111 protein-coding genes and 1 pseudogene (2 of these 112 only partly in view) are annotated in these 115,343 nt (G+C 34.9%); 56 read left to right on the top strand and 56 right to left on the bottom strand.

What is annotated here, in order from left to right; all coding sequences use genetic code 11:
* The 5 genes and pseudogenes from PXD56_RS00970 to PXD56_RS00990 form a co-directional block, all read right to left on the bottom strand.
* A pseudogene (locus PXD56_RS00970) lies at window positions 1-421 on the bottom strand (metallophosphoesterase family protein) (its annotated part extends 245 nt beyond the left edge of the window); the annotation flags it as partial.
* Window positions 376-1,716: an SLC5/6 family protein gene (locus PXD56_RS00975; protein ID WP_276491492.1), complete on the bottom strand. Its 1,341-nt coding sequence runs from the start codon at window positions 1,714-1,716 to the stop codon at window positions 376-378. The gene PXD56_RS00975 and the pseudogene PXD56_RS00970, both read right to left, overlap by 46 nt.
* 52 nt (window positions 1,717-1,768) lie before the next feature.
* Window positions 1,769-3,193 (bottom strand): SusD/RagB family nutrient-binding outer membrane lipoprotein, encoded by a 1,425-nt coding sequence (locus PXD56_RS00980; RefSeq protein ID WP_276491493.1) that lies wholly within the window; start codon window positions 3,191-3,193, stop codon window positions 1,769-1,771.
* A gap of 10 nt (window positions 3,194-3,203) precedes the next feature.
* A complete protein-coding gene (locus tag PXD56_RS00985; RefSeq protein ID WP_276491494.1) occupies window positions 3,204-6,407 on the bottom strand; it encodes a SusC/RagA family TonB-linked outer membrane protein in 3,204 nt (1,067 codons plus the stop codon).
* A gap of 52 nt (window positions 6,408-6,459) precedes the next feature.
* The gene (locus PXD56_RS00990) at window positions 6,460-7,146 is read right to left on the bottom strand and encodes a TIGR04282 family arsenosugar biosynthesis glycosyltransferase (RefSeq protein ID WP_276491495.1); all 687 of its coding nucleotides are present in this window, start codon (window positions 7,144-7,146) and stop codon (window positions 6,460-6,462) included.
* A 374-nt stretch (window positions 7,147-7,520) separates the two neighbouring features.
* Here PXD56_RS00990 and PXD56_RS00995 point away from each other — a divergent pair, with 374 nt between their 5' ends.
* Both PXD56_RS00995 and PXD56_RS01000 read left to right on the top strand, forming a co-directional pair.
* On the top strand, window positions 7,521-9,035 hold the full coding sequence (locus PXD56_RS00995; protein WP_276491496.1) for a Do family serine endopeptidase: 1,515 nt from the start codon (window positions 7,521-7,523) through the stop codon (window positions 9,033-9,035).
* Between the two features lie 78 nt (window positions 9,036-9,113).
* The gene (locus PXD56_RS01000) at window positions 9,114-9,887 is read left to right on the top strand and encodes a patatin-like phospholipase family protein (protein ID WP_276491497.1); all 774 of its coding nucleotides are present in this window, start codon (window positions 9,114-9,116) and stop codon (window positions 9,885-9,887) included.
* 60 nt (window positions 9,888-9,947) lie between these two features.
* On the opposite strand, the gene PXD56_RS01005 is transcribed toward PXD56_RS01000, so the two are convergent.
* Window positions 9,948-10,997 (bottom strand): ferredoxin--NADP reductase, encoded by a 1,050-nt coding sequence (locus PXD56_RS01005; protein ID WP_276491498.1) that lies wholly within the window; start codon window positions 10,995-10,997, stop codon window positions 9,948-9,950.
* Window positions 10,998-11,324: 327 nt separating this feature from the next.
* Here PXD56_RS01005 and PXD56_RS18640 point away from each other — a divergent pair, with 327 nt between their 5' ends.
* The 25 genes from PXD56_RS18640 (at window position 11,325) to PXD56_RS01125 (ending at window position 34,344) form a co-directional block, all read left to right on the top strand.
* Window positions 11,325-11,870 carry a PH domain-containing protein gene (locus tag PXD56_RS18640; RefSeq protein ID WP_476703476.1) on the top strand — a complete coding sequence of 182 codons (546 nt, stop codon included), beginning with the start codon at window positions 11,325-11,327 and terminating at the stop codon, window positions 11,868-11,870.
* 975 nt (window positions 11,871-12,845) lie between these two features.
* Complete coding sequence (locus tag PXD56_RS01015) at window positions 12,846-14,315, top strand: DUF5687 family protein (RefSeq protein ID WP_276491500.1); 1,470 nt, start codon at window positions 12,846-12,848, stop codon at window positions 14,313-14,315.
* 56 nt (window positions 14,316-14,371) lie between these two features.
* The gene (locus tag PXD56_RS01020) at window positions 14,372-15,091 is read left to right on the top strand and encodes an ABC transporter ATP-binding protein (protein WP_276491501.1); all 720 of its coding nucleotides are present in this window, start codon (window positions 14,372-14,374) and stop codon (window positions 15,089-15,091) included.
* 430 nt (window positions 15,092-15,521) lie between these two features.
* Window positions 15,522-18,032: a type IX secretion system periplasmic lipoprotein PorW/SprE gene (gene porW, locus PXD56_RS01025; protein ID WP_420828439.1), complete on the top strand. Its 2,511-nt coding sequence runs from the start codon at window positions 15,522-15,524 to the stop codon at window positions 18,030-18,032.
* 3 nt (window positions 18,033-18,035) lie between these two features.
* Window positions 18,036-18,446, top strand: coding sequence for a bactofilin family protein (locus PXD56_RS01030; protein ID WP_276491503.1), 411 nt, complete (start codon window positions 18,036-18,038; stop codon window positions 18,444-18,446).
* Window positions 18,424-18,651, top strand: a complete 228-nt coding sequence (locus PXD56_RS01035) for an AtpZ/AtpI family protein (RefSeq protein ID WP_027065440.1) — start codon at window positions 18,424-18,426, stop codon at window positions 18,649-18,651. Before PXD56_RS01030 ends, PXD56_RS01035 begins: the two co-directional genes overlap by 23 nt.
* Window positions 18,652-18,654: 3 nt before the next feature.
* Complete coding sequence (locus tag PXD56_RS18615; protein ID WP_420828435.1) at window positions 18,655-19,047, top strand: DUF6168 family protein; 393 nt, start codon at window positions 18,655-18,657, stop codon at window positions 19,045-19,047.
* A 93-nt stretch (window positions 19,048-19,140) separates the two neighbouring features.
* Entirely contained in the window at window positions 19,141-20,316 is a 1,176-nt protein-coding gene (gene atpB, locus PXD56_RS01040) for a F0F1 ATP synthase subunit A (protein WP_276492501.1), read from the top strand.
* A 38-nt stretch (window positions 20,317-20,354) separates the two neighbouring features.
* The gene (gene atpE, locus PXD56_RS01045) at window positions 20,355-20,549 is read left to right on the top strand and encodes an ATP synthase F0 subunit C (RefSeq protein WP_027065438.1); all 195 of its coding nucleotides are present in this window, start codon (window positions 20,355-20,357) and stop codon (window positions 20,547-20,549) included.
* 89 nt (window positions 20,550-20,638) lie between these two features.
* Window positions 20,639-21,139, top strand: a complete 501-nt coding sequence (locus PXD56_RS01050; protein ID WP_276491504.1) for a F0F1 ATP synthase subunit B — start codon at window positions 20,639-20,641, stop codon at window positions 21,137-21,139.
* An 8-nt stretch (window positions 21,140-21,147) separates the two neighbouring features.
* Window positions 21,148-21,687, top strand: coding sequence for an ATP synthase F1 subunit delta (gene atpH, locus PXD56_RS01055; protein WP_276491505.1), 540 nt, complete (start codon window positions 21,148-21,150; stop codon window positions 21,685-21,687).
* A 60-nt stretch (window positions 21,688-21,747) separates the two neighbouring features.
* A complete protein-coding gene (atpA, locus tag PXD56_RS01060; RefSeq protein ID WP_276470508.1) occupies window positions 21,748-23,325 on the top strand; it encodes a F0F1 ATP synthase subunit alpha in 1,578 nt (525 codons plus the stop codon).
* Between the two features lie 75 nt (window positions 23,326-23,400).
* The gene (gene atpG, locus PXD56_RS01065; RefSeq protein WP_276491506.1) at window positions 23,401-24,261 is read left to right on the top strand and encodes an ATP synthase F1 subunit gamma; all 861 of its coding nucleotides are present in this window, start codon (window positions 23,401-23,403) and stop codon (window positions 24,259-24,261) included.
* Between the two features lie 139 nt (window positions 24,262-24,400).
* The gene (locus PXD56_RS01070) at window positions 24,401-25,621 is read left to right on the top strand and encodes a TCR/Tet family MFS transporter (RefSeq protein ID WP_276491507.1); all 1,221 of its coding nucleotides are present in this window, start codon (window positions 24,401-24,403) and stop codon (window positions 25,619-25,621) included.
* A 74-nt stretch (window positions 25,622-25,695) separates the two neighbouring features.
* Complete coding sequence (locus PXD56_RS01075) at window positions 25,696-26,538, top strand: alpha/beta fold hydrolase (RefSeq protein WP_276491508.1); 843 nt, start codon at window positions 25,696-25,698, stop codon at window positions 26,536-26,538.
* Window positions 26,538-27,032 (top strand): RNA polymerase sigma factor, encoded by a 495-nt coding sequence (locus tag PXD56_RS01080; protein ID WP_276491509.1) that lies wholly within the window; start codon window positions 26,538-26,540, stop codon window positions 27,030-27,032. Before PXD56_RS01075 ends, PXD56_RS01080 begins: the two co-directional genes overlap by 1 nt.
* The gene (locus tag PXD56_RS01085; RefSeq protein WP_276491510.1) at window positions 27,025-27,585 is read left to right on the top strand and encodes a hypothetical protein; all 561 of its coding nucleotides are present in this window, start codon (window positions 27,025-27,027) and stop codon (window positions 27,583-27,585) included. Before PXD56_RS01080 ends, PXD56_RS01085 begins: the two co-directional genes overlap by 8 nt.
* Window positions 27,586-27,666: 81 nt before the next feature.
* The gene (locus PXD56_RS01090; RefSeq protein WP_276491511.1) at window positions 27,667-28,107 is read left to right on the top strand and encodes a hypothetical protein; all 441 of its coding nucleotides are present in this window, start codon (window positions 27,667-27,669) and stop codon (window positions 28,105-28,107) included.
* Between the two features lie 51 nt (window positions 28,108-28,158).
* On the top strand, window positions 28,159-29,616 hold the full coding sequence (locus PXD56_RS01095; protein WP_276491512.1) for a lipopolysaccharide biosynthesis protein: 1,458 nt from the start codon (window positions 28,159-28,161) through the stop codon (window positions 29,614-29,616).
* Window positions 29,613-30,047 (top strand): dUTP diphosphatase, encoded by a 435-nt coding sequence (gene dut, locus PXD56_RS01100; RefSeq protein WP_276491513.1) that lies wholly within the window; start codon window positions 29,613-29,615, stop codon window positions 30,045-30,047. The genes PXD56_RS01095 and dut overlap by 4 nt, the downstream gene beginning before the upstream one ends.
* Window positions 30,048-30,062: 15 nt before the next feature.
* Window positions 30,063-30,995: a tetratricopeptide repeat protein gene (locus PXD56_RS01105; protein WP_276491514.1), complete on the top strand. Its 933-nt coding sequence runs from the start codon at window positions 30,063-30,065 to the stop codon at window positions 30,993-30,995.
* Between the two features lie 9 nt (window positions 30,996-31,004).
* Window positions 31,005-31,790, top strand: coding sequence for a lipoprotein insertase outer membrane protein LolB1 (gene lolB1 / locus PXD56_RS01110; protein WP_276491515.1), 786 nt, complete (start codon window positions 31,005-31,007; stop codon window positions 31,788-31,790).
* A gap of 4 nt (window positions 31,791-31,794) precedes the next feature.
* The gene (locus tag PXD56_RS01115) at window positions 31,795-33,018 is read left to right on the top strand and encodes a murein hydrolase activator EnvC family protein (RefSeq protein ID WP_276491516.1); all 1,224 of its coding nucleotides are present in this window, start codon (window positions 31,795-31,797) and stop codon (window positions 33,016-33,018) included.
* An 11-nt stretch (window positions 33,019-33,029) separates the two neighbouring features.
* Window positions 33,030-33,875, top strand: coding sequence for an aldo/keto reductase (locus PXD56_RS01120; protein ID WP_276491517.1), 846 nt, complete (start codon window positions 33,030-33,032; stop codon window positions 33,873-33,875).
* A 151-nt stretch (window positions 33,876-34,026) separates the two neighbouring features.
* Window positions 34,027-34,344 (top strand): hypothetical protein, encoded by a 318-nt coding sequence (locus PXD56_RS01125; protein ID WP_276491518.1) that lies wholly within the window; start codon window positions 34,027-34,029, stop codon window positions 34,342-34,344.
* Between the two features lie 101 nt (window positions 34,345-34,445).
* On the opposite strand, the gene PXD56_RS01130 is transcribed toward PXD56_RS01125, so the two are convergent.
* Both PXD56_RS01130 and PXD56_RS01135 read right to left on the bottom strand, forming a co-directional pair.
* Window positions 34,446-34,958 carry an acyl-CoA thioesterase gene (locus tag PXD56_RS01130; protein WP_276491519.1) on the bottom strand — a complete coding sequence of 171 codons (513 nt, stop codon included), beginning with the start codon at window positions 34,956-34,958 and terminating at the stop codon, window positions 34,446-34,448.
* A gap of 60 nt (window positions 34,959-35,018) precedes the next feature.
* Complete coding sequence (locus PXD56_RS01135) at window positions 35,019-35,990, bottom strand: HU domain-containing protein (RefSeq protein ID WP_276491520.1); 972 nt, start codon at window positions 35,988-35,990, stop codon at window positions 35,019-35,021.
* A 92-nt stretch (window positions 35,991-36,082) separates the two neighbouring features.
* On the opposite strand from PXD56_RS01135, the gene dprA reads away from it, so the two are divergent.
* Window positions 36,083-37,201 carry a DNA-processing protein DprA gene (dprA, locus tag PXD56_RS01140; RefSeq protein WP_276491521.1) on the top strand — a complete coding sequence of 373 codons (1,119 nt, stop codon included), beginning with the start codon at window positions 36,083-36,085 and terminating at the stop codon, window positions 37,199-37,201.
* 182 nt (window positions 37,202-37,383) lie between these two features.
* On the opposite strand, the gene trpS is transcribed toward dprA, so the two are convergent.
* Complete coding sequence (gene trpS / locus PXD56_RS01145) at window positions 37,384-38,352, bottom strand: tryptophan--tRNA ligase (RefSeq protein WP_276491522.1); 969 nt, start codon at window positions 38,350-38,352, stop codon at window positions 37,384-37,386.
* 70 nt (window positions 38,353-38,422) lie between these two features.
* Here trpS and PXD56_RS01150 point away from each other — a divergent pair, with 70 nt between their 5' ends.
* Window positions 38,423-39,163, top strand: a complete 741-nt coding sequence (locus PXD56_RS01150; protein WP_276491523.1) for a lysophospholipid acyltransferase family protein — start codon at window positions 38,423-38,425, stop codon at window positions 39,161-39,163.
* On the opposite strand, the gene PXD56_RS01155 is transcribed toward PXD56_RS01150, so the two are convergent.
* The 5 genes from PXD56_RS01155 to recA form a co-directional block, all read right to left on the bottom strand.
* Window positions 39,160-39,714 (bottom strand): DUF3575 domain-containing protein, encoded by a 555-nt coding sequence (locus tag PXD56_RS01155; protein WP_276491524.1) that lies wholly within the window; start codon window positions 39,712-39,714, stop codon window positions 39,160-39,162. The genes PXD56_RS01150 and PXD56_RS01155 overlap by 4 nt on opposite strands.
* A gap of 9 nt (window positions 39,715-39,723) precedes the next feature.
* Window positions 39,724-41,238, bottom strand: a complete 1,515-nt coding sequence (locus PXD56_RS01160; protein ID WP_276491525.1) for an outer membrane beta-barrel protein — start codon at window positions 41,236-41,238, stop codon at window positions 39,724-39,726.
* Window positions 41,239-41,271: 33 nt separating this feature from the next.
* Window positions 41,272-41,838, bottom strand: coding sequence for an RNA polymerase sigma factor (locus PXD56_RS01165; RefSeq protein WP_276491526.1), 567 nt, complete (start codon window positions 41,836-41,838; stop codon window positions 41,272-41,274).
* Window positions 41,839-41,853: 15 nt separating this feature from the next.
* Window positions 41,854-42,276, bottom strand: coding sequence for a hypothetical protein (locus tag PXD56_RS01170; RefSeq protein ID WP_276491527.1), 423 nt, complete (start codon window positions 42,274-42,276; stop codon window positions 41,854-41,856).
* An 82-nt stretch (window positions 42,277-42,358) separates the two neighbouring features.
* Window positions 42,359-43,366 carry a recombinase RecA gene (gene recA, locus PXD56_RS01175; RefSeq protein ID WP_276491528.1) on the bottom strand — a complete coding sequence of 336 codons (1,008 nt, stop codon included), beginning with the start codon at window positions 43,364-43,366 and terminating at the stop codon, window positions 42,359-42,361.
* Window positions 43,367-43,741: 375 nt separating this feature from the next.
* Between recA and trhO the strand changes: the two genes are divergently transcribed.
* From trhO to PXD56_RS01220, 9 genes are all read left to right on the top strand, one after another.
* Entirely contained in the window at window positions 43,742-44,773 is a 1,032-nt protein-coding gene (gene trhO, locus PXD56_RS01180) for an oxygen-dependent tRNA uridine(34) hydroxylase TrhO (protein WP_276491529.1), read from the top strand.
* A 243-nt stretch (window positions 44,774-45,016) separates the two neighbouring features.
* Complete coding sequence (locus PXD56_RS01185; protein WP_036151068.1) at window positions 45,017-46,219, top strand: PSP1 domain-containing protein; 1,203 nt, start codon at window positions 45,017-45,019, stop codon at window positions 46,217-46,219.
* Window positions 46,212-46,697, top strand: a complete 486-nt coding sequence (locus tag PXD56_RS01190) for a gliding motility lipoprotein GldH (RefSeq protein ID WP_276491530.1) — start codon at window positions 46,212-46,214, stop codon at window positions 46,695-46,697. The genes PXD56_RS01185 and PXD56_RS01190 overlap by 8 nt, the downstream gene beginning before the upstream one ends.
* Window positions 46,698-46,700: 3 nt before the next feature.
* On the top strand, window positions 46,701-49,046 hold the full coding sequence (locus PXD56_RS01195; protein ID WP_276491531.1) for a transglycosylase domain-containing protein: 2,346 nt from the start codon (window positions 46,701-46,703) through the stop codon (window positions 49,044-49,046).
* A gap of 106 nt (window positions 49,047-49,152) precedes the next feature.
* Complete coding sequence (locus tag PXD56_RS01200) at window positions 49,153-49,851, top strand: CoA transferase subunit A (RefSeq protein ID WP_276491532.1); 699 nt, start codon at window positions 49,153-49,155, stop codon at window positions 49,849-49,851.
* Window positions 49,852-49,855: 4 nt separating this feature from the next.
* Window positions 49,856-50,509: a CoA transferase subunit B gene (locus PXD56_RS01205; protein ID WP_276491533.1), complete on the top strand. Its 654-nt coding sequence runs from the start codon at window positions 49,856-49,858 to the stop codon at window positions 50,507-50,509.
* Window positions 50,510-51,002: 493 nt separating this feature from the next.
* On the top strand, window positions 51,003-51,368 hold the full coding sequence (locus PXD56_RS01210) for a hypothetical protein (RefSeq protein ID WP_276491534.1): 366 nt from the start codon (window positions 51,003-51,005) through the stop codon (window positions 51,366-51,368).
* A gap of 147 nt (window positions 51,369-51,515) precedes the next feature.
* The gene (locus PXD56_RS01215; protein WP_276491536.1) at window positions 51,516-52,040 is read left to right on the top strand and encodes a GNAT family N-acetyltransferase; all 525 of its coding nucleotides are present in this window, start codon (window positions 51,516-51,518) and stop codon (window positions 52,038-52,040) included.
* Between the two features lie 16 nt (window positions 52,041-52,056).
* Window positions 52,057-53,205, top strand: a complete 1,149-nt coding sequence (locus PXD56_RS01220; RefSeq protein ID WP_276491537.1) for a serine hydrolase domain-containing protein — start codon at window positions 52,057-52,059, stop codon at window positions 53,203-53,205.
* Window positions 53,206-53,214: 9 nt separating this feature from the next.
* On the opposite strand, the gene PXD56_RS01225 is transcribed toward PXD56_RS01220, so the two are convergent.
* The 12 genes from PXD56_RS01225 to PXD56_RS01280 all read right to left on the bottom strand — a co-directional run bounded on the left by PXD56_RS01225 (window position 53,215) and on the right by PXD56_RS01280 (window position 66,770).
* Entirely contained in the window at window positions 53,215-54,423 is a 1,209-nt protein-coding gene (locus tag PXD56_RS01225) for a methionine aminotransferase (RefSeq protein ID WP_338088430.1), read from the bottom strand.
* A gap of 32 nt (window positions 54,424-54,455) precedes the next feature.
* Window positions 54,456-55,001, bottom strand: a complete 546-nt coding sequence (locus tag PXD56_RS01230) for a type 1 glutamine amidotransferase domain-containing protein (RefSeq protein WP_276491538.1) — start codon at window positions 54,999-55,001, stop codon at window positions 54,456-54,458.
* 133 nt (window positions 55,002-55,134) lie between these two features.
* On the bottom strand, window positions 55,135-55,617 hold the full coding sequence (locus tag PXD56_RS01235; protein WP_276491539.1) for a very short patch repair endonuclease: 483 nt from the start codon (window positions 55,615-55,617) through the stop codon (window positions 55,135-55,137).
* A 65-nt stretch (window positions 55,618-55,682) separates the two neighbouring features.
* Complete coding sequence (locus PXD56_RS01240) at window positions 55,683-56,429, bottom strand: succinate dehydrogenase/fumarate reductase iron-sulfur subunit (RefSeq protein WP_276491540.1); 747 nt, start codon at window positions 56,427-56,429, stop codon at window positions 55,683-55,685.
* 64 nt (window positions 56,430-56,493) lie between these two features.
* Window positions 56,494-58,509, bottom strand: a complete 2,016-nt coding sequence (locus PXD56_RS01245) for a fumarate reductase/succinate dehydrogenase flavoprotein subunit (RefSeq protein WP_276491541.1) — start codon at window positions 58,507-58,509, stop codon at window positions 56,494-56,496.
* A gap of 12 nt (window positions 58,510-58,521) precedes the next feature.
* Entirely contained in the window at window positions 58,522-59,202 is a 681-nt protein-coding gene (locus PXD56_RS01250; protein WP_036151095.1) for a succinate dehydrogenase cytochrome b subunit, read from the bottom strand.
* Window positions 59,203-59,389: 187 nt separating this feature from the next.
* Window positions 59,390-59,803 carry a hypothetical protein gene (locus PXD56_RS01255; RefSeq protein ID WP_276491542.1) on the bottom strand — a complete coding sequence of 138 codons (414 nt, stop codon included), beginning with the start codon at window positions 59,801-59,803 and terminating at the stop codon, window positions 59,390-59,392.
* A 110-nt stretch (window positions 59,804-59,913) separates the two neighbouring features.
* Complete coding sequence (locus PXD56_RS01260; protein WP_276491543.1) at window positions 59,914-60,303, bottom strand: DUF2721 domain-containing protein; 390 nt, start codon at window positions 60,301-60,303, stop codon at window positions 59,914-59,916.
* 12 nt (window positions 60,304-60,315) lie between these two features.
* Window positions 60,316-60,654: a cupin domain-containing protein gene (locus PXD56_RS01265; protein WP_276491544.1), complete on the bottom strand. Its 339-nt coding sequence runs from the start codon at window positions 60,652-60,654 to the stop codon at window positions 60,316-60,318.
* A 4-nt stretch (window positions 60,655-60,658) separates the two neighbouring features.
* Window positions 60,659-63,505, bottom strand: coding sequence for a WD40/YVTN/BNR-like repeat-containing protein (locus tag PXD56_RS01270; protein ID WP_276491545.1), 2,847 nt, complete (start codon window positions 63,503-63,505; stop codon window positions 60,659-60,661).
* 80 nt (window positions 63,506-63,585) lie between these two features.
* Window positions 63,586-65,331 (bottom strand): M28 family peptidase, encoded by a 1,746-nt coding sequence (locus PXD56_RS01275; RefSeq protein ID WP_276491546.1) that lies wholly within the window; start codon window positions 65,329-65,331, stop codon window positions 63,586-63,588.
* The gene (locus PXD56_RS01280) at window positions 65,319-66,770 is read right to left on the bottom strand and encodes a M20/M25/M40 family metallo-hydrolase (RefSeq protein WP_276491547.1); all 1,452 of its coding nucleotides are present in this window, start codon (window positions 66,768-66,770) and stop codon (window positions 65,319-65,321) included. The genes PXD56_RS01275 and PXD56_RS01280 overlap by 13 nt, the downstream gene beginning before the upstream one ends.
* 146 nt (window positions 66,771-66,916) lie before the next feature.
* Between PXD56_RS01280 and PXD56_RS01285 the strand changes: the two genes are divergently transcribed.
* The 3 genes from PXD56_RS01285 to PXD56_RS01295 are packed head-to-tail and all read left to right on the top strand — an operon-like array spanning window position 66,917 to window position 69,168.
* Window positions 66,917-68,209 carry an aminopeptidase P family protein gene (locus PXD56_RS01285; RefSeq protein ID WP_276491548.1) on the top strand — a complete coding sequence of 431 codons (1,293 nt, stop codon included), beginning with the start codon at window positions 66,917-66,919 and terminating at the stop codon, window positions 68,207-68,209.
* Between the two features lie 9 nt (window positions 68,210-68,218).
* Window positions 68,219-68,989 carry an exodeoxyribonuclease III gene (locus PXD56_RS01290; RefSeq protein ID WP_276491549.1) on the top strand — a complete coding sequence of 257 codons (771 nt, stop codon included), beginning with the start codon at window positions 68,219-68,221 and terminating at the stop codon, window positions 68,987-68,989.
* A gap of 2 nt (window positions 68,990-68,991) precedes the next feature.
* Window positions 68,992-69,168, top strand: coding sequence for a hypothetical protein (locus PXD56_RS01295; RefSeq protein ID WP_276491550.1), 177 nt, complete (start codon window positions 68,992-68,994; stop codon window positions 69,166-69,168).
* 4 nt (window positions 69,169-69,172) lie between these two features.
* On the opposite strand, the gene PXD56_RS01300 is transcribed toward PXD56_RS01295, so the two are convergent.
* On the bottom strand, window positions 69,173-70,450 hold the full coding sequence (locus PXD56_RS01300) for a branched-chain amino acid transport system II carrier protein (RefSeq protein ID WP_276491551.1): 1,278 nt from the start codon (window positions 70,448-70,450) through the stop codon (window positions 69,173-69,175).
* A 252-nt stretch (window positions 70,451-70,702) separates the two neighbouring features.
* On the opposite strand from PXD56_RS01300, the gene PXD56_RS01305 reads away from it, so the two are divergent.
* A complete protein-coding gene (locus tag PXD56_RS01305; RefSeq protein WP_276491552.1) occupies window positions 70,703-70,939 on the top strand; it encodes a hypothetical protein in 237 nt (78 codons plus the stop codon).
* A gap of 12 nt (window positions 70,940-70,951) precedes the next feature.
* Here the strand turns inward: PXD56_RS01305 and thiL are convergent, their stop codons facing one another.
* Together thiL and PXD56_RS01315 are read right to left on the bottom strand one after the other, a co-directional pair.
* Complete coding sequence (thiL, locus tag PXD56_RS01310; protein WP_276491553.1) at window positions 70,952-71,995, bottom strand: thiamine-phosphate kinase; 1,044 nt, start codon at window positions 71,993-71,995, stop codon at window positions 70,952-70,954.
* A 98-nt stretch (window positions 71,996-72,093) separates the two neighbouring features.
* Window positions 72,094-73,551: a Gfo/Idh/MocA family protein gene (locus PXD56_RS01315; protein ID WP_276491554.1), complete on the bottom strand. Its 1,458-nt coding sequence runs from the start codon at window positions 73,549-73,551 to the stop codon at window positions 72,094-72,096.
* Window positions 73,552-74,021: 470 nt separating this feature from the next.
* Here PXD56_RS01315 and PXD56_RS01320 point away from each other — a divergent pair, with 470 nt between their 5' ends.
* From PXD56_RS01320 to PXD56_RS01370, 11 genes are all read left to right on the top strand, one after another.
* A complete protein-coding gene (locus PXD56_RS01320; protein ID WP_073241609.1) occupies window positions 74,022-74,351 on the top strand; it encodes a HesB/IscA family protein in 330 nt (109 codons plus the stop codon).
* Between the two features lie 67 nt (window positions 74,352-74,418).
* Window positions 74,419-75,864, top strand: a complete 1,446-nt coding sequence (gene sufB, locus PXD56_RS01325; RefSeq protein ID WP_276491555.1) for a Fe-S cluster assembly protein SufB — start codon at window positions 74,419-74,421, stop codon at window positions 75,862-75,864.
* A 59-nt stretch (window positions 75,865-75,923) separates the two neighbouring features.
* Window positions 75,924-76,676 carry a Fe-S cluster assembly ATPase SufC gene (gene sufC / locus PXD56_RS01330; RefSeq protein ID WP_276491556.1) on the top strand — a complete coding sequence of 251 codons (753 nt, stop codon included), beginning with the start codon at window positions 75,924-75,926 and terminating at the stop codon, window positions 76,674-76,676.
* A 78-nt stretch (window positions 76,677-76,754) separates the two neighbouring features.
* A complete protein-coding gene (gene sufD, locus PXD56_RS01335; RefSeq protein ID WP_276491557.1) occupies window positions 76,755-78,071 on the top strand; it encodes a Fe-S cluster assembly protein SufD in 1,317 nt (438 codons plus the stop codon).
* A gap of 132 nt (window positions 78,072-78,203) precedes the next feature.
* Entirely contained in the window at window positions 78,204-78,854 is a 651-nt protein-coding gene (locus PXD56_RS01340; RefSeq protein WP_276491558.1) for a porin family protein, read from the top strand.
* Window positions 78,855-78,965: 111 nt separating this feature from the next.
* Entirely contained in the window at window positions 78,966-79,586 is a 621-nt protein-coding gene (locus tag PXD56_RS01345) for an outer membrane protein (RefSeq protein WP_276491559.1), read from the top strand.
* Window positions 79,587-79,674: 88 nt separating this feature from the next.
* The gene (locus tag PXD56_RS01350) at window positions 79,675-80,889 is read left to right on the top strand and encodes an aminotransferase class V-fold PLP-dependent enzyme (RefSeq protein WP_276491560.1); all 1,215 of its coding nucleotides are present in this window, start codon (window positions 79,675-79,677) and stop codon (window positions 80,887-80,889) included.
* A gap of 72 nt (window positions 80,890-80,961) precedes the next feature.
* Window positions 80,962-81,387, top strand: coding sequence for a SufE family protein (locus tag PXD56_RS01355; RefSeq protein ID WP_276491561.1), 426 nt, complete (start codon window positions 80,962-80,964; stop codon window positions 81,385-81,387).
* Between the two features lie 4 nt (window positions 81,388-81,391).
* Entirely contained in the window at window positions 81,392-81,724 is a 333-nt protein-coding gene (locus tag PXD56_RS01360; RefSeq protein ID WP_036151130.1) for an SUF system Fe-S cluster assembly protein, read from the top strand.
* Window positions 81,725-81,760: 36 nt separating this feature from the next.
* The gene (locus tag PXD56_RS01365) at window positions 81,761-82,267 is read left to right on the top strand and encodes a DUF2480 family protein (protein WP_276491562.1); all 507 of its coding nucleotides are present in this window, start codon (window positions 81,761-81,763) and stop codon (window positions 82,265-82,267) included.
* 71 nt (window positions 82,268-82,338) lie between these two features.
* Window positions 82,339-83,265, top strand: coding sequence for a DUF3078 domain-containing protein (locus PXD56_RS01370; RefSeq protein WP_276491563.1), 927 nt, complete (start codon window positions 82,339-82,341; stop codon window positions 83,263-83,265).
* A 279-nt stretch (window positions 83,266-83,544) separates the two neighbouring features.
* On the opposite strand, the gene hflX is transcribed toward PXD56_RS01370, so the two are convergent.
* Complete coding sequence (gene hflX, locus PXD56_RS01375; RefSeq protein WP_276491564.1) at window positions 83,545-84,756, bottom strand: GTPase HflX; 1,212 nt, start codon at window positions 84,754-84,756, stop codon at window positions 83,545-83,547.
* 165 nt (window positions 84,757-84,921) lie between these two features.
* Between hflX and PXD56_RS01380 the strand changes: the two genes are divergently transcribed.
* A complete protein-coding gene (locus PXD56_RS01380; RefSeq protein WP_276491565.1) occupies window positions 84,922-85,899 on the top strand; it encodes an endonuclease/exonuclease/phosphatase family protein in 978 nt (325 codons plus the stop codon).
* A 163-nt stretch (window positions 85,900-86,062) separates the two neighbouring features.
* On the top strand, window positions 86,063-88,261 hold the full coding sequence (locus PXD56_RS01385) for a S8 family serine peptidase (RefSeq protein WP_276491566.1): 2,199 nt from the start codon (window positions 86,063-86,065) through the stop codon (window positions 88,259-88,261).
* Window positions 88,262-88,266: 5 nt separating this feature from the next.
* On the opposite strand, the gene PXD56_RS01390 is transcribed toward PXD56_RS01385, so the two are convergent.
* From PXD56_RS01390 to PXD56_RS01445, 12 genes are all read right to left on the bottom strand, one after another.
* Complete coding sequence (locus tag PXD56_RS01390) at window positions 88,267-88,776, bottom strand: DUF3124 domain-containing protein (RefSeq protein WP_276491567.1); 510 nt, start codon at window positions 88,774-88,776, stop codon at window positions 88,267-88,269.
* A 92-nt stretch (window positions 88,777-88,868) separates the two neighbouring features.
* Window positions 88,869-89,591 carry a 3'-5' exonuclease gene (locus PXD56_RS01395; protein ID WP_276491568.1) on the bottom strand — a complete coding sequence of 241 codons (723 nt, stop codon included), beginning with the start codon at window positions 89,589-89,591 and terminating at the stop codon, window positions 88,869-88,871.
* Between the two features lie 632 nt (window positions 89,592-90,223).
* A complete protein-coding gene (locus PXD56_RS01400; protein ID WP_276491569.1) occupies window positions 90,224-90,724 on the bottom strand; it encodes a hypothetical protein in 501 nt (166 codons plus the stop codon).
* 172 nt (window positions 90,725-90,896) lie between these two features.
* Complete coding sequence (locus PXD56_RS01405; protein WP_276491570.1) at window positions 90,897-91,535, bottom strand: hypothetical protein; 639 nt, start codon at window positions 91,533-91,535, stop codon at window positions 90,897-90,899.
* Window positions 91,536-91,592: 57 nt separating this feature from the next.
* Window positions 91,593-93,455 carry a hypothetical protein gene (locus PXD56_RS01410; RefSeq protein WP_276491571.1) on the bottom strand — a complete coding sequence of 621 codons (1,863 nt, stop codon included), beginning with the start codon at window positions 93,453-93,455 and terminating at the stop codon, window positions 91,593-91,595.
* Between the two features lie 330 nt (window positions 93,456-93,785).
* A complete protein-coding gene (locus PXD56_RS01415) occupies window positions 93,786-94,217 on the bottom strand; it encodes a hypothetical protein (protein ID WP_276491572.1) in 432 nt (143 codons plus the stop codon).
* Window positions 94,218-94,689: 472 nt separating this feature from the next.
* Window positions 94,690-96,300, bottom strand: coding sequence for an oleate hydratase (locus PXD56_RS01420; protein ID WP_276491573.1), 1,611 nt, complete (start codon window positions 96,298-96,300; stop codon window positions 94,690-94,692).
* Between the two features lie 670 nt (window positions 96,301-96,970).
* Window positions 96,971-97,804: an EcsC family protein gene (locus PXD56_RS01425; protein WP_276491574.1), complete on the bottom strand. Its 834-nt coding sequence runs from the start codon at window positions 97,802-97,804 to the stop codon at window positions 96,971-96,973.
* Window positions 97,805-97,826: 22 nt separating this feature from the next.
* Entirely contained in the window at window positions 97,827-97,994 is a 168-nt protein-coding gene (locus PXD56_RS01430; RefSeq protein ID WP_276491575.1) for a hypothetical protein, read from the bottom strand.
* A 218-nt stretch (window positions 97,995-98,212) separates the two neighbouring features.
* Entirely contained in the window at window positions 98,213-99,199 is a 987-nt protein-coding gene (locus tag PXD56_RS01435) for a hypothetical protein (RefSeq protein ID WP_276491576.1), read from the bottom strand.
* Window positions 99,200-99,241: 42 nt separating this feature from the next.
* A complete protein-coding gene (locus tag PXD56_RS01440; protein ID WP_276491577.1) occupies window positions 99,242-100,705 on the bottom strand; it encodes a ligand-binding sensor domain-containing protein in 1,464 nt (487 codons plus the stop codon).
* A 245-nt stretch (window positions 100,706-100,950) separates the two neighbouring features.
* On the bottom strand, window positions 100,951-101,439 hold the full coding sequence (locus tag PXD56_RS01445) for a hypothetical protein (protein WP_276491578.1): 489 nt from the start codon (window positions 101,437-101,439) through the stop codon (window positions 100,951-100,953).
* Between the two features lie 425 nt (window positions 101,440-101,864).
* Here PXD56_RS01445 and PXD56_RS01450 point away from each other — a divergent pair, with 425 nt between their 5' ends.
* A complete protein-coding gene (locus tag PXD56_RS01450) occupies window positions 101,865-102,830 on the top strand; it encodes a transposase (RefSeq protein WP_276491579.1) in 966 nt (321 codons plus the stop codon).
* 47 nt (window positions 102,831-102,877) lie between these two features.
* On the opposite strand, the gene PXD56_RS01455 is transcribed toward PXD56_RS01450, so the two are convergent.
* The 14 genes from PXD56_RS01455 to PXD56_RS01520 all read right to left on the bottom strand — a co-directional run.
* On the bottom strand, window positions 102,878-103,558 hold the full coding sequence (locus PXD56_RS01455) for a hypothetical protein (RefSeq protein ID WP_276491580.1): 681 nt from the start codon (window positions 103,556-103,558) through the stop codon (window positions 102,878-102,880).
* 429 nt (window positions 103,559-103,987) lie between these two features.
* Window positions 103,988-104,767 carry a tetratricopeptide repeat protein gene (locus PXD56_RS01460; RefSeq protein WP_276491581.1) on the bottom strand — a complete coding sequence of 260 codons (780 nt, stop codon included), beginning with the start codon at window positions 104,765-104,767 and terminating at the stop codon, window positions 103,988-103,990.
* The gene (locus PXD56_RS01465) at window positions 104,751-105,173 is read right to left on the bottom strand and encodes a hypothetical protein (RefSeq protein WP_276491582.1); all 423 of its coding nucleotides are present in this window, start codon (window positions 105,171-105,173) and stop codon (window positions 104,751-104,753) included. The genes PXD56_RS01460 and PXD56_RS01465 overlap by 17 nt, the downstream gene beginning before the upstream one ends.
* A 96-nt stretch (window positions 105,174-105,269) precedes the next feature.
* Window positions 105,270-105,854, bottom strand: coding sequence for a hypothetical protein (locus PXD56_RS01470; protein WP_276491583.1), 585 nt, complete (start codon window positions 105,852-105,854; stop codon window positions 105,270-105,272).
* On the bottom strand, window positions 105,844-106,311 hold the full coding sequence (locus PXD56_RS01475) for an RNA polymerase sigma factor (RefSeq protein WP_276491584.1): 468 nt from the start codon (window positions 106,309-106,311) through the stop codon (window positions 105,844-105,846). The genes PXD56_RS01470 and PXD56_RS01475 overlap by 11 nt, the downstream gene beginning before the upstream one ends.
* Window positions 106,312-106,313: 2 nt before the next feature.
* Entirely contained in the window at window positions 106,314-107,159 is an 846-nt protein-coding gene (locus tag PXD56_RS01480; protein ID WP_276491585.1) for an alpha/beta fold hydrolase, read from the bottom strand.
* A 305-nt stretch (window positions 107,160-107,464) separates the two neighbouring features.
* The gene (locus PXD56_RS01485; RefSeq protein ID WP_276491586.1) at window positions 107,465-108,496 is read right to left on the bottom strand and encodes a UvrD-helicase domain-containing protein; all 1,032 of its coding nucleotides are present in this window, start codon (window positions 108,494-108,496) and stop codon (window positions 107,465-107,467) included.
* Window positions 108,481-110,040: an ATP-dependent nuclease gene (locus PXD56_RS01490; protein WP_276491587.1), complete on the bottom strand. Its 1,560-nt coding sequence runs from the start codon at window positions 110,038-110,040 to the stop codon at window positions 108,481-108,483. The genes PXD56_RS01485 and PXD56_RS01490 overlap by 16 nt, the downstream gene beginning before the upstream one ends.
* A 405-nt stretch (window positions 110,041-110,445) precedes the next feature.
* Complete coding sequence (locus tag PXD56_RS01495) at window positions 110,446-110,922, bottom strand: methylated-DNA--[protein]-cysteine S-methyltransferase (protein ID WP_276491588.1); 477 nt, start codon at window positions 110,920-110,922, stop codon at window positions 110,446-110,448.
* 15 nt (window positions 110,923-110,937) lie between these two features.
* Window positions 110,938-112,062 carry a CNNM domain-containing protein gene (locus PXD56_RS01500; RefSeq protein ID WP_276491589.1) on the bottom strand — a complete coding sequence of 375 codons (1,125 nt, stop codon included), beginning with the start codon at window positions 112,060-112,062 and terminating at the stop codon, window positions 110,938-110,940.
* A 37-nt stretch (window positions 112,063-112,099) separates the two neighbouring features.
* On the bottom strand, window positions 112,100-113,443 hold the full coding sequence (locus PXD56_RS01505; RefSeq protein WP_276491590.1) for a serine hydrolase domain-containing protein: 1,344 nt from the start codon (window positions 113,441-113,443) through the stop codon (window positions 112,100-112,102).
* 11 nt (window positions 113,444-113,454) lie between these two features.
* Window positions 113,455-114,444, bottom strand: a complete 990-nt coding sequence (gene hemB, locus PXD56_RS01510) for a porphobilinogen synthase (RefSeq protein WP_276491591.1) — start codon at window positions 114,442-114,444, stop codon at window positions 113,455-113,457.
* Window positions 114,445-114,462: 18 nt separating this feature from the next.
* Window positions 114,463-114,612: a hypothetical protein gene (locus PXD56_RS01515; RefSeq protein WP_276491592.1), complete on the bottom strand. Its 150-nt coding sequence runs from the start codon at window positions 114,610-114,612 to the stop codon at window positions 114,463-114,465.
* 186 nt (window positions 114,613-114,798) lie between these two features.
* A protein-coding gene (locus PXD56_RS01520) for a PhzF family phenazine biosynthesis protein (protein ID WP_276491593.1) crosses the window boundary here: on the bottom strand, window positions 114,799-115,343 show its 3' portion. Its footprint extends 244 nt past the window's final position; the window shows 545 of its 789 coding nt (coding positions 245-789); its start codon lies off the right edge, out of view; its stop codon occupies window positions 114,799-114,801.

A 115,343-nucleotide genomic window follows, 5' to 3' on the forward strand; every position in this document is an offset into this window, starting at 1 on the left:
CAAAGCTTATGTATTCAGGAATTTGCTTCATCCAATCTAAAGACTGCTGAGATAAATGCCCTTTGGTATACGGAAACCACATTTTTGAAAAATCGTCGCAACGGCTACCGCTCTTAAAATCACAGCCACAATCTTCGCTATCGCTTGCTAATTGTAATTCTACATTGCCGGCAATACTTAATGCTCCCCATTTTTGAAACAATTGTATGGTTTCTTCTGGTTGTGCGCAGTAACCGGTAATATCACCGGTACTTATACAGTTTTCAGGGGGTATACATGCTTCTTCAGCAATAGAAATCAATTCCTCTAAAGCCTGTAGATTGCTATATACACCACCAAAAAGCAATAGCTTTCCGTTTTTGGTTCCAATATGTTTTATTTCTTTATCCATGTAGGTATTATATAAACGAATAGGCAACATAATATGCCCCAAAAATTAATCCATAATAAATTGGCATACTTGCCGGTCGTAAAAATCAAATTATCTGGAAACCAATTGAAAATTAAGAGGAAACCAAATATCAAGCCTATAAATACACTTAAATGAAAACTGATTTTAGGTGCTTTGTCTTTCCAAAAGAGGAAAACGGGCGTAAGCCCAATAACCATAGTTCCGCTAATGGTTGTAGCCGATAAAATTTCTGCATCTAAAAATACCGGTACGGTACCCAATACGGCAATGGCTACCATAGACCAACGACCAAATTTCAAAGTATTTCCTAGGTTTAGATCAAGCGCCAGTAATTTTGAAAATGACGAAAACGTAGAGTCTAAAGTGGATGCTGCTGATGTAATCATAATAAAATTGATGACCAGCAATATCATTGTTCCAAAAGCCTTACCAACTTGTACCGCTGCTTGACCCTGCATCCCTTGAAATTGGGCATAAACACCAATAATGCTAAATAGAATGATGCAGATAGCACCAAGTACACTTGCCCATAAAAAACTCTTTAGGGTTACTTTTGGACTACTGATAAAACCTCTGTCTGTTAACACAGGGTCATGAAAGGGATAACTGAAAGATTGCAGTAGGGCTGCGAATAATAAATTCAAGCCTGTTTCAAAGGACCATACGCCTGAATTCAAAACTTCCGTAGTGCTTATAGCGTTGTCTTTTCCAAAAATAGTGAACAATATTACCGCTAAAAGAATGGAAAATAATCCCATTTGGACAACATCGGTAAAAATTGAGCTACTCATACCTCCTTTCAATACATACGCTAAGGTTAGTCCGGTAAACACTAAAATAGACCAATAGTATGGGCTTGTTCCCATGTCACCAAAATATGATCCTATTACCATGGTATTGCTCCATACTTCATTGAATAAACGAAAAGCAATAAGAATTGAAAATATTGTTACTGCCGCTTTGCCAAATTTAGATGACAAGAAATGATGAATACTGGTATACTTGCCATGTAGTCTCATTTTATAAATTACGATGCCTGCTACTGTAAATGATAAGTAATAACCGGCATAGGCAACACCACCTACAATACCAAAGTCTAACCCTAAATTTGCCGCATTGGTTATACTTTTGGCAAATATCCAAGAGATGATCAAACTACCCATTAACATAAAGGTGTTGGGTGCTTTCTTCTTTTGTACGGCTTTAAAAAACTGATTGGTATCTTTTGCCAATGGTGACAGAAAGAATAACACCAAGCTTGATGTTATTATTAACCCCCATTGCCAAATTTGTACTTCAGTCATAAATTTATTTTAATGCTGACCTTCAGATCTTAATCTCTAATTTCTAAATCTGTTACTCATCCCACCAAACGGGTACATTAATACTATTGCCTTCTGTATTACTAGAAGCTTCAGTATAATTGGCATTGTTTAATGCTTCTTCTTCAGCAGGATAAGGCATGCGTATGGGAATTAAATTATTATTTAAACTAGCAGAAATTGTTTTCAATTGCGGAAAACCTGTTCTTCTATATTCAATCCAACCCTCATAACCGTTTATACTATTTGCTATCCATTTTTGTGTGATGATATTTTCTAATGCATCTCCATTATTTAAAGCTGCGTCAACTGCTAGGTAATCAGTTGGTAGTTCTACCTGCCAATAGGCAAATGCCTGTGTTACGCCGGTATTGTATAAAGTTTGGGTATCTGCAGAAATGAATCCTCTTTCAGAAGCTTCGGCCAACAAAAAGTGGGTTTCCATACTGGTCATAAAATTCGCATCCAATAAACCGGTGTTTTCCCTAAAAATGGTGCCTAATAATGAGTAATCTGCCAATGATACCCCAACTGATGCGTCTATACCGTTTAATAGCCCATTGTATTCACCATCTGCACTGTTGGCAAAAGGTTGGTACAGACGACCAATACGAGGATCGTTCAAGTTGGTCAAAATTTCATCCATAGTTTCAGAAAGTACATAGTTGTTAAAGTCTCCAACCCTAAGTTGCGCAAGTCTAAAACTATTAGGTTCACCATCGGTAAAGTTGAAAATGGCATTTTCTTCATTATCATCAATGAAATTACCTTCACTTACTATGGTCTGTAATTGCGATGCAACATCTATTTTATTAGAAACTCTCATCAAGTATTTTATCTTCAATGAATTTGCAAAACGAATCCATCCATCTAACTCACCATTAAAGAGAATATCTCCCTCTAAAGCTATGGTACCTGAATAATTCTGAATGGCTAAAATTCCTTTGTCAAGATTGTCAAAAACACCACCTTCATCCATGTAAATTGACTCCTGAGTGTCATAGGACGGAGTAACCGTTTCTGAATCTCCTTGAAATGCTTCTGAATAGGGAGCATCACCAAATAAATCTGTTAACCCGGCCGCCATGTATGCCTTCATAATTCTTGCCGGACCTTCATAAACGGCATATGAAGCATTCTCTTGAGACAATTTTAATATGATTTCATTATCCCTTAAGTTTTGATAGAATATAGGCCAGGGATTGCCACCTAATTGCGGAGATTTTAAATCATGCCTGTCAAATAAGTTAAAATCAAGAGCCGTACTGTATTGACCAAGTAAGTTACCTGCCGTAAAACCTTCGTAAGACATTTGCTCACCAAAATCATAGATAACCTGTCTTAACAGAAGACTTGGTTGTACGGTAACCGGATCGTTGGTGTTTGTATTAATTTCTTCAAAATCTTTTGTACAGCCAACGACCAACAATAAGATTAGAATGTTATATATATATTTCATCTTCTTTTTCTTAAAAATTAAATCCGGCTTTAAAACCTATACTTCTGGTGGTGGCGTATGACATATCTTCAACGCCACTTATAAATCCTTGTCCTTGCACCGCTAACTGTTCTGGGTCAAAATGTGGATTCTCGGTTATTGCAAATAAGTTTTTTCCAATTAAAGATAAATTCAAGGTTGCATCCAAATTGAAAAGGCTAAGGTTATCAAACGTATAACCAACGGATACTTGACGTAACTTTAAAAAAGAAGCATCATATGTATTGTTTTCTTCATGGTTTCTGTCATAAAACTGGCGGTAGTAACTTTCTGCAGTAACAGCAACCGTATTTGGAGTATATACAGGATTGTCAGCAGTGCCGGTATTTACAACGCCTACCGGTACAATTCCTTCTTCTGGTCTATATGCTGTCTCTGCCAATTGACCACCAACATTACCCAATGCCCTTGTTCTGGAAACTATGATTCCGCCTTGTCGCCAATCGAAAAGGAAACCCATATTCCAATTCTTGTAATTGAACTGATTGTTGAAGCCTAACATAAAATCAGGGTTATAATTCCCTAGTTTCTGAAGTTCATTGTCTGGTATGTACCTGCCTTCATCCGTTAAGATAAAATCACCATTTTCGTTTTTTAAATATCCTGTACCATATAGGTCACCAACACGACCACCTTCTTCCGCTTGTAAAAATACCGTTTGGTTTTGGCTATCGTAAATTCTGGAGTATGCCAGTGTTAATCGACCTTCATCTTGTGGTAAGCTTTCTACCGTAGACCTGTTTGTGCTAAAATTTAAAGTACTGCTCCATTTTAAATTTTGACTGATTACTGGCGATATACCGAGTATAATTTCAACTCCTTTAGAACGTACTTCACCACCATTAACTACTTGTTGGGTATAACCTGAAGATATACCAATAGGCAAAGAAATGATTTGATCTTTGGTCAAGGCATTATAATAGGAAACATCAAAACGTACCTGGTCTCCAAACAGCCGTATGTCTGCGCCTACTTCAAATGAAGAGGTTAGTTCTGGTTGAAGATTTGCATTTGCGATGGTGTTTGAGTTACTAAAAGTTGGTTGACCATTAAAAGGAGTTTGTGCTACAAATGCACCTGTAGTTTGGTACGGATCTGTATCATTACCAACTTGTGCCCAACTTGCCCGTAATTTTGCAAATGAGATTGCTTTAGGTAATGCAACCACTTCTGATAGTATAAAACTACTAGAAAAAGATGGATAAAAGAATGAGGTGTTATCTACCGAAAACGGGGTTGCCAATGCGCTAGACCAATCGTTTCTTCCGGTAATATCCAAGAAAAGGAAATCTTTATATCCAAATTTTGCCAAGCCATAAAAACTGTTGATTCGTTTATTAGACTCAAATTCGAACACTTCTATAGGGGAAGCTGCATTAGATAGTCTAAAGATACCCGGTTGTGCCAAACTGGTGGTTTGCGATTGCGAGGTAAATGCTTTTTGATCTAATCTGTTTCCGCCAAAGGATACATCTACACTTATATCATTGAATTGATTGGAGTAATTTAAAAGAAAATCTGTGTTTATTTCCCTGAAAAATACATCATGCTCTGCATAACCACCATTTACAAATCTGTTAGAACTATAGGCTCTTTGTAATTGGCGTAATTCACTTGAATAATCCATTCCGGTTCTAATATTTGCCGTAACATGTTCGGTAATATCATAACTAGCGGAAATATTTCCGAAAACTCTGTCCCTATTAAAAGAGTTTCGGTTTTCATTAAGAATGAAATACGGATTATCAAAAAATGTATAATTATAGGAATATTGTTGTAAGCCCTCTAAACCTGGTTGCCAGTAGTTCTTTAAGTTTTCAATGTTTAACGAACGTGGACCCCAAGCTACTAATGAATAATTGGCATTTTCAGACCCATAGCCATTAGACGGTCTATTGTCGCTACTAGAATTAATATAGCTTATAGATGAATTGATGCGCAGCTTATCAATTGGTTGAAAATTTAACCGTGTACCTATAGTCTGTCTGTCTAGATTAACTCCGGGTATTATTGATTCGCTTCGTAAATCGGTAAAGGAAAGACGAAAACTCCCTTTGTCAAAACCGTTAGAAATAGCGATATTATTAATTAGCGTTGTTCCTGTTTCATAGAAGTCTTTCAAATTATCGGCGTTAGACTTAAACTCGGTCGGTGTTATAGGTATACCGCTGTAAAGGGCAGTATCACCACCACGTACAATGGTGCCGTCCGCTAAAGTTACGGGACTGTCATATTGTGGAATAAGATTACCTACATCTAAACGTGGTCCCCAGCTATACGTAATCAGGTCATTTGTCCCTCCACCTAATCCGTCTACAAAAGCAAATTCACCAGAATTACCTTGTCCATATTCATTTTGAAAATCGGGCAATTGAAACGCCGAATCCACAAAAAAGCTGGTGTTGTAACTAACGCCCAAACCTTTTGAGTTTTTGCCGCTTTTGGTTTCTATGATAATAACACCGTTAGATGCTCTTGTACCATAAAGAGCTGCCGCACTTGGTCCTTTTAAAACAGATACTTCTGCAATATCATCAGGGTTAACATCCATGGCGCCGTTTCCAAAATCTATTTCTTGAAATCCGGCTGCAGCTTCATTGGTAAAGTTAAACACCGAGTTATTGTTTATAGGTACTCCGTCTACAACAAATAACGGATTGTTATTAGAGAAAGAGGCTTCGCCACGAATAGTAATTTTTGATGACGATCCAACACCGGTAGCACCTTGGTTAATGGTTACACCTGCCAGTTTGCCAGAAAGATTGTCTAAGAAGTTTACTGATTTTACCTCTGTAACTCCTTTTGCATCTAAGCTTTGAACTACATAGCCTAGCTCTTTTGTTTCCCGTTTTAAACCTAATGCCGTCAAGACCACTTCATCTAAAACTTCAGATGAATCTGCCAAGGTGATATTAATGGTACGTCTATTATTTATGGAAACGACTTGAGTTTCAAAGCCTAAAACCGAAAATTCAATGGAGCCAGAAAGGTTGGGTACATTTATAGTATACACGCCATTTTCATTTGTGGTAGATCCCGTTACGGTGCCAGACAATAAAATGTTAACGTATGGTATTGTATTTCCATCGGTATCTGTAACAATACCTGTAATTGTTTCTTGAGCATTGACCATGTTTATCATAAACACCGTCAACACTAATAAAAAGTGTTTCATATATAGCTTTGGACTGAGTTTTCATTTACCCAACTATTGGATAAAGGGGGATTTAGATAAATGAAGCTACAGGTGAGCCCTTATTATAAGGAAAGCTATTAGGGTATAGGGTAGAGAAGTTTTGGTTAGTGTAGTATAGACTTCTGTTAGTTTTTAAAATATCGGTAATCAACAATACAAGTGTCGATGATAAATCAGAAGAAAAAGATAGTATAGATTGTAGATCTCTTTCGTTATCCAAATCTTGTAATACGGGTAATTTTATTAATTCTGAAGAATCTTCATGTAACCATAATGAAATTTGATGGTACAAGCCTAAGCGTTGCCAGGGCAAATTTTGAAATTCAGAAGCCTCAAAGTTAGATTTTTGAAGTCCTAACAAATAGAATCCACCATCAATTGAAGGTCCAATTACGGTCTTGCCCTTAGCTAATTGCTGTGCGGTATGCTTAAGATGATGTGTTTTTAAATGCGGAGTGTCATTACCTATTGTAATAATATTAGAAAAACCGTTATTGAAAACACTGGCAATAGCATTGGTAAAACGTTCACCAAAAGAAGTACCAACTTGGTCTTCGTCTGAAAAATGGAAAACGGGTAAACCCGTTTTTTTCGCTTTTTTAAGCGTAGTGCGAGTTAAAACATCAAATAATTCTTCACCTCTAAGTATATGCTTATTCGCCAAATCTTGTTTGGCGGAATTGGCAAATACCAAAATTGCAGTACTTAGTGAATTCAATTATTTGTTCTTTCTCGTTGTTAAACTTACGTAAAAATAAAGCAAAGGTTTTTTAAGAATGCAAAATCTAAAAAATAAAACATAAGAAAATACTTACTTTAAGTCAAAATGACAGTTTTAGACCATGTGGTCAGTTTTATATCTTACATTTATATAGCATCTTACTTATTTTACCTTTAAACTCACTATAATGTCAGTTTATCTCCCATATTTGATGTTAAGATCTGGCAAAATTTTAAGGTTACAGACTGGTTAGTCTAAAAAAAGCCTTAAAATTTCAATCAGTTTTAATTTTTTTTTAGCATTGACAGCAATATGCGTGGCATAGCTATTGTAATTAGGACATCAGAAGAATTATAAAAATTTAAATACATATGAAATCAAACACAAATAACAGAAGCGCTTGGAAGGTTTACTTCTTCTCAGCAGTTATTGCTCTAGTTGTTAGTTACGGAGTAATACAATTTAATAAACGAGATGTAAAAGAAACTAACGGGGTAACCGTAGTAGAATCTGTACCAGGGGCGCAAGCTTTGTATACAAAGGATAATGAAGGAAATATTAAGCCTTTGGATTTTACGGAAACCTCTGAAAAAGTTTTAGATGCCGTAGTACATATTAAATCTACCCAAACGGGATCTACAAGCCAAAGTCAAGGAGCACGAGAATTGCCAGATCCATTTAAAGAGTTTTTTGGTGATATGTTCAAGGGGCAATCTCCAAACGGGGCGCAGTCAAGACCTAGGGTCGGTACGGGATCAGGAGTAATTATCAATGATAAAGGGTATATTGTTACTAATAATCATGTAATTGATAATGCAGATGAAGTTGAGGTAACTTTATACAACAATCAATCATACAAAGCCACGGTTATTGGTACAGATCCTACTACAGATTTAGCTTTGTTACAGATTAAAGCAGATAATTTAAAAACGATGTCTTTGGTCAATTCAGATGATGTAGAAGTAGGTGAGTGGGTATTGGCCGTTGGTAACCCTTTAGGGTTGAACTCTACAGTTACAGCAGGTATTGTTAGTGCTAAGGCAAGAAGTATACATATTAATACAGATAAGTTTGCGGTAGAAAGTTTTATACAGACAGATGCCGCTATTAACCCTGGTAACAGTGGTGGTGCTTTAGTTAATTTAGACGGAAACCTTGTTGGTATCAATACTGCCATAGCAAGTACAACGGGTACATATACAGGCTACGGATTTGCTGTGCCTAGTAATATAGTTACCAAAGTGGTTGAAGATTTACTGAAATTCGGTAATGTACAACGTGGTATGTTGGGTGTTACTATTAGAACTATGGACAGTAACTTGGCAAAAGAAAAGGATGTTGACTTTACCAAGGGTGTTTGGGTAGAGCAAGTAGGTGAAGATAGTGGTGCAGATTTAGCAGGTATGGAATCTGGCGATATCATACTTAGTGTTAACGGAAAAGAAACCGCTACATCACCAAGACTTCAAGAAATTATAGCAGGTAAAAGACCTGGTGATAAAGTTGCTATTGTTGTCAATAGAAATGGAAAGGAAAAAGAACTAGAGGTAGAGCTACATAATTCTCAAGGTGGAACAGATTTTATCAAGAAAGAGAAAAAAGAAGTATTTAATCTTTTAGGTGCAGATTTCGAAAATGTTGATAAGCAATTAGCCAAAAAATTAGATATTGATGGTGGGGTACAGGTTTCTAAACTTTATCCTGGTAAGATTAAAAGTGAAACCCAAATGAGAGCTGGTTTTATCATTACGCATATTGATGGTAAACGTGTAAATGATATTGATGATGTTGCTTCCATTTTGGAAAATAAGAAAGGCGGAGTGATGCTGGAAGGTGTTTATGAAGATGGCACTAAAAATTATTATGCCTTCGGATTGGATTCATAGTCCGCTATAATGATTAATTTTATGCCAAGCGGATAATAGTATTCGCTTGGCATTTTTTTTGAAATTAATTCTAGATAGATGCAATTAGGTTCTAAGTCCATAGGTTTGGTGCTTTCCGGTGGGGGCATTAGAGGCATGGCACATATAGGTGTTATAAAGGCAATGCAAGAGTTTGGTATAGAAGCCAAGGTTGTTTCCGGTAGTAGTATCGGTGCTTTGGTGGGTGCGCTGTACGCAGCAGATAAACCTGTGGTAGACATGCTTAAGTTTTTTAAGGAAACACCGTTGTTCAAATACAATTACTTTGCTGTTGCCAAACCGGGTTTATTGAATAGCGAGAGTTATATAGCTTCTTTTAAGAAGTATTTTCCAGATGATAGTTTTGAGGCTTTGAACAGAGAACTTCATGTAGTAGCTACAAATTTGCAAAAAGGCGAAGAGCTTTTTATAGATAAGGGTGAATTGATAAAACCTTTATTGGCATCGGCTGCATTGCCACCTGTTTTTAGTCCCGTGGAATATAACGGTGAACTTTATGCCGATGGCGGAATCATGAATAATTTTCCATCTGAAGCTGTACTGCCAAAAGTTGATTATGTAATTGGCAGCAATGTATCTGTGGTTTCTCAACTAGAGAAAAAACATTTGAATAATTCATTTCAATTGACAGGCAGAGTAACCGGATTGATGATTTATGCCATAAACCGACAAAAAATTAATAACTGTCATCTTGTTCTAGAATCTAAAGAACTAGAACATATTGGTTTGCTAGATAGGAGAGGCATTGAAAAAGCCTATGCCATAGGTTATGAAGCCGCGGTAAAAAAGTTTGAAGAAGTCTTTAGTAGTTAGATAATAAAACGGCCGGTTGAATTATAATTCAACCGGCCGTTTTTTGATTATTATATGAGCTTAAACATCATCAAAATCTACTTTAATAGTAGGTGTTGTTGCATGAGCTTGGCAGGTAAGAATAAACCCATCTGCTATTTCTTTATCCGTCAAAATTTGGTTCATGACCATTTCAGCACTTCCTTCCGTTACTTTGGCGATGCAGCTACTACATACTCCGCCTTGACAAGAGTATGGTGCATCAATATTTTCCTTTAAAACGGCATCTAAAATGACTGTTTTCTTATCCATGGTAAACTGAAATTCCTCATCATCAACAAGAACGGTAACCGCTGTTTGGCCATCAGCCTGTACAGGTAGTTCCTCTTTTATCTCAGTAGGTGTAAAAAGCTCAAAATGAATTTTATCTTTATCCACTTCATTTTCTATTAAGGTATCTTGCACCAAACGGATCATCTCCTCAGGTCCACATAAATAGTAACCATCAAAATCAACGTCCTTATGCTTATTTAATAAGGCATAATTCACGGTTGAGGTATCTATTCTACCAAATAAAGCCTTGTCTTCACGAGCTTGACTATTGGTGAAGTATACAAAAAACCGATTGGCATATTCTAATTCAAGTTTTACCAAATCAGTGTAAAACATAGTTTCTTCGTAAGATTTGTTTCCGTAAACCAAAACAAATGTATTCTTTGGGTTACTATCTAAAACAGATTTTACAATACTCATAATAGGGGTAATACCACTACCAGCCGCAAAAGCAGCAATGTTCTGTACTTCTTTAGAAGCATTGAATACAAAACGACCTTCTGGCTCCATTACTTCTAAGGTATCACCAACTTTTAATTCAGAATTGGCGTAGTTAGAGAATCCGCCATTGTCTACTTTTTTAATACCTATAGTAATGCCATCTTTTTCAGGAGATGAACTAATGGAATATGCTCTTCGTAATTCTTTGCCTTTTATTTCTTTTTTAATGGTGATGTACTGACCAGAAATAAACTTAAAGGTTTGTGCCAATTCTTTAGGAATTGAAAAGGTAACGGCAACAGAGGTTGGCGTTAATTTCTTAATATGTTTTACCGTTAATGGGTGAAAATGCGACATATGTTCGTTTCTTTAAATCGAATTACAAAATTAAGCATGCTTTGCCGATATCATATGACATTTGTCAAAAAAGTAGGTTTTGTTAATTTTTGTTTAACTTTTTAGATTATATAATTGGTTTTTTTTGCCAGCGCTCGTCTGTGACGAGTGCCGTACCGAGTAAGTATTGGGTTATATATCGATAAAATATAATTTCCATACTGGTTCCAGGTTGGCGTTAACAAGCTAATGGCTTACTGTTGTGTCCACCAGTTTTAAACTGGCGGTAGCGGGGTTTTTGTGCATTGGCTAATTTAGAAAAAGTTTTATTGTAGGTTATAGTTAGAAATGAAAGAAATAATATATTTTAAAAATAGGTCGAGTACTTTTTTTTATTACCCTATGATTTTTTGCATCTTCATTGATATAGTTTTGATATTTGGGTTCTGTCTTTTTAAAAAGAATTTTTCTATTGATATGGCAATAAGCATATTTTGGCCCGTTTTTATATTTTCTTTATTACTTTATCTGGTTCCTTTGTTAATAGTGTTCTTCAATCATTGGTACTATAGTCGAAATACAAGAATTTCAATCGTGGCAATCGAGGATGAAACAATATTTACTCTCAAATTTGCAAAAAGAAAGGTAATGTTGGAATATAAAAATGTATCCAGAATAGAACATATGTTATCTTATCCAAGATATGATAAAAGAGTTTCTTGGATGTTTTGGGATAATTATTATTACTTTATTATAGTTATGAAAGACGGGAAAAGTTATCCTGTTTCTTGTTTAATATGTGGAGATTTGCTGAAATATATTTCAAGAGAAAAAATAACTAATACCAGAATAATATTCCCAATTATATTTGGTGTTAATTTGATTAGAGATTAAATTTTTTTGTTTCCTTCTACACCCGTTAGCGATTGTCTTTGGAGTGTGCCGTACCGAGTAAGTATAGGTTTATAAATCGATAAAATATAATTTACATACTGGTCCCAGTTGACGTTAACTATTTTATGGCTTACGGTTGTGGACGCCAGTTGCAAACTGGCGGTAAGGGGAAGTAGATAGTGTAATCAAAAGAATATTGAAATCTGAAAAGGATTAAGTTAGAAACTTAACCGTGTTTATTTTCTATAAATGGACTCTACCTCAGTTTTTTTGGACCTTTGAGATTTTTTTGATTAACAGGAAGCTTAGTGTTATAAAAATACATATTCCAACCACTAATAGACCATATTGTAATAACCCCCTAAAAATCAATACAGAAAACACGTTAGAAGGGTACTTGGAGTACTTATTTTTTTCATAAAATTCAAATATGAAGTTATAATGGTCCAATAAGAAATAACAAACAATACAAACTAAACTAATTACATAAAGTCCAACAATTTTTAAATTCCTTTTATTCATCACTTATTTCTTTGTTATGTTATAATGGCTTAGCTCGCCGTACAGAGTAAGAATAGGTTTAAAAATCAATTAATAATATTACCACACTGGTGCAATGACGGCACTAATATAAGTAATCCCTAGCGCGATTTTTTAACTCGAACCATAACAATAACCACAAGAGCACCCGTTAACGCTCGTCTTTGACGAGTGCCGTGCCGAGTAAGTATAGGTTTATAAATCGATAAATATAATGTACATACTGGTCCCAGTTGGCGTTAATTAGCTAATGGCTTACTGTTGTCTTGACCAATTGCAACCTGGCGGTAGCGTGGAAGAAAGAGGAATTAATCGGTTAATTTTTTCTGGATATATAGTAAGGTATAAAATAGGAACTTAATGAATATTTTGAAGTTTGTTTGTAACAAACTCAAGATTTTTCTTACTTATATTCTGAATACTAAAACCAACCTAATGTTTAAACGTTTTTCTTCCTTACAATGGAAATCCTTTTTTAGATCCTCTAACATTGGTAAAAGTCTAGGGATAAAAATAGTAATGGGATTTTTCGGCGTATATATGCTTATATCACTTGCTGGTGCAGGAGTAGGATTGTACTTTCTTTTAAAAGAAATATTCCCAGATCAAAGTCCTATGTGGACTATAAGCCAGTATTTCATTTACTGGATTTTAATGGAATTATTCTTAAGGTATTTCATGCAGAAACTTCCGGTGATGGATATAAAACCATTCTTGACTACACCGGTCAAGAAAAGTACCATTGCACATTATATATTAGGTAGGTCAGCAGCATCTATCTATAATTTATTGACGATATTTTTTATAGTTCCGTTTGCAATAGTTTTACTATTTAATGGCTATCCTGTACTAAATGTTTTATTATGGATAGTGGGTATTATAGGCATTGTACTAAGTATTAACTATGTAAATCTGCTTGTTAATAAGAATGATAAGGTTCTTATTGCCATTGTTAGTGTACTTGTTTTAGGGTACGGATTGGATTATTTTGGAGTGTTCTCTATAAAAGAATTTTTTGCTCCTGTTTTTCATGCGCTTTATGCATACCCGATTACGGTTTTGATTCCGATTGCTTTAGCGGCTATTATATATTATTTGAATTATAAGTTCTTGCGAGATAAAATTTATCTAGATGCCAAGCTCAAAACTAAGGCAGTAGAGGCAAATACTTCAGACATGTCTTGGACCAAGCGTTTTGGTGAAATGGGTTCTTTCTTACAGCTTGATCTAAAAATGATTTGGAGAAATAAAAGAACGAAGTCTCAAGTGTATATTTCTATTCTATTTGTGTTCTACGGTTTAGTTTTTTACACACAAGAAATGTATAGCAGTATGATGCCAATGAAAGCCTTTGTAGGCATTTTTATGACAGGAATTTTCTTAAGTAATTTTGGTCAATTTATACCAGCTTGGGATAGTAGCTATTATAGTATGATGATGTCACAAAACATACCAATGCGAAAGTATTTAGAATCTAAAGTTATTTTAATTACTGTAAGTGTTGTGGGTATGTTTTTATTGACGATACCCTATGTTTACTTTGGTTGGGAGGCTTTAGCTATTAATTTTGGTTGCGCACTGTATAACTTAGGAGTAAATATACCGGTCATTTTATATTTTGGTTCATTTAATAAAAAGAGAATCGAATTAGATCAGAGTCCGTTTGGTAACATGCAGGGCGCAAGTGCTACTCAGTTTCTGGTAATGCTTCCGGTAATGGTGGTTCCTATAATTATCTTTTCCATCTTTTATTACATCTTTAATATAGAAGTTGCAGTCGGAGTATTATCAGTTCTAGGTATCATTGGTTTTGCCATGAAAAACTACTTACTTGGATTAATAACGGAGCAGTACAAGAAAAAGAAATACGGAATGATCGCTGGTTTTAAAGAGAAGGCGAGTTAAGCTTTTTCAGTTTATAACATCACAATTCATCTCTAACAAATTAGAATAACAAGATTATGATTACAATAGAAAATTTATCAAAAATATACGGTTCACAAAAAGTCCTTAATATTGAATCTTTAAACATTCCAACAGGGCAAAGCTTTGGTTTAGTAGGTAACAACGGTGCAGGTAAGACAACATTATTTAGTTTTCTGCTTGATCTAATACAACCTACTACTGGTCATATCATTAATAATGATGTTCAAGTAAACACCAGTGAAGATTGGAAACCGTTTACTTCATCTTTTATTGATGAAACGTTTTTAATTGGATATCTGACTCCCGAAGAGTATTTCTACTTTATAGGTGATCTTCGTGGTCAAAATAAAGCAGATGTAGATGCATTATTGGCACAGTATCAAGATTTTTTCCATGGCGAAATTTTAGGTCAAAAGAAGTACTTGCGAGATTTATCTAAAGGGAATCAGAAGAAAGCTGGTATTGTAGCTTCATTTATTGGCAACCCTAAAGTGGTTATATTGGATGAGCCTTTTGCAAATTTAGATCCAACTACTCAAATTCGTTTAAAACAAATCATTAAAGAACTGGCAGAACAGAAAGACGTAACCGTTTTAGTTTCTAGTCACGATTTAATTCACGTAACCGAAGTTTGCGAACGTATTGTAGTGTTGAACAAAGGTGAGGTGGTTAAAGACATAGAAAGATCTGCTGAAACCTTAAAAGAACTAGAGGTATTTTTTGGTGCAGAGAGCGCTCTGCCGGTTGCGGAATAATACGGATGTCTGTTCGTTTTAGGGCAGTGGAGAACTACAACTCGTTAAAAAATCAATGAGATTTCGTCAGCGTGTGATCAGACGAACTACACTTTATACAAATAGCAATAAAATTTACAAAACCGACCACTAGGTCGGTTTTTCTTTTCCATGTTTTAAGAAGTCCTAACTAAAATCCGATAAAGATGTATTTGATCAGATTATCTGCAGTTATTAGATAGATTGTTGGTGATTATAATTCAAAACAAACTATATGGTCGGTAAAAATTAGTTGTAGTAGTCTTTAAATGTTACGAATGCTTAAAAATAAATATGCGGTTTACCGATGAACTACATAATAATCTGGTTGTTTTTAAGTTAAACATACATACGTAGATCAACTATTTTGAATCTTAGAAACAAACTTATTTTATCCGGTCTTTTGGCGAGTATGCTTTTTAATGCATGTTCAGTTAAGAAAGACAAGTTCGTAAACCGTAACTGGCATGCGCTCAATACCAAATACAATACCTTGTATAATGGTAATATTGCTTTTGAACAAGGTCGAGAAACTTTGAACGATACTTATCAAGACGATTATTTTGAAGTCTTGCCTATAGAACGTTTAGAGGTTAGTGGCGAAATCAAATTAGATTCAGAAGATAATAATCCTAATTTCCTTATTGCAGAAGAAAAAGCCACCAAGGCTATTCAACGCCATAGTATGGATATTAAGGATGAAGAGCGAAATCCTCAGATAGATGAGGCTTTTCTGCTACTAGGTAAAGCCCGTTATTTTGATGAGCGCTACATACCTGCCTTAGAATCTTTTAATTACATTTTAAATAAATATTCTGAAAGCGATAAATTAAACGAAGCAAGTATCTGGCGAGAAAAAGTAAACATTCGTTTAGAGAACGATGATTTGGCAATTAAGAACTTAAAGCGCTTAATGAAATATGAGCGTTTAAAAGATCAAGAATATGCAGATGCAAGAGCAATGATGGCGCAAGCGTTCATTAATCTCAATGCACCTGATACGGCAGTTCAAAATCTTAAAATAGCATCTCACTACACTACAAAAAACCCTGAGAAAGGAAGGTACTACTATATAATAGGCCAGTTATATAATCAACTAGGCTTTAAAGACAGTGCTAATTACGCATTTGACAAGGTGATCGAATTAAATAGAAAGTCGCCACGTGTGTATATGATCAATGCTGAAATTGAAAAATTAAAGAATACAGAGGTTACTGCTGAAAACAAAGAAGAGGTACTGGAGTATTTGACCAAATTAGAGCTGAACAGAGAGAATAGACCATTTTTAGATGGTATTTACAGACAATTGGCAGAGTTTCATTTAAAGCAAGAATCTGATAGTTTGGCATTGCTTTATTTTAATAAATCTTTACGTGCTTCGCAGAACAAGCCAAAGTTGAATGCGCTTAACTATGAGAATTTAGCGGAATACAATTTTGATGAAAGCGTGTATAAACCGGCTGGTGCATATTATGATAGTGTATTGACCAACCTTAATGAGAACACCAAGAAATTTCGTTCAATTAAAAAGAAGCGCGACAATTTAGAAGACGTTATTAAAAACGAAGACATTGTACAATATGCTGACAGCGTAATAACAATATATCAAATGCCTAAAGATGAGCAATTGGCTTTTTTTGGAAAGCATATTGAAGAATTGCAGAAGGCAAAAGAAGCTGCACAGAAAAAAGAGAAAGAAAGAATTACCGATGGTTTTGCTGCATTTAGCAATAGTAAAGGTGGTAAAGAAAACAAAGGAAAATTCTATTTCTATAATATTACCAGTTTAGGTTACGGTCAGAACGATTTTAAGAATCGTTGGGGCAATAGAGAATTAACAGATGATTGGCGTTGGTCAGACAAATCGGTAATCAATACTGAAAATGTCGCATTACAAGATGCAACAAATGCTAAAGATAGTTTAAGTGTTGTAAGTGAAGATGAGAAATTCTCATTAGATTTTTACATGGATCGTTTACCTACAGACGTTGCTGTTATAGACAGTTTAAAGACAGAGCGTAATTTCGCCAACTATCAATTAGGATTAATATATAAGGAGAAGTTCAACGAAAACCTTCTGGCAGCTGCCAAATTAGAAGATGTATTGGCGTCTAACGCTGAAGAACGATTGATTCTACCTTCAAAATATAATCTATATAAGATATACGAAGAAGTTGATAGTCCGTTGAAAGAGACTATGAAGGCAGATATAATTGCCAACCATGCCGACTCTAGATATGCTGAGATTCTGTTGAATCCGCAAGCGGTATTAGCAGATAGTTCTGATAGTCCAGAGAAGCGCTATGAGAGTCTTTTTAAACAATATAAGGAACAACAATACTTACAGGTAATTACAGGTGCAGAGGAGAACATCAATAGATTTACGGGCGACCCAATTGTGCCAAAATTTGAGATGCTAAAGGCAAATGCCATTGGTAGGTTACAAGGTTTTGAACCATTTAAAGAAGCATTGAATTATGTTGCGTTGACGTATCCTAATAATCCAGAGGGTAAGAAGGCAGAACAAATGATAGCTGAGCAGCTTCCGAAGTTAGAACAAAAAGAGTTTTCACCAGAGACAGATTCTAAAGGAACTTCCAATTGGAAAGTAGTGTTCCCTTTTAAAAGAAGTAATACAGAGCAGGCATTAAAGTTGATGGAACTGTTAGAGCAATCTATCGTAGACCTTAGGTATAAAAATATAGTTTCTAGAGATATTTATAATCTAGAAGATCAATTTGTAGTGGTGCACGGATTTAAATCTAAAGATTTTGCCCTAGGGTATGCCGAGCTACTAAAAAACAATAAGGATTACCTTGTTGCTGATGAGAATTTTGTAGTTTTATCGGAGAACTATAAGATTGTACAAGTACACAAGAATATAATAGAATATAGAAATACGCTTTTAACCCCAAAACCGTGAACAATGTTTTCAGACAAACAAAAACCTAGAGGTATGAATGAAGTAGGAGGCCAACCTAACAGAATAGAAAAGAACACTAAAATTAAAGGAGATATCATATCTGAAGCAGATTTTCGTATAGATGGTAAGCTAGATGGTAATGTAAAAACTTCTGGTAAAGTAGTGATCGGTAAAGACGGCTACATTCATGGAAAAGTAGAATGTGTAAATGCAGATATAGAAGGTAGCTTTAATGGTGAACTTTTAGTGTCTGATCTATTATCCTTAAAATCGTCCGCAGTTATAGAGGGTACGGTGTCAGTAAGTAAATTGGCGGTTGAGCCAGGTGCTACATTTAATGCTTCTTGTACCATGGGCGGTGGTAAGTCAATGGGTTCTAAACCATCTAACAATGGATCCGCAAAAGCCTCGTAATGATAATTCTGAACTTTTAAGAAACGCTGCAAGCTTATCTGGTGTAGCCATACAAATGGGCGTCACTATATTTTTGGGCAATCTTTTAGGGGAGTGGTTAGATCAAAAATTTGAAAAAACGTTTTTAGAGGATACATTTACATTACTTGCTGTATTTTTGTCAATCTATTTAGTCATAAAAAAAGTTATGGCGTTAAATAAATAAACGTTGCTAAAAAATATCATTTTATATATAGTCGTGTTCACTGTTGTGGGCGCGACTTCTTATTTTCTACAGAATCTTGCTTTGTTAGATCCACCAACCTATTTTGGTCCGCTTTTGTTGAAAGCATACACATTTCACTTCTTGTTTTCTCTTGCATTGGTCATCATTTTCTTAATTGCCTCAAAAAACAATTCTTTTTTTGATCAATTAGGTTTTATGTATATGGGTGTGCTGGTTTTTAAGATTACAATTTTTGCCGCAATGTTCTATCCTTACCTTTTAGGGGAACTGATTATGCCTCAAATATATAGGGGCGCGCTGCTAATACCAGTGATTATTTTTTTGTTTCTAGAAGTGTTTTTTATTTCTAAAATTATGCGCAAAAAAAGACTCTAAATTTTAAAGCTTTAAAATTGGGTAGTTTATGCAATAATTAACTACTTTTGCGCAAAATTTCTAGGAGCTAAATTTTTTGATATAGAACTAATGATGCAAGTTTCAAATACGATTAAAACCTTATTACAACTTCTAATACTTTGTTTTTCATTACAAAGTTTTGCGGTATCAGATACTGTACCAGAAGGAGCAGTTAGCTCTAAAGAGCAGGTAGATGAGTATATTTTACATCACCTTAAAGATTCTCATGACTTTCATTTGTTCTCATATACAAGTGATTCAGGTGAAAGAAAGCACGTTGGTTTTCCACTTCCTGTAATTCTTTGGTCTAACAATGGTTTGGCAACTTTCATGTCATCAGAATTTCATCATGATGATAATGGGCATGTAATTGTTGAGAAAAACGGTTCTAAATTTGTAAAGCTTCATAGTAAGATATATGAGTTGGATGCTGGTGCTTCTACAGTAAGTTTTGATGAAGAACATCACGCAACAAATGCACATAAAGTTTTAGATTTTTCAATTACTAAAAGTGTTGTTGGGGTGTTGTTAGTAGGTTTGCTAATGTTATTGGCCTTTTCTTCTTTGGCGAAACAATATGGAAAGAAAAATATACCTACTGGTTTTGGTAGAGTGTTAGAGCCACTTGTACTTTATGTAAGAGATGAGATTGCAAGACCTAATATTGGTGAGAAACATTATAGAAGATTTACAGGATATCTTTTAACGGTATTCTTCTTTATTTGGGTGTTGAACTTATTAGGACTTACTCCATTTGGTTTTAACGTTACAGGGCAAATAGCGGTAACGGCTTGTTTGGCTATTTTCACTTTGATTATATATACGGTTAGTGGTAATAAAGATTATTGGATGCACATTTTATGGATGCCAGGTGTACCTGTATTTGTAAAGCCTATTCTAGCTATAATAGAATTAGCTGGTGCTTTCATTATTAAGCCATTTTCATTGTTGGTGCGTTTGTTCGCGAATATATCTGCCGGTCACATTGTTGTAATGAGTTTAATTGCAATTATGTTTACACTTAAAGAAAGTTTAGGTGTTGCGGGTGCAACGGGTCTTTCATTGGTTTTGTCATTTTTCATCACCTTAATTGAGGTGTTGGTAGCCTTTTTACAGGCATATATATTTACTGCGCTTTCAGCACTATTTATAGGTATGGCGGTTGCAGAACACGATCACGAACATGAACATGATTCTCATGGGCATGAAGTGGCAGATGTTGAAGATGTAAGAGGAGATTTTATTTAACAAGAGTTTTTTTAATTTAATTATATAAATCAATTAGTATGGTAACTTACAATTTAATTGGAGCAGGTTTAATCGTTATCGGAGCAGGTCTTGGTCTTGGTCAAATCGGTGGTAAAGCAATGGAAGGTATTGCTCGTCAACCAGAAGCGGCAGGAAAAATTCAAACTGCGATGATTATCGTAGCTGCACTTTTAGAAGGTTTAGCATTCGGTGCTTTGTTCTTAGGAAAATAAGAACATGAAAACCCAAAGACATTTTCCTGTAACGGTTGGTTACAGGAAATGTTTTTTAATTATTTGATTTAGATTTTAAAGATTAGGATATGGAAGTTTTATTGAACGATTTTTCACCAGGTTTGTTTATAGTTCAAACAATATTATTATTAGGATTAATTTTCTTGATGGTAAAATTTGCTTGGAAACCAATTTTGAACTCTTTGAACGAGAGAGAGACAGGTATTGAAGAAGCATTGGCTGCAGCTGAAAAAGCTAAGGCAGATATGCAAAACTTACAGGCTGATAATGAGAAGATGCTTCAAGAGGCACGTGCAGAACGTGAATCTATGTTAAAAGAAGCTCGTGAGATCAAAGAAAAAATGATAGCTGATTCTAAAGAGCAGGCAAAAGCTGAAGGCGACAAAATGTTGAAACAAGCGCAAGCTACTATCGAAAGTGAGAAAAAAGCTGCTGTTGCCGACATTAAAAGTCAGGTGGCTGAATTGTCTGTTGCTATAGCAGAGAAAGTATTGAAAGAAGATTTATCTAGTAATGACAAGCAATTGAAATTGGTAGATACAATGTTGAGCGATATAAAACTTAACTAAAAGAAATAATGAGCGAATCTAGAGCTGCATTACGTTACGCAAAGGCAATATTGGATATGGCCAAGGAAAACAAGGCCTTGGATGCTGTTGAAAAAGATATGCGTTCAATCGCCGCTACTATTTTAGATAGTAAGGAACTTAAAGATGTATTGGCTAGTCCGGTTGTATCTGGTACTATGAAAAAGAATGCTCTACTTGAGATTTTTAAGGGTAGTCATTCGATCACGGAAGGCACTATTAATATGTTGGTAGACAACAAGCGTTTGGGAATGCTAAACGAAGTTGCCTTAAAATACATTATCCTTAATGAGCAACAAAAAGGTAAAGATGTAGCTTACGTTACAACTGCAGTACCTTTAGATGCCGCTATGGAAAAGAAAATATTAAAGAAAGTTGCTGAACTTACAGGTAATGAAGTTACCATTGAAAGTAAAGTTGACGAAAGTATTATTGGAGGCTTCATCTTAAGAGTTGGAGATTTACAGTATGATGCTAGCGTAAGCAACAAGCTTAATAATTTAAAAAGAGAATTTTCAAATAGTCTATAATAACAATATAAGACCACGAATGGTTACATTCATTGTCTAATATCTTATATCTAATTAAAAATGGCAGGAGTAAAAGCCGCTGAAGTATCAGCAATTTTAAAGAAACAATTATCAGGATTTGATGCTACCGCTACTTTAGACGAAGTAGGTACTGTATTACAAGTTGGTGATGGTATCGCAAGAATCTACGGATTAGCGAACGCTCAATACGGAGAATTGGTTGAGTTCGAAGGCGGACTTGAAGGTATCGTTTTGAACCTTGAAGAAGATAACGTTGGTGTCGTTCTTTTAGGACCTTCTAAATCAGTTGGTGAAGGTGATACGGTTAAACGTACACAACGTATTGCTTCTGTAAAAGTAGGTGAAGGTATTGTTGGTCGTGTAGTTGATACTCTAGGTAACCCTATCGATGGTAAAGGACCTATATCTGGTGATACTTATGAGATGCCATTAGAGCGTAAAGCTCCAGGGGTAATCTATAGAGAGCCTGTAACTGAGCCAATGCAATCTGGTATTAAAGCAATTGATGCGATGATTCCGGTTGGTAGAGGTCAAAGAGAACTTGTTATTGGTGACCGTCAAACTGGTAAGACTACAGTTTGTATCGATACCATTCTAAACCAAAAAGAATTTTATGATGCTGGTGAGCCTGTTTACTGTATCTATGTTGCCATAGGTCAGAAAGCATCTACTGTTGCCGGTATCGCTCAAGTATTGGAAGATAAAGGAGCAATGGCATATACTACCATTGTAGCTGCAAATGCATCTGATCCTGCGCCAATGCAAGTATATGCACCGTTTACTGGAGCATCTATAGGAGAGTATTTCCGTGATACAGGTCGTCCTGCATTAATTATATATGATGATTTATCTAAACAAGCGGTTGCTTACCGTGAGGTGTCTCTTTTATTAAGAAGACCACCGGGACGTGAGGCTTACCCAGGTGACGTTTTCTACCTACACTCTAGATTATTAGAGCGTGCAGCAAAAGTTATCAATGATGATGATATCGCAAAAGAAATGAATGATTTGCCAGAGGTGTTAAAGCCAATGGTAAAAGGTGGAGGTTCTTTAACGGCATTGCCAATTATTGAAACTCAAGCGGGTGACGTTTCTGCTTATATCCCAACCAACGTAATTTCTATTACTGACGGACAGATATTCTTAGAGCAAGATTTATTCAACCAAGGTGTAAGACCGGCAATTAACGTTGGTATCTCTGTATCTCGTGTTGGTGGTAACGCTCAGATTAAATCAATGAAGAAGGTTTCTGGTACATTGAAATTAGATCAAGCTCAGTTCCGTGAATTAGAAGCGTTTGCTAAGTTTGGTTCAGATTTAGATGCTGCTACATTGAACGTTATTGAAAAAGGTCGTAGAAATGTTGAGATATTAAAGCAAGCACAGAACGATCCTTATACTGTTGAAGATCAAGTTGCCATTATCTATGCGGGTTCTAAGAACTTGTTAAGAGATGTGCCGGTTGAGAAAGTAAAAGAATTTGAACGTGATTACCTAGAGTTCTTGAATGCTAAGCATAGAGGTGTTCTAGATACATTGAAGTCTGGTAAATTAACCGATGAGGTTACAGATACATTGACTTCTGTTTGTAAAGAGCTTTCAGCGAAATATAAATAAGTTTAAAAAGTACTGAGTACTGAGTAAATAGTACAAAGATTATTGCTTTGTACTATTTACTAAATACCGAAAAAAATGGCAAATTTAAAGGAAATACGTAATAGGATTTCATCGGTTTCTTCAACGATGCAGATTACCAGTGCTATGAAAATGGTATCTGCTGCAAAATTGAAAAAAGCGCAAGATGCTATTACGGCTATGAGACCTTATGCCGATAAGCTTACTGAACTGTTGCAGAATTTAAGCGCTAGTTTAGAAGGTGATTCTGGTAGCGTTTATGCAGATAATCGTGTGGTAAATAAAGTGTTGGTCGTTTCAGTTACTTCTAATAGAGGTCTTTGTGGAGCCTTCAATACCAATGTTTTAAAGCAATCAACTAATTTGGTTGAAAATGTTTACGCTGGTAAACAAGTAGATTTCGTTGCAGTTGGTAAAAAAGCTAATGATTACCTTGAGAAGCGTTATAAAGTAGTTGCTAATTATAGTGAGGTTTATGACGATTTAACTTTTGACAATGTAGCTGAAATAGCTGAAAGTTTAATGGCTCTTTTTACGGAAGGTGAATATGATCGTATTGAGATTGTTTATAATAAGTTTAAAAATGCAGCTACCCAAATTGTAATGACCGAACAATTTTTACCAATTGTTCCATTAGAAGTTGAAGAAACTGCTAGTGCAGATTATACTTTTGAACCATCTAAAGTTGAAATCATTGAGCAATTAATTCCTAAGTCCTTAAAAACACAATTGTATAAAGGTATTAGAGATTCATTTGCTAGTGAGCATGGTGCACGTATGACAGCAATGCACAAAGCAACGGATAACGCAACAGAAATGCGTGATCAATTGAAATTAACATATAACAAGGCAAGACAGGCTGCTATTACCAATGAGATTTTAGAAATCGTTGGTGGTGCAGAGGCATTGAATAACTAATGCGCCTGGTTTATGAATGGCTCAACATTGTTAAGTCATTTTAAGCTACAATATATAATAATTGAAAACCCCACCTAAAGTGGGGTTTTTACTTTTATAGCTTTGAGATAACTTTTTTTACCCGATTTTTGTGTTGACCATGAAATCTAAAAAAACCGCTTTACTCTTTATTTTTATTACCATCTTAGTTGATGTTATTGGTATAGGAATCATCCTTCCCATTATTCCCGATTTGATTATGGAATTAACGGGTGAGGGTAATCACATGGCAATTATCTACGGAATGTGGCTAACGACCGCTTTTGCGGGTATGCAGTTTTTGTTTTCACCGGTGTTGGGTGAAATTTCAGATAGATTTGGGAGAAGACCCATACTGCTTTTGGCACTTTTAGGCTTAAGTGTAGATTACTTAATCCATGCTTGGGCACCAACAATAACGTGGTTATTTCTAGGTCGTTTCTTAGCAGGAATTACGGGTGCTAGTTTTACCGTTGCATCCGCCTATATCGCAGATGTAAGTACTAAAGAAAATAAGGCAAAGAACTTCGGGTTAATAGGTGCCGCATTCGGAATAGGATTTATCATAGGTCCTGGTATTGGTGGATTTTTTGGAGAGATAGATATTAGACTCCCATTTTATATTGCTGCAGGCTTAACATTTGCCAATTTTCTTTTTGGGTATTTCTTTGTTCCTGAATCTTTGACTCCAGAGAATAGAAGGCAAATCAACTTTTCAAAGATGATTCCTGGGGTTTCTTTGTTCGCTTTGCGTAATTATAAGGGTATCTTATTATTGATTTCAGCATTCTTCTTGGCAAACCTTGCCGGTCAAGCATTACCTTCTACATGGTCTTATTATGGTATAGAACGTTATGATTGGAATCCTAAGCAGATAGGATTATCATTAATGGTAGTTGGTTTACTAGTGGCTATTGTTCAAGGTCATTTAGTTGGAAAAATTGTGGCTAAATTCGGAAAGCGTAAAGTAATTACATTTGGGTTTTTACTTTGGACAGTAGGTATGTTTCTATTTTCATTCGCCAAAGAGCCTTGGATGCTGTATGCTTTCTTAATACCGTATGCATTAGGTGGAATTGCTGGTCCTACGGTACAAGGTGTAATTTCTAATCAGGTGTCTGAAAAGGAACAGGGTATTTTGCAAGGATCCATTACCGGTCTGGTTAGTATTACTGCCATACTTGGTCAATTAATCTTTGCTCCTGTATTTTACTATTTTATACGACCGGAGGCGTCAGTTTACTTTCCTGGCGCACCATATGCTTTAGCAGCAGTATTTCTCTTAGCGGCTTTTATTTTAGCATCTACAGCAATGAAAAGGATGGATTTAGAGTCGGAATAATATTTTTTTCAATTTAAGATGTAACATTTTATAATTTTTGAATCTAAAGGGTGAACAAAACAAAAACTCTTAAGATGAAAACAATTAAATTTTTATTATTTGGATTGCTTATTATTTCTTCTCTTTCAATAACTGCACAAGACAAAACTTTTGAAGTTGAAGTTACTGGTGAAGGAGAACCAATACTTTTATTTCCTGGGTTTACGTGTACCGGTGATGTTTGGGAAGCTACAGTTGCAGAGCTTTCAAAAGATTATGAATGTCATGTATTTACGTTTGCTGGCTTCGGTGATGTACCTGCTATTGAAAAACCATGGTTACCCAAAATTAAAGACGGAGTCATCAACTATATTTCTGAAAAAGAATTAGACAACGCTGTTTTAGTAGGGCATAGTCTAGGTGGGGCATTAGCATTGTGGATGGCAGCAGATGGCAATTCATATAAAGAACTAATCATTGTCGACGCTTTACCATCAACGGGTGCTTTAATGATGCCCGATTTTAAAAGTGAATACATGATTTATGATTCTCCATATAACAAACAGCTATTAGCTATGAACGATACCGATTTTGAAGCTATGGTACAGCAAATGGCGAATAGTATGACTAAAGAACAATCAAATCAAGAAAGAATAAAAAATTGGATGATTCAGGCAGATCGAGAAACCTATGTCTATGGTTATACCGATTTATTAAAGTTAGATTTACGTGAAGATTTGGCTAAGATAAATTCACCGGTTACTATTTTGGCCGCTACAGAACCTTATGGTTTAGATATGGCAAAATCTACTTATGAACTACAGTATAAAGCGCTTGCAGAATACACCATTGAATTTGCTAATGGGTCTTCTCACTTTATCATGTATGATCAACCACAATGGTTTATCGAAAATCTTAAAAATGCGTTGAACGATTAATGGGGTCTAAAGAAATTACATATCAGAAGATTTACGAAGAAAACTATCCTAAAGTTATGCGATTGTGTATGGGGTATACGGTAGGTAATGATGCTCTTGCCAAAGATTTAGCTCAAGAAACTTTTATTAAAGTGTGGCAGAATTTAGAAGGATTTAGAAATGAAAGCGGACTTTCAACTTGGATCTACCGAATCTGCGTGAACACATGCTTGGCAGAAATACGACGGGAGCGTAAAAAGGATAGAAACCTGCAAATTGATAGTCTTCAGGTTAGCGATGCTAGCGACAATGCTACTGATAAGGAAGATATGCTGGTTCAGCTTTATAAATGCATCAATAAATTAAGTAGCACTAATAAAGCTATAATCTTATTGGAGTTAGAAGGATTACCCCAGCTAGAAATTTCAGAGATCATGGGAATCAAGCATGAAGCCGTTCGTACTAGAATACATAGAATAAAACAACAACTTACAAAATGTGTCCACAATGAATAATTTTGAAGATTTACAGAATAAATGGCAGAACCAATCAGAAATATCTGCAACGGAAGACGGATTTCAATCCCTTTTAAAAAATGTAAAATCCATAGAGAACAAGCAGAAAACCGGTAATATAGTTTTAACGCTTACTATTATAATATTGGTTTCCTTCTTAATATATGTATCAGGATATAAGAGCGCTACATTCATGCTTGGTATTGGTTTAATGATCGGTAGTTTGGTAATTAGAATTGCTATTGAACTATTTAGCTTGAAGAAACTGCGAAAAATAAGTTTTAGCGAAGATGCTAGCACTTTCAAAGAAGACTTAACAACCTATTATTCTTTCCGGAAATACACGCATTACTTGGTTACACCGGTAGCTGTTTTTATTTATACCGTTGGGTTTATAATTTTATTGCCCTTATTCAAGGCTACTTTATCTAACGGTTTTTACATCTATATTTTATGCTCATCAGTTGTTTTTTTAGTGGTGTTCTCTGTGTTTTTATACAAGCAGGTTAAATATGAACTCTTTAAATTAAAGCAATTGCAATTAAGAGACTGAGTATATAATTTGTGATAGCAATGTTAAATGACCTATTAAACCCATATTACTTATTATCTTTATAAGAATAATATGGGTCTAATGAAATATTTACTTAGTTGCTTTTTAATTTTCTGTCTTTGTTTAACCAGCTGTACTTCGCAGAAGAAACTACAAACGGAGACTCCGTTTGAAATTGGAAACGCTACTTGTCAAAAGTATACTGGTGGTAGAGAAGAAAGTGGTTCTGGTACGGAGTTACGAATTCCGGTTTCATTACTTGAAAATTCTGATATTGAATTGAACGAAGTATATTTTCGAGGCAAACAGGTGAAGGCAGTAGTAAATACTGTTGATAATCAAAAAATGATTTTGGTTAGAATACCTAACAATAACCCAGAATCATCTGAAACTTTAAAGTTAGCGTTGAATACAGATGAGGCTGTTATAAGTTATAATGAAAATGGAGAAGTGAAATATGCCAAAGTAGATGGTATAAAACAAAAGCAACCATTAATTTATAAGGGCGCACCCAAAAACTAACTTTGTAACTAGGCTTTTAATAGGTACTTTTATCGCCTGAATGTATAGTGCTTGAATCCACTCAAAAAACTTTTTAAACAAACGGCAATTTATGGCTTGGCAACTGTCTTGCCAAGGATGCTAAATGTTATATTGGTACCTATTTATACTGGTGTAATGCAACCAGGCTCATATGGTGAGGTGGTTGTTATATTTGCTTATTTCGCCATTTTCAACGTTTTTTTGGCGTACGGTATGGAGACCGCCTTTTTTAGATTTTACAAAGATTCTGAAAATAAGAAGAAAGTTGTTTCTACCTCCTTACTTTCTATTGCAGGATCTACTTTGCTTTTTTTGTTGATTGGATTTCTCTTTAAAGGCCCTTTATCAAATTTTCTGGAGATCTCGTTAGACTACATTGGTTATGTGTTTTGGATTCTAGCTCTAGACGCCTTGGTTATTATACCCTTTGCATGGCTAAGAGCTAATGAAAAACCAATGCGTTATGCCGTCATAAAATTGATTAACGTGGTAATGAACCTAGGGTTGAATTCCTTTTTCTTGTTGTTACTACCAAAATTGGCATTAAACAATGAAGGTTTCTTTAGTTCTATATATAAGCCTGATTATGAAATAAAATATATTTTAATTGCCAATCTAGTGTCCAGTGCGGTTAGCCTGTTATTGATGTCCAAAGTATATCTTAGAAGACCTTATGTATTTGATATGGTTATTTGGAAAAAGATGATCAAATATGCTATGCCAGTTATGGTGGCAGGTATCGCATTTACTGTAAATGAAGTTTTAGACAAAATTCTATTGGAAAAGATTCTTCCTGTAGAGATAGCAAGTGATGAAGTCGGTAAGTATGGTGCCTGCGTCAAGTTGGCTGTATTCATGACCTTGTTCGCTACAGCTTTTAGAATGGGCATTGAACCATTCTTTTTTAGCCATTCTGATACCAAGCATCCGCAGAAAGCATATGCTCAAATAACAAATTACTTTGTAGTATTAGGAAGTATTATTTTATTAGCCGTAGTCGTTTTTTCCGATGTTTTAAAAGTGTTATTTGTACGAGATGAAGCCTATTGGGAGGCTATGCCAGTAGTGCCTTTAATTTTATTAGCAGCTTTTTTCCTAGGTATTTATCATAATCTATCCGTATGGTATAAAGTTACTGATCGTACAAAGTTTGGGGCATATATTTCAATGATCGGTGCTGTATTGACTATAATAGTCAATTTAATATTCATTCCGTATTTTGGGTATATGGCTTCAGCAGTTGCAACGTTATTGGCATACGGAACCATGATGCTGCTTTCCTTCTATTTTGGGCGCATGTACTATCCTATTCCTTATAACTTCAGAAAAATTATATTTTATTTAGGTATATCCATCTTGTTTTCTACTCTTTCATTTTACATTTTTGATAGAAACCTTTTTGTTGGTATTCCGTTATTAATTTTGTTCTTAGGTCTGGTGTATAAATTAGAATTTGAGAACCTTAAAAAACTATATGTAAACAGATGAACATAAAAATTATTAATAAATCTAATCACGATTTACCGCATTACGAAACAAGTGCATCTGCAGGTATGGACTTAAGAGCTAATCTTGACGAAGCGATTACCCTAAAACCATTAGGTAGAGCTATTATACCAACTGGTCTTTTTATTGAGTTGCCCGTAGGTATTGAAGCTCAAGTAAGATCAAGAAGTGGGCTTGCAGCAAAAAAAGGAATTACGGTACTTAACGCTCCTGGCACAATAGATGCTGATTATAGAGGTGAAATAGGCGTAATTCTAGTAAATCTTTCTAGCGAGGATTTTGTAATTGAAAATGGTGAACGTATTGCACAAATGGTTGTTGCAAAACATGAACGCGCAGAGTGGAACCTTGTAGATAGCTTGTCTGAAACAGCTAGAGGAGAGGGCGGTTTTGGTAGTACCGGTGTAAAGTAGTTTTATAAAATTGAGATGAAGAAATTGTTTTTTTTGGGTTTGTTTTTCGGCGTTTTTATTACGCCGAGCTGGACGTATGCGCAAGAAAATCAAGAATTGGAGGTTGAGCAAAGCTCAGAAGTCTTTCTAGAAGAATACTCAGACACTTTTCAAGAAAATTTTTTTGAGGGACTAAAACAAATGGGCATAAGAAATTATGATCGTGCCATTACCTATTTTTTAGAATGTAAACGTTTGCAACCTCAAAATACTGTCGTCTCTTTTGAACTTGCTAAATTTCATTTATATGATAAGCAATTTATAGTTGCTCAAGATTATGCTATAGAAGCTTTGAATGGAGAACCTGAGAATTATTGGTATGCAGAAACTTTGGTTGACGTTGTCGATGCCAAAAAAACGGTCATAGATGAAGTAAAGGGAGAATTGCCATGGAGTAATGTCGTACTTAGAGGTAATTTGGCGGAAATCTACTTTTTAAATGAAGATTATTTAACTGCTAAGTCAATGTTGAAAGGAGTTAAGACTTCTAAAAAACAAGAATACTTAGAGGGTAAAATAAATGACTCTATTGCCAAACAACAAAAGAAAATAGTACCTGTAGTTAAAACCGAAACCAAAGTTCCTTCTGAAGATTCAAACACTGTAGCAGCCTATAGAGCTAAAATTGAAGTTATGCTTACTTCAGCTCCTGACAGTGATGAACTACTTGCCACAACGGAAGAGGCTATGGAAAGTTTTCCTTCTCAACCTTATTTTTATTATGCAAACGGTGCGGCTTTGAATAAAGCTTTAAGACATAAAGATGCTATAGATATTTTAGAAACAGCTTTAGATTATCTAATTGATGATACGCAGTTAGAAAATGCTATTTATAAAGAATTGGCAAATGCATATACCGCAACCAATAATACCTCTAAAGCAAATATGTACCTTAGTAAAATTAAATAGTAATTTTAGATGACGAAGTTTTTGAGTACAATGAAGATAAAGTATGTTTTACTGATGGTTGTGATAGCTTTTACGGCATCTTGTAAAAGCACTAAGGTAATTTCTGGCGGTACGGTAGATGCTAAATTATCATCTAAATCGGTGATAAAGGCGCATTACCAAAATGAAGCTGGTTTTAAAACATTGGCAGGTAGGGTGAAAATAAATTATTCTGATGGTGAATCTTCTCAAGGTGTTTCTGTCAGCCTACGGATGGAAAAAGATAAAGCTATTTGGATGAGTGCTCCTTTAGGTATTGTAAAAGCATATATTACACCAGATAGAGTTTCTTTTTATAGTAAGTTAGAGAACGAATATTTTGATGGTGATTTTTCCTATTTAAGTGAGTTATTAGGAACTGAGGTCGATTTCTCTATTTTACAAAATTTATTGACCGGTCAGGCAATAGTAGACTTAAGAGAGGAGAAATATGATATTGGTGTTTCAGCAGATGCTTACAGACTTACTCCAAAACAGCAAGGTACTTTATACAAGACTTTGTTTCAAATAGAACCTCAAAATTTTAAGATGGCATTACAACAGCTTTCTCAGCCAGCCGATAAACGCTTGTTAGAAATTGCGTATAAAAACTATCAAAGCATAGATAAAGAAGTTTTGCCTAATGAGATTATGGTGAAGGCCATAAGTAAGGATAATGAAAATACGATAGACCTTGAGTTTAAAAATTTAGAATTGAACGGAAAAGTTAACTTTCCATATTCAATACCAAAAGGGTTTAAAGAAATAGAGTTGTAAGAAGATGTTGTTCAAATTAAAATATGTTTGTTTTCTATTGGTACTGTTTACTTCAGTATCTGCTTTTGCGCAAACCAGTGAGCAAAAAGCTTTGGAGGAAAAACGAGCGCAACTTCAATCTGAAATTCGAAACATAAACAGGTTGCTTTTTGCTGAAAAAAAAGAGAAAGGTAATGTCTTAGATCAAATGGAGGCGTTAGATAAGAAAATCACTGTACGCCAACAATTAATTAGGGTTACCAATCAACAATCTAATTTGTTGAACAGGCAGATCAATACCAACATTAGAAACATTGGCAAGTTAAAGACTGAGCTTCAAGAGGTAAAGGATGAGTATGCCAAAATGATTCAGAAGTCATATCAGAACAAATCAAAACAGAATAGATTAATGTTCTTATTGTCTTCAGAAAGCTTTTTTCAAGCCTTTAAAAGGCTTCAGTATATGAAGCAGTATACAGATTATAGAAAAGAGCAGGGAGCACAGATATTGGTTAAAACAGAAGAGCTTTCGCGCTTAAATGCAGATTTAAATGAGGAGCGAAAAGTAAAAGAGGTATTGCTTGCACAGAACAAGAAAGCTAAAAATCAATTGTTTGCCGAAATACAGACTCAAAAAGCATTGCTGGGAACAATTCGTAAGAACGAAAGTAAATATGCAAGTGCTATTGAAACTAAAAAGAAGGAAGCAAGAAAGATAGATCAGCAGATAGAAAAATTGATTAGAAGTGCTATTGCCGCATCCAATAAAAAATCAGGCAGTACAACTAAAAACTCAAGTAAATTCGTTTTAACTCCAGAGGCTACCGTTATTGCAAAAAACTTTTCTGCGAACAAGGGAAAACTGATTTGGCCAGTTGAAAAAGGCATCAAAAGCCAGGGATTTGGAGTGTATGCCGATCCGGTCTACCCAGGGATCAAGCACCAAAGTAACGGTGTTATTATTGCAACCGATGAGGGTTCTAAAGCCCGCGCTATTTTTGAAGGTGAGGTCATTGCTATTTTGGCGGTACCAGGTGGTAATAAAGGTGTTCAGATCAAACATGGTAACTTTATTAGCACCTACTATAATCTTTCTGAGTTATACGTGAAAAAGGGTGATAAAGTAGCTAGTAAAGAAGAACTGGGTATAGTGTATACAAATAAGAACAATGGCCAGACCCGTTTAAAATTCTATTTATATCAAGATACATCTCGTCTTAATCCAGAAGAGTGGGTGTATCGTCTTTAAAAAATACTACGATGAAAAACGAACTCAAGATTACAGATATTAAAGGAAGCTTTGAACTGTGTAACGAGGTTCAAATGCCATATCTAGGTTTAGGTACATACTTATCAGATAATGATCAAGAAGTTGTAGATGCTGTTAAAAGTGCACTTCAGTTAGGGTATCGTCATATAGATACTGCCGCAGCTTATAAGAATGAAGAGGGCGTAGGTAAAGGAATACGTGAAAGCGGAGTAGATAGAAGTGAGATTTTCCTGGTAACCAAAGTTTGGAACGATGATCAGGGTTATGAAGAAACATTAAAAGCTTTTGATGCTAGTTTAAATCGGTTAGGTGTAGATTACTTAGATTTATATTTAGTTCACTGGCCGGTTGAAGGTAAATACAAAGATACGTGGAGAGCTTTAGAGCATCTGTACGCGCAAAAGAAGATTAGGGCTATTGGTGTCAGTAATTTTCTAAAACATCATTTAGAAGATGTTATGAGCGATTGTACGGTGGTGCCCATGGTGAACCAAATGGAGTTTCATCCGCATTTAGTACAACAAGAGTTGATTGATTTTTGTACCGATAACGGAATTCAATATGAGTCTTGGTCACCTTTTATGCAAGGCAAGGTTTTTGAGTTGGATATTTGTACAGATTTAGCTAAAAAGCATAATAAGAGTGAAGCACAGATTATTCTACGTTACAATTTGCAAAAAGGTATTGTTGCCATCCCTAAATCCGTACATACAAAACGTATTGCATCTAATGCAGATATTTTTGATTTTGAGTTGTCTGCAGCTGATATTGCTTTTTTAGACGGACTGGAGACTGGAGAGCGCGTTGGACCCGATCCCGATAACTTCAATTTTTAGTGGGTAATTTTATCAATACTATTTTTCTGTTATTTAAATAATATCATTTCTTTAATTTTAGTTTATCATATTGATTTTCATGTTATTATGTAAGTGATGGTTGATTATTTTTTCCGAATTTTGAGGTGTTAATCAGAAAAAGGAAATTATTATGCAGAACACAATTACTTTAAATTCCGATGCTACTCAGAACCAATTAGGTAATGCTAGTAAACTAAAATCTTCTGGTTTTACATTGAATGAATCGCTTAAGTCAATTTTAATCTATACAGTATTTTTAGCTACTTGTTTAACAATGGCCTACAGTGGATTTGTAACCTCTGCAATTGCCTTATTTTTATTGGGCACTATTTGTTTAGCTGCATTTTTCATTTGGAACAATGCAAGCAAAATAGAAATGGACCTTTCTTTTAAGGTTGACTTAAAGCAATCTGAGTTAGAAAAAGATTTGTATCGAGAAATAGCTTAGTGAAGTTATAACTTAGATATAGTGAAATATAGACGGAACTCTTGGCTCAGGTATATTAGCACAACAAAAAGCTAGAAATCGATTAGTATTTTGGAAAAGTATTACTTCGTAAACAAAGCTTTAAGTTCGGTAGCATCATCCGCCTTCATTTTACCGGCTAGTACTAAACTTAATTGCTTTCTACGTAGTGCACCTTCAAAACGAGTAATTTCTAACGGACTTTCAGGGGTTAGTTCTGGTACTTCAGTTGGCGTACCTGTTTCATCAACGGCAACAAAGGTGTAAATAGCTTCATTTGCCTTAGTACTCTTGCCACTGTAGCGGTCTTCTATCCAAACATCAATATATACCTCCATAGAGGTGTTATATGCTCTAGAAACGGCTGCTTCTACGGTAACAACGCTTCCAAGCGGAATTGCCAAGTTGAATGCTACGTGGTTTACAGATGCGGTGACAGTGATTCTGCGGCTATGTCTACCTGCTGCAATACTGGCTGCACGATCCATACGGGCCAATAATTCGCCACCAAATAAATTTTGAAGTGCGTTGGTCTCACTTGGGAGAACCAAATCGGTCATTGTAGTACGTGATGCTGCAGGAGTCTTTGCTTCCATTAATTTGAAATTTTCCGCAAAGATACGGGCATCATCGGTACTTATAAAATGTGTATCGGTTTATTTTTCGGTTAACAACCAAGCATCTTTAGATTGCGTACGTTTAATTTCACGTAACGCTTTTAAAGCATCGTTGGCATTGGTATAACTATCAAAAGTTACCATGTGTAGACCGTAGGCATTAGTACCATAATAGCCGGCATTAAATCCGTTAGCTTTAAGCTGTTCTATTTTTCTATCTGCATTACCTCTAACCCTAAATGCACCTGCAACTATAAAATGTGTTGCTTCACCTTTGTTTATAGCAGGTCTTGTTGCTGAAGTTGTAGTGGCATCAACAGTAACCGTTGGTAATTCTAACGGAGATAGATCAAAAAAGGTTGCTTCTTGAATTTGTTTGTTTACAAACTCTTCAGCATCCTGTCTCGCTACTTGCTCGTTTGTATGCTGCTGTTGGTAAGCACGATAACCGGTTACACCAGTTGAGAATGCCAACATTAAAATAGCGGCATATTTTAAATAAGGTCTAAAACCTTTTGTTTCTCTACGCTCAGGACTAATAACGAACGGTATTTTTTCTTCAATCTCCTCTACTTCAACTTTTAAAACTTCTCTGGTTACAGGAATAGAATTAAAGTTAGAAAGACCAAAAGATGACGTTAAGTAGTTTGTTTCGTTAGCAGGTTGAAACAATATTTTATCTTCTTGATTTCTAGTTAAAGAACCAATATTCTTTAGGTGCAAAGAAGTTTCTTTAACTAAAACCTCTTGCCAAGTTTTAACTTGATTTTCAATTTCAACCAATGCCGTTTCATAAGAAACTTTCTCTGCATTTGATACATAAGAAACCAAAAGCCCATCATTAGAAATGAGTTGTCTATTGAAAACAATAGACTTATTTGGCGCACTAAACGTGTTTGTAACTACGTTTATTTGGGCAGAATTTTTTTGGGTAAGGAATGCTCCAAATCCAGGAACAACAACACAGTTGTACCTATAAAGTAAATCGCTTATATAGTGTTCTAATACCATTGGATCACAAATATGAAAAAAATAAAGAGGTATAAAAACCTCTTTCGTAACTTTTTATTAACATATTTTTTTCGCTTATTTGTGAACAAGAAATGAAAACTACACAACATACTGCTGATGAACTTGTTGCAATTCTTCGTTTGCAACATGTGCCAAATATAGGAGACACTCTTGCAAAGAAATTAATTTCACATTGTGGTAGTCCATCCGCAATTTTCGAAGATAAAAAGCAAAATCTGCTTAAAATTGATGGTATAGGTACGCATACCATTAGACATTTATTTGATTTGGAACATTTAGAGGCTGCCGAGTCGGAATACAATTATATTCTTAAGAATGATATAAGTTGCACTTATTTTTTAGATGATGATTACCCTAAGTATTTAAAGCATTGTATTGACGGTCCCATTCTATTGTTTAAAAAAGGGAATATTGATTTACAGAACCGTAAACTGATCAGCGTGGTAGGCACCCGTAATATAACCAGCTACGGAATGTCTTTTTGCGAGCAGTTTATCGAAGAGGTTGCTCCTTTAGATCCAGTAATAATTAGTGGCTTTGCATACGGAGTTGATATTTGTATTCAGAGGGAAGCCGTAAAACATGGTTTGCAAACCGTAGGGTGCTTAGCTCACGGTTTAAATCAAATCTACCCAAAGGTTCATGCCAAGTACCAAGCCGATGTTTTAAAGAATGGCGGGTTCTACACAGAATTTTGGAGTACGAGTAACCCCGAACGTGAGAATTTCTTAAAACGAAACCGAATTATTGCGGGAGTGAGTGAAGCTACGGTAGTAGTTGAATCTGCAGAAAAAGGCGGAAGCCTTGTAACTGCCGATATTGCCAATAGTTATAATAGAGATGTTTTTGCCGTGCCAGGTAGAACAACAGATAAATATAGCTTGGGTTGTAATAACCTAATCAAGCAGCAAAAAGCACATGTAATGACTTCAGCCGCAGATTTGATTTATTTGTTGGACTGGGATATTGAAGAAAAACAGCATAAGACCATTCAAAAACAATTGTTCATTGAGCTGGATGATATTGAGCAAAGTATTTACACCTATTTACAAAATAACGGAAAGCAAATTTTAGATAGTATAGCCCTAGATTGTAAACTGCCTATTTATAGAACATCTTCTACCTTGTTAAATATGGAAATGAAGGGAGTAATAAGACCCTTACCAGGTAAATTGTTCGAGGCTATTTGAAAATTTTATAAACCACTTAGTTTGTTTTTATGAGTTTAGATTAAAATTCATCATCAAATGCTCACTTAATCGATATTTCCGAATTCAATATCGATAGACGAATGATTGAAGACGGATTAATAAAAACAAAAAACCGACCACTAGGTCGGTTTTTTAATATTTGTAGTTTTCTGTGTGATTAATTAATAACCTAATTTTTCACGAACTCTCTCTAGTACTCCGTCCGCTACTTTTCTGGCTTTTTCTGCTCCTAAAGCTAGTGCATCATCAATCTCATTTAGGTTGTTCATGTAGTATTCAAACTTTTCACGGGGCTCTTCAAACTTATTTACGATCACTTCATAAAGTGCTTGTTTTGCATGACCGTAACCGTAGTTTCCTGCTAAGTAATTAGCACTCATTTCTTCAATTTGTGGCTCACTTGCCAATATTTTATATAAAGCGAATACGTTGTCAGTAGAAGGGTCTTTTGGGTCCTCCATTGCTGTGCTGTCCGTCTGTATTCCCATAATCTGTTTGCGTAATTTTTTATCAGTCTGAAATAGACTTATCAAATTACCTTTACTCTTGCTCATTTTTGCCCCATCTGTACCCGGTATGTACATGGTTTCTTCTTGTACCTTGCCTTCTGGTAATACAAATGTTTCGCCTAACTGGGCGTGAAAACGAGAAGCAACATCCCTAGTCATTTCTATATGTTGCATTTGGTCTTTGCCTACAGGTACAATGTTAGCATCATACAATAATATATCTGCCGCCATTAACATTGGGTAAGTGAATAGTCCGGCATTTACATCTTCTAATCTGTCTGCCTTATCTTTAAAAGAGTGTGCAAGTGTTAATCGTTGATATGGAAAAAAGCAGCTTAGGTACCAAGCCAATTCTGTGGTTTGTGGTACATCGCTCTGTCTGTAAAAAACAGTATTTTCTATATCTAACCCAAAAGCTAGCCATGTTGCAGCAACAGCATAGGTGTTATGACGCAATTCTGCGCCATTTTTAATCTGTGTTAACGAATGCATATCTGCAATAAACAGAAAAGATTCGTTAGAAGGATCGTTTGCCATATCTATTGCTGGCTTGATCGCTCCAAGAATATTACCTAAATGCGGAGTCCCTGTACTTTGTATGCCTGTTAAAATTCTTGCCATTTTCTTTATTCTAAGAAAGCAAAGGTAAAACAAATACAAAAAAACTATCGTAAATAACTACTTTTGATTTATGCTTAAATTGGTTAAACAAACCGGTCAAACTATATATCGAATTTGGTTTTATATTTTAGTGGCCATTCCTATTCTAGTCTTTTTTCCATTTCTTGTCCTATTTGCTTCAAGGGAAGCGTGGTATCCACAGTTTTTTTGGATGGCCAGAAATCTATGGGCAAGATTTATACTATATGGTATGTTTTGCTTTCCAAAAGTGACCTATGAGCAGAAGTTGGTTAAAAATAAGAGCTACATGTTGGTGGCTAACCATACCAGTATGCTAGATATTATGCTGATGTTAATAGTAAGTAAAAATCCATTTGTATTTGTTGGGAAGAAGGAACTGGTTAAAATACCTTTATTCGGATTTTTCTATAAACGCGTTTGTATTATGGTAGATCGTGACAATACGCAGAGCAGAACGGCTGTATACAGAAGAGCGCAAAAAAGACTACAGCAGGGTTTAAGTATTTGTATTTTTCCTGAGGGTGGTGTGCCAGAAGAGCATGTGCTGTTAGATAAGTTTAAAGATGGTGCTTTTAAAATGGCTATCGCTCATAAAATACCCGTAGTGCCCATGACCTTTTATGATAATAAGGAAAGGTTTTCTTTTACATTTTTTAGTGGCGGTCCCGGTAAATGTAGAGCTAGAGTGCACTCATTTGTTGAAACACATTCCATTCGTCCGGAAGATACGGCAGAGCTAAGAACAAGTGTTAGGGAAACGATACTTAACGATTTAACCAAAAATAGCTAGAATCTGTATCCTAAATTTATTCCGCCTTTTCCAATAATTGTAAAGTCTCTATCGTTTTTAAACAGATTACGTCCAATTCCTAGATCTATTTCTACGATAAATCCTCTTTTGGTTATTAATTTTACACCAGTGCCAATTCCTAAGGCGAAATCAACAAGATTATCTTCATACCCAGAACTAGAATAATACGAATCTGTTTGTTGATTGTAATAAGAGCTGTAGGTATAATCATCAACAGAATTCAACATTCCAAATGCTTCTACGAAAAACCCGGTGGCATACTTTTTTCCAAAGTATTGACGGTAATAGGGTGAAATATAGTAGTTGACATCAATAGTTTCGTCATCGAAAGCAAATAGGACATCTACACCTATGGCAGATTCTTCGTTCAATAAATATTGATAATCTACTTCAATGGCGCCTAAGATTAAAAAAAGACCGTTTATTTTTAATTCATGACGTGCTTCTGAGGTTGTAAATGTATCATCTACATCTTGAGAGTACATAGTAATAGTCATTAGGCAAATGCAATACAAGATGTATTTCTTCATATGTTTATTTTAAAATTGAAAAGTCAGTCCGCTATAAACTCCAACTGAATACGGTCTAAAAGTACCGTTTACATCTGAAAAGGTGTTTAATTGATATTTAAAGATCGGTTCTACGTTAAAACGAATCTTCTGCGAAAAATTATAGTTAAGACCTAGCCCCATATTGGCACTAAAATTTAAGTCATTGATGTTGTTTGCTTCCCCTATTTCGGTGGTTAAATCTTCTGAGGTTAGCGATACGGCATTATCTATTAAAAACAGCGAACTAACACCGCCAATTAGATTTAATCCAAACTTTTTGTCGACCAAGGCGTAATTTAATTCTACTGGTAGTTCAATATACCCAAACTGTTGTGACATGAAGCCTTCTCTTGTAGGACTTTTTGCGGTGATATCTTGGGCTGAACTCATGGTGTTGAATTTTTCTGAAGCAACCCTATTGCTAGAAATTTTCAAAGTACTAGATGTTTCGGCATAATCAATTGTAGTTAATTGACCCTCGTTCGAGTCTAGGCTGGCGCTAGATGAAAAAGCAACATCTTCTGTATCATAACCGTAATCTACTTTATTTATTCCTGAACGTATGGTCAGTTTTTTAGTGACTGCATAAGCAACGGTGACCCCGTAACTCATATTTACATTACCAGATTTTGTATTGGGGTTAAAAATTGCGTTAACCGGAGAACCTTCGCCAAGTGCATTAAAATATACCGGTGCAACATTTGGTCCTGCAGACCATCTGTTATTGGCAACTTTCTTCTTTTTCAACTCCTCCTGGTCTTCTATTTCATCATAAATTGATTTTTTGTTCAATTCAATTTCTTCCGTAGCATCTTCAATGGAAGTATTTGAAGCTATACCCTTTTCTTTACTCAAAATATTTGGGTCTGACTGAATAGTAACATCCGCATTGCTGGCAGCTATCTTCTCTTTTGTTTTTTGAATATTAATAGATGAATTTTCAATATCATTTTTAGCAGTTTCTGTGCTGGCAGTATTTTCAGCTACTAATACTTCATGTGTTGTAGCATTATTAACTGAAGTGTTTGTACTTTTTTCCGCAATAGTGCTAACAAGTTCAGACTTCTGGTTTGCATTACTATTAATTACAGCAACACCTTTAGAATCATCTTTACTGTTTGGTGAGTTGCTTTTGGCATCTGAAAATTGCTCTTCTTTAACCGTGGTAGATTGCTCAACTATTGGGTTGGTGTTGTTATCTATAGAATCAATAAAAATCTCCGTTTTTGTAGTTGATTGAATATCCTTTACTTCTTTTGCTTCATTATCAGTATCTACCAAAATCTCATTGGTAGTGTGTTCTTCTGTAAAAGGGTTGAATATTAATAAACCAATCATTATAGCGGCGGCAATACCACCAAACGACCACCATAAAGGTATAATCCTTTTCTTTTTTCTTTTGTCCAATGACGCATCAATCGCACGCCAGACTTTGTTGTCTGGTGTTTGTTTGAAGTCCGATAGCTTATCTCGGAATAGTTCGTCTATATTTTTCTTCTGCATCTAGTACTGTTTCTATTTATAATCAAAATCAGATTATAAAAAGTGTGTTGATATTATAATTAAGACACTAACAATAGATTGTGTGATCTTAGTTTCTATTTTTTCTTTTAATAATGCGCGGGCCCTTGCAAGATTTGATTTAGAGGTACCAATTGTTGTTCCCAGCATTTCGCTAATTTCTTTATGCGTATAGCCATCCATAACATATAGATTGAATGTTGCGCGGTATTTATTCGGTAATTCTTGTATGTAACTTAATAGTGTTTGTAAGCTAATGTCGCTAAAAGCATTATCAACGGTTACTTCTTCTTCTGTATTATCTGTAACTACGTTTAGGTATTCTTGCTTTCTATATTTTTGTAGGGCGGTGTTAACGGTAATTCTTTTCATCCAACCTTCAAAAGAACCCTTATTCTTAAACTGACCTATTTTGTCATAAATGGTCATAAAACTGTCGTGCAAGGTATCTTCTGCCTGTGATTTTGATTTGGAATATTTAAGGCATATACCAAATAGCGTAGTGGCATAGGCTCTGTATAGTAGCTCCTGTGCTTTACGGTCTCCTTTTTTACAATTATGTATGAGTTCTTCTAGACTCACAAATGGTTGGTTGTTTTAAGGGTTGTTTACTGGAACGACAATTTCCATATATTCTGCCTCTCCGTCGCTATTATCTCCTTTATAAAATTTAAATGTATAGGGCTCGGTATAAATCACCTGGAAGTTAAAAGACGCCGTTTCTTGAATTAACTCTTCCATACAATCATCAAAATCAGTTCTTACTGCGCCTATGGCAACAACACTTCTAACGGTCAGGGAATCTTTAACAACGTCAAAACCTTCATAGTATGTGCAACTATCTGGTTTTAAATAATTTACAGAAATCGTATAGACCTCATTGAGATCAAAAGATTCTGGTACTTCTGCATTAACAATCTCCAATGCTGTGAAATGGAAATTGGCGTCATCATCATCAATAGAACAACCATTGCTTAAAAATGCTAAGACCAATGTCAATAACATTAACTTAATTTTCATCGTATAACTATTTTGTGATAAGATGAAAACTAGGCGCAATGGTTGCGTTAACTCATTTATGTTTACTTAAATAACTCTTAATTTAAGCGTTTAGGGCTGCAATGGCTTCTCTAATCTTACCATCTAATTCCTCGAACAATTCAGGGTTATCTAAAAGTAGGTTTTTGACCGCATCACGACCTTGACCTAATTTTGTGTCACCATAGCTAAACCATGATCCACTCTTTTTAACAATTTCGTATTCTACACCTAAGTCAATTACTTCACCAACTTTAGAAATACCTTCACCGTACATAATATCGAACTCAGTAGTACGGAAAGGTGGTGCTACCTTATTCTTTACAACCTTAACTCTGGTCTTATTACCCTTAACATTACCGTCTGTATCTTTTATTTGTGTAGACCTTCTTATATCTAAACGAACAGATGCATAAAATTTAAGTGCATTACCACCAGTAGTTGTTTCTGGGTTACCGAACATTACACCAATTTTTTCACGTAATTGGTTAATGAATATTACAGTACAATTTGTTTTACTGATAGAACCGGTAAGTTTTCTTAATGCCTGAGACATTAAACGCGCATGAAGACCCATTTTAGAATCTCCCATTTCACCTTCGATCTCACTTTTTGGTGTTAAGGCAGCAACAGAATCGACAACAACGATATCTATAGCTCCTGATCTAATCAGGTTATCTGCAATTTCTAAAGCTTGCTCACCATTATCTGGCTGAGAAATAATTAGGTTATCAATATCTACACCTAATTTTTCAGCATAAAAACGATCAAAGGCATGTTCTGCATCTATAAATGCTGCAATACCTCCATTTTTTTGTGCTTCTGCAATTGCATGTAAGGTAAGGGTTGTTTTACCTGAAGATTCTGGTCCGTAAATTTCAATTACACGACCTCTTGGGTAACCACCTACGCCTAATGCTATATCTAAACCTAAAGAGCCAGAAGGTATCACTTCAACATCTGCAACAACACTATCTCCCAGTTTCATTACAGCGCCCTTACCGTAGGTTTTATCCATCTTGTCAAGGGTCAACTTTAATGCTTTTAATTTTGCTTCTTTTTCAGAACTCATTCTCTATTTTTTTGGAAAGCTAAATTACCAAATCTTTTTTGAATTGAACAATATTGAAATGATTACGCAACCATTTTAATTAATCGCTATCTTTTATTAAATACAAGTTACTTAATTGGTTGTCAATCGCTTTTTTTAGTGTAAGCGATTATAGGTGGTTATCTCCTTCATGTATGTTTTTCGAGAATGCTATGAAAAAGAGAAGAATGGAATAACCAATAAAGAGTCTTGCTATAATCAAGGCTCTTTTTTTATGAGTTAATGTGGTTAACCTTAATAAAATAGGTGGGTTTTTCAATATTATAACTATTTTTGCCATTCAAAATTTTTCTATAAACTTTCTGCCTAAGGGCAGACTTAAATTATTAGTATAGCATGCAACTGTACAATACGTTAAGTGCAATAGAAAGAGCAGCTTTAATTGAAGAAGCAGGTAAGGAGCGCCTTACTATCTCTTTCTATACCTATGCACACATTGGTAATACCAACATTTTTAGAAATCACCTTTTTATCAACTGGAACGAGATGGATGTTCTTGGGAGAATTTATGTTGCTCATGAGGGCATTAACGCCCAACTTTCTGTGCCAGCTGAAAATTTTAATGTTTTCAAGGAACATTTAGATAGCATTTCATTTTTAGAGAATGTGCGACTTAATATTGCCATTGAGCAAGACAACCTTTCGTTTTTGAAGTTGAAAGTGAAAGTGCGTAAGAAAATTGTAGCAGACGGATTGGAGGATAATTCTTTTGATGTTACTAATAAAGGTATACACGTTGGTGCAGAAAAGTTCAATGAGCTTATTGAAGATCCAGATACCGTTCTGGTAGATATGCGTAATCACTATGAAAGTGAAATTGGTCATTTTAAAAATGCTGTTACACCAGATGTAGATACATTTAGAGATTCCCTAGATATAATTGAAAGAGATTTAGCCGATTATAAAAAGGATAAAAAACTGGTCATGTATTGTACTGGTGGAATTCGATGTGAAAAAGCCAGTGCGTATTACAAACACAAAGGCTTTGAGCAGGTGTATCAATTAGAAGGAGGTATTATTGAATATACCAGACAAGTAGAAAAGATTAATCTTGAAAATAAATTTAAGGGTAAAAACTTTGTATTTGACCATAGAAGGGGAGAGCGTATTAGTGATGATGTAATTGCTAATTGTCATCAATGTGGCCAGCCGTGCGATGACCATGTAAATTGCGCCAACGAAGCTTGTCATCTTTTATTCATTCAATGTAAATCTTGTGCAGAAAAAATGAACAATTGCTGTTCAGATGCATGTAAAGAAGTACATGAGCTGCCATATGAGGAGCAAAAAGCTTTACGAAAAGGAAAAGTGGTCAGTAATAAGATTTTCAAAAAAGGACGATCAGAAGTATTAAAATTTAAAAAATAAACATCTCGTCATTATCAGATTTAAGATATTGAACTAGATAATTGAACATAAAAAAACAGCGTAAATCGCTGTTTTTTTATGTTCTTGAAATACTCTTGGGTTATTGCCAATGTCGCTATTTAAAACCATCAGCGCTAATTTCACTTTTATTTCACATTAAAAAAACTGTATCTTTACCTATAAGTTTTTTATGAACCTTTTTTGGTGAATTTTATATAATTCAACCAAACCAATATATATAATATGAGTTGTAGTAGTTGTTCTACCGGTAAGGATGGACAACCAAAGGGATGCAAGAATAACGGTACTTGCGGTACAGATGGTTGCAATAAACTGACAGTTTTTGACTGGCTTTCAAATATGTCGCTCCCTAATGGGGAACGACCATTCGATTTTGTTGAAGTAAGATTTAAAAATAGTAGAAAAGAGTTTTTTAGAAATACAGAGAACCTCTCACTTTCCATTGGCGATATAGTTGCCACACAAGCACAATCTGGTCATGACATTGGCATGGTTACCTTAACGGGAGAGCTTGTACGTGTTCAAATGAAGCGAAAGAAAGTGTCTTTCACTGATGAGGAAGCACCTAAGGTTTACAGAAAAGCGAGTCAGAAAGACATTGATATTTGGCAGAAATGTAGAGACAGAGAAGAAGAAATTAAGAAAAGAGCACGTGAAATTGCTATTATCTTAAAGCTTCAAATGAAAATTTCTGATGTGGAATTTCAAGGTGATGGATCAAAAGCTACTTTTTACTATACGGCAGATGAACGTGTAGATTTTCGTCAGCTGATAAAAGATATGGCAAAAGCTTTCGGTATTCGTATTGAAATGCGCCAAATTGGGTATCGACAAGAAGCACAGAGACTTGGTGGTATAGGTTCTTGTGGTAGAGAGCTATGTTGTTCAACATGGTTAACGGATTTTAGATCGGTTAGTACTTCTGCAGCACGTTACCAACAGTTATCTTTGAATCCGCAAAAGCTTGCAGGTCAGTGTGGTAAATTAAAGTGTTGTTTAAATTATGAGTTAGATGTGTATTTAGACGCATTAAAGGATTTTCCTTCTCAAGACACCAAATTGTTTACTGAAAAGGGACTCGCTTTTTGTCAGAAAACCGATATTTTTAAAGAAATGCTATGGTTCTCATATAAAGAAGACCCGGGTAACTGGCATGTGCTTTCTAAAGATCAGGTAAACGAAATTTTAGCAAAAAACAAGAAAAAAGAAAAAGTTTCTAGTTTGGAGATGTACGCAATGGAAGTTGTCGTAGAAGAAAAAGTAGTGTTTGAGAATGTTGTTGGTCAAGATAGCCTTACCCGTTTTGATAAGCCTAAAGGTGGAGGAAATAGAAATAAAAACAGGAATAAGAACAAGAACAGAAACCGTAACAAGAATAAGAACAAGAATAGAAATCGTAACAGAAATCAAAAGAAAGATGCGTAGTATATTTTGTTGTTTATTAGCACTTGTGCTATTTGCTTCTTGTGACAGCAATATTATTAAAACTGAATACCAAACCTTAGAAGATGGGGTGTGGAACAAAGACAATGTTCTTGAATTCACCCTTTCTAAAATGGACACCGTTGCACCACATGATATCTTTATCAATGTTCGTAACGATAATACTTTTCCTTATAGCAACTTATTTATAATTGCAGCACTGACTACGCCAGAGGGCGAAGTAACTAAAGATACATTAGAGTATGCAATGTCATTGCCAGATGGTACTTGGCTTGGTAAGGGTAGAGGTAGTATCAAGGAAAATAAATTATGGTATAAAGAAAACATCGTTTTTTCATCTTCTGGCGTATATACTATAGAGGTATCACAAGCGATGCGTAAAAATGGTAATGTTTCTGGAATTATTGGTCTAGAAGGTATTACAGATGTAGGTATAGAAGTAACAAAAAGCACCCCGTAAACAATGGCAAAACAGGTAAAGAAAAAAACAACGAATAGTTTTTCAAAATTCATTTTATGGTTTTGGATTTTGTTTGCATCGGGTATTGCTATTGTGGCTTTGATATTTTTATCGGCTTCCTGGGGATTGTTCGGTGAGTTGCCGCCTTATGAATATTTAGAAAATCCGCAGACAAACTTGGCATCACAAATCATCTCTTCTGATGGTAATTTGCTGGGTAAGTTCTATTTGGATGATAACCGTACCGATGTAAAATTTGACGAATTGCCTGATAACTTGGTAAATGCCTTGATTGCAACTGAAGATGCACGTTTTCAAGATCACTCTGGTATTGATGCAAGAGGTACCCTTAGAGCATTTGCTTATTTGGGAAGTAAAGGTGGAGCAAGTACTATTTCACAGCAATTAGCACGTCAGCTTTTTGTAGGTGTTCGTTCTAGAAATAAGTTTGAAACAATTCAGCAGAAGATTAAAGAGTGGGTTTTAGCTATACGGTTAGAGCGTAGTTATACTAAAGAAGAAATTATTAGTATGTACTTTAATATTTATGATTTTGGAAATAATGCCGATGGTATACGTTCTGCTGCACGTATTTATTTCGGTAAAGAACCAAAAGATCTTAAAATTGAAGAGTCTGCCATGTTGGTGGGCATGTTTAAGAACTCATCACTTTTTAACCCTATGCGTAGGGAAGAAATGGTTAAAAATCGTAGAGATGTTGTTCTTGCACAAATGGCAAAATACGATTACATCTCTGAAGTAGAGAAAGACTCCCTACAGGCTATGAAGATGGATATCAATTATAATCCAGAAACACATAGCGTAGGTTTGGCTACTTACTTTAGAATGTACTTACAGCGTTTTATGAAAGATTGGATAAATAAGAATCCAAAACCTGCGATAGGTGATGAACCAGATAAGTATAATCTGTATTTAGACGGACTCAAAATCTACACGACCATAGATTCTAAAATGCAGGCAAATGCAGAAGAAGCGGTTAACGAGCACATGACAAAATTACAAGCTGAATTTTTTCATCAAAATACTCCGGATAGAAATAAGACCGCTCCTTTCTTAGATATTACTTCAGAAGAGACAAAGAAAATCATGGAACGCGCCATGAAAAATTCTGAACGTTGGAAAATTATGAAGGCTGCAGGAAAATCTGAAAAGGAGATTCGCGAGTCGTTTGATAAAAAGACCGAAATGACGGTTTTTGATTGGAAGAGCCCTACTAAAGAAAAAGATACTATTCTTACTCCACGAGATTCCATCCGTTATTATAAAGCCTTTCTAAGAACTGCAATGATGTCTATGGAACCACAAACGGGTCATGTAAAAGCTTGGGTTGGAGGTATCAATTACAAGCATTTTCAGTATGACAATGTTATACAAGGAGCAAGGCAGGCAGGTTCTACTTTTAAACCTTTCGTTTATGCAGCAGCAATAGATCAATTACGATTATCACCCTGCGAAACTCGCCCAGATACGCAATATTGTATTGAAGCAGGTAAGCATGGTAATGTTGAGCCATGGTGTCCAAGAAATTCTAACCTTAAGTACTCAGGTAATAGCTATACGCTTAAAAAGGCATTAGCAAACTCTGTAAATACGGTTACAGCACAATTAATAGATGAGGTTGGTCCAAAATCTGTTGTTAGCATGGTGCGTAACTTAGGCTTAAGCGGAGATATTCTAGAAGTACCTTCAATTGCATTGGGTACCGTAGATGTTAATGTGTATGAAATGGTGGGTGCCTATGGTGCCTTTGCCAATCAAGGTGTTTATGTAAAGCCTGTAATGGTAACTCGTATAGAAAATAAAGATGGTACCGTTTTATATGAATATGTGCCAGAGACTAAAGATGTGTTGAGTAAAGATGTTTCTTACGCTATTTTAGATTTAATGAAAGGTGTTACTCAAGGCGGTTCTGGTACTCGTTTACGTACTACCGGTTATAATAAATGGAGACCAGAGTATGATGAAATTATTACTGGCTATCCTTATAAATTGACTAACCCTATAGCTGGTAAAACAGGTACAACACAAAACAATAGTGATGGTTGGTTTATGGGTATGGTTCCTAATCTAGTTACCGGTGTTTGGGTAGGCGGGGAAGAAAGAGCTGTTCACTTTAAAAGCATTACTTACGGACAAGGAGCATCTATGGCATTACCTATTTGGGGCTTGTACATGACTAAGAATTACGCTGATGAAGAACTAGGTATTTCTAAAGAAGATTTTGAACGACCAAGTAATATGTCTATTGAAATAAATTGCGAGAAATTTACCGAAGGTGTTGAAGAAGATAGTGATATTGAAGATGATCTAGAAGATTTAGATTTCTAGAGAATATTTTACAGTGATTTAAAAAAGGTCTTAGCGAATGCTAAGACCTTTTTTATTTTATCCCGTTTATAATCGGTATTTTAGTAACAAGATAATTAACGACAAAATGATACGTAAAACAGTAACAAATGTAACCGAAGCTTTAGCGGGTGTACAAGACGGAATGACCTTTATGCTAGGTGGCTTCGGGCTTTGTGGTATTCCTGAAAATGCCATTAGTGAATTAGTAAGATTAGGAGTAAAGGACATTACCTGTATTTCTAATAATGCGGGAGTAGACGATTTTGGCTTGGGGTTATTGTTGCATCAACATCAAATTAAAAAAATGGTGTCTTCCTATGTAGGGGAGAATGATGAATTTGAACGACAAATGTTAAGCGGTGAATTAGAAGTGGAACTAACCCCACAAGGTACACTTGCAGAAAAGTGTAGGGCTGCACAAGCAGGTTTTCCTGCATTTTATACTCCAGCAGGTTACGGTACCGAAGTTGCGGAAGGAAAAGAAGTAAGAGAGTTCAATGGTAAAATGCATATTCTAGAAGAAGCCTTTAAGGCAGATTTTTCTTTTGTAAAAGCTTGGAAAGGTGATGCTGCCGGTAACCTCATTTTTAAAGGAACGGCAAGAAATTTTAATCCGTGTATGTGTGGCGGGGCGACAATTACTGTGGCTGAGGTTGAAGAGTTGGTGCCAGAAGGTGAATTAGACCCTAACGAAATACATATTCCAGGAATATTTGTGCAGCGCATTTTTCAAGGAAAAGATTACGAGAAAAGAATAGAACAAAGAACTGTACGTCAAAAATAAGCGCATGTTAGATAAAAACGGAATTGCAAAAAGAATTGCACAAGAGGTAGAAGACGGCTATTATGTAAATCTGGGTATTGGTATTCCCACCTTGGTGGCTAATTATGTACGTGATGATATAAGTGTTGAATTTCAAAGTGAAAACGGAATTTTGGGTATGGGTCCTTTTCCTATAGAAGGGGAGGAAGATGCAGATTTGATAAATGCCGGCAAACAAACCATTACCGCTTTGCCTGGTGCATCTTTCTTTGACTCTGCTACTAGTTTTGCCATGATCAGAGGTAAACATGTAGATTTGACTATTCTGGGCGCTATGGAGGTCTCAGAGAACGGTGATATTGCCAATTGGAAGATTCCCGGTAAAATGGTAAAAGGTATGGGTGGTGCAATGGATCTTGTTGCTTCTGCAGAAAATATAATAGTGGCTATGATGCATACCAATAGGGCAGGTAAATCTAAACTTTTAAAAAGGTGTAGTCTACCACTAACAGGGGTTGGTTGCGTTAAAAAGATTGTTACCAATTTAGCCGTGTTAGAAGTAACGGAAGATGGATTCTTATTGTTAGAGCGCGCACCTGGTGTAACAGTAGATGAAATTAAAGCAGCAACTGATGGTCGTTTAATTATAAAAGGTGAGGTTTTAGAAATGTCGGTTTAATTGGTTGAGGTTATTCATCGGTTAAATGGGTTTTTTATTTTTTTCACAACAGGTTACATTCAGTATACAACATTTATTATCAAAATTTTGAAGAACAGATGTATCTTTATCACTCAATTAAACCCATAACCTATTAATTACTTAACCGTCATGAATTCTCAAATTAACCACACAGCAAACGAACATAAAGTACAAGTTTATAGAAATGACTTTTTTAGTGGATTCTTAAGACTTACTAAAAAGTTATTTATGTTATAAATTACTTTCAAGATTTTTAAAAAAAAGAGCGACTTATTAAGTCGCTCTTTTTTTTTGGACTATTTTGAAATAAGCCTTTTAGTTTTTTATAAAATGCTTTGATGAACTAACTTCTCTAGGTTCACCACATTTTTATTTAGTTTTACCACAAATACTTTATTGTAAGAAAAAGACTACATATATTTGAAGTGTAATAAAAAGTGAATCCCAAATCGCTTTTGAAACTTAACCTAAAATGAAGTATTTATTTAGTTGCCTAATCTTGTTGGTACTTGTTACCTCGTGTTCAAAAATTGAAGAAAATGACGATCCTATAATTGGTATTTGGAACCACACCGTTAAAACGGCCACCAATACAAATAAGATGGTTATTGATAATGAAGAATGGATATTTAATGATGTCTACCTAGGTAGATTTCACGGTTATAAAGATGGACAAGTAGTTTACCTAACAGATTTTAACTGGAGTGTTAATGGTGACGTATATATAGTAAGCTACCCAGGCACTGATTTTCCCGATGATTTAGTAAAAATGCAAGAAACTGAAGAAGGCACTATTCTCATGAGAACTGAGGGTAAAATCTTTGCAGAGAAACAATAATAAGTTCGCAATTGAAAAATGCCCACGAACAAAAGTATTACCGCTTATAGGTAATGCAAAGAACAGATAAGTTATCAAATCAACCTTTTTATAATATTTCCCCCGATTAGGAGCAAAGTAATTTGCTCCTTTTTTTATTTTAGGGGTATGGAACTTAAATTTAAATTGTGTTCTCTTAACGACCTTGAGAAATTAAGGCTTATTTCTGAACAAACTTTTGTAACTGCTTTTGAAAAAGATAATGACCCTGTTGATTTCAAGAATTATATTGATAAAGCTTTTGCCCTTGAAAAAATTAAAGAAGAACTATTAAACAGCAATAGCGATTTCTATTTTGTATATCAAAATAGTAAGATTATTGGTTATTTTAAACTTAATGTTGGTGACGCTCAATCAGAAGTGATCGCTGATGAAAGTATAGAACTTGAACGTATATATGTTTTAGCTCAATATCAAGGAAAAGGTTTAGGAAAATGTTTCTTAGATTATATTAAGAATTTGGCTTTGAACAAGAGCAAAAAAAAGCTCTGGTTGGGCGTTTGGGAACATAATACTGCTGCTATACAATTTTACGAACGTGAAGGCTTTGTTAAATTTGATACTCATCCTTATTATATTGGAGAAGATGAGCAAACAGATTGGTTAATGGGTTATGATTTAAGTAACTTGTAGTTTCAAACCAACACTTATGAAGTTATATTATTTTACTTTTTTTGCACTCATGGTTTTTTTAAACCTAAATGCTCAAGATTACTACTTTCCTGAAAGAAATGCAGACTGGGAAGTCAAATCACCTAAAGATTTTAAAATTAAAGACGCAGCTTTAAAGCAAGCTGTAGATTTTGCAGAAACTAATGAATATTCTGGTTCTAGAGACTTACGTATTGCCATTGTTAAAGGATTTGAAAAGGAACCATTCCATAAAATATTAGGTCCAACGAAGAAGCGTGGCGGTCCTGCAGGTATGATTCTTAAAAATGGATATGTTGTTGCCCAATGGGGAGATACTAAAAGGGTTGATATGACCTTTAGCGTAACCAAGAGTTTTTTGAGTACCATGGCTGGTCTTGCTGAAGATGAAGGTTTAATTACCGACACTAAAAATTTAGTAGGAGATTATATCTGGGACGGTACTTTTGACGGTGCACATAATTCTAAAATTACATGGGAGCATTTGTTACAACAAAACTCCGCTTGGTCTGGCGAGCTTTGGGGAGGAAAAGATTGGGCAGATAGACCACCAAGTGAAGGTGGTATAGATGATTGGAAATTGGCAACACCTAAAGCACCAGGTACAGTTATGGAGTATAATGATGTTCGTGTTAATGTTTTGGCATATTCACTTACCCATGTTTGGCGTAAACCTATGCCATTGGTATTAAAAGAGAAAATCATGGATAAAATTGACGCGTCTTCTACCTGGCGTTGGTTTGGTTATGATGATGCATGGACAGAAATTGACGGTCTACAAATGAAATCTGTAACCGGTGGTGGTCACTCAGGTGCAGGTATCTTTATCAGTGCTGAAGATATGGCACGCTTTGGTATGTTGTTTTTAAATAATGGTAAGTGGAAGAATGAAAGATTAATCTCTGAAGATTGGATTAAAAAGGCAACTACACCATCAATACCTAATGCTAATTATGGGTATATGTGGTGGTTAAATAAGAAAGGTGCTAGACATTGGGAAGGACTATCTGAAAACATTTATTATGCTGCCGGTTTTGGTGGTAATTTCATTATCATAGATAAAGAAAATGATGTTGTCGTGGTTACTCGCTGGTTAGAGCCTAGTAAAGTTAGCGAGTTTATAACCAAGGTAAATGCTGCTTTTTAACAATACCCTTTAGAGCTTGCATAAAATCTCTACTGCTTGCTCTAAGGTTTCTTTCTTTTTGGCGAAACAAAAGCGTAGCATGTAATCATTTCTATTTTCAACGTTAAAAGAAGAGATAGGAATAGATGCTATGCCGTTTTCTGTAATTAAGCGCTTTCCAATAACTTCATCTTTGTCCATAGAAATTTGCGTGTAATCTAATAATTGAAAATAGGTTCCTTGACAAGGTTTGAACTTAAATTTGGACGATTTTATTCCATCTAGAAAGAAATCTCGTTTTTCTTGGTAAAAATTGTTCAAATCTAAATAGTGTGATGGGTGCTTTAGATAATTAGCCAATGCACGTTGTACCGGATGGTCTACACAAAACACAGCAAATTGATGTACTTTTCTAAATTCGGACATCAATTCAATAGGAGCTACGCAATAGCCCATTTTCCAACCCGTTACATGAAACGTTTTCCCAAAAGAAGCACAGACAAAACTTCTATTGGCTAAATCTGGAAATCGTGAAGCACTTTCATGAACTTGTCCATCAAAAGTAATATGCTCATAAACCTCGTCGCTCAAAAGAATGATATTGGTGGGTTTTAATATCTTTTCTAACTGGTCCATATCGGATTTTGTTAGAACGGTACAAGTGGGGTTGTGGGGTGTATTTATAATAACCATTTTGGTTTTATCGGTAATCTTAGTTTCAAAGGCTGACCAATCTATTTTATAATCTGGGGCATCTAATTGGACATATACAGGTATTCCTCCATTTAACGTAATTGCGGGCTCATAACAATCGTAGGCTGGTTTTATAACAATTACCTCATCACCTTTGTTGATAAAGGCTGTAATGGCGGTAAAAATAGCTTGAGTGGCACCTACAGTTATAGTTACTTCATCAGCGGGAGAATAAGTACGTTGATGTAACGATGCTATTTTCTCGGAAATGACTTCCCTAAGACCATAAAACCCTTGCATGGGTGCATATTGATTATGACCTGCTATTAGTGCATCATTGACCATAGACTTTAATTTTTCGTCAGCCTTAAAATTTGGAAAACCTTGAGATAGGTCAATAGCATGATGCTTTCTAGCAAGATTACCTACTGTAGTGAATATTGTTGTCTTTACATCTGGTAGTTTAGATGTACTTATATGCTGTTCATAGTCCATAGTAGTAAATGTATGAATTTTAAATACGGACATGAAAAAAAGCCCAGTCATATGACTGGGCTTTTCAATTTTATTTAAACGAATTATGCATGTTGCATTTCGTGTTTTCCTTCTTTGATTTCCTCAATCAATTTTGAATTAAATGCCGGTAAATCATCAGGATTTCTACTTGTTACAAATCCTTCATCTACAACTACCTCTTGGTCTACCCAATTTGCACCTGCATTGATTACATCATCTTTTATAGAATTAAACGACGTCATTTTTCTACCTTCTACAACCCCTGCACTAATCAATGTCCACGGTGCATGGCAAATTGCTGCTACGGGTTTCTTCAGTTTAAAGAAGTCACGTACAAAATCTAATGCTGTTTCTTCTCTTCTTAATAAATCTGGATTAATTACCCCACCCGGTAAAACCAAGGCATTATAATCTTCTGCCTTAACTTCACTTAATGTTTTATCTACTTTATAACTGTTAGACCAATTACCATCTGCCCAACCTTTAATTTCTCCGTTTTCTAAACTTACGATATCTACATTAAAGCCTTCTTTTTCCATGGCTTCTTTTGGAGATTTTAATTCACTTTCTTCAAATCCATTTGCAGCTAATATTGCTATCCTCTTCATTTTATATATAGTTTTTAATGATTAATAATTTGTTTGATACTAAGTTACATATCATGCCTTCTATTATCCGTTAAAGCCTTATTAATAAAGGGTTGGCAAGGGTTAAACATTTACTAAATGAACTTTATAAAATTCAATTTGTGCTCATTTGCACCTCGTTTAAGTGCTTAATGGTTTTTTCTAAGCATTCCTGAAGATTCTTTTTTACCTCAGTCTCCCAAAATCTAAATACGGTGTAGCCCAAAGCTATAAGTTCTTGGTTTACTTCAATGTCTCGTTGCATATTACGCTCAATTTTTGCTATCCAGAATTCTCGGTTGGTTTTAACATTGGGTTTGCGCTCTTCCCAATTTTTACCGTGCCAATATTCACCATCTATGAAAATGACCGTTTTATATTTTGGCAATGCAATATCTGGCTTTCCAATAAGCTTTTTGTAATCTATGCGATATCTATAGCCGGCAGCGTATAATGCTTTTCTAAATGCAAGTTCTGGTTTTGTATTTTTCCCTTTTATTTTGCTCATTATTTTAGAGCGCTGGGGCGTAGTGTAAAATCCGGATGCTTCGTTGAACCTAGGTACTATAATGCGTTCTTTGGAGTAGTCTTTGGACATACTTTAAAAATAAAAAATCCCGAACCTTTACGGTCGGGATTTTTTAAAACTTTATGATTAAAAGTCTAACCTTTAACGTTAGCGCTTAAAAATTCGCGGTTCATTCTTGCTATATTCTCTAATGAAATTCCTTTAGGACATTCCACCTCACAAGCACCGGTATTGGTACAGTTACCAAAACCTTCAAGATCCATTTGTGCAACCATGTTTTTAACACGATCAACAGCTTCTACCTGTCCTTGTGGTAATAAAGCATATTGAGATACTTTAGCACCAACAAATAACATGGCAGATGCATTTTTACAACTTGCTACACAAGCTCCACAACCTATACAAGTAGCGGCGTCCATAGCTTCATCTGCTGCATGTTTAGAAATCGGAGTACCATTGGCATCTTGTGTGTTACCTGAAGTGTTTACAGAAATGTAACCACCTGCATGTTGTATTCTATCAAATGCTCCTCTATCAACAACTAAATCTTTAATAACAGGAAACGCTTTTGCTCTAAATGGCTCTATAGTAATAGTATCCCCATCTTTAAACATACGCATGTGCAATTGACATGTAGTTACGCCTCTATCTGGACCATGAGCTTCACCATTGATGAACATTGAGCACATACCGCAGATACCTTCTCTACAATCGTGGTCAAAAGCAACTGGTTCTTCACCGCTATTAATTAGTTGTTCGTTAAGAACATCCATCATTTCTAAGAACGACATATGTTCAGAAATCTCTGTCACTTTATAATCGACCATTTTACCCGTTGCTTGGGCATTAGATTGTCTCCAAATTTTTAATGTCAGATTCATATTTTAAGTATTGAGTAATGAGTATTAAGTAATGAACTAAATCATTTCTAATAGCTCAATACTATTATTTATAACTTCTTTGTTTTAATTCGATTTCGTTGAACTCTAATTGTTCTTTGTGTAGAACGGCATCTCCAGGTTCTCCTTTATATTCCCATGCAGAAACAAATGCGAAATCAACATCGTTTCTTTTTGCTTCACCAGCTTGTTCACCACCAATTTCTACAGACTCTTCTCTAAAGTGACCACCACAAGATTCTTCTCTTGCTAAGGCATCTTTAGCGAATAGTTCACCAAGTTCTAAGAAATCTGCCACACGACCAGCTTTTTCCAATTCTGCGTTAAGTTCAGTTGCAGTACCAGGTACACTTACGTTTTTATAGAAATCTTCACGTAGCGCCTTAATTTCTGCCATAGCTTCTTTTAAGCCTTCTGCGTTACGAGACATTCCACATTTCTCCCACATAATATTACCTAATTTCTTGTGGTAATAATCTACAGAATGTGATCCTTTGTTGTTAACAAAGAAATTTATTTTATCTGTTACTTCTTTTTCAGCGGCATCAAACTCAGGTGTATCCGTAGGAATTTTTCCTGTTCTAATTTCGTGAGAAAGATAGTCTCCAATTGTATATGGTAGAACAAAATAACCATCTGCTAAACCTTGCATTAATGCAGAAGCTCCCAATCTATTTGCTCCGTGATCAGAGAAATTTGCTTCGCCAATACAGTAAAGACCGTCTACAGTAGTCATTAAGTTATAATCAACCCAAACACCACCCATGGTATAGTGTACTGCAGGATAAATCATCATTGGTGTTTTGTACGGATCTTGATCTACGATTTTTTCGTACATCTGAAAAAGGTTTCCGTATTTAGCTTTTACTATAGCAGCACCTAGTTCATATATCTTGTCAGCAGAAGCATTGTTAATGTTGTGAATCTTAGCTTGCTCTTTACCATATCTTTCAATAGCTGAAGCAAAATCTAGATAAACGGCTTCACCAGTTGCATTTACACCATAACCGGCATCACAACGTTCTTTTGCAGCTCTAGACGCAACATCACGTGGAACCAAGTTACCAAATGCAGGGTATCTTCTTTCTAAGTAATAATCTCTTTCATCTTCGGACAGATCGGTAGGCTTTTTCTTGCCTTCGCGAATTGCCATTACATCATCCATATTCTTAGGAACCCAAATACGACCATCATTACGTAATGACTCTGACATTAACGTAAGTTTTGATTGGTAGTCTCCAGAACGTGGAATACACGTTGGGTGAATTTGCGTATAACAAGGATTAGCAAAGAAAGCTCCCTTTTTGTGTATTTTCCAAGCAGCTGTTGCATTAGATCCCATTGCATTGGTTGAAAGGAAATAAACATTTCCGTATCCACCAGAAGCAATAACAACGGCATGTGCAGAGTGGCGTTCTATTTCTCCTGTAACCAAGTTACGGGCAATAATACCACGAGCCTTACCATTTACTTTTACAACATCTAACATTTCATGACGGTTGAACGGGGTAATTTTACCACGTGCAATTTGTCTGTTCATTGCAGAATATGCTCCTAATAATAACTGTTGTCCTGTTTGTCCTTTAGCGTAGAATGTACGTGAAACTAATACGCCACCAAAAGAACGGTTGTCCAATAGACCGCCATAGTCACGTGCAAAAGGAACACCTTGAGCAACACATTGGTCAATAATATTTGCAGAAACTTCTGCAAGTCTATATACGTTAGCTTCTCTAGAACGGTAATCACCACCTTTTACGGTATCGTAAAATAAACGGTATGTAGAATCACCATCTCCTTGATAGTTTTTTGCAGCGTTAATACCTCCTTGTGCAGCAATAGAGTGAGCTCTTCTTGGAGAATCTTGGTAGCAAAATGTTTTTACATTATAGCCCAATTCTGCTAAAGTGGCAGCAGCAGAGCCACCAGCCAAACCTGTTCCTACAACGATAACATCAATATTACGTTTGTTGGCAGGGTTAACCAAATCTATATGATTCTTATAATCGGTCCACTTCGTTTTCAATGGACCTTTAGGTACTTTTGAGTCTAATACAGACATAAGTAATAGGTATTAATGATGATTAAAATGATGAAAAAGGGCAATGAAAATAAATCCTAACGGAAGTAAAATCGAATACACTTTTGCAAACAATTGTAGTTTTTCTTTTCTCATGCTAGTTGCACCGGCAGACTGAAATGCAGAACTAAAGCCGTGCATAAGGTGTAGCGATAAGAATATGAAGGCAATTACATAAGCACCAACACGTAACGGGTTTTCAAATTTATGAGCTAATTCCTCATAATATCTGAAGCCTTCACCATTTGGCAATAAACCAGTCATGTCTCCATCAATAAACTTGGTGTTAATTTCTGGTAACCAGAAATCGATAAAGTGAAGTACTAGGAAAGCCAAAATAGCTAATCCGCTGTAAATCATGTTACGGCTCATCCAAGATGAATTGGCGGCGCCATTGTTTTTAGCATATTTTTTTACTCTAGCACTTCTATTTTTAGCTTCTAAAATGAAACCCATCACAAAGTGATAAATAACACCGAAAATTAAAACAGGTTGCAAAACGTATTGTACGGCCCAAAAAGTACCCATAAAATGCGAAGCTTCATTGAACGCATCTGGACTGAAAACCGACAAGATGTTTATTGCAAAATGCTGAAGTAGAAAAAACATTAAAAAGAAAGCAGAAAGTGCCATTGCATACTTTCTACCGATCGAAGATTTAAAAAATCCGCTCATTATTTGTTAATTTTATATGCGAATTTACATCACAAGCTAGTTATTAACAAGGATTATCGAGTTTTAGTATGTCTATTTAGATTGATTTTAAAGGCAATTTTAAAGATGTTTAAGATTTTTATTAAAATTCAGCTTTTGAAATTAAAATCATTGAACAATCACCACATTAAAATTTGTTATAAAAATCTTAAATTTTGGCTTTGCTAACCGCCCATTCAACAGCTTGATCCAATTCTTGGAATCTGGCTATTGATTTTCCGAAGAATAATCGCTCTAAAAAAAGACTTAGAAAACTACCTTTAGTTGATCCTACTACAGCATAATGAGCAATATTGTAACGATTTTTGTAAAATTCTAACCAGTAAACTGAAACTACATAATACTTATTAATTCTATTGGATAAATAAACAACAGGAAGATCACCATCATAAATTTCTTTTGATGCGTTTATTACTCTTTTGGCATTTTCCCATTTAAAGATAACACCTTCATTAATTTCAGAAATTATTATTCCATCTTTGAAGAAGTAGAATCTTCCAAATTCAAATTCTCTAATTTCTTTTATTTGCTTAAATAATTCGAGATCTCGAATTCGTTTCATGCCCAGTTTTTAAAGGACGGCAAATATATTGATTATTACCATAATAGCTTATAAAAACATCGACGAACGGTATGGTTATTAGCTGGAATTCCCTACGGGAAATATAGTCGTTATTTCTCCATATCCTTTAACTGAATTTCTAATGCTTTAGTCGATAATTGAACTTCTATCAATGACAGCACCAATGAGATCATTAGAGCAAATAAACTAATACCAAAGATGAAATTTGCCCAAAATGTTAATTCCACATAAATTAAGGTCATGGTGATTACGGCAAGTAGAAAACTAACTATAGCGGTTGCCTGCATATTTTTTATAATCGTTAACCGTTTACGAAGTTTCTTTACTTGAAGACCTACTGAAGGTGACGCTGTTTCTTCAAACTTTCTGTGCAATTGTCTGATTAATGCAGCTATTGCCAAATATCTAGCATTGTATGCAAGCATGGTCAATGAAATAGCAGGAAAAAGTAATGCCGGTATACCTAAAGTGAGTTCCATAAATAATATTTCTTAATCAGTAGCTATTCCAAAATAGGTCCAAGTAACATCAAGATCAAAAGGATTAGCTTGTCCATGAATCTCACCTGGAGCTATTGTAATGCATTTTCCCGGTCCTACTTCATAATCTTCTCCTGATATCGTAAAAATGGCTTTACCGGTCTGTATATGAAAAACCTCGAACATGGTATCATGCTTATGTAACTCAACTTTTTGTCCTGGTTTAAAGACTGCAGTGCCATACATCATTAATTGAGGTATTTCACCACGTTGTATCAATGTCTTTTTCTTAATGCTTGGGTCATGGCTTACATCTAGTTCCGGTAGCTCGTTCCAATCTACTATTTTCATATAGCTATTCTATGTCAAAAGTTACCTTTTCAGTTGTTCCGTTGCCCGTTATCTCAATAGTGTAGCTACCTTTAGGTAAATAGGTGCTGCCATTATCGGCTTGTTTTAATTCGGTTTTGTGCTTTTTAAGGTAATTCAGCTTTCCAATTTTAGAAAATGCAACATCATATGATAAAACGTTCAGTCCTTTATTCGCTATAATTTCTGTTTCACTTACCACAATATTATCAGATGATTTTATTTTGGCTTTGTATACATCATCTCTGTCAGAGTAAAAGGTAATGTCCAATCCAGGTGTTCTAGCTTTTGACCAAGAACTCCATGAGTTGCCCCAACGTGCCGAATGTTTTAAATTCTCTAACGGATAAACATGTAAATCTTTACTTAATATTTCTGGTGTCATACTTTGTAATGCTGAAATATCAGCTTTGTAAATACTTCTACCGTGTGTGCCTACTATTAAATGTTTTGCTTCTTTCTGTATTGCCAAATCATGAACTGCTACATAAGGCATCCCATTTTGGAAAGATTCCCAAGTTGCTCCTCTATCCAAAGTCATATATAGACCATTATCAGTACCTACAAATAATAGGTTCTCATTTTCAGGGTCTTCAATAATAACATTTACTGCAGATGTAGGAATGTTTGCCGAAATACTTTTCCAAGTAGCACCTTTATCTTCACTAACATATATATAAGGTGTAAAATTGTCTGAGCGGTAACCATTTAAAGTAGCGTACACTCTGTTTTTTTGATGCTGAGATGCAATTACTCTACTAACCCATAAATTCTGAGGTAAATTGGTAGAGATAATTTCCCAAGTGCCACCACCATTTTCCGTACGTTGAATTAAACCATCATCACTTCCGGTATACATAAGCCCAAATTTAAAAGAGGATTCTGATATGGTTGCCAATGTTCCAAAAGCTACATTACCTTTTTTGCCACCTTGGGTTAAATCTACCGATATAGTTTCCCAAGTATCACCCTGGTTTAGGGAACGATGAAGTTTGTTGCTTCCCATATATAGAATATCTTGATTATGAGGAGAAAGTAAAATTGGAGATTGCCAGTTAAAACGATACGGAGTCTCACCTAATTCATGTTTTGGCTGAATGTAGTTGCGTGTTTCATTTTCTAAATCGATTCTAAAATAATTACCGAATTGGTAGCCTGTATAGACAATATTAGAATTGCGATTATCTACTTGTACCTGCATACCGTCACCACCCATAATAGATTTCCAAGGGTATTGACCAGTTTGTTGCCATCTTGTATTTTCTTCAGCATTATGTGGACCCATCCAAACACCATTATCTTGAAGTCCGCCATATACATTATATGGTTTTTCATTGTCGACTGCAATAGCATAATATTGGGCTACCGTTGGCGAATTGTTTTTAAACCAATTTTTACCATCGTCATAACTAGTGTTTACACCACCGTCATTACCATTAATTAAATGACCGGGTAAATTAGGATTTACCCATACCGCATGGTGATCAGAGTGTACGTTGTCGCCATTTATAGAGGCGTAGGTTTTACCGCCATCTTTTGAAGCAATAATAGGAACGCCAGATAAATAAATAGCATCAGCATTATTTGGGTCTACCGTTATTTGAGCAAAATAATACCCATAGCTATAAAATAAATCGTCTATATAGTTTTCGTTTTGCTTTGTCCATGTGGTGCCACCATCATTACTGCGGTATACTTCTGCACCAATTACAGGAGTGTCAAATAACATTGAGTTTGCGTCTTCTAAATACAGGGCAAGGTCAGTTGGTTTTACGGCATTGCTACGTACCATCTGTTTTACATTGGCAGCTCTGTATTTTTCATGAAAGTTATTGGTCTTTAAAAATTCATTCAAGTCTTTGTCATTAAGGTCTAAAAATTGTTCTTTTGAGAGTGTTTTAAAGTCATCTTTAGTCAACCCTGATTGCTTTTCTTTCTTTTCTTTGGATACGTTTCTTCTAAATTGACTGTCATGTACCGCGTAAACTGTATTGTCATCGAAAACAGCTAAACCGATTCTGCCTACACCTTCACCGGTAGGGAAGCCGCTTGTTGGAGTAGAAATTTTTGTCCAAGTATTACCGGCATCAACACTTTTGTAAATTCCAGAACCTTCGCCATTACCAATAAAATCCCACGCTTTTCTGTCTTTTTGCCATGCCGCGGCATATTGAAGATTATAATTTTTAGGAGAAACTGCAATATCAATTATCCCTGTTTTATCATCAATGAATAAGGTGTTTTTCCAAGTATTACCACCATCTGTAGTTTTGTATATACCACGTTCTTTATTTGTAGAATATAAATGACCGGTAACACCAACAGTTACTTCGCTTGCGTTATCTGGATTAACAACTATGCGACCAATATGATGAGAATCGCTCAAACCCATATGTTCCCATGTCTTACCCTTATCAGTAGATTTTAGAATTCCGATGCCTGCGTATGATGAACGAGAAGAATTATTTTCTCCTGTACCTACCCAAATAGTTCCGCTTTGCCAATGTACCGCAATATCACCCAGATTTTGCGTTTGAGTTTCGTCCATTACGGGAGTAAAAGAATTACCGTTATTGTTGGTATACCACAATCCACCTGAGGCGTAGGCTACATAATATTCTGTTGGGTTGTTTTCGTTTACGGCTAAATCTACCACACGCCCGCTCATTACAGACGGACCTATATTTTTTAGCGGAATATTTTTAACCAACGAATTGGCATCCATAGCTTTTTTCGCCATTAAAGAGGCTTCTACTTCTTGCGATGGGGTTGGTTGAACTTGTGCCGATGCTAAAGAAATGCTGGCAAATACTAAAAGGTAAAATTGTTTCATTTTCATGTTGTTGATAGTGCTGATGGTAAGTTACTGATTACTTATGCTCTTGACAAACTGAAATCATTTGACTGGAATTTTTAGTTAAGTGATGCTCTTAGTGCTTTAGACTTTAATTGTATTTCTTTTTGAGCATTTGAAATAGCAGTTTTTATTTCTGAGTTATGACTGACATTAATATCATTTATAGAATTTAGCGCGTTTAAATACCAATCTTCCCAAGCGGTAATTATTTTCTCTTCAGCATTAATTGTACTACCTTTTGCAATGGCAGTTTTGCTGAGTTTTGCTTCTGTTTCTAAACGCGATTTAGCTCGAGTTTTAAGGTTTTCAATTTGAGTTTTAGCAAATTTACTAGATGCATTTACTAGCTCTAGTCCGCTCACTAAAGCTGCTGTACCTACATTTTTCATGGTTTCTTTTGATACTTTGTCTATACGGTCGTTATCGGTATGGTAAAATTGGTCTGTAAAGTGCCAAAGTAATAATCCTGGGATATTGTTCTGTAAAAACGGAGTGTGGTCGCTGCCACCTTCGAAAGGGTTAGTTTCTACAATCCAATTGGCATGTTTACCTTGTTCTTTAAAAGTAGAAATTATAAAATCGTTTTGGTAATGCGGTTTCATGTCTTCTAGTTTTAAAACATCACCGCCCCATTCGCTGTGTTTGTCTTTTCCACGGGTCCAAATGGCACTTGGATCTGGCATTTTTTCAATCAGGAATGTTCCACCTGTCATAGCTGTATTTTCTCCGACCATATCTAGGCTTATTCCCCATTTAATACCCTTCGCACGTTTTGGATTTTCTTGTATATACCGATTGGTAGAAACAATCTCATCGCCCCATAAAAAGGTCATGGTTCTTTTAAATTCAATTTTGTTCTCGGCAAATAACTTAGCGGCTGTTTTCGCCATCTCTAATTGAGTGCCTACACCAGTGGCATTGTCATTTGCACCTGGTTCTTGAATATGTGCGCTGTAAACCAAACGTTCATTTGGCAATTCGTTCCCTTTTATGTCTGCAACAATAGTTAGTTCTTCTGAGGGGTATCTTTTGGTTTCTATGTTTACCAGAACCTCTGTTTTACCTTTTTTGAGTTGCGCTACTAATTTCTCTTTTGCTTCGTAGGATAATGCAATACCCCAAAAATTGCCATTGTCTTGAGATGGCAGCCTTCTAAACTGTATGGAAGTTGTATTTTTCTCTGGTTGTAAATAGCTAGGATTGTCATACGTTAAAATACCTAAGGCACCTTGCTTAACTGCTGTTTTGTAAAATTTACGGGCACTCATTTCTGCAAAAACCACTTTGCCCTTTATAGATTTGGACATTAAATCATCAACGGATTTTATTTGCACAACCTCTGCCTTTATGCCTTCTTTTGGTGTAGATGCCGAATTTAAATAGGTCATGTTATGATTGCTTTTTGAAAGTAGCAAAGGTGTGTCTTGACCAACAATTTGTAATGACGCAGATATGGGTTCCCAAGTTTTATGGGTCATTGCACGTTTTTCTATACGGTAAGTAAACCTGTCGCTTTCTTTTGCTTTTTCTTCTAAAATATAACCTGCAGCTTGTAAACTATCTGCTATAAGATATATGGTTTTATCAAAGCCAGTATTACCAACCACGCGCCAATAATCTTCTACAAAATCCGTGGTTTCGTAAGCAAGCTTGCCTGTGAATTCCGGACGAACAAGATTAAAATAATCGACTTGCTTTTCTTCAGTATGCTGAGAGCATCCTGTTAAAAAAGAAAGGCAGAGTAGTGTAGGTACAATACCCTGCCTTATGATTATTTTTTTAATTCCGGTTATTCTTCCCATTTCCATTCGTTACCAATAATCAATTTTTCTTTTAAATCATTTTTAATCATAAGCTCTTTTGTTGTTTCGCTATCCATTTTGGTAGCTGGTAAAGTTTCTGCGTTTGCAAGTGCGTAGAGCATCATGGTGCCAAAACGAGCCGTATTTTTCATATGGTCTTCGTTTACTAGATTAAAATCATCACAATCAGAATGGTAACAGCCATAAATAGAACGGTCTAAATTGTTATGAACCGATAAAATAGGCACACCTTCTAACATAAATGGCTGGTGATCGCTATGTAGTCCAGATTTATTTGAAAACTTGTTTTGGTAGATGGTATCCTGTTTTTGAATTGCAGCTCCTAAATCTTTAAAAAATTGCTCGTTATCCAGTTCTCCACCTGCGTTCATGCCAATTGGGTTGCCAGACATATCTAGGTTCATCATATATTTAATGTTTTCAATGGTATTGTTTTCAATAGCTTGTTCCACTAAATATTTAGAACCAAGTAGCCCTTGCTCTTCACCCATGAACATAACAAATTTTACAGTTCTTTTTGGTTGTAGGTTGTTTGCTTTAAAGGCTCTAGCGATATCTATAACCGCAAATGAACCAATACCGTTGTCTATGGCGCCAGTGGCTAAATCCCAAGAATCTAAATGACCGCCAATGACAATCTCTTCTTGCGGTATTTCTGTACCCGGTAATGTAGCAACTACGTTTCTAGCTTTAATAACATCACTAGTATTAGTCATGTCTATTTTGGCAGTAGCTTTTTCTGTTTTTAAAGATTCTTTTAATGCCATACCGTCTTCCTTACCAATACAAACTGCAGGAATAGGAATTAATTCTCCCGTTACAGAAGCGGTACCCGTTAAAAGAACGCCATTATCTACTTGGTTGATGATAATAATGCCAATTGCACCATATTTAATTGCCAAGGCTGTTTTTTCACTTCGGTGCAAATTGCTAAGACCTTCTTCACTACCTGGCAAAATATTAATGTAGACCAACGAGATTTTACCTTTCACTGCATCTGGGTTAGCAGCATAGTCTGCATCTAAACCATTGCCCATATCTACAATATCTCCAGTTACGTGAGCTTCAATAGGTGCATGACCTAAAGTAACTACTTTAATATCTTCATCATTAATTGCTAAAGACACTTCGCCCCTTGCCCAAGCCTCCACTTCAAAAGTTTGGTAGGTAACGTCTTCAAAACCGTATTCTTTAAATTTATTATAGGTGTACTCTTCTGCTTTAGCACCATTTGTAGAACCTGTTAAGCGGTGCCCTATAGTTTCTGTTGCTTCTTTTAAAGTGCTATAGCCTTTTGAATTTGCTTTGATTTCGGTATCGATACGAGCAAATAGTTCAGCTTGTGATTCTTCTTTTTTGGTTTTTGTGCATGCCTGTAGACATAATACGCCTATGAATAGGAAAGCGATTTTTTTCATGAATTGTTCGTTTAGGTTTGAAGCATACAAGTTAGCTAATTTGATATTAAGAATAGGATTTGGCTTTCTTGGAATACTATAATTCTATGCCCTATTTTTTAAGGAAACAACACATAATGCGTAATTTTATGTCAAAATAAGAATTCATGAAATACGATCAAATACCTAACTCCCTATTTATAAAGAACCGTAAGAAGTTTATGGGCCGCATGCAAGCTAAAAGTATTGCCGTTTTTAACTCTAACGATATTTATCCTATAGGTGCCGATAGCGTTTTACCTTTTGAGCAACATAGAGACATCTTTTATCTTTCTGGAGCTGATCAAGAAGAAACTATCTTAATCTTGTTTCCAGATGCTATAAACAAAAAACATCGCGAAGTGCTTTTTGTGCGTGAAACAAACGAGCATATTGCTATTTGGGAAGGTGAGAAATTGACGAAAGAGAAGGCTACAGAAGTTTCTGGAATCAAAACCGTTTATTGGTTACAAGATTTTGATAAGATCTTTTTTGACCTTATGACCGAAGCAGAAACTATATATTTTAACACCAATGAGCATTATAGACAAGCGGTAGAAACACAGACCAGGGAAGATCGGTTTATTGATAAATGTAAACGTGAATATCCTGCACATAAAGTTGCCAAGAGTAACCCTATTCTTCAAGAGATTAGAGGAGTTAAAGAGCCTGAGGAAATTGATATTATGCAAACTGCCTGTAATATCACAGAAAAAGGGTTTCGCAGACTACTTAGTTTTGTGAAGCCTGGGGTTATGGAATATGAAATTGAGGCAGAATTGCTGCATGAGTTCGTAAGAAATAGATCAAAAGGTTTTGCCTATCAACCTATAATAGCTTCTGGTAATAATGCTAACGTATTACACTATTTAGAAAACAATAAGCCTTGTAATGCCGGTGATCTAATTTTGATGGACGTTGCCGCTGAGTACGCAAATTATTCTAGTGATTTGTCTAGAACCATACCGGTAAGTGGTACATTCACCAAGCGCCAAAAAGAAGTTTATAATGCGGTATTGCGTGTTAAAGATGAAGCTACTAAAATGTTGGTGCCTGGCACACTTTGGGCAGAATATCATAAAGAGTGTGGTAAGTTAATGACTTCAGAATTGCTGGGTCTTGGTTTATTGGATAAGGCAGATGTACAAAATGAAAATCCTGAATGGCCTGCATATAAAAAGTACTTTATGCACGGTACTAGCCATCATATTGGTTTAAATACACATGATTACGGAGCATTGAAGACACCTATGAAAGCAAATATGGTATTTACCGTAGAACCGGGTATTTATATTCCGGCAGAAAACATGGGCATTCGTTTAGAAGATGATGTTGTCATTCAAGAGAAAGGAGAACCTTTTAACTTAATGGGGAACATTCCTATTAAGGCAGATGAGATTGAAGAATTAATGAACAAATAATTGCAGAAAATGAAATTAGTATCGTGGAACGTAAATGGTATTAGAGCGTCCGTAAAAAAAGGATTTGAAGATATCGTAAAAGATTTTGATGCAGATGTATTTTGTGTTCAAGAAACCAAAGCGCAAGATGATCAGGTTGCTGAAGCTTTAAAAGATATAACAGACTATAAGCTTTTTAGTAATAGCGCTGAAAGAAAAGGGTATTCTGGTACAGGAATTTTATCCAAAAAAGCCCCTGTTAAGTTCGATAAAGATATGGGTGTTGAAGAACATGATCAAGAAGGAAGAATTACGCATTCTGAATTTGAAGATTTTCATTTGATCAATGTGTATGTGCCCAATAGTGGTAGTGGATTAAAAAGATTGGATTACCGTAAAAAATGGGATAAGGATTTTACCAGCTACCTAAAGGAGCTTTCTAAAACTAAGCCATTAGTAATTACAGGCGATTTTAATGTAGCCCATACCGAGAACGATTTGGCAAACCCGAAAAGCAACTACAATAAAACTTCTGGTTTTACCCAAGATGAGATAGATGGTTTGGACCACATGCTTTCAGAATTGAATTTAGTAGACAGTTTTAGAAAAATGTATCCAGATACTTTTGATAAGTATACATTTTGGAGTGCCCGTGGTGGTGCCCGTGGTAGAAATGTAGGCTGGCGTTTAGATTACTTTTTGGTAAGCGAATCTATTTGGGACAAGGTAAAATCTGCTGAAATACATGATCAAGTAATGGGCAGTGATCATTGTCCTATTAGTTTAGAAATAGAATTTTAAATATGGGGTTATTAGTTTTTATTCAAGAAGCTTCTGAGATTGAAGAGAAGATTCAAAAAGCTCCTAATAGTGCTTATGAGATAGGTGTCGTTATTGGCACCTATCTACCTTTTGTTGTAATGGTTTTGATAGCGTATGCTTTCTATTATTATTCTAAAAAAAGAAGAAGCAAAAGTTAATCTTTTACTTTGTATTAGTATTCTTAATTAAGTTGGTTAGTATGAACACAGCCAACGCCGGCAATACCCAGCCCAAGCTATATTGCTGAAGTGGAATCCATGAAAATGTATCTGCAGCGAGTGCTAGAGCGCTTATACTTCCCAAAAAATCTGGAATGCTGAATAGTATGGTAGCTATGGTTACAGTTTTAAAAACAAGTGGAGAAGCATATTTATCTGGTACTACGTTTAGTAGGATTAAAATAATAGTAATTGGATAGATAAACATTAATGATGGTATGGCGACAGCAATTATGTAGGCAACATTGAACTGACCTACCAAGACTCCTAAAATACTTCCTATTATAGCTGTTGCCGTGTAGACCGATTTTAGATTACTGAATCTAGAGGCTACAAAATCTGCAGTACCTGTTACGATGCCTACTGCTGTTGTAAAACATGCCAGACCCACTAGTATGCTTAAAAATAAGTTTCCTATGTTTCCTAAGCTTTGTATAGCCAAACCAGATAGTATTTCTGTTCTAGTTGTGTCGGCATCGAATATAGAATGCACCAAGGATCCAGAAAGAATAAGTCCCATATAAATTAGAAACAATGCCAAGCCTGCAAACCATGCCGCATTTCTTATCAGTATTTTTTTATCCTCATAAGATGCATTTACATATTTAAGGTTGATCGATATAATTATAACGCCACCAACAACGACTGCGCCAATGGCATCAAAAGTTTGGTAGCCTTCCAGTATTCCGTTTGTAAACGGACTCTCAATAATGGTGCTTCCAAAATCAAATGGGAACGAGAAAACAGTTATTCCTATTACTAAAAGGAGAATCAAAATTATAGCGGGCGTTAATATCTTGCCCAGTATGTTCAGAATTTTAGATCGGTTTAAAGCGAACAATAACACTAAAGCAAAATAGATGCTACTTGTAAACCATGAAGAGATGTCCCAATAAGGCTGTACGGCTATTTCGTGAGTTACCGAAGCCGTTCTAGGGCTAGGCAGTGCAATTGCAATAGCATAAATGAAGAATGCATAGATTAAACTGAAGGTTGGCGATACTTTGTTTCCAAAATCAATTAGCGTGCCTTGTAGTTTTGCGTGTGCCAAAATACCAAGTACGGGAATAGCTACTGCCGATAATCCAAAACCTATTGTAACTATAAGCCACTGGTCTCCTGAATTAAAACCTAGTAGCGGAGGTAAAATAAGGTTGCCAGCTCCAAAAAAAAGAGAGAATAGGGCAAAGGCTGTAACAAGAGTTTCTCGCTTTTTAAACATAACTACAAATTAAGTGAATGATTATTAAATAACAGGTAAGAGAAGCTTTTTCATTTTCTGAAACACCAAAAAAAAGCTTGTTGACAACAGGTTAGGTAAAACTCACAACAATTACTGGTACAGGGCTTTAATGTGTAGTACTTTAACCAAAGGAAACAAAGCGTATGCAAATTTCCTTGAGTTTCAACATCATATATTAATCGCATTTTCTCGATTTCCCAAATCGAAATTTTTGCAAAAAAAACCTACAGTATGAAAAAAATATTCTGCAGCATCTTTGGTCATCATTATGCTATTTCCAAAAAAGTGACATCTCACATTAAAGAGTACAAATGTATTCACTGCCAAAAAGAAGTAACTACTGATGTAAGTGGTAACCTTTCTACTTTAACACCAGAATTACAAGATATCAATAGAACTTTAGAGCATATTTACCAAAGAAGACACACTGCTTCTCACGCACATGCGCCTACGCAACAGGTAGCATAATTTGTATTGCTTTTAGTTAAATGAATTCCAACCCTGTGCGGTTAATGGAATCTTTGTATTACTTCTTGAGATTAAGAATGCACCTTCGTCTTTTCCTGTAGTATGGCCTATCACGGTCAAATTTGGATTGCCTTTTATTTTTGGAAATTCTTTTTGGTCTATGGTGAACAATAATTCATAGTCCTCACCACCGCTTAAAGCAACTAATGTACTGTCCATTTTAAACTCTTCGCAAGCAGAGATTACTGTTGGGTCTAACGGAATTTTGTCTTCGTAAAGGTCAATACCCAATCCGCTACTCTTGCTTAAATGCAGAATTTCAGATGAAAGTCCGTCACTAATATCGATCATAGATGTTGGGTGAACTTCCAATTGTTTTAATAACTCGGGAATATCTTTTCTGGCTTCAGGCTTTAACTGTCGCTCCACAATGTAAGAGTATGGTTCTAGGTCTGGCTGACTATTTGGGTTCACTTTAAAAACTTCATTTTCTCGTTCTAGTACTTGAAGTCCCATGTATGCGGCACCTAAATCTCCGGTCACAACTAGAAGATCATTTGGTTTTGCGCCTGAACGGTAGGCAATGTCTTCTTCATTTGCTACCCCAATTGCGGTAACGCTAATCATTAATCCTGTTTTAGATGAGGTTGTGTCGCCACCTACCAAATCTACATTGTATGTTTTACATGCTGTAGCTACACCTGCATAAAATTCTTCAAGTGCTTCTAGCGGAAATCTGTTTGATACAGCTAAGGAAACCGTTACTTGAGTAGCTGTTGCGTTCATGGCATAGATATCAGAAAGATTTACCATGATAGATTTATAACCTAAATGTTTTAATGGCATATAGGCAAGATCAAAGTGTACACCTTCTATTAAAAGATCGGTACTTAGCACTGTTTTAGATTTTTCGTAATCTAATACTGCTGCGTCATCGCCAATTCCTTTTACGGTAGATTTTTGAGTAAGCTCAAAACCTTTTGTAAGGTGTTCTATGAGTCCGAATTCACCTAATTTCTCTAATGATGTTCTTTCTTGTTCTTTATCTTCTAGCATGTTGCAAAAATAAGAAGTAAAATAAGATGTATAGCATAAAAAAACCCGAAGCTTTTTAGCTTCGGGTTTACTATGGTTGTTATTATGAATTTTAAGGGTTACCCTACTGAATAACCTTCTCTATAAGTACGTTTCACGTATTTGTTTGCAGGTTCAAAATTGGTGATTTTCATATTTGCGGCATCCCATTGTAAACGTTTTCTGCCGTAGTATTGTTTTCCGCCGCCCCAGAAGCTTTGGTTTTCAACGGTTGGATCTACTTCAAAATATGATTTTAATGCCAAGTTTCCGATAAGGATACTTTCTGTAAACGGACCGGCATAATCAAAAGAAGAGCTAGTTTCTGCGTTTCCATAACCTGCCATACATGCATTTACCCATTGTAGGTAGTGACCTTCGGGTACGCGGGCAATAGTTTGTTCTACTTCAAATTGTTCGTTTAGGGTCAAAGGAAGTAAGCGCGGATTTGCACCGTAGCAATCTGCCATTAATTTTCCTTTTGTTCCAATGAACAGTACGCCGCCATCCCAGTTTCCTAAAGCTTCGTCATCGCCAAGCTCTTCTGGTCTTTCAGGTAGTAGACCGCCATCCATCCAAGTAACTTTTATTTTTCCTTTGCCATCCGTTCTTGGGTAGCTTAAATGTATTTTACTGGAATTTGGGAAACTCTTTGGGTAGTCTTTGTACTGAAAATTACCACTAAATGAATCAGATACACTACATTCTACAGTGTCAGGATATAAAATGGGAAGAATTCTGTATACAGGATCCATAATATGGCAAGCCATGTCGCCAAGTGCACCTGTTCCAAAATCTGACCAACCCCTCCAGTCAAAAGGAAGGTAGGCATTGTTATAATCTCGCATAGCGGCTGTACCTAACCAAAGATCCCAATTTAGACCTTTAGGTACACGGTCTTTTTTAGTTGGTGTTTGTAATGCTTGTGGCCAAATTGCTCTGTTGGTCCAGCATTTTACAGTGTGTACTTCACCAATAATTCCCGTATCATAGATTTCTTTCATGGTACGTACACCGTCGCCAGAACCACCTTGGTTACCCATTTGTGTAACTACTTTGAATTTTTTTGCTGCTTCGGTCAACATTCTAGCTTCCCAAATATCGTGGGTCAACGGTTTTTGTACATACACATGTTTGCCCATTGACATTGCCTGGTAAGCTGCAACGGCATGGTTGTGGTCTGGTGTAGATACAGATACCGCATCGATATTCTTGCCTTCTTTATCTAACATTTCCCTGAAATCATTATAATAACTTGCCTTTGGGAATGCTTCTCTGGAGGCAATTGCTTGTCTGTTATCCACATCGGCAAGGGATACGATATTAACATTAGGACTTTCGGCAAAAGATGCAATATCGCTTTTACCTTTACCGCCAACACCAATACCGGCAATATTTAATTTGTCGCTTGGCGCTACAAAGCCTGTTCCTCCTAAAACGTGTCTAGGTACAATCATAAAACCGGCTGCCGCCATACCGGTATTTTTCATGAATTTTCGGCGGGTGTTGTTTTTGTCGTTTGATTTGTTGTGTGACATAAGTTGTTGTTTGATTTGGTATTGAAGTTACTTGAAATCTCTTAGATTTTGGTTACTGTTTAAATCTTTTGGGTTGTATAAAGGTATTTTTTAGTGTGTTAGTGATTGATTTATAGTCAATTAAAAAATAAATTCAATTTTATATTTAACATTTTTCTGGTTCTTTAATGGCATGAAATTGTTAAATAATCACCTTTATAGATATGCTTTCATTAAAATGTAGATATCAATTTTGTTAGGTATATGCAGGCGCATTTGGTATTGTGATAGAAAAAAGAAAGTCTAAGCTTCTTAAAGAGTAATACCCATTATTGGCATATGATAATGGGCTTGCGTAATTGTTATATTTGTTTTCTTCTCAAGTATAGTATTTCTCTATTAGAATATACTTTATAATAATGTTAGGTTCTATGGAAAAAACGGACTTATGACGTATATTTGTAAACTATTTAGATTAAATCTAATTCATTATGATTCAAGTATCAGAAACGGCTAAACAGAAAGTAATAAACCTTATGACAGAGGAAGGTTTTGATGCTACTACCGATTATGTACGTGTGGGGGTGAAGAGCGGCGGATGCAGTGGATTATCTTACGAGTTAAATTTTGACGACAAGAAAGATGATGCCGATAAAGTATTCGAAGACAATAACGTACGAATTATTGTAGATAAAAAAAGCTTTTTATACCTAGTAGGAACAGTATTGGAATACTCAGGCGGACTCAACGGAAAGGGATTCGTTTTTAACAACCCAAATGCACAAAGAACGTGCGGTTGTGGTGAGAGTTTTTCATTATAAGTTTTGAGATAAAAAGAGAAAATTTTAAAGAATTAAATTCCCCTTTTGGGGAGTAGGGAGCTATATTATGGCATATACAGAAGAAGAATTAAAGAAAGAACTGGAAACCAAAGAGTATGAATATGGTTTCTATACAGATATTGAGTCTGAGACGTTTCCCAATGGTTTAAACGAAGAAATCGTTATAGCCATTTCTAAGAAAAAAGGTGAGCCGGAATGGATGACACTTTGGAGATTAGAGGCTTTTAAATATTGGAAAGAGATGGAAGAGCCAGAATGGGCTAACGTTCATTATGAAAAGCCAGATTTTCAAGCTATATCTTATTATTCTGCGCCAAAGAAAGCGGATCCTAACAAAACATTGGATGATGTTGATCCAGAATTGTTAGAAATGTACAAGAAATTGGGTATTTCTGTAGATGAACAAAAAAAGCTGCAGAACGTTGCGGTTGATATCGTTATGGATTCGGTTTCCGTAGCAACAACGTTTAAAAAGACATTAGCTGAAAAGGGTATTATTTTCTGTTCTATTTCAGAGGCTATAAAAGACCATCCGGAATTGGTCAAAAAATATATTGGTTCAGTAGTTCCACAAAGAGATAACTTTTATGCTGCATTGAACTCCGCTGTATTTTCAGATGGTAGTTTTTGCTATATTCCTAAAGGCGTTCGTTGCCCAATGGAATTATCGACTTACTTTAGAATTAACCAAGCAGGTACAGGTCAGTTTGAGCGTACTTTGGTTATTGCAGATGAAGATAGCTATGTAAGTTACCTTGAAGGTTGTACAGCACCTTCAAGAGATGAAAACCAATTACACGCGGCAGTCGTAGAGCTTGTAGCCCTAGATGGTGCCGAGATAAAATACTCAACGGTACAAAACTGGTTCCCTGGTAATAAAGATGGTAAAGGTGGAGTATTTAACTTCGTAACTAAAAGAGCTATTTGCGAAAAGAACGCTAAAGTATCTTGGACACAGGTTGAAACAGGATCTGCCGTAACATGGAAATATCCTTCTTGTATTTTAAAAGGAGATAATTCTATAGGTGAGTTTTATTCTATAGCCGTAACCAATAATTACCAACAGGCAGATACAGGTACCAAAATGGTACATATTGGTAAAAATACCAAGAGCACTATTATTTCTAAAGGTATTTCTGCTGGTAAATCTCAAAATAGTTATAGAGGGTTGGTACAGGTCAATAGCCGTGCTGATGGTGCTCGTAACTTCTCTCAATGTGACTCTTTGTTAATGGGTAATGAATGTGGTGCACATACTTTTCCATACATAGAGGCCAAGAATAAATCTGCGATGATAGAGCATGAGGCTACCACTAGTAAAATTGGTGAAGATCAGATATTCTATTGTAACCAGAGAGGTATTGATACAGAGAAAGCAATTGCATTAATTGTAAATGGTTTTAGTAAAGAAGTACTGAACAAACTACCAATGGAATTTGCTGTTGAGGCACAGAAATTATTGGAAATTAGTTTAGAAGGTTCTGTAGGATAAATAATAATTAAGATTTTAGTAAAACGCCGTAGGCGCCACAATATTTAAAGTAACATATTATGTTGAAAATTAATGATCTACATGCTAACGTAGACGATAAGGAAATATTAAAAGGAATTAACTTAGAGGTAAAAGCAGGTGAAGTACATGCTATAATGGGACCTAACGGTTCTGGTAAAAGTACATTGGCTTCTGTAATTGCCGGTAATGAAAACTTTGAGGTTACTCAAGGTTCAATTGAGTTAAGTGGTGAAGATTTAGAAGACGTTTCTCCAGAAGAAAGAGCACATAAAGGTGTTTTTCTATCTTTTCAGTATCCGGTTGAAATTCCTGGTGTTTCCGTTACCAACTTTATGAAAACGGCAATCAACGAATCTCGTAAGGCGAAAGGTCTTGAGGATATGCCTGCTAAAGATATGTTGAAGCTTATTCGTGAGAAATCTGAGTTATTGGAGATTGATCGTAAGTTTTTATCTAGATCATTGAATGAAGGTTTTTCAGGTGGTGAGAAAAAACGTAACGAGATTTTTCAAATGGCAATGTTAGAGCCTAAAGTTGCCATATTGGATGAAACAGATTCTGGTTTGGATATTGATGCGCTACGTATTGTTGCTAGTGGTGTAAACAAATTAAAGAGTAAGGATAATGCAGTAATCTTGATTACGCACTACCAACGTTTGTTAGAATATATCGTGCCAGATTATGTACATGTTTTACATAATGGTAAAATTGTAAAATCTGGTGGTAAAGAGCTTGCACTAGAGTTAGAAGAAAAAGGATACGACTGGTTAAAGCAAGAAACAGCGGTGTAATTAAGTATACAGTATTCAGTGGCAGTAATCAGAGATTATAACTGCCAACTGCTACTGCAAACTGGCAACTGAAAAAATATGGATTTAAAAGATAAATTGATTTCCTCTTTTATGGCGTTTGAGAACAACGTAGATGTTGAGCATCCGGTACACGATGTTCGTATGGCAGCTATAAAAAACTTTGAGGAGAAAGGATTTCCTTCTAAAAAGGAAGAAGCTTGGAAGTATACTTCATTAAATAACATTCAGAAAATAGATTTCAGCATATTCCCTAAAGAAGAGAATGCGTTGGAGTATAAGGATGTTAAACGCTATTTTATTCACGAGATCGATACGTACAAGATTGTTTTCGTAGATGGTATTTACAGTTCTTACCTTTCTGAAACTACGCATGATGGTGTAGATATCTGCTTAATGAGTGCAGCGCTTACAAAGCCTATGTACAAGCCGGTGATCGATGTGTATTTTAATAAAGTAGCATCTAAAGATGAGTCATTAACCTCATTGAACACTGCGTTTAGTAGAGAAGGGGCTTATATCTATATTCCTAAGAATAAAATGCCTAAAAAGCCAATTGAGATTTTACATTTCTCTACAGGTAATGAGGCATCTTTATTGTTACAACCAAGAAATTTAATTGTTGTTGAAGAAAATGCTGAGGTTCAAATTATTGAGCGTCACCAAAGCTTAACTTCTAACGAAGTGCTTACCAATGCAGTTACTGAAATATTCGCTGCAAAAAGTGCCATTGTAGATTTCTATAAAATACAGAATGACGCCCCTACGGCTTCATTAATAGATAACACATATATTGATCAAAAAGACAAGAGTCTTGTTAAGGTGCATACCTTTTCTTTTGGAGGTAAATTAACCCGTAACAACCTTAATTTCTATCAAAATGGTGAGTATATAGACTCTACTATGAAAGGTGTTACTATTTTAGGTGAAAAGCAGCATGTTGATCATCACACCTTAGTACATCATATAGAGCCTAACTGTGAAAGTCATCAAGATTATAAAGGTATTTATGGTGATGCCTCTACAGGTGTTTTTAACGGTAAGATTATTGTAGATAAAATTGCTCAGAAAACAAATGCTTTTCAACAGAATAATAACATTCTAATTAGTGATAAAGCTAGCATCAATACAAAGCCTCAATTAGAGATTTTTGCCGATGATGTAAAATGTTCTCATGGTTGTACTATTGGTCAGTTAGATGAAGATGCATTATTTTATTTACAGTCAAGAGGTATACCACAGAAAGAAGCAAGAGCATTATTAATGTATGCCTTTGCAAATAACGTATTGTCTTCGGTTCGTATACCAGAATTAAAAATTAGAATTAATAAATTGATTGCTGAAAAACTAGGGGTTAATCTTGGGTTTGATTTGTAAGAAAAGAACAATTTTCTTAAAACATATTGTTATAAGACTTTAAAAAGCGACACTTCATTAGTGTCGCTTTTTTTATGAAAGAATTTACCTATAAATTAACGGCTTAATAATAAACCAACAACCAATTTTTCTATGAAAAAACTCTATTTTTTTGTGCTTTCTTTTCTCATTTTTAATGCCTCTATTTGGGCTCAACAAGCTAGATTTGGGGTAAAAGCTGGATTAAATGTATCTAACATAGATAATAATGATCCTTTTTATGATGAAAATAGCAATTATAGGACTTCGTTTCATGCAGGGCTTTTTGCTGAGATACCTTTAAATTCTAAATTTTCGTTTCAGCCAGAGCTGTTGTATTCTTCAATAGGGAAGGTAGATAGATATGATTTAAATTATAGAATTTTTGATTTAGAACCTCTAGGAGCAGATTCTTTTAAACTCGTACAAAAGAGAAATTACCTGACTGTGCCTCTAACTTTCAAGTGGTATGTTGCAGAACGATTATATATCAATGCAGGACCGCAAGTAAGTTTTCTTTTAAATACGGTAAGTAAAGCTAAAGGAGATGATTTTCCGGATAGCTATGAAGATGCATATAAAGCTTCAGGAGAATTTAAATTAGATTATGGGGCAGTTCTTGGTGTGGGATTTTTTATAAATGATGATATAAATATCGGTCTTCAATATTACAGAGGATTGAAAGATTTATATGCGGATTCATTTGTTGATCATAAAGCTTATCATTCTGTGTTTCAATTAACTGCTGCATATTCAATTTTTTAAATTAATTTGAGCAAAGATTAACGGTTCGTTAGGTAATTCTTAACGAACCGTTGTATTTTCTTACACTGCTATTGAACTATTTTCGTTTTATAAATAATTAACTAGAATTTTATGAAACGACTTTTACTTACTTCATTTTTAGTATTAACCTCTATTATTTTACATGCTCAAGATCAAAAATGGAGTGTGGAAGCTAATTATCCATTAAATGTTTCTGATGATTTAGGATTTAGTGAATTAAATGGTGTTATCGATTTGGGTATTAAATATCGTTTTGTTGAGCTAGGTGCCGTAAATATTGGTGTTGGACTTAGTGTCGCGTATTTAAAAAATCAAGATGAATGGACTTACTACAATCAAGAGAATGTAAACGTAAATAATGATTATAAAGTGAAAAAGCTTTTATTTCAGCCGAAAGTGTTTGCCGAATTGGCGATACCGGGTTTTACAAAACTTAAGCCACAAATTGCCCTAGGTTATTCAATAGTTAAAGATGATTACTATTATAAAAGTGGAAATAATTCAGAAGTTGATAATAATTCTACTGACGGAGGATTAAACTTGAATTTAGGTCTGTCTTATGATATTTCTAATAGATTTTTTATTCAAATACAATATGATTACTTAAACGTAAATGTAAATGGAGATACCGTTATAAATGGAGAAACTTTCAGTTATGATTATGATGAAAATGGAAGTCTAATAAAAGCTGGTATCGGATTTCGGTTTTAAAACTAATAAATCTACCACTTCACAAAAGGATAAACAATACCCGATATGTTTTCATTATCGGGTATCTTTGTATATAAGAAGATTGACTATGTTAGATATTAAAAAAATAAGGGAAGATTTTCCAATTCTTAAGCGTGAGGTAAACGGTAAACCATTGGTCTATTTAGACAATGCCGCAACATCGCAAACTCCGCAGCAGGTAATAGATGCTATTGTAGATTATTACCAAAACTATAATGCAAATATTCACCGTGGGGTACACACGCTTTCTCAAGAGGCCACAGATAAATATGAGCAAGCCAGAATAAAGATTCAAAAGCATTTTAATGCCGCCAAATCTTACGAGATTATTTTTACTTCGGGTACCACCCATAGTATAAACCTTGTTGCAAACGGATTTTCATCGCTTATAAAGAAAGGAGATGAGGTTATAGTTTCAGCAATGGAGCATCATTCTAATATTGTGCCATGGCAAATGTTATGTGAACGTACAGGGGCTATTTTAAAGGTAATACCTATGAATTTAGAAGGGGAATTGCTGATGGATGTTTATGAAGATTTACTGTCAGATAAGACAAAGCTGGTCTTCTGCAATCATATTTCGAACGCGTTAGGTACTATTAATCCTATTGAAGAGATAATTGAAAAAGCGCATGCAGTAGGTGCTGCAGTTTTAATAGATGGTGCGCAAGCCGCTCCACATTTAGTTGCGGATGTACAGGCTTTAGATGTTGACTTTTATACGTGTTCCGCCCATAAAATATGTGGACCAACGGGTGAGGGTATGTTATATGGTAAAGAGGAGTGGTTAAATAAATTGCCACCGTATCAAGGTGGTGGTGAAATGATTGCCGAGGTAACTTTTGAAAAAACGACCTATGCAGATTTGCCACATAAATTTGAGGCGGGTACTCCAAATATCTGTGGTGGTATTGCTTTTGGTGCCGCTCTAGATTATATGAACGCTATTGGCTTTGAAGAAATTGCCAAATATGAGCATGAGTTGTTAGAATATGCCACACAGGAGTTACTGAAGATAGAAGGGCTAAAAATTTACGGTACCGCAAAAAACAAGACTTCCGTTATTTCATTTAATATAGAAGGCGTTCACCCGTATGATATGGGCAGTATTTTAGATAAGTTAGGTATTGCGGTACGTACCGGGCATCATTGTGCACAACCGATTATGGACTTCTTTAAAATACCAGGTACGGTGCGGGCAAGTTTTGCTTTCTACAACACAAAGGAAGAAGTAGATGTGTTGGTACAAGGTGTTTTAAAAGCTAAAAGCATGTTGTTATAAACAAAGTTTCATAGGTAATGTTAAGGTTTGAAATCCTTCAATTGTTATCGTATTTTTGCATAAAATAAAGCAATGGAAATTAAAGAGATACAAGAAGAGATTATAGACGAATTTTCCATGTTCGATGATTGGATGCAGCGCTATGAATATATGATAGAACTGGGCAAATCGCTTCCATTGATCAAAGAAGAATTTAAGACTGACGATAATATAATTAAGGGTTGCCAAAGTAAAGTTTGGGTACATGCAGATCTAGAAGATAATAAGCTGATTTTTACAGCAGATAGTGATGCTATCATTACCAAGGGTATTATTGCCATTCTAATTCGGGCTTTTAGTAATCAGAAACCACAGGATATTTTAGATGCCGATACGCAATTTATTGATGAAATCGGGTTAAAGGAGCATTTGTCGCCAACAAGAGCAAATGGTTTGGTAAGTATGATCAAACAACTGAAGTTATACGCAGTGGCGTATCAAACACAAATTGAAGAATAAGATTATGAGTGATGAAAATATAGCTGAAGACAGCGCAGAATTAGGAGAGAAAATAGTTAAGATTTTAAAGACCATTTATGATCCAGAAATTCCTGTAGACATTTACGAACTTGGGTTGATCTATGATGTTTTGGTGAATGAAGATAATGAAGTTAAAATCTTAATGACACTAACTTCTCCAAACTGTCCGGTAGCTGAGAGTTTACCTGCAGAAGTTGAAGAGAAAGTAAAGTCGTTAGATGCTATTAAAGATGCTGAGGTTGAAATTACTTTTGATCCACCTTGGACACAAGATTTAATGAGCGAAGAAGCAAAATTAGAATTAGGTCTTCTTTAATAAGAGAAGTTCCATTCCTATTCAAAATATGCCGGTATGCAAGATGAAATCGTAAATAAAGTTGCCCAGAGCAAACTGATTACTTTTAACCTGGAAGATTACTATCCGCAGGGTAATAGAGTAGTGCTAGATATTAAAGATTGGCTTTTTGAAGGTTTTATTTTAAAGGAAAAGGAATTCAGGGCTTTTGTAGATGCTCATGATTGGTCTCAATATGAAGGTGCATATGTTGCCATGCACTGTTCTACTGATGCTATTGTGCCCGGTTGGGCTTATTTATTGTTAAGTGTTAAGCTTAGCGGAATTGCAAAAAAAGCAATTCAAGGTACTTTGGTAGATTTAGAGACCAGTATATATCAATCTATAATAGAGAATATTGATATTTCTGAGTATCAAGATAAGTTGGTAATCATAAAAGGCTGTAGCAATAAACCGGTTCCTGCCAATGCTTATCTATTTCTCTCAGAGCGATTAAAACCCGTTGTAAAGTCCATTATGTACGGTGAAGCTTGCTCTTCTGTGCCATTATATAAAAGAAAATAACAAAACCTTTTTAAAGAAGTTGTGAAGTATTAGTACCTTTGCGCCACTATAAATTATAAACATTGATTATTATGAAGAAAATTGTATTAACTCTAGCTCTTGCATTTGTTGCAACTGTTGGTTTTTCTCAGACAGAAGAAGAACTAAAAGGTCAATTAAGTGCAGCAAATGATTCTATCGCAGCTATTCAAGGAAGAGCTGACGCTATTCAAGGTGCTATAGATGCATTGCCAGGATGGAAATTAGGTGCATTCGGTACTATTGGTGCTAACTTAAGCAGCTTTAACAACTGGTACGGTCAAGGTACTCCAGATTTATCTTCTGGTAACATTGGTGTAACCGTGAATGCCTTTGCTAATTTAAACGAAGAGAAATTCTTTTGGAGAAACACTGGTAACATTAATTTAGGATGGGTAAAGTTCGATGATAAGAACGATGATACTGATGACGATAGCTTTAAGCAAGGTACAGATGTATTCAACATCTCTTCTCTTTACGGAAGAAAGCTTAGCGAAAAGTGGGCTATTTCTGGTTTAGGTGAGTACAGAACAACAATATTAAATAACTTTAACGATCCAGGATACCTTGACTTAGGTGTTGGTGCTACTTGGACTCCTATTGCTGATTTAGTTGTTGTAATTCACCCATTAAACTACAACTTTGTATTTAGTGATAACGATGCAATTTTTGAATCTTCTTTAGGTGCTAAAATTGTTGCTGATTACACGAGACAAATTGGAGCGGTAAACTTTAAGTCTAACCTTTCTATGTTTCAAAGCTATAAGAGCGGTGACCTTTCTAACTTAACTTGGATCAACTCATTTGGTTACACGTTATGGAACGGTATTGGTTTAGGTTTTGAATTCGGTTTACGTGACAACAAGCAAGAAGCTTTAAATTATGCAGTTGGTACGTTAGGCGAAACAGCTACTACTTTTGATACTGTTGATAACAAGTTACAAACGTATTTCTTAGTAGGTCTTAACTACGCTTTGTAGTCTTAGATAGTATTTAGAAAATTACATATAATAAAAAAGCCCTCTAATTAGAGGGCTTTTTTCGGTTAAGTATTATCGTAAAATTTGGGGTTTTACTTTTTAGTTTTCATAAGTTAAATATCGATTTGGGGTCAAGACTTATCTTAAGTACACTGTAAAATTAATGCATATGGTCTTGTTGCAAACAATTTATGTTGTGAACTGATCTCATAATGTGGTGAGATTTACCATCGGTTTAATTTCATCGATGAACTACATAAATTTGATTATAATCGGTGTCTAATACTCATCTAAATGTTCTGGATATAGAAAATTATTATATGGAAAGCGAGTTACGTGAATATCTCTAACTTCATCATACACACGTTTTCTAAATTCATCTAAATTTTCTTTGTTCAGTGCAGAAATAAAAATGGCACGGTCGCCCACTTTTTCCATCCAAGTTTGTTTCCAATCATTAATGGTAAAATGTCTCCCCGTACGTTCCGTTATTAAATCATCATCATCAATAGTTTCATGTTCATATTGATCGATCTTGTTAAAGATCATGATGCTTTTCTTTTCTGAACTTTTAATTTCAGATAGAATTTGGTTTACAGATGCTATATGCTCCTCGAACTGAGGATGAGAGATATCTACTACATGTAATAACAAGTCTGCTTCCCTTACTTCATCTAAAGTACTTTTAAAGCTTTCTACAAGCTGTGTGGGCAGTTTTCTAATAAATCCTACCGTATCACTTAATAAGAATGGTAGATTTCCTATAACTACCTTTCTTACGGTAGTATCTAATGTTGCAAACAGTTTGTTCTCGGCAAACACGTCACTCTTACTAATGACGTTCATTAAGGTAGACTTACCAACGTTGGTATACCCAACTAAGGCAACACGTACCAATGCGCCACGGTTACCCCTTTGGGTTTCCATTTGGCGATCTATCTTCTTAAGCTTCTTTTTAAGTAAGGTGATGCGGTCGCGTACAATACGTCTATCTGTCTCAATTTCCGTTTCTCCGGGTCCACGCATACCAATACCCCCTTTTTGTCTCTCAAGGTGCGTCCATAATCCGGTTAGTCTTGGTAACAAGTATTCATATTGTGCCAATTCTACCTGTGTTCTGGCATAACTTGTTTGTGCACGTTGTGCAAAAATGTCCAATATTAAACTTGTACGATCAATGATTTTACAACGTAATTGTTTTTCTATATTACGTTGTTGACCTGGTGTAAGTTCATCATCAAAAATGACGGATCCTACTTTATGAGCTTGTACATAACGTTCCACTTCTTCCATTTTACCACTTCCAATAAGTGTTTTCGGATTTGGAACATCCATACGTTGAACAAACCGCTTGATTACCTCACCGCCTGCCGTATAAGTAAGGAACTCTAGTTCATCTAGATATTCATTTACTTTTTCTTCATTTTGTTCCTTATTGATAACACCAATAAGAACCGCTTTTTCATAATCTATACTTTTCTTTTCTATCATATTTCCGTAAAGTGCAAAATTAAGCAATTACCGATAAGCTATTTCGTATTTTTATTGACTCGATAATCGAGATTACATACGCTGAGACATTTACTGAACCTTCAATTTTTCAATTATGGTTTTCAAATGTTTTTGTCATAGGTCCGTTACCCATTAAAAATATATATGCGATTTCCATTTTTTAAGAAAAAGACTAAAAAACAGCGCTATACGGTTGCGTTCTACAATTTAGAAAATCTATTTGATCCAGAACGTAATACTAAGATTTTGGACAAAGATTATACACCAAATGGGGCAAAAAAATGGACGGTTGAACGCTACCAACGTAAACTAGATAAATTATCAAAGACCATAGTTAAGATAGGCGCAGAGGATCATCCTTATCCTCCTGCATTAATAGGTGTTGCCGAGGCTGAAAATAATAGTGTTTTTAAAGCGTTGCTAAATACTGATGCTTTAGACGACTTGGATTACGGATTCATACATTACGATTCTCCCGATGAACGGGGAATAGATACTGGTCTCATTTACAGAAAGCGATTTTTCAAAGTATTACATTCAGAGCCTTTAACGCTTTTGGTAGATAACGCTGGCGGAATAAGAGATACTACTAGAGATATACTATATGTAAAGGGAGAATTAAATAAAGAACTAGTACATGTTTTTGTAAACCATTGGCCGTCTAGACGAGATGGTGGCGTAGAGACGGAATACAAAAGGGTTATTGCCGCTAATGAGATTGTCGAGAAAATTCAAATTCTAAAGGAAACGGAATTAGACCCTAATATTATTGTTATGGGCGATTTTAACGATGACCCCTCTTCAAAGAGTATGCAGATTTTAAAATCAGAGGCAGCTTTGTTCAATCCTTTTGAGACTTTGCATATACCTGATACTACAGGCTCCTCTATCTATGGTAATAAATGGAACATGTTCGATCAAATTTTGGTATCCAATTCTTTTTTTAACTATCAAAAAAATACGCACAGTTTTGATAGTGCAGCTATATTTGACCATAAATCGTTGAAAGAGAAAAAAGGAAAATATAAAGGATCGCCCTACAGAACTTTTGTTTCGGATCGGTATATGGGGGGCTATAGTGATCATTTTCCAGTCTACGCAATGTTTACTTTTAATTCTTAAAAGCTCCGTTAATCGAGAGAATAATCCTACACATCATAAATTGATGTTTTCACAACAGGTTCATCACTATGTTTAAGTAATTCGTCGAATAAAACTGTTCATTCATCGAAACCTTAAACAAGGTTGGTATTATTGTAGTCCAAATCTTACAAAACACCTACAGATGAATACGTACAATACCACCGATCGTACTTATAGTATCTTATTAATACTATTATTCGTTATCGTGACAGCAAATGTTGCAAACGGACAAATTTCAACAGAACGTCTTAATATTAAGGCTAATGATAAGAAAATTGAACTTGCGAAATTCAAATCTAATTTGGTTTCTAAGTATGCGCTTGAAAGAACACAACTACAAAAGGTAGCTAAACTAAACAATTGGAAAATCAAGGAAACCTTAGCTAACGGTAAAAAAGTTGAATTGCAAGCTATAGGTGAAGATGGAAGTCCTTTATATTATGAAACTTATTCTGATCAGGCGGGTGTAGTTTCAAGGGCAAGCACGTTGAATACAGATGGTTTGCTTGGTCTGCACTTAGATGGTGACGGCATGAAAGTAGGAGTATGGGATGCCGGTGTTGCTTTAAAGAATCACATAGAGTATGCATCTAGAGTTTCTATAGGTGATGAAAGTTCTGAAATAGATACACATGCAACCCATGTAACGGGTAGTATTATATCTACAGGGATAAAAAGAGATGCTAAAGGTGTAGCTAACAAAGCCAAAGTTGTAACGCATGATTGGACAAGAGACAAAATAGAAGTAACCGAAGCTGCTGCAGAAGGTCTTCTTCTTTCTAACCATTCTTATGGTATAAAAGCAAGTCGTGTACCAGATTGGTATTTTGGAGCTTACACCAAGGTAGCACAAGATTGGGACAAGATAATGTACAATGCACCTTATTATTTAATGGTTACCGCTGCGGGTAATGCCCAAAAGAGTAGAGATAATCTAGAACCTACATACGGGCAGTCTGCAGATGGTTTTGATGTATTGTTAGGTTTTACAATTTCAAAAAATAATATTACAGTTGCCGGTGCCAATTCTAAAATTGACGGAAACGGAAATTTAAAAAGCGCAGATGTTTGTACGTATAGTAGTTTTGGTCCTGTTGATGATGGTAGAATAAAGCCGGACATTGCAGGTAACGGTGGTGCTATACTTTCTACAGATGCTGCTAGCAATAGTAGTTATGAAACTTCATCAGGTACGTCTATGGCTACACCAGGTGTTACAGGGTCTTTATTATTATTACAACAATACAACAAAGAATTATATGGTAAATATATGAAAGCGGCAACCTTAAAAGGTTTGGCTTTACATACAGCTGATGATGTTGAAGCCGTAGGTCCTGATTATAAATTAGGATGGGGTATCATGAATTCTAAAAAGGCTGCCGAAGTATTGAACAATAAAGATTTCTCAAGTCATGTTGCTGAAGAGTCCTTAGAAAATGGAAGTTCGTTTTCTTTTGATGTTACCGCAGCGGGTAATGAAACGTTGATCGCTTCAATTTCTTGGACAGATGTACAATCTAGTTACATTAATTCAGGTGAATTGAATAATACTACCGCTGCATTGGTAAACGATCTTGATATTAGGGTAACAAAAAACGGACAAGCATATTTACCTTGGAAATTGAATCCTGCAAAGGCGGAAAGCAATGCAACTAAAGGGGATAATAAAGTTGATCCCTTTGAAAGAATTGAAATTCCTAATGCTAATGGTACCTATACTATTACGGTAACTCATAAAGGTACGCTTGTAAATGATATACAAGATTTTTCTTTAATTGTTTCTGGTGTTACAATGACAACATGTTCTATTAACGCTCCAGAGGTTAATCTTGATGAAAAGGATATGAGTAATGTAACTTTAGGATGGAACGCATCAGAAGACGCATTATATGAAATTCAGTACAAAGAAATACACCAAGAGGAATGGACTACAGAGTATATTTCTATAAACAACTTTAGTTGGAAAGGTTTATTGGCAGACACTACTTACTCATTTAGATTAAGAACCTTCTGTTCTCAAAACATAGCATCTGAGTATAGTGATGTTGCTACATTTACTTTTAAGGGAGAAGATACAGAATTAGAAAAATTAAACTCAATAAATGAAGAATCTATGGTACCATTTAGTGTATATCCAAATCCGGCTGTAAATGAAATTCATTTAAGCGTAAAAACTTCAGAAAACACTACTTATAGAATAATGAGTGTAAGCGGTGTACCGTTAAAGGCAGACAAAGCATCAGATTCTATTATAGATGTGTCCGATCTACCTTCTGGGTTGTATGTATTGCAAATTCAAGATGCTTCTTTAAGTAAAAGCACAAAATTCTATAAATATTAAAAATATTATTTTATTCTCCTGGACTGTGTAGTAAATGAAAGACCTTGTTGGCCAACGGTAGAGTTCATTACACCTTCAAACAATGGTTCAGGACATTCTTTTGGGGCATGCCATTCAAAAATAAAGTTAGAGCCGGTACCACCTTCAATATCCATCTCATCTATAATAATCTCGGCAGTCTCTAAAGGAGCCAAATAAATAGGGTGACTAAAGTAACTTCTTAATGATACGCCATGAGTATCAAAATATTCTGCCTTGGTAATGTAAATAGTGTCGACGTCACTGGTATTGCGTAGACTTACCATTGCGGTTAAATTATGGGTCTTATGCTCAGAACTACTATAAATTTGAGAATAGATAGATAAATAGGATTTACCATACTCCAAAGAGTCTTTAGCATTGATGGTCGCTTTTCTATTTGTCCAGTTTTCAGGATGTATAGAACTTATTTCCTTTTCTTGAACACAACTGGCCAGCAGAGTAACTACAGAGAATAATAAGATGACTTTTTTCATACGTATGGTTTGTTTACAACAAATGATGGTACCAGCAAAATTACACCATTAGTCCTGTTTTTATATCGGCTGATGCTAATTTTAACGTGATGCTATTCATTAGCAACCTTCTTAACCTCTATATCGGTCAATAGCGGTTGATTTCTAAGCCTTAAATACACTTGTGCCGTAGTGAGTACATCTAACTCACAATAGGTGACAATACGGTCTAAGTCGTTTTGTTCATAATATACCACGCGCACCATACTGCCGTCAATATCTTCTTTGGGCGATGGTATGCCCAATACATGTGCCATTAACTTTAGCGAAGTATAATGCTTGTAATCTCCAAATTTCCACAGTTCCATGGTATCTATATGCGGAACTTCCCATGGTTTTTTACCGAACAAGTCTAGTTTTTGAGGTAATGATATACCGTGAATAATCATACGGCGGGCTATGTACGGAAAATCGAATTCCTTACCGTTATGTGCACAGAGTACATGCTTTACATGGTTAAAATGCTCATCTAACAGATTTTTAAAGTCTTGAAGCAATTTGATCTCTTCCCCATGAAATGTGGTTATTCTAAAACTGCGTGCTTCTTTTTGAATGGTAAAATACCCAACGGATATACAAACGATCTTACCGAATTCTGCCCATATTCCTGCTCTTTCATAAAACTCTTCTGCAGTTATAGCATCTTTGCGTTGGTACTGAGATTTGTGTGCCCACAGTTCTTGTGTGGTTTCATCTAACTGGTCAAAAGAGCTTTTTTCTGGTACGGTTTCTATATCTAAAAACAAGATATTTTCAAGATGTATTTTATCGGGCATAGAAAGGTAAGATACTAATAAGTAGGAAATTATGGTAATTTCCTTGTTTTCTTACTTACAATAACTGTCTTTTTAATTTGGAATCGATTTGGAAATACTTTAAAGTAACCCAGCACATCTATGTCAATTGAAAAAAAGCTAAAAGACCAACCAGTCTATTTTTTACTAGTACAACTAGGGGAGAATTTCAGTAACCAACGACGGCGTTTATGATTATATCGATGAAATACAAGAAGTGTGATGGTAAATGGCTGTTTTAGGTATGGAACAAACCATGTGGTTTGTTTTTTGAATGAAAAAAGCTGCTGTTTTGGACTAAATCTTGCTGCTCTATTATATGGAATTCGACTTTGATTAATGGACTAAAGTAATGTCTTGGCTATCATGTATAATTTTATAATTGTTTATATATAAAGTAAAAAATAACCACCTTCATTTGGTGATTGCTCGTCTCGTCTTTTTGATTATTTCCCTATTAAATAACAAAAATTTTAGTGTTTTTTCTCATTGATTATTTTCAGTCACGTTAATGATAACCCGGTCTTGAAGAAGATAATTGCCGTAATTGAATTGTCATCATTAATGACTTCTTATTGCGATACAGCTTAACTATAAGTGTTATAACTTTATTGTTAAGGAGAACACATGGATGAAATAAAAAGGTAGTGTCCGTTTTTTATAACTTTAAATAAAATTCCTTTTTTATTGAAGCCAACATGTACTTTATTTTTCCCCGTTAAGTATATTTTTTTACCATCCATTTGATATAAGAGATCTACTTCAAGTACTCCGCTTGATATGCCTGCTATAAGACGGATATCTTCAATACGCACTCTAGCAAAAATCTCAGAATTAGAGGGTAACATATTAGAGTCAATAAAATTTAGTGACATTTCCGTTTCATTATTTAGTACACGAATTGATTTGATGAAAGTTTGTTTAATATCAGGAGAATTTGAATTTCCAATAACAGGTTGACCTTCGTATTTAAATTTTTCAAAATCACTTCGATCGTCGTAAGCAAAATAGAAATTTTTATCGCATTGTATTTTAGCAGTAAGTTTATTAGTTTTTTTATGAGAAGCACATCCTATTGTCAAGAGAATTATTGCAAGCTCAAATATTTTTTTCATTTTTCAAATTTGTAGCTTATAGCTAAAGCTTAAAACTTTGTTTTTGGTCCAGAATTAATTCGATAAGGTTTAGCCACTTGGTATAAATGTACAGACCTTTCTGTTTTGCCTTATAATCTGTTTAGTTTCTCTTATTTGTGGGCTTTTTAGTTTTAACAATTTTGAAGTGTTTTTAAAATGGGATTGCAAAACCAATACCTGTTCTTAAGCCAGTCCAATTTGTTTTCACTTTTTTACCATTATTATCTTCTAAGTGAAAATCACTATTCTCTTTGAAAGTAAGCGAACCGCCAAAAGTAAGATCAAAACCTATTGATGCTCTAATAATAAAGAAAGAAATGGGGTATTCATATAATACACGCGCACCTAACCCTAAGTTTGCAGATTGAAATTCTAACCCATCTTGAGATACGCTTTCTGATATTTGGTAGTAGTTTTCTAAGTTCATGGTAGTGAACATTCCGAAACCCCGTAAACCTAAGGTGAAATAATTGTCTGTTTCAGAGAGAGGTATCAAATATTCAACACCCAAAGTATACCCTTTTAACTCTTCTGTAATTCGAATTAAACCTGAATAGTCTGAATAAGATAGTTTTCCGCCCGTTGAGTTATAACTGGCAAAAATGAGCACATTTTTATCTACCAACTCATAGCCTAGACTAAAACCAAAATTTCCAGGAAAATCGTCTGTTGTTTGAATGGGTATTTCACCCAAATCATTTTTAAACTCTTCTTGAAAGTTTTTTAGTGACGTATGGGCAAAAGTATTGTAATTAAATTCAAAAAATAGCTTTCCACTTTGTGCGTTCATTGTTTGGGAAAGAAAAAATATAATATATCCTATGAAAAAAATAGACTTCATAAATGTTTAGTTGAAATAAGTATCTAAGAAAATACCTTGATTAGAAATAAGTTTACCGTCCAAAGGATAATATTGAAATCCATTATTGTTTTCAAAACACTCCAAAGACTTTTCTACTTGACCATTTAAATTGACCAAATAGGCCATATCAATCTGATAACCTTCATAGTCTCTTTGAAACATGGTTAGCTTTTCATTTACGACGTCATATTTTATATTATAAATGTTAGTAATTTCAGAAACAATTGTTGAAGTATTTTGCCCGTAATTATAAATTACAGGATTGCCATAAACATTGCTATAAACGCATAATTGTTTTTCTGGAATAAAAATAGCCTCATGGGCTGAAACGTTATTTATCCTTTCTATTTCTTTAATAACTTCATAAGATTGATTATTAAGTAGATATATTGATCCTTGATTAAAAAGGGCAGATCCATCATCGGCGATAAAAAATGAATAATTCACTGTGTCTTGATATAACAGTTGATCAGTCTCAGTATTGTAGATTGAGACATCACTGCCGTTGTATCGTTCAATGATTAAAAACTTGTTTCTTAAACGGGTAAATATAAAATTTGAAGCGGATACATAATCGGTTGATTCAATCGTTTCTTTGATGTTCAACGAAGATGAGTCAACAATAAAAGATGAGTCGAATAAATCTATAATAAGATCATTGGTTACTGAATTAATTGTTAAATCGACATAACTGTCATAAATAGTGAAGAGATTCTTTGAGTTTAGCACTTCTAGATTTTCTGGGTCTAGCTCATATAACATTACGTCCCTTGGTGCGTTATAAGAGCTTGATCCATCTAAAACTACAGTAAAAATTGAGTTTCTTTCTTTATTGAAAGCGTAAGTTTGACCCCAAGGTACGTCAAAAGTCTTACCAAAATGTATTCGTTCAGATACATGATGTAAGTTCAAACCACTGTCATTTCTTTGCAAGTTAAGAGAATGATATTCTTGCTGTCCAAAAGTTGGGTCATCGTTTACTATATATTCACCCCCTCTATTACTAAGTGTAACAAAAGTGTTGTTTGGGCGAACATTATAACTGTAATTGTCAAAATTATTATAGAGCGGATGTTCTTCCCAAATAAGTTTATAACTTGAACCGTCTATAATTTCTCCATACATATTTGGTTTTTCTAGCGTTAAATTGACTCTTTCACCTTCTATTTCACCATATCTATTTTTTAAGGTTATACTAAAGTCCATTGCCAAATCGGTACTTATGGTGTCATTGAACTGCAAGCTATTAATGATTTCTTGATTGAGTTCAATTTTTCTTCTGGCTGGGTAATCATCCGGCGGATAAACATTTAAAAAGGCTTCCTGATAAATATTGTCCTCGGTTAAATTCCAATTAACATATATTGAGCCATCTATTACGTTTACTCCTAAGATTGTTATTGGTTTGGGACTAGATTTATCAACGATTATTGTGTAACGTAATATGCCTTCATAGCGCTCAAGTTCATTGAGGTCTGCTAGACTTTTTGAGCCAGATGAATATTGAAATCTAATGATAACCTCATGCTCACCTTCCGATAACGGATCGGGATTAATTTCAAAAGAGCCATTGGTCTCGGTGCTTCCCAAAATTCCTTGATTGTCTATTGCTATGTTTACAGTATACAGTCGATGCTTGTCGTTGCCATTAAAAATATAATTTGATGTAATGGGTTGAGAAACAATCATATTGTTTTCTAATGAAGATACGGTCATTATCGCATTAGACTCTGGTTGTTCTAAATGGACAAAATGGTCTTCAGAAAATTCGAATGAACACGAAAGAAATAAGCTTAAAAAAAGAAACTGGGTTAGGTAATAAGTCCATCTTTTTTGAGACGCAGTCATATTAATTTGGTTTTGGTAATGATGTAAAAACACTAAAATACTTCATTATATAATCGGAATAAGATTTTTTGATTAATGGGTTTGATTTTTAATATTTGAATTATTTTTTAAACTTACTTACAACTTCTATGTATGGACAGTAGGGCAGATTTTAAGCTCTTCACTTTCGGTTTGCCGCTAAGTCAAAACAAACGTTTTTACTTTTAATTTTCTTTTTTGTTAAACGTCAAAACTTTGTTTTGGCGTTGCTTGCTTAAAGAACAGGACTTTCAATTTATTTCTAAATGTTCTATTGGCTATATATCTTATTGGCATTAGTGTTTTCATTTTTTAATAGTCTGCGTAGTTAATCGTAATTTCCTTAAAATCGTCCAACTCATAAATATCTTTGAAGTTTGCATAAATCTCTTTTTCTATTTCAATTGGGTTCTGTCCTATTATTTTTAAGTAGTTGAAGTTTCCTTGTGGATCTTCATAGCGGAAGTAGTCTTTTTCAAGGTCAAGGCTTTTTAATTTCTCCAACTTATCAAATGTCAGAGTTTTGTTCTTGTTGAAGAAGTGAATAGCAACAAAGTCGTTTGGATTTTGAGCATTCAATCCTTTGTCCTTAAAGTTTTTTGCAGGCATTACTTGAAAAAGTATCTGGTCTTTGATATAAATTACCATATGAAGATTATTCGGTCGCTGATTCATAATGTCCGTCAATCTTGCAGCCACGGACTGGTCATTTGTCCTTTTCTTCTTAAAAATGTCAAATATCATCTCGAAAGTCTTTTTACATTAATGCCAACAATCGTATAAATACACAATTACATATACACTCCCAATATCTAAGAATATAAGTAATAGTTTATTTTAGTTGTTCACTAATATACCACTAAAGAATAAACCTACAATTAATAAGCAATTTCTGTAAGTAAAAACCACAGTTGTTTATATAATATGTTATAGAAATAGTAAAAAAAATTAACGGAACAATCAGTCTATTTTTCACTATTAAAATGAGTGTTTTTGGTCGCTGTTTTGGTGCTCATTAATTAAAGGCTCTTTTTTTGATAGCTGAAGTATGTTTATAGTAGCTATTTTGCCTCAGTGTTTTTTTAGAACATATGGTAGGTAAGATTGAAAATCGGTATCTATAGCATCTTTAAAATGCAATAATGCTTTCTAATTATAAATCTTCAAATCAACGGTAAAAACGCCGCTGATTTGAAGATAGAAAAAGTTGGCGTGGTTAACCTAAAAATGCTTTTGCATTTTTTAAGTTATCCCATATATGGTATTGACCAAAGTACATTTTAGGTGGTTCAATAGACGGGTCTACTAATTGGTTAATTGCTAATATAGCTCCACGAACACTGTACTCAGTTGTAAAAACTATACCGTCTGGTATTTCTACAAATTGCCCTAAGAGTGCAAAATTTTGAGAGCCTTTAGGTACTACTGATGGTCTATCACCTTCGGTTCTAGGTAGAAACTGAGAGATGCCGTAGGGTAGTCTGCAAGGAACACAGTAAGATGTTTCTAGAAGTTCAGTTTTTTCAGTCTCGTCTAAATCTCCCCATAAATGCCCTAAAAGCTCTTCTAAGATTTCCTTTCCAGTACATTCGTACATTGGTTTTTTTACAAATTGACCAATATTGTCCTCACCTAATGCTGAAACCCAAATTACACAAGTATCTGCCGCTTGACCAGGGAAAAAAGGTTGACGATAGGTGTGTACATGCAATATCCATGGAGATTGTGTTAGAGGTAAGGGACTTTGAACTCCCATTGGTCGTTCAACTAACCATTGAAATTTTCTTTCAAAGAGGTTTCCTCTAAAAGTTACCGTAAAGTGCATCATTCTAGAAAGTGAAACGTCACGCAAATAACGGTCTGGTCTGCCTAGGTCTGCTTGTTTTGCTACTATGTTTTGCCATAATTCGTAAGCTTCGCCTGGTTTTTCTACTGGTGTTGTAGAAACAGGCTCATCATGAGAACCATAAGAGTAATTTGATACAATAGAGCCTATTGTCAAGAATGCTTTGTCTTCTGGTCTAACTTCTATTGGATCTAAGGTCTTACCTTCTGCATTTCTTAGATGTAGGCGTTCTACCCAACGTTTACCATCACTTTCTTTGAAGTCTACATCTGTAATACTAGTGTTATAATGTATTTTAACTCCTTTCTTTGTTATAAGCTTAATAGCAGGTAGTATGAAGGAGTGGTAGTTTGTGTAACGTGTACGTTCTAAGGAGGTCATTTTCTCCATATCAGACATACGGTGGTAGAATAGTTTCATGTAGCGTTTCATCTCTATCGCAGAATGCCATGGCTGAAAAGCAAAAAGAGCACGCCACATGTACCAATAATTACTTTTGAAAAAATCTTCGCTGAAATAATCCGTGATTTTAGCGTCTGCCGGAATCTTTGATTCTGGTATCTCTATTAATCTAGCCATTTGAAGTGCTTCTGTAGTACCTAACCCAAAGTCGTGTCCAGAATCTTTCTCCCCATTTGCATGTAGTAGTCTAACCACCGTGTTCATATTGCATTCTGCAGCATTACGTTCATAGTCGTCTAAACAAGACCCAAGTTCGTCATAAGGTATTAATGACCATAATTCTTTTGTGCAGCAATATACTTTGTCTTCGTACATACGGCTTCCACGCATAAGGTAAACCGGTTTGCCGTCGATCATTTTAACAGATGCATCCATTGACCCACCAACTAAATCAGTCTCTGGGTTTTTTTCAAAAATGTGAATGTTTTCTGGTTTAAAACCTGCTTTCTGAATTAAGTAGACAGCAACTGATAATGCACTTAGTCCTAAGCCATTTAAATAAATATTAGAATCCTTCATAATTTATAATTGTTTGAATAATGTTTTAAAATGTTTAAGAGTACGTTGTAACTTAAGTTTCCATTGTTTTGCGACTAATCTTGTAAGAACAAACCAGACCTTAAAGAAATTTGTAGGGTATTCTGAAAAACTCAGAATCAAATAATTATTTATTTCTCTTGTCGTGTTACGGTACTTTATCCTAATCAAAATTAGCTTTAGCTAAAACGATAAAGAATGACTTAAGTCAGTAAAGTCTGATAAGTTTATATATGTAGAAACTTGCGTATTTGTTATAGCAGAACACTTGCCATGTTTTTTACAACTTATATTTAATTTATACCAAAATAGGTGGTATTAAGTATTCATTTGAAAGAACAAAAAGTGAGTATTTTTTTCTGTTCGGCAGCGGTATTTTGTTTATAAAGGACACGTATAAACTGTGTATTATTAGTTATTAATAACACTCAGAAGATAATTGCCTTAAAACACTAAACCGACTATCTAGTCGGTGATTTGCGGCTGAAATGTGTAGTAAATCACTGAAAATAACGACAGCAATTACAATTGTATCGATAAAACGCAAGGCAAACGAAGTTAAAGGAGTCTTTTAGGCACTTCACAAACTAGCTGGTTTGTTTTTGAGTGGGAAATTCATCCTCCAATTTATTAATATTATTATAAAACTATTTTAGATTTTTGAATATGCCTTCCTCACAACATCTTCACCATATTTACGCTCCAACCTTCTTAGTGTAAAGTGTGAAGTAGCCATTTTCTGAAAATGATTGATAAAAATAAAGTTCATAGAACCGCCACCTAGTGCTCCGGCAATTGGAACAGCTTGTGCCATAAACTTCTCGCTAATTAATACACTAAATCTCGCTGCTATTTGGGTGATGAATTTATTCAAAGCACTAGATCCAAAAACAACAGAACTATTTGCTGCAGTGTTGATAGCCGCTTGTAAGCTAGCCGAAGTAAGATTCTTTAATGTTGATGACAAAGCAGCGCGTGCTGCATAATAGCTTGTATCCATACCATCATCATCTTTAGACTTGCCCCCTAACGCAAATACTTCCATACATTGCATTTGCCCTTCAAGGGAATATATATCCTCACCCTGGCTTCTAGCTATGTCCATAATACTGCGTAAAATGTACTTCGTGGTAATCGTCATTTCAGAAGCGAAAATGGCTGTTCCAATGCCTGTAGTTGAACCAAAAAAACCACCCACTGTTCCTGAGCCAATAACTATAGCTTTATACGTAATACTAGAAGGTTCTTTTAACGGTTTGTTTTTTGAAATGGTAAGGAGATTAGCCCTTAATAAACCCAACAATATTTTTTCTGTAGATTTTTGAAGGACATTTAACGCTTTTTCAGGAATAAATCTAGCTCCTGTTTCTAAAGAGTTTCCAACAATATTAACTCCTTTTATAGCCCAACCAATATGCTCCATTGAAGCTTTACACTTTTTAATGGTTTCAAGGTCTTCACTAGAAATGGTATTTTTTACCAGCATATTATTTACTCTTTATTTGAACTTAATGGGTTGACATGTTAACAGCTCTTACCTCTTCTTCAGGCACGCAAACAGGTCCATTTTGACCTGGTAATTCTATATACCCATTTTCACAAGGTGGCGAGTCAGTTTCGCAACCTAGGAATACCACTCCAAAAATAGCAATCAATAAAATTCTTTTTAATATCATCCTTTATTTTGAACTTTGATAATGTGTTTGTGTATGAAACGTAGTGCTGAAAATAAGCGGTTACTTTTGGTATATCCACAAGCCAAAATTTTACATTTTGTTTTAATTTTTCTTACTTAATACCAAATCAAAAGATTTGGTGACTTTGCAAATGAACAACAACTTTTAGTTTAAACACAAATTGCCCTATTTGCCATAAATTGTGTTAGGCAAAGTTTTTAATTTTCGTTAAATATTTCAAAAGTTAAATTTATAAATATTTCATGAGGAGAACCAACTATATCCTCAAGGACATAAGCCATTTTTAAATCATAATTATTCATTTCAGGAACTAGATTCTTTGTTAAATTATTATACAAGTTTCCTGTAACAGGGCTTTCTTCAAAAGAACCAGGAAAAATTTCACCAAAAACTTCGAAGGGATACACGTTTTCATTCGTATTGATATCTTCATTAAAACCAAGGATTAATTTAGAAAATGGATTTTCACCATTCCCAAATTGAGTAATAAAGTTGCCTTCAATGTTAATTAGTCTGACTAGGCGAATTTTGTTATAATCTAAATTAAAATCATTAGCTATTTCAGTTAATCTAGCGTTAGGAAATGAAATTATTCCAGAATAATACTCATTGTTGCTTTCTTCTGTTATAAAATTTGATGTGTAAGGAACTGTAATTGTCACTTTATTCAAATTTGATAACGGAACGATACTAAAGCTTTTTACATCTGTCCATTTACTATATCCTTGAGGGGATTCAATATCAGTTGTTCTAGCTCTATAACTAACAAAAATACTATCCTGTATAGGTTCTAAAAACTCTGTAGTAGAATAATAATGAACGTACTGATTTCCATATCCAGCCGAAAAATTATTATTTAATTCATGGAACTTTCCATATTCGTTGCAATCGAATGAGTTATTGGTTTGTATAATTTGTAATTCAGTATTCCATAAGTTGTCTGGTAGATTCCATCCAATTTCTACAATTTCATTAGAGTAGAAAATAGAATTAATTGGTTGAGTTATGATAGGTTTTCCATAAATGGGCTCATATCTTAAACTATCAGGTGTCGGGAATAAACTTTCGCAAGTATCTGTTGAGAATGGTTGAAGATTGTTTTCAACATTATCACCATTATCAGTTTCACATGAAATTTGAATGACTAGAAATAAAAAAACAAGGTGTAATATTCTTTTCTTCATTTTGATTCAATTGTACCTATAGCCATTGTTGCCAGCAGTATTTTATTTTCGTTCAATTTTCACTAATCCTTGCCTTGTCGCTAAAAATAAATTCCCTTCATCATCAAATGTCATAGTTGACATGTAAGAAGTTGGTATATCAGAGTTTTCAGTATGATAATTTTCCCAATTACCTTTTAAGTCGAACCTAACTAATCCAGCTCTGTCTGTTGAAATCCAAAGAACCTTTTCTATTTTGTCATATAGTACAGAAGTCGTATGATTAAAAGGGATACCTGAATTTTCAGTTGTAAATTGTTTGTAGTTACCATTTACATCTCGTATTGCTATTCCCTCGTCATTGTTAACTTGCTTCTTGTTTTTTCTGTCAAATTCGTAAAGTGTAAAATATAGATTTCCGTTTTCGTCTTCGTCCATCGAAGTAATGCATTTTCCTTTTAGAACTGTGGATGATTTCTCGAAATTTGTTACTTGATTATTTTCATCTATCATTGCTGTTCCATCATAAGTTCCAATCCAAATTCTATTTTTAGAATCTCTTTTAGCAAAGGAAACTCTATCTCCAGGTAAGTCTTTGTATAAGCTCTTATCAATTTTTGACCAGTTACCATCTTTAAGAATAGTTATTCCATTTTTTGAACAGAAAAATAACTCGCCCGTTTTTGAGTTATTAATAATACTATAGGCAGAATTAATTCCAATTTGTGTTGAGTCATATTTTACCCATCTATCATTATCAAAACTGTATATGTTGTTTTTAGCATAAATCCATTTTACATTATTGTTATCCGTTGCTAATTCTTGATAGGCGAAGTATTTTCCTTTATCGGTTATATTTTGTTCGGCATTTTTAAAATTGCTTCCATCAAAAGTTACCAAACCTTGGCTCACAGTAAGCCATATTAAGCCATTTTTATCAATGGAAATATGGTCATTCCAATTATTAGGTAAATTTGAGTTTTTTGAATTCCAAACAGTTATTTTATAATTGCTTAAGTTTTCGTTTTTGTAAACGTAATTTTTATTATAGATTTCTGGGCTATTTGGCTTGTCAAATGATTTCTTGAAAGCTTCTTTATCCACTCTTTCAATTTGTCCTGTGATTTTATTATTATCTACTTTAAAAACGATATTGATAGAAGATTTTTCTTCTATTTTACCGTTTGTTATTGCAGGTGTCCAACTTTTGAATCGATTCAGCTCTTTAACTAATTTCTTTGTTATGAAATTTTTTGATTGGTCTGTATGACTCAAAACACAAGCATGTCCTTTTGAATTTACAAGTACTTGAAACATAACAGCTCCTTTAATACCATTTAAATTAAGTTCATCGCTCAATTTTCCCTGAAGTTTTGAAAATTCTTGTTCTTCATAACCAGCTTTTGTATCTCCACAGTCAAGGCAAAATCTTTCAGTTCTGCATTTTTCAAGTTTTACAGGGAATAGATTTTGTGCGTTTAAATAAAAAGTAGTGAGGATAAAGAAGATTGGAAAGAGTATTTTCATTAGTAATTCTGTTTTTTGGTTTGTTGGGATAATGCTGTCAACGGACTTGTGTATTAAACGTAGCGTGCAAAAGGACACTAACTTTTCGGATTAACACAGAGCCGAATTTTTATATTTTGTTTTTAATTTTTCTCTTTTAAAAAGCCAAATTAAAAATTTGGCGGACTTTCTAGATATACACAAGCCATAAAGTTTAGCACTTATTAGCTATGTTTTATACACCGTGTTGTAAAACTTTCTTTTTATCAGAGTTTGTTCAATTCGTTCACTAATTCAGATTTAAATTTTGACAAATCTTTTTTAATTTTAATTCTCGGTAAAATCAAAAACAAAATTGAAATCGGAATTATTATTATAAGTAAAGGATATACTTCTTTAACTATTATTAATATTATAAAACAAAGAAAGAAAATCGGACCTACTATAAGAGCTAAATTTGCAATTTCATCAGTTCCATTTACTTCTATCTCCAAACTTATTTTGTCTTTAAATTCTATAATTTTTCCATTAGCATTTGAAGAAATCATTTTTGGGTTCATAAATCTCCTCTTTTTTCTCAATGTGAAATTTTCAGAGTCAATTTTTCCGATATATTTTTTGTCCGATTGATACAATTCGTCTTTTAAAATTCCTTTATCATCATCAATAATCTCTTTAAATCTTGTTAAGAATTCAGTCTTATCATAATTCAAGTTAATCAAAACACTTTCCTTTAGATTTAAAGCTTTTATCATTATTATATTCTCAGTTTTTTAATGTTTTACAACGGTTGGGCTAAGCGTAGTTCGGAGGCAAGGAAACTTTTTGTTTCCGTCTGCCGACGTAGCTAAAACTTATTGTTTTGCTTTTTATTTTTTCTTGTCCAAAGCTAAATCCATAAGATTAAGCGACTTCATAAATATACACAGACCTTTCGGTTTTGCCCTAAAGTCTGCATTGCGTTTAGGTTTCCTAAGTTAGTATTCTGTTATCTTTTACGGTTTAACAAAAGAACAAAAGAGCAGAGTAAGGTTATTTTAGGTTTAGGAACTTCAGATTCCGTCAACAAAGAAAATCCCTGCTCTTTTACTATTCAAATACGATCAGTTCATTAGGTCATTAGAACCTGTTTCTAGGATGATGTATAGCATTAGTGTTTGTTCTTTAAAAATTTAATAATATGAATAAAAGTACAATTTTTGTGGGGATAGATATCTCTAAAGATGTTTTCGATGTTTATGATTCTAATAGTGGTCATTTCCAATATAGTAATGACGAGAAAGGTTTCAAGTTATTTAAAAAAAGTATAACAACGGATCATTGGTGTGTAATGGAAGCTACGGGATGTTATCATCAACAACTTGCCATTTATTTGTTCGATAGCGCTTTACGTGTTTCCGTGATAAATCCATTGGTCATCAAGCGTTTTATACAGATGAAACTAAATCAGGTAAAAACGGATAAGAGCGATGCCAAGATGATATGTCGCTATGGCGAGGAACAAGCTTTGGACCTATGGTCACCGGAACCTGGTTACATTGTAGAGAGTAAAACCCTTCAAGGAGTTGTCCGCCTTTATTTTAAGCAACGTACGGCCTTAAAGAACACACTTCACGCAATGTCCACAAGTAAACGTGGAAAGGGTATGCTAATGCGTTCGATCGTACGTCAATTGAAGAGTTTGGACAAAGAAATAAAGTTATTGGAATCGGAGATTGAAAAGTTGATACGTGCTAACGAACAAGAGCTTTATACCAGGCTGAACACTATACCGGGTATTGGTAGAAAGACCGCTATGCTTTTAATTGTCTGTACGAACGGTTTTCGGGATTTTGAAAGTTCACGGCAGTTGTCCTCCTATTTCGGTCTTGCACCGAACGAGCGAAGTTCGGGCAGTAGTGTAAGGGGAAAGTCCCGAATAAGTAAAATGGGAGACCCTTTAGTGAGGAACCATCTTTTCCTTTGCAGTTTTACGGCTTGTGTCCATAACCCTCAATGCAAGGCGTTATATGACAGGATAGTTTTAAAAGGGAAGAGTAAAAAATTAGCTTTGATAGCAGTCTGTAATAAATTGATTAAACAAGCTTATGGAATAGCCAAATCAGGTTTGGATTATGATAGGAATTATGTGGGTAGATTGAGCTAGATTTTATTTGTTTTTCAGCTCAGTTCTTTGTTACCACACGTATTTTTTCACGACATCCAGGTTCCTATAATTTTATCTATTGCCCAATTACCGTTTTCATTTTTTTTAATAAAAATTCTGAATCCATTTCCGTTTAGAATTCCCGTTGTATATCCTCCATTTAGCACTCCATAGGCTTTTGATTCATCAAATAATATTCGACTAAATCCAATGTTCGCTGCAATAAAATAATCATATTCTGTTTTCCAAAACTCCCTTCCTTTTGGAAATTCCGAACGATATTTAAATTTTATCTTTTCATCGTTAGATATTAGCATGTTTAAGTCAATTCTATAGTTTAGTCCTAGCTTCACATTTATGGAATCTTGAATTTTAAAATGGTCAGATAATTTAGTTGCATCATCTTTTTCATATGCACTAGCAGAGTCGGAAACAACTATAAATATTGGTGACTTATCGCTTTTCAAAGAATCTTTTTTTCTTTTCCGTTTTTCCATTTGATTCTTGAACTTGTCACTTTTCATGTAATCTTCTACAGCTTTATCTATGTTGTTTTTGTATTCTTCTTTGGCGAAAAACTCAGATGATGGTGGAGGGGGCGGAGGAAGTCGTTTATCGTAGTAAATCGAATCTAAAATAGCAGGGAATATTTCATAGAAAACAGTTTGTTCAAAATCGGCATCACTTATGACTTTTTCTTTTTTACAATTGCAGAAAAACAAGGTCAAAATCGAGAGTGTGAATATTGATGTTAACGTTTTTTTCATATGTGTGCTAACGTATTTCTATGTGTACAATTACATATATCCCCAAATATCAATGAGTATATGTAATCGATCGAATCACTAATATACCACTAAAGAATAAACCTACAATTAACTATCACCTTCCGTAGGGAAAACCACAATCATAAAAATTATATGCAAAAGAAAAGCTAAAAACACCAAACCAACCAACCAGTCTGTTTTTTACTACTGAAATGCGCGGTAAATCATTGAAAATTGCGACAGCAATTATAATTGTATCGACAAAATGCAAGAAGTTAGAAGATAAATGGGTGTTTTGGGTGTTGAACAAACCAAGTGGTTTGTTTTTTGGAAGCTTAAACGAGCTGTTTCAGAACCCTTTTTCTTCCTTAATGCCTTTTCTGGGGCTTATTAGTTCTCTAATGCACGTTTAAAATCCACTATTTCTGAGAGGTAGATTTCGTTCAAATATTCGTTGTAATAATCGTCTCGTTTAGAGGCTATATTACTTTCTGCTTTTAGAATATGCGCTTTGGCTTTCTCCAAATTCCCAAGTTTTTGATATGCTTTTGCCATGCCAAAGTATGCCTCTGGTACGTTTTCCGATTGCTGTAATGCACGTTGAAATTCTGTAATTGTTTTTTCGTAATTCCCCAATTCATATTCGCAAAGTCCTAGGTAGACGAACGTGTGTATATCTACCCAATCTTCTTTTTGCGTCTTAATGTTACGGTTAAACATTTCAATAGCTTTTGGGTAGTCTTTTTTGCCGAAATAACATTCTCCACGTAAAAAGTCAATATCCTCGCCCCAGGGTGCGTCAGTGACGTTTGGGGTGAGATTGTCAAGTCTGTCAAAGTCGAGTAGGGCTTTGTCGTAATCACGCATTTTACGCAATCTGATCCACCCGCGGTACCCTAAATGTTTTACGGGGTCTAGTGCAACAGCTTTGTCCAAGTATTCAAAACCTTTGTTGAAATCTCCGGCTTTGTTATAGGAGACGGAACGCTCCATCCAAGCATCGCTGTTTGTTGGGTCGTATTCCAATGCTTTCTCGTAGTGACGTGTATCTACCAGAAAGTCCGATTTCTCCGTATCTGATTTTAAATGCCACCAAATGGTTGATCCAATCACTAGAAATAGAATTATGGACCCTAAAAAAATGAATAGGTATTTAAAAAATTTCTTCAATTTTTCCGTTTTTAATTTTTAATCTAATGAGGTTGTAGGTCTTATAATCTTCGTCTCTTTGCCAATTGGTTAAACTTAGTGCAATAGTTTCCAATGCTGTTATTAATTCGCCATTGTTGAATACTGTAGGCTGGTAATTTTCATCTATCTGAAATGTTTCCATTTCGCAAAACTCTCCTGTTTTATTAATGTACAGTCTCAAGGTTATAAAACCGTTACTTGGTTGTATGTTGGTTTCGGTTAGTTGAATTTCTTTGAACGCTTTTCGGAGCGTTGGGTTTTCGCCTTTAATTCTGCTATTGATATTATTTGCCCAGTAAGGCATTGTACGTTCTTCGCAGTCGTTATTTTCTTGCGAAAAGGCTAGAAAGGGTATAAATGTTAGTAGGAGTAGGAGGTTTTTCATTTGGTTAGAAAGGTAAAGTATTGTATCGGGCTAAAGAAGAATTTGTTTGTTTTTACTTCAGTTCTTTGTTATATGCTGCCCTTTTCCGTAATGTCTTTAGTTCTGATTTTTAATGTTTTCATACTTTTTAATAATTCCGTCCAGTTTGTCACGCTGCTTTCGAACTACTCTTGGTCTAAGATAGAACCAATTAAAGCCAAGCCATAACAAAGTAACTAAATAGGCAAAAATAGACCACGGAAATGGTATTAGTAACACATACTCATAAAGATACAAACATAGACCAAAGGTTAGTGTAATGAAGTATATCTGCAACATTTTCGTTTGTAAAAATTTCTGTTTTTCTTTCAGTTTTATAACCGCTTTTAAAAACTCGTTATTACTCTTAGTTTCATTGATTTTTCTCAAATATGGAATAAGTTGATTGTAAAAGAATAGATAAACAATTATTCCTAAAATCGTTAATCCTATTCCGATTTTTGTAGTAATCAACTTAGGTTTAAAATAAAAGCAGATAAAAATGATAAATGCAATTGTAGCTACCATCAAAAAATTAGCAGCAATTAGTGTTGCTAGATTTTTTTTCTTGATTTGCGCAAAATTTGAAAACAATTCTTCTATTTGAGGTGGTTTTGTGGTTTGTCCAGACCACAATTCGTTTAGGTTTTTGTCATTGTTCATATTCTCTGAATTTTGTTCTTATCTTTTCTTTTATTCTGTGAATTCTAACGCGAACATTAGTGTTTGAAAGTCCGACTATATTAGCGATGTCTTCTTGTTTGATGTTTTCAAGTTCGAGTGATATAATTATTCTGTCAGTTTCGGCTAATTCGGATATGCATTTGTACAAAAACTTGATTTGTGGTTCAATATCGGATGTATTTTCTTCTGAAAGGTTTTTTGGTAGTTCGTCTTTAGGATAACGCTTTTGGCGTTCGATTTGGCGTAAACAAATATTAGATGCAATTCTAAAAATCCAAGTACCTGTTTTCGACTCGTTTCTGAATTCTGGAAGTTTTTTGAATACAACTATAAATGTTTCTTGCGCTAAATCCTTTGCTAAGTCTTTGTCATTTACAAAGCCCATACATAAACGAAATATTCTTTGCCAATAATTTTTGTATATATCTTCGAACACGTTTAATTATTGGTTAGAAAATGTTCTAATTGGTTAAAATACCACTCTTTGTCATCGTACATTATAAAATGAAGTCCTTGGTTTGCATATTGCAAATCAGCCGATTTGAGATTTTTAAATTGTTCTTTAATCGCAGGTTTAATGCTTGTAAAGTTAGATTCTAGTAGAATTAAAGAAGGACATTCAATCCCTTTAGTTTTTTCTCGTAAATCTGTGTTTGAAAAATCACAATACATTTCTGCAAAAGTTTGCCTATCTGATTGTATGCTCCAATTTACAACTGTTTCTATCATTTCTTTATTTTCAATAAGTTGCGGCATCATCATTTTTTGCATTTGATGAAATTGTTCTTTTGGCAACGCTGTAATCTGATTGACCATGCCTGAACAATCTATGTTTTCCTGATGTTTAAAGTTTGGATTGGTTAATGCTGCCAAACAGGGAAGGGCATCTACAACAACGATTTTCTCAATAAGTTTCGGATAATCGGCAGCTATAGCCATCGCCAAACCACCGCCCATACTGTGTCCAATCAAAATTGGCTTTTCAATGTTCTTTTCCTTGATGAATTTTGCAATTCCAACTTTCCAGTTTTCAAAGCTCGGATTTGGGCTTGGTTTAGCCTCTGCAAATCCTGCCATTGTAAGAGTATAACAAGTATATTCTTTTTCATAGACTTCTTTTGTTTCAGCCCATACTTCTCCTGAAGACGCAAATCCTGGGATTAGCACAATCGTCCGATTTCCATTCCCGCTTTTCTTCACTTCAAATGGATAGTCGGAAATCGTTTGTCCAAATGTTTGAGTTATGATTAGAATAAAGATGCTTGAAAAAAGTGAGTTTTTCATTTTGTAGTTTTCTTTATGGTTCGCCTTTTAGATACGAGGAACTACAAAATGTTACAAAGTACTTTAATTTTTCTTTCTGGGAGGATTTTTAATAGGGTTGCATATAACGTTAAGTATAAGAAACGTAGGGCAGGTGATAAGCACTTTCGTTTCGGTTTATTACTTAGCTAAATATAAATATTTTGCTTTTATCTTTTCCTTTATAAACGCCAAATTTTATATTTAGCGGACTTTGTTAAAATACACAGACCTTTCGGTTTAGCACAAACGCCCTATGTTTTTTATACATTGTTGTACCCAGTGCTTTAGTTTTTAAAATGCTTAATTTTTTCCTCAGCAATCAGATATAAATTATTGTTAGCTCTCGAACAAGCAACATATAATTTGTTTTTAGATACAGGTTTTAATTCCGATAATTTCCCTTTCTTATAGTGAGTTAAAGTTTTTTTGTTTAAAACAACACAAACGTCATTATAATGATTCTCTCCTTTACAATCTCCCCAATTTCTTGAATAACAATCGTATTTATAATTTTCTCGATAAAATAATTTAATGATATTATTGTCATTAAATAAAGCTTCGATTTCCTTTTTGTCTTCTACATAAATAACATTACTATCGATTTCTTTATGTGATTGAATATCTATTCCAATTTGTTCTGTAATGAACTGACAAACACTCTTAGTGCATCTGTAGCTTTTATTTAAATATTCAGTATCAGGAATAATTTTTGCCTTTTCAAATATTTTTTGATACTTGTCATAATCGCTATGTAAATTAGCGTTGGTGTTGCCATCTCTACTTGTATCAAAAGTATGCTGATAAAAATCTCCTACAAGTATAATTTCTGTTTCAGATTGACATATGTTTTTTAATAAATTAAAATCGTGACCAGCAAAGTCTTGAATTTCATCGATTAATATGTGGTCATAATATTTTGATAGACGTTCATTTATATCGTCTAATACATTTGCTTGTTCAAGTAGTTTTGCTATTCTGTTATGGTATAATAACTTTCCTTTGGTCATATATCTAGATATATTACTTAAAGGTAGTCTATTGGTGAAAACAGGTGTAAAGTCCCAAAAAATTCCTTTGGGTTTTAATTTATAGCCTAAAAAGGGTCTGAAGCAAAATGAATAAAGAAAATTATAATAAGAAAACAGATTAATGTTTTCGGGTAAATAACCAAACTTTGTAACTATTGCTTCTTTTAAGTTTCGTGTATTATTAATTGTGTAAGTAATCAATAAAAACCTTTCTTCAAGATTTAATTTACCAACGATTAAAGTCGTTTTCCCAGAACCTGCAACTGCTAATATTAAGCTTTTATCCATTCAATTGCTCTTTTTATATAATCTGGAACGACTAAAATATCAGCTTTTTTATCCAATAACTCAAAGGCAACATCAGCTTTGTTTTTTAGCATATATTCTTGAACTGTTAGTGTTTTTCGACCAGCTAAAAATAATTCGTTGCAAATAACTTCGTTGTTCTTAAAAAAGGAAATTTCAAAGGTTGAAATATCGTTATCAGTATCATAAAACACTTCTATGTTATCTTCTATATAATCTGAATATCTATCAACACAGTTTAACTGAAAGTCGCCATCATTATCACGAATTACAGCTGTTTTGATATTCAGAAGCTTAGCTACATCTAAATATCTTTTGAAACTAGTTCCTCCAACAGAAATTATATGGATTTCTGAATCTTCAAGTTTTTCATTTGTAACTTTTTTATAAAGTGCTTCTAATAAAATAAATTCTGCATCTCCTTCAACTAGAATTACATTTTTAGATAAAATATATTCTAAAATATTATTATCTGGTGCTTTCATAAAGAACTTAGCAGTATCCTCTGGAATTGCAATTAATGGAATTGGTTGCGAACTATTACTATTAAGCATTACTGCTTTTCGTAAATCTAAACGAGTACTTATTAGATTGCTATGAGTAGCAACAAACAGCTGTTTGTTTTCTGATTCGTTAATCCTCTGGATTAACTTTTTCATATTTATATGACTTAAATGATTTTCTGGTTCTTCGAGAAGGATTACATCAAGTTCATTTTCATTTTTTTGCAATGCAAAATCGGTTTTTATAAAGCATTGTCTTCCTTTGCCTTTGTTTTCTATTTCGATGTTACCTTCTTTGATTGTTAAATCAGATTCAAGGTTTGCTTTAGAGTTTGTTCTGACAGAGAATGAATAATCAGTTATACGCTCATTCAATTCATTTAGTACAGTTGTACGAAAATTTTCTTTGTGTTTTCTATATTCATTTTGATGCTTGTTCTTTTCAGCATCTTTTATACTATTGTGATATAGGGTTTTAATATATGATTTTGTTGCGTATTCATTATTAATTTGCGTGTTGTCAAGCAATAAATGTTGCATAAATCTTCGATAGCCAGTATAACTTTCTCCAGAAAATGTTTTGAAGTTTATTGAGTAGTATTCAAATGGGAAATTATCGTCATCCTGTTCTAAAATTTCTTTGATTTCCTTACTTAAATCTTCTCTTGGTTCACACATTAACAAAATTCCGTGAGATGGAATATTTTCAGAGTTATACTTGCCATCCAAATCCTTATTACCTTGGTCATTTAGGTAGAGTTCAACGTATAATATTGGTAAGTTTTCATATTTTTTTTCCGATGCTAGAAAGTCCTCAATTACATCAGTGTTGAAAAGGTGGTCAATTCCAAAATTTTCTACTTTACTACGACTTCCGCTTAGTACGATATCAATTGCAGAAAGAATTGTACTTTTTCCAGCTTCATTGTCTCCAATTAGAAGGTTTAGAGATTTGTCAAATCCAAGAGTGAATTCTTTAAAACGTCCGAAATTCTTTATTTTGATTTTTTCTATAATTTTCATTTCGTAGTTTTCGTTTTTCGCATTGGGTACAACTATTGTGTATGTACACAATTGCACATATTCTCCAATATAGAGGAATATGTGCAATTGTTTTTCTGTTCACTAATATACTATTAAAGAATAAACCTACAATTATCACTTCACATTCCATTACGGGAAACCATAATCAGTATAAAATCTATAGAATTAATGTGGTACTATTTAAACTCAGAAGAGAATTACATTAAAAATAGCAAACCAACCAAGTAGTCGGTTTTTTATTGGTAAAATGTGTGGTGTGTGCATAAAATCAACGATTGCCATTGCAATTGTATCGATGAAATGCAAATTGAGGTAATGGAATAATGAGTTTTGATTACTAAACAAACCAAGTAGTTTGTTTTTTGGTGAAAGAAATAGGGAGTTTTAGAATAAACTTTGTTGTTTTGTAGGGCTTTCGTGGTTCAATAACCACTGTTTTCTATGTAGCCCACCAGCGTAACCGGTAAGTGAACCATCAGTGCCAATAACTCTATGGCAAGGCACTACGATCCATAACGGATTTCGGGCATTTGCAGAAGCGGCTGCTCTGGTGGCATTGGGATCGCCCAATAACTTTGCAAGCTCTAAATAGGATCTAGATTTTCCGTAGGGTATGTTTTGTAATTCAACCCAAACCTTCTTTTGAAACTCGGTTCCGTGTGGGTTCAGTTTTAAATTGAACTCGGTTCGTAAGCCTTCAAAATATTCGTTCAGTTGATACACGGCATCTTCTAAAGATTCAGGAATTACATCGGTAAGTGGCTCATCAGAATTTAAAACGGTAACAGCCGAGAGTCCGTGAGCATCGCCAATAATTTTGGCAACGCCTAAGGGTGTGTTTATGTAAGCAACATCGGCCATGGTTGTAATAGCTGTTTATTCGTCAGGTGAAGTAGGCTTTTCAATCACTCCCGTTGCCTGAGCACGTTTTTCCCAGTTTTTACGGGCAAGACTCTGCAAATCTGCTACATTGTCGCTCTCATCCATTATTTCAAGCCCTAGAAGGGTCTCAATAACATCTTCCATAGTTACAATACCACTAACAGAACCATATTCATCAACTACAAGGGCAATGGCCTCACGTTTTTCAATGAATATTTCAAATAAGGTTGGGATCGGCGTACTTCTACGCGTTACTAGAATTTCGCGTTTAATATCTTTTAACTGTATATCTCCGTTCTGGTTGATCATTTCTTCTAGCACATTATCCTTTAAAACAAAACCGGTAATATTATCCATATTATCAGTATACACAGGTATTCTAGAAAAACGTAATTTAGGGTTATCGGTAAAGAAATCTGCAATCGTTTTTTCGTCAGACGCTACTTTCATTACCGCTCTTGGCGTCATAATATCTTTCACCAAAACTTCATCAAACTTCAATAAGTTTTTAATGATGGTAGATTCAGATTTTTCAAAAACACCCTCTTCATGTGCCATATCTGTCATGGCATGAAAATCTTCTCTACTTAACACACTGCCGTGGTGGTTGCCACCGCCTACCATTTTGGTAAACAAACGCAATAACCAAAGCAAACCGGTATATTTTAAAGCAATGACCATAATGTTCAAAGCTTTTGTAGAGAAATTTGCCAATTGTTTCCAGTACGTAGCACCAATGGTTTTTGGTATAATTTCTGACGCTACCAAAATAAGTATGGTCATTATGGTAGAAACCACACCCACCATTAAATCTTCTGTAAACGATATGCCAAAAATAGTGCTGGTTTCGCTACCATAAAGCTCTGCGTATGCTGCCTTTGCCTGTACACCCACCAATATTGCACCAACGGTGTGGGCAATGGTATTTATGGTCAAAATAGCAATTAACGGTTGATCCACATCTTTTTTAAGTGCCTCTAAGGTTTTTGCGTAGGCATGACCTTCTTTCATTTTAACATTGATGAAAGTAGGAGTAATACTCAACAATACTGCTTCTAGTATAGAACACAGAAAGGAGAAGAAAATAGAAATGAATGCGTAAAAAAGTAGTAGTCCCATGGGGTTGTTTTATAAATCGAAGATATTAATAAAAATGCTAAGGTTGGTGCTGTTTTGCGTTATCAAATGTCTGATAAAATATTTGTTGGATGGATGAGTGGATATTCAGCTTGTAAATATTGCGATTTTCTCTCGTAGGATATACCCTGTTCGATAAGAAAATATACACCAATTGATGCTCTGGATCTGCCCAAACAAATGTGCCTGTAAAACCACTATGCCCAAAACTTGATGCACCTACTTCTGGTGCAGGGTATGCATTGGCAATTTTAAAGGTGTTATTTTTTAAGTAAGGTTTGTCAAAACCCAAACCTCTTCTATTATCATTATCGGTATATTGTACTTTGGTAAATTCTTTAATGGTATTTTCAGAGATGTATTTCTTGCCGGCATAATGGCCGTTTTGCACAAACATTTGCATGATGATCGCTAAATCATCTGCAGTACCAAACAAACCTGCGTTGCCAGAAATGCCACCTAATAAAGATGCATTTTCATCATGTACCCAACCTTGGGTTAGCGTATGTCTGTAAATAGTATCTGTTTCTGTAGGTACTATTTTGTTGTTAAAATTTTTGGTGCTTGGCAGAAAACCAAAGGTTTTCATACCAAGTGGTTTGTAAAATTCTTGTTTCATATAATTTTCATATGGTACACCGGTTATTTGAGTAATCAGTTCCGGAAAAATAAGAAATGTGAGTCCGGAATATTTGTATTTTTTCTCTGCGGATACCTTAGAACGATTTATGATGCGGTACATTTTATGGTTGAATCTATTTTTTACATAGATACCTTCATAGGCTTCGTTAGTAAATCGGCGGTTAGATTTATTACGAACAAACCTCTTTTTAAACCGACCGTTTTTTTTTAAGGTTTTACTTAAGAATACAATGTAAGGTTCTAGACCAGCTTGATGTGCCAATATCTCACGAAGCGTAATGTTTACTTTATCTTTTTGACTTTTCCAAGGTTTCCAATAGGTACTGAATGGAACATCTAAATTGAGCTTGCCTTCATCTACTAATTTCATAATTGCAGGTAGCGGACCTAAAATTTTGGTGACCGATGCCAAATCATAAATATCATTTAGGGCAACAGGCTGAATGCTATCGTAGGTGTGAAATCCGTATGCTTCATGAAAAATGATATTCCCTTCTTTTGCAATTAACACCTGCGCCCCTGGGAAAGCGTTATTTTTTATACCAGTTGTTACAATACTATCCACTTTTTGATAAACAAAAGCAGAATCTAACTCATAAGCCGCCAATGAAGATGCTTGTAAACTAGAACCTGCCGGAAGCAAAAGTGGTTGCGCTTTTTGAACTTGCGCCACTAGCGCAGCACAAAATAAACCAAAAAGTATAAAAAGATAGTTGCGCATGTAAATAGGGTTTAACCTAATAGTTTTACCGCATCTTTTGCAAAGTAGCTGGCTATGATGTTAGCACCTGCTCTTTTAATTGCGGTCAGTTGTTCCATCATTACGGCATCATGATCTAGCCATCCTTTTTCAGCGGCTGCTTTCACCATGGCATATTCACCAGAAACTTGATATACGGCAACCGGTACATCTACTTCGTTCTTTATTTCACGAACAATATCTAGGTAGCACAACCCTGGTTTTACCATCACAATATCGGCACCTTCATCAATATCCATCTGTGTTTCACGAATGGCTTCAAAACGGTTGGCATAATCCATCTGGTACGTTTTTTTATCCTTAGGTACATTTTTGATATCTACAGGAGCAGAATCTAGCGCATCTCTAAACGGACCGTAGAAGGCACTGGCATATTTTGCGCTGTACGCCATAATACCCGTATTTAAGTAACCTTCATCTTCCAAAGCTTCACGAATGCTAAGAATACGACCATCCATCATATCACTTGGAGCAACAAAATCTGCACCTGCCTTGGCATGAGAAACACTCATTTCAGTTAAAACATCTACACTCTCGTCATTTAGAATTAATCCGTCTGCAACAATACCGTCATGACCGTAAGAAGAGTAGGGATCAAGGGCAACATCTGTCATCACCAACATATCTGGACAAGCATTTTTAACCGTTTTAATGGCCAATTGCATTAATCCGTTTTCGTTCAATGCCTCAGAACCTTGGTTATCCTTTAAATTGTCCGGTATTTTCACGAACAATAAAACAGAACGTAGCCCCATTTGCCAGAGTTCTTTTACCTCTTTGGTTAAATTATCCAGACTAAGACGGTAATAGTTGGGCATAGAAGGTATTTCTTCTTTAATGCCCTTGCCTTCCACTACAAAAAGCGGAACCAAAAAATCATTTGGAGATATAATGGTTTCTCGAACTAAACTACGTAGGGCTTCTGAGGTTCTTAATCTTCTTGGGCGTATAAGTGGGTACATAATGCTATATTTTATTACTTATTGAGATTCTTGACTCTTTTTGATAATACTTTTTAAACGTTCTTTTCTAAGCGCAGCTTCCTTTTTCAACTTGTTTTTCTTCCGCTCCATGAGCTTGGCATGCTTTGCTTTGTTCAATGTGTTTTTAGCCTTGCCTTTTTTTGCCATACCGGAATATTTAGATTCAAACGCTTTATTGCTTTTTGTCTGCAAAGTCTAGACTTTACTTCATCAAAGCATTTGTATCTTGAAGTTATACAAAAATAGGTGAATTTGAATAATAGCTATTAGTGTAACAATTTAATTTTAGGGGCTTTTGGTTAAATTGAAGCGGATTAAAATTTAGAGAAAAATTTAAATTTCTATTTCACCAACCAAATAACAAACTCCTTTACCCGATATTTTTACGCGGTCTCCAAGATATTCGCATTGTAGATCACCACCACGTTCAGATAGTTGTTTTGCAATTAGTACTTTCTTATTCAATTTCTCTGACCAATATGGTGTTAAGGTGGTGTGTGCAGATCCGGTAACCGGGTCTTCTGGAATACCGCATTGCGGTGCAAAAAAGCGTGAGACAAAATCTACTTCATTGCCTTTTGCCGTAACAATGACGCCTCTACAATCCAATTCATTCAATAAATGAAAATTAGGAGTAATGGCTTCTATTTCCTCTTGAAATTCATAAATAAGCATATAGTCGGTCTTTCCTTTGAATGTTTCTGACGGTTGTTTGCCTATTGCTTTTGTAATGTTTGTTTGCTCAGAAACAGGTATTAAATCATCCGTTGGGAAGTCCATGGTTAATAATCCCGATTCACTTTTTTGGACTAATAACTCTCCACTTCTTGGAGAAATAAACCGTAAGGTATTTTCATTGTAATCGTAGTAATTGTAGA

The sequence above is a fragment of the Maribacter zhoushanensis genome, assembly GCF_029350975.1.
GTDB classification, from domain to species: Bacteria; Bacteroidota; Bacteroidia; order Flavobacteriales; family Flavobacteriaceae; genus Maribacter; species Maribacter zhoushanensis.

Excerpts from the sequence above, each read along its gene's own strand:
- PXD56_RS00975 (WP_276491492.1), bottom strand. The coding sequence starts at position 1,716 with ATGACTGAAGTACAAATTTGGCAATGGGGGTTAATAATAACATCAAGC.
- PXD56_RS00980 (WP_276491493.1), bottom strand. The coding sequence starts at position 3,193 with ATGAAATATATATATAACATTCTAATCTTATTGTTGGTCGTTGGCTGT.
- PXD56_RS00985 (WP_276491494.1), bottom strand. The coding sequence starts at position 6,407 with ATGAAACACTTTTTATTAGTGTTGACGGTGTTTATGATAAACATGGTC.
- PXD56_RS00995 (WP_276491496.1), top strand. The coding sequence starts at position 7,521 with ATGAAATCAAACACAAATAACAGAAGCGCTTGGAAGGTTTACTTCTTC.
- PXD56_RS01000 (WP_276491497.1), top strand. The coding sequence starts at position 9,114 with ATGCAATTAGGTTCTAAGTCCATAGGTTTGGTGCTTTCCGGTGGGGGC.
- PXD56_RS01005 (WP_276491498.1), bottom strand. The coding sequence starts at position 10,997 with ATGTCGCATTTTCACCCATTAACGGTAAAACATATTAAGAAATTAACG.
- PXD56_RS18640 (WP_476703476.1), top strand. The coding sequence starts at position 11,325 with ATGAAAGAAATAATATATTTTAAAAATAGGTCGAGTACTTTTTTTTAT.
- PXD56_RS01015 (WP_276491500.1), top strand. The coding sequence starts at position 12,846 with ATGTTTAAACGTTTTTCTTCCTTACAATGGAAATCCTTTTTTAGATCC.
- PXD56_RS01020 (WP_276491501.1), top strand. The coding sequence starts at position 14,372 with ATGATTACAATAGAAAATTTATCAAAAATATACGGTTCACAAAAAGTC.
- porW (WP_420828439.1), top strand. The coding sequence starts at position 15,522 with ATGCTTTTTAATGCATGTTCAGTTAAGAAAGACAAGTTCGTAAACCGT.
- PXD56_RS01030 (WP_276491503.1), top strand. The coding sequence starts at position 18,036 with ATGTTTTCAGACAAACAAAAACCTAGAGGTATGAATGAAGTAGGAGGC.
- PXD56_RS01035 (WP_027065440.1), top strand. The coding sequence starts at position 18,424 with ATGGATCCGCAAAAGCCTCGTAATGATAATTCTGAACTTTTAAGAAAC.
- atpB (WP_276492501.1), top strand. The coding sequence starts at position 19,141 with ATGCAAGTTTCAAATACGATTAAAACCTTATTACAACTTCTAATACTT.
- atpE (WP_027065438.1), top strand. The coding sequence starts at position 20,355 with ATGGTAACTTACAATTTAATTGGAGCAGGTTTAATCGTTATCGGAGCA.
- PXD56_RS01050 (WP_276491504.1), top strand. The coding sequence starts at position 20,639 with ATGGAAGTTTTATTGAACGATTTTTCACCAGGTTTGTTTATAGTTCAA.
- atpH (WP_276491505.1), top strand. The coding sequence starts at position 21,148 with ATGAGCGAATCTAGAGCTGCATTACGTTACGCAAAGGCAATATTGGAT.
- atpA (WP_276470508.1), top strand. The coding sequence starts at position 21,748 with ATGGCAGGAGTAAAAGCCGCTGAAGTATCAGCAATTTTAAAGAAACAA.
- atpG (WP_276491506.1), top strand. The coding sequence starts at position 23,401 with ATGGCAAATTTAAAGGAAATACGTAATAGGATTTCATCGGTTTCTTCA.
- PXD56_RS01070 (WP_276491507.1), top strand. The coding sequence starts at position 24,401 with ATGAAATCTAAAAAAACCGCTTTACTCTTTATTTTTATTACCATCTTA.
- PXD56_RS01075 (WP_276491508.1), top strand. The coding sequence starts at position 25,696 with ATGAAAACAATTAAATTTTTATTATTTGGATTGCTTATTATTTCTTCT.
- PXD56_RS01080 (WP_276491509.1), top strand. The coding sequence starts at position 26,538 with ATGGGGTCTAAAGAAATTACATATCAGAAGATTTACGAAGAAAACTAT.
- PXD56_RS01085 (WP_276491510.1), top strand. The coding sequence starts at position 27,025 with ATGAATAATTTTGAAGATTTACAGAATAAATGGCAGAACCAATCAGAA.
- PXD56_RS01090 (WP_276491511.1), top strand. The coding sequence starts at position 27,667 with ATGAAATATTTACTTAGTTGCTTTTTAATTTTCTGTCTTTGTTTAACC.
- dut (WP_276491513.1), top strand. The coding sequence starts at position 29,613 with ATGAACATAAAAATTATTAATAAATCTAATCACGATTTACCGCATTAC.
- PXD56_RS01105 (WP_276491514.1), top strand. The coding sequence starts at position 30,063 with ATGAAGAAATTGTTTTTTTTGGGTTTGTTTTTCGGCGTTTTTATTACG.
- lolB1 (WP_276491515.1), top strand. The coding sequence starts at position 31,005 with ATGACGAAGTTTTTGAGTACAATGAAGATAAAGTATGTTTTACTGATG.
- PXD56_RS01115 (WP_276491516.1), top strand. The coding sequence starts at position 31,795 with ATGTTGTTCAAATTAAAATATGTTTGTTTTCTATTGGTACTGTTTACT.
- PXD56_RS01120 (WP_276491517.1), top strand. The coding sequence starts at position 33,030 with ATGAAAAACGAACTCAAGATTACAGATATTAAAGGAAGCTTTGAACTG.
- PXD56_RS01125 (WP_276491518.1), top strand. The coding sequence starts at position 34,027 with ATGCAGAACACAATTACTTTAAATTCCGATGCTACTCAGAACCAATTA.
- PXD56_RS01130 (WP_276491519.1), bottom strand. The coding sequence starts at position 34,958 with ATGGAAGCAAAGACTCCTGCAGCATCACGTACTACAATGACCGATTTG.
- PXD56_RS01135 (WP_276491520.1), bottom strand. The coding sequence starts at position 35,990 with ATGGTATTAGAACACTATATAAGCGATTTACTTTATAGGTACAACTGT.
- dprA (WP_276491521.1), top strand. The coding sequence starts at position 36,083 with ATGAAAACTACACAACATACTGCTGATGAACTTGTTGCAATTCTTCGT.
- trpS (WP_276491522.1), bottom strand. The coding sequence starts at position 38,352 with ATGGCAAGAATTTTAACAGGCATACAAAGTACAGGGACTCCGCATTTA.
- PXD56_RS01150 (WP_276491523.1), top strand. The coding sequence starts at position 38,423 with ATGCTTAAATTGGTTAAACAAACCGGTCAAACTATATATCGAATTTGG.
- PXD56_RS01155 (WP_276491524.1), bottom strand. The coding sequence starts at position 39,714 with ATGAAGAAATACATCTTGTATTGCATTTGCCTAATGACTATTACTATG.
- PXD56_RS01160 (WP_276491525.1), bottom strand. The coding sequence starts at position 41,238 with ATGCAGAAGAAAAATATAGACGAACTATTCCGAGATAAGCTATCGGAC.
- PXD56_RS01170 (WP_276491527.1), bottom strand. The coding sequence starts at position 42,276 with ATGAAAATTAAGTTAATGTTATTGACATTGGTCTTAGCATTTTTAAGC.
- recA (WP_276491528.1), bottom strand. The coding sequence starts at position 43,366 with ATGAGTTCTGAAAAAGAAGCAAAATTAAAAGCATTAAAGTTGACCCTT.
- trhO (WP_276491529.1), top strand. The coding sequence starts at position 43,742 with ATGCAACTGTACAATACGTTAAGTGCAATAGAAAGAGCAGCTTTAATT.
- PXD56_RS01185 (WP_036151068.1), top strand. The coding sequence starts at position 45,017 with ATGAGTTGTAGTAGTTGTTCTACCGGTAAGGATGGACAACCAAAGGGA.
- PXD56_RS01190 (WP_276491530.1), top strand. The coding sequence starts at position 46,212 with ATGCGTAGTATATTTTGTTGTTTATTAGCACTTGTGCTATTTGCTTCT.
- PXD56_RS01195 (WP_276491531.1), top strand. The coding sequence starts at position 46,701 with ATGGCAAAACAGGTAAAGAAAAAAACAACGAATAGTTTTTCAAAATTC.
- PXD56_RS01200 (WP_276491532.1), top strand. The coding sequence starts at position 49,153 with ATGATACGTAAAACAGTAACAAATGTAACCGAAGCTTTAGCGGGTGTA.
- PXD56_RS01205 (WP_276491533.1), top strand. The coding sequence starts at position 49,856 with ATGTTAGATAAAAACGGAATTGCAAAAAGAATTGCACAAGAGGTAGAA.
- PXD56_RS01210 (WP_276491534.1), top strand. The coding sequence starts at position 51,003 with ATGAAGTATTTATTTAGTTGCCTAATCTTGTTGGTACTTGTTACCTCG.
- PXD56_RS01215 (WP_276491536.1), top strand. The coding sequence starts at position 51,516 with ATGGAACTTAAATTTAAATTGTGTTCTCTTAACGACCTTGAGAAATTA.
- PXD56_RS01220 (WP_276491537.1), top strand. The coding sequence starts at position 52,057 with ATGAAGTTATATTATTTTACTTTTTTTGCACTCATGGTTTTTTTAAAC.
- PXD56_RS01225 (WP_338088430.1), bottom strand. The coding sequence starts at position 54,423 with ATGACTGGGCTTTTTTTCATGTCCGTATTTAAAATTCATACATTTACT.
- PXD56_RS01230 (WP_276491538.1), bottom strand. The coding sequence starts at position 55,001 with ATGAAGAGGATAGCAATATTAGCTGCAAATGGATTTGAAGAAAGTGAA.
- PXD56_RS01235 (WP_276491539.1), bottom strand. The coding sequence starts at position 55,617 with ATGTCCAAAGACTACTCCAAAGAACGCATTATAGTACCTAGGTTCAAC.
- PXD56_RS01240 (WP_276491540.1), bottom strand. The coding sequence starts at position 56,429 with ATGAATCTGACATTAAAAATTTGGAGACAATCTAATGCCCAAGCAACG.
- PXD56_RS01245 (WP_276491541.1), bottom strand. The coding sequence starts at position 58,509 with ATGTCTGTATTAGACTCAAAAGTACCTAAAGGTCCATTGAAAACGAAG.
- PXD56_RS01250 (WP_036151095.1), bottom strand. The coding sequence starts at position 59,202 with ATGAGCGGATTTTTTAAATCTTCGATCGGTAGAAAGTATGCAATGGCA.
- PXD56_RS01255 (WP_276491542.1), bottom strand. The coding sequence starts at position 59,803 with ATGAAACGAATTCGAGATCTCGAATTATTTAAGCAAATAAAAGAAATT.
- PXD56_RS01260 (WP_276491543.1), bottom strand. The coding sequence starts at position 60,303 with ATGGAACTCACTTTAGGTATACCGGCATTACTTTTTCCTGCTATTTCA.
- PXD56_RS01265 (WP_276491544.1), bottom strand. The coding sequence starts at position 60,654 with ATGAAAATAGTAGATTGGAACGAGCTACCGGAACTAGATGTAAGCCAT.
- PXD56_RS01270 (WP_276491545.1), bottom strand. The coding sequence starts at position 63,505 with ATGAAACAATTTTACCTTTTAGTATTTGCCAGCATTTCTTTAGCATCG.
- PXD56_RS01275 (WP_276491546.1), bottom strand. The coding sequence starts at position 65,331 with ATGGGAAGAATAACCGGAATTAAAAAAATAATCATAAGGCAGGGTATT.
- PXD56_RS01280 (WP_276491547.1), bottom strand. The coding sequence starts at position 66,770 with ATGAAAAAAATCGCTTTCCTATTCATAGGCGTATTATGTCTACAGGCA.
- PXD56_RS01285 (WP_276491548.1), top strand. The coding sequence starts at position 66,917 with ATGAAATACGATCAAATACCTAACTCCCTATTTATAAAGAACCGTAAG.
- PXD56_RS01290 (WP_276491549.1), top strand. The coding sequence starts at position 68,219 with ATGAAATTAGTATCGTGGAACGTAAATGGTATTAGAGCGTCCGTAAAA.
- PXD56_RS01295 (WP_276491550.1), top strand. The coding sequence starts at position 68,992 with ATGGGGTTATTAGTTTTTATTCAAGAAGCTTCTGAGATTGAAGAGAAG.
- PXD56_RS01300 (WP_276491551.1), bottom strand. The coding sequence starts at position 70,450 with ATGTTTAAAAAGCGAGAAACTCTTGTTACAGCCTTTGCCCTATTCTCT.
- PXD56_RS01305 (WP_276491552.1), top strand. The coding sequence starts at position 70,703 with ATGAAAAAAATATTCTGCAGCATCTTTGGTCATCATTATGCTATTTCC.
- thiL (WP_276491553.1), bottom strand. The coding sequence starts at position 71,995 with ATGCTAGAAGATAAAGAACAAGAAAGAACATCATTAGAGAAATTAGGT.
- PXD56_RS01315 (WP_276491554.1), bottom strand. The coding sequence starts at position 73,551 with ATGTCACACAACAAATCAAACGACAAAAACAACACCCGCCGAAAATTC.
- PXD56_RS01320 (WP_073241609.1), top strand. The coding sequence starts at position 74,022 with ATGATTCAAGTATCAGAAACGGCTAAACAGAAAGTAATAAACCTTATG.
- sufB (WP_276491555.1), top strand. The coding sequence starts at position 74,419 with ATGGCATATACAGAAGAAGAATTAAAGAAAGAACTGGAAACCAAAGAG.
- sufC (WP_276491556.1), top strand. The coding sequence starts at position 75,924 with ATGTTGAAAATTAATGATCTACATGCTAACGTAGACGATAAGGAAATA.
- sufD (WP_276491557.1), top strand. The coding sequence starts at position 76,755 with ATGGATTTAAAAGATAAATTGATTTCCTCTTTTATGGCGTTTGAGAAC.
- PXD56_RS01340 (WP_276491558.1), top strand. The coding sequence starts at position 78,204 with ATGAAAAAACTCTATTTTTTTGTGCTTTCTTTTCTCATTTTTAATGCC.
- PXD56_RS01345 (WP_276491559.1), top strand. The coding sequence starts at position 78,966 with ATGAAACGACTTTTACTTACTTCATTTTTAGTATTAACCTCTATTATT.
- PXD56_RS01350 (WP_276491560.1), top strand. The coding sequence starts at position 79,675 with ATGTTAGATATTAAAAAAATAAGGGAAGATTTTCCAATTCTTAAGCGT.
- PXD56_RS01355 (WP_276491561.1), top strand. The coding sequence starts at position 80,962 with ATGGAAATTAAAGAGATACAAGAAGAGATTATAGACGAATTTTCCATG.
- PXD56_RS01360 (WP_036151130.1), top strand. The coding sequence starts at position 81,392 with ATGAGTGATGAAAATATAGCTGAAGACAGCGCAGAATTAGGAGAGAAA.
- PXD56_RS01365 (WP_276491562.1), top strand. The coding sequence starts at position 81,761 with ATGCAAGATGAAATCGTAAATAAAGTTGCCCAGAGCAAACTGATTACT.
- PXD56_RS01370 (WP_276491563.1), top strand. The coding sequence starts at position 82,339 with ATGAAGAAAATTGTATTAACTCTAGCTCTTGCATTTGTTGCAACTGTT.
- hflX (WP_276491564.1), bottom strand. The coding sequence starts at position 84,756 with ATGATAGAAAAGAAAAGTATAGATTATGAAAAAGCGGTTCTTATTGGT.
- PXD56_RS01380 (WP_276491565.1), top strand. The coding sequence starts at position 84,922 with ATGCGATTTCCATTTTTTAAGAAAAAGACTAAAAAACAGCGCTATACG.
- PXD56_RS01385 (WP_276491566.1), top strand. The coding sequence starts at position 86,063 with ATGAATACGTACAATACCACCGATCGTACTTATAGTATCTTATTAATA.
- PXD56_RS01390 (WP_276491567.1), bottom strand. The coding sequence starts at position 88,776 with ATGAAAAAAGTCATCTTATTATTCTCTGTAGTTACTCTGCTGGCCAGT.
- PXD56_RS01395 (WP_276491568.1), bottom strand. The coding sequence starts at position 89,591 with ATGCCCGATAAAATACATCTTGAAAATATCTTGTTTTTAGATATAGAA.
- PXD56_RS01400 (WP_276491569.1), bottom strand. The coding sequence starts at position 90,724 with ATGAAAAAAATATTTGAGCTTGCAATAATTCTCTTGACAATAGGATGT.
- PXD56_RS01405 (WP_276491570.1), bottom strand. The coding sequence starts at position 91,535 with ATGAACGCACAAAGTGGAAAGCTATTTTTTGAATTTAATTACAATACT.
- PXD56_RS01410 (WP_276491571.1), bottom strand. The coding sequence starts at position 93,455 with ATGACTGCGTCTCAAAAAAGATGGACTTATTACCTAACCCAGTTTCTT.
- PXD56_RS01415 (WP_276491572.1), bottom strand. The coding sequence starts at position 94,217 with ATGATATTTGACATTTTTAAGAAGAAAAGGACAAATGACCAGTCCGTG.
- PXD56_RS01420 (WP_276491573.1), bottom strand. The coding sequence starts at position 96,300 with ATGAAGGATTCTAATATTTATTTAAATGGCTTAGGACTAAGTGCATTA.
- PXD56_RS01425 (WP_276491574.1), bottom strand. The coding sequence starts at position 97,804 with ATGCTGGTAAAAAATACCATTTCTAGTGAAGACCTTGAAACCATTAAA.
- PXD56_RS01430 (WP_276491575.1), bottom strand. The coding sequence starts at position 97,994 with ATGATATTAAAAAGAATTTTATTGATTGCTATTTTTGGAGTGGTATTC.
- PXD56_RS01435 (WP_276491576.1), bottom strand. The coding sequence starts at position 99,199 with ATGAAGAAAAGAATATTACACCTTGTTTTTTTATTTCTAGTCATTCAA.
- PXD56_RS01440 (WP_276491577.1), bottom strand. The coding sequence starts at position 100,705 with ATGAAAATACTCTTTCCAATCTTCTTTATCCTCACTACTTTTTATTTA.
- PXD56_RS01445 (WP_276491578.1), bottom strand. The coding sequence starts at position 101,439 with ATGATAAAAGCTTTAAATCTAAAGGAAAGTGTTTTGATTAACTTGAAT.
- PXD56_RS01450 (WP_276491579.1), top strand. The coding sequence starts at position 101,865 with ATGAATAAAAGTACAATTTTTGTGGGGATAGATATCTCTAAAGATGTT.
- PXD56_RS01465 (WP_276491582.1), bottom strand. The coding sequence starts at position 105,173 with ATGAAAAACCTCCTACTCCTACTAACATTTATACCCTTTCTAGCCTTT.
- PXD56_RS01470 (WP_276491583.1), bottom strand. The coding sequence starts at position 105,854 with ATGAACAATGACAAAAACCTAAACGAATTGTGGTCTGGACAAACCACA.
- PXD56_RS01480 (WP_276491585.1), bottom strand. The coding sequence starts at position 107,159 with ATGAAAAACTCACTTTTTTCAAGCATCTTTATTCTAATCATAACTCAA.
- PXD56_RS01485 (WP_276491586.1), bottom strand. The coding sequence starts at position 108,496 with ATGGATAAAAGCTTAATATTAGCAGTTGCAGGTTCTGGGAAAACGACT.
- PXD56_RS01490 (WP_276491587.1), bottom strand. The coding sequence starts at position 110,040 with ATGAAAATTATAGAAAAAATCAAAATAAAGAATTTCGGACGTTTTAAA.
- PXD56_RS01495 (WP_276491588.1), bottom strand. The coding sequence starts at position 110,922 with ATGGCCGATGTTGCTTACATAAACACACCCTTAGGCGTTGCCAAAATT.
- PXD56_RS01500 (WP_276491589.1), bottom strand. The coding sequence starts at position 112,062 with ATGGGACTACTACTTTTTTACGCATTCATTTCTATTTTCTTCTCCTTT.
- PXD56_RS01505 (WP_276491590.1), bottom strand. The coding sequence starts at position 113,443 with ATGCGCAACTATCTTTTTATACTTTTTGGTTTATTTTGTGCTGCGCTA.
- hemB (WP_276491591.1), bottom strand. The coding sequence starts at position 114,444 with ATGTACCCACTTATACGCCCAAGAAGATTAAGAACCTCAGAAGCCCTA.
- PXD56_RS01515 (WP_276491592.1), bottom strand. The coding sequence starts at position 114,612 with ATGGCAAAAAAAGGCAAGGCTAAAAACACATTGAACAAAGCAAAGCAT.